This is a genomic window from Rhodoglobus galactosidasius, from assembly GCF_054957775.1.
In genome coordinates, this window is sequence record NZ_JBQIAV010000009.1 from 1 (window position 1) to 114010 (window position 114010).

Below are 114010 nucleotides of genomic sequence, written 5' to 3' on the forward strand. Positions count from 1 at the left end.
CTGGCGATCTCGATACGGTCTTCCAACGTCAAATGTCGGTATTGTGCGGTCAAGGAAGCGCAACCCCTCTCGGTGTGATCTGAACAACCACAACCTATGAGGTGTTGCGCTTCCGTTTAGAACTCGGGGGGGGATGTGGCATCTGCCGCCTCTCCGCTACCCTAGATCTAGACGAGCCTCGACTACGGGTCGAGGCGATAGCCAGGCCTTTGTGGTCGCCGATGCTCGCGCGGGGTGGTCCTCGGCCGATGTCGACGATGAGGGAGCCTGTACATGGATGGCATTTCGAGCTGGTTTGGCTATGTCGTTGATCATGGCGGTGACATCGCTACGGCATCCCTGCAGAGCGCGCGTATGGTGCTCATCGTCGTCCTGCTGGCGACCGTATTCTCGCTGATCCTCGGTGTCGCCGTCGAGCGGCGCGCGATGGCCCGCGCTGCCGCCCTGAGCATCTCCGAGATCTTCCTGACGATCCCGTCCCTGGCCATGTTCGCCATCTTCATCCCTGTCCTCGGCATCGGGAACCCGCCAGCGATTCTGGCGCTTTTCCTCTACGCGATTCTGCCGATCCTGCGGAACACCCTCACGGGCCTGGCGGAGGTCGACCCGGCGGTGGTCGAGGCCGCGCGCGGGATGGGCATGGGGACCAGCCGCCAGCTGGTGCAGGTCCGACTCCCCCTGGCCTGGCCCGTGATCATGGCAGGGGTGCGGGTCTCGAGCCTGCTGGTCGTCGGCATCTCCGCGATCGCGGTGCTCGTTGGCGGCGACGGGCTCGGTTCATTCATCCAAAACGGCCTGACCCGACTCGGCTTTCCTGGCAGCCTCGAGTCGGTCTTTGTGGGCACCATCTTCTTGGTCCTACTCGGACTCATTCTCGACTCGGCGTTTGCGGTCGTGCAGCGCCTCACCACCTCACCCGGCTTGCGAAACTGAAGGAGCAACTCATGGACGACAATTCGATGATCTACCTGGACCGTGTCACCAAGATGTACCCCGGCTCCGATGTCCCAGCGGTCGAGGAGCTCACGCTGGACATCCGCAAGGGCGAGATCCTCGTGCTGGTCGGCCCCTCCGGCTGCGGCAAGAGCACAACGCTTCGGCTGATCAACCGGATGATCGAGCCCTCGGGCGGCAGCATCTTCTTCGATGGCGAGGACGTCACGAACGTCGACCCTGATCACCTGCGTCGCCGGATCGGCTACGTGATCCAGCAGATTGGACTGTTCCCGCACCACACCATCGCGGAGAACGTCGCCACGGTGCCCAAGATGCTCGGCTGGGACAAGAAGCGGATCAGCGCCCGCGTCGACGAACTGCTTGACGTGATGGGGCTCGAGCCCTCGGAGTACCGCGACCGCTACCCCAAGGAACTCTCCGGCGGGCAGGCCCAGCGCGTCGGCGTGGCGCGGGCGCTCGGCGCGGACCCCGACGTGATGCTGATGGACGAGCCTTTCGGCGCCATCGACCCCATCACGAGGGACCGCCTCCAGAACGAGTTCTTGCGGGTGCAGGCAGTGCTGGGCAAGACGATCGTGTTCGTCACCCATGACATCGACGAGGCCATCAAGATGGGCGACCGCATCGCCATTCTGGGTGAACGCAGTGTCGTTAAGCAGATCGACACCCCCGAGCGGATTCTGGCCCTGCCTGCCGACGATTTTGTTGACGACTTCATCGGTTCAGGTTCCACACTCAAGGGGCTGCACTTCGAGCGGGTCAGCGGTCTCGACCTCAAGCCCTATCCGACGATGACGCTTGACGAGCCGGTCGAGGCCGGCCTCGCGACCCTGAAAGCCTCGGGTCGCGAATGGCTCCTGCTCCTGGACGAAAAGCAACGACCAGCGAGATGGTTGCGTGCCAGCAACCTGAGCGGCATCAGCTCGACGCGCGACCTCCTCACACGGGGCCAGCACGTCCGCAGCCGCGTCGAGGAGAACGCGACCCTGCACGACACGCTGGAGGAGATGCTCAAGTCCTCCACCGGGCGGGCCTGCGTCGTCGACAAGCGTGGCCAGTTCCTCGGAGCGGTGGAGATCAGCCACCTGACCGAGGTCATCCGCAGGCTGAGGGAAGACACCCAGGCTCACTACGACGCGCTGGAGGCCTCCTCGTGAGCGCCGAAAAGGAAGTCGGCGGGCCGCCGCGCACCCCGGTGAAGGTCATCCGCCCCCTCTCCACAGATGATGACATCTCCGACCTCGCGGTCGCCGCTGCGGGTACGCGCCCGTCCAGGAGCCGCCCGCTCGGGCTGCTCCTGTCTCCACTCGGCATCGCCGCCCTGGCCACCGTGCTGTGGCTCTACTACCGCAGTCTCGATCTCGGATCGGGCGACAACTTCCAGCAGGCCAGCGCGCTCGACTGGAGCGTCAAGCTCTGGCCGCAGGCGGTCGAGCAGATTACCATCGCGTTCTGGTCGACCATCATCGTCATGCTGATCGCGGTGCCCGCCGGTGTGGCACTGACCCGACCTGTATTCCGCCGCTATGGACCGGCCGTGCTCAGTATCGCCAACGTCGGGCAGGCGCTTCCCGCCTACGGGTTGCTCGTCATCTTCCTCGCGATCTTCGGCCAGGGGCTCAACACGGTCATCTGGGCATTGGTGCTGTTCGCGGTACTGCCGGTCCTGCGCAACACCATGGTGGGCCTGGACGGAGTCGACAAGGCCACCATCGAGGCCGGTCGCGGGATGGGTATGACCAAGTGGCAGGCGCTCATGCGGATCGAGCTCCCCCTCGCGGTCCCTGTCATCATCGCTGGTGTGCGCACCGCGATGATTATCAACATCGGCATGGCAACGCTGGCCTTCCTCATCGGAGGCGGCGGGCTAGGGGTCACCATCAACTCCGGACTGGCGCTTCAGCAAAACCCGGTGCTCATCGTAGGAGCCGTCCTGGTGGCGATCATCGCACTGACCTTCAGCTGGATCGGCGCCGTTGCCGAGCGGTACCTCAAGCCTCGGGGCATCTAGCCGCACCCCACGGCCCTCACCGCGTGAGTGCCGCCGTGCACCCACGCGGTCCGGCCAACACGAACATGGGCCCCCCACCTGAGACAGGTGAGGGGCCCACGTGGTTCGTGCATCGGGGACTAGAGGACCCCGATCTCCTTGAGATACGCGGCCGCGACGTCGTCTGCCTTCTCGCCATCGACGTCGACCTGAGCGTTGAGCGAAGCCATCTTCGTCGCGTCGAGCGACGTGAAGATCTTGTCCGCGAGGCTCGTGTAGACGTCAGCGTGCTTCTCAAACACCGAGTCTTGCCAGGTGTAGGAGGCGTTGTAGAGGATGAATACGCCCGGGTCCTCCACGAGGCTGAGTCCCAGCGCCGAGATGCGGCCGTCGGTCGTGTAGACCTCGCCGAACTGGCAGGAGCCCTTGGCGGTCTCCGTGTAGATCAGGCCCGTCTCCAAAATCTGGATCTGGCTCTGCGGAACCGTGTACCCGGTCGCATCCTCGAAGAGGATCAGCCCGTCGGGCCGGTCAGGGAACTCCGTCTCCAAGCAGAGCTTGGCGTCAGTGTTCGCCTTGAGATAGTCCGCCATGGACTGGAGGTCGAAAGCGCCTTGCTCCTTCGCGAGGTCACCGTTGGCCGCGAAGCCGTAGGTGTCGTTGAAGGGTGACAGTCCGACCCACTTGATCTTGTTCTCCGCCAGGTCCTTCTCGGCAACGACGTCGAAGAGATTCTGCGAGTCCGTGCTCGGTTCCTGCTGGCCCAGGTGGACGGTCCAGCCCGTGCCGTTGTAATCCGGGTACACGTCGATGTCACCTGAAAGCAACGCCGTGCGGTTCACGGATGTGCCACCGAGGTTCGTCTGGTCAGTGACCGTCGCACCCTCGGCCTGCAGAGCCTGGACAAGCATCTTCCCGAGGAGAATGTTCTCCGTGAAGTTTTTCGAGCCGACGGTCACGCTGACGCCGTCGAGCGGCTTGCTTTCTCCGTTGGTGTCCGTGGTGGTGCTGCTGCTGTCACCGCCGCTGCACGCAGTGAGCAGGCCTAGTGTGAGGACCGCGGTCACGGTTCCAAGCATTCGAATTCTTGCGGAAAGCACTGTAATCTCCATCATTTAGGTGTAGGTATCACATCAGTTAGGTGTAGGTATCACACAAGGGGGCCCGTCGAACTGGGGGCCTGTCCTCCCCCCTCAGACTGCCACACAGACAAAGGGTAGGCAATTTTGCCGGTCGTGAACAAGGTCAGCGTTGGCTAAACGAACCCGATAACCAGAGGTGAAGAGCCCGTCTGGCAGTTGGACCCCGACCCGCCGGTAGACCTCCCGGGGAATTCCGATGTCTGCCAGCCAGAGTGCCCCGACGGCGTCGGTGTCCAATCCGGTTTTGGGAACGGCGAGGGTCATCGTGTTCTTCGCGCGCACATATGCCCCTGGGACCATACCGGTTGTGGAGTCGACTCCGGACGGGACGTCGAGGGAGACTACGGGGGCGGTGCGGCTCGATATCCACCTGATCAGCTCGGCCGCGATGCCATGGGGCGCGCCACCGAGGCTATAGCCCAGCACTGCGTCGACTACCAACTCAGCCTCCAGCTCCCTGAGGTCACTGACCGTCGCGAGTCGCCCGCCGGTGGCACGGTAGAGCGCGAGTTGGTCAGCGGGGACACCTCGCAAACGTGTGGGGTCCGAGACCACCAGGGTGACATCACCCCCATGGTTGGCCAGGTGACGAGCCGCGCAGATCCCACCACCCCCGTTGCCTCCGGTCCCGGCCAGCACAACGATCGGTGCCGAGGGCCATCGGTCTCCCAGCAACTCCACACACAGCGAGGCGAGGTTCCTGCCGGCGTTTTCCATCATCTGGTAGAGGTTCGGGCCTACTTCCTCGATCGCGACCCGGTCGACCTCCCGCATCTGCTCGGTCGTGATGGCAGACACCAGAAGTCCGGTCAGGGTTCGAAAACTGTCCACCGTCATGATCTGTCCTCCGCGGGATGACTGGAGTCATCCGTACTTTGCTGTTATTGGGCGTTTTCGGCTGGTGTTCCCTCGTCGGCAGAGTGGCCGCGCTCCGCCTGATCGATGGCCCACGCTGCGTTGACGAGACCGACGTGGCTGAAAGCTTGGGGGAAGTTGCCCAGTTGCTCGCCAGTATTCGAATCGATCTCCTCGGCGAGCAGGCCGACGTCGCTGATGTGACTAACGGCTCTCTCGAACACTTCGCGGGCCTCATCGCACCGCCCTCCGGCGGCGAGCACGCGGGCGAGCCAGAATGTGCAGAGCAGGAAGGTGCCCTCGTTGCCCTCCAGGCCGTCGACACCGGTTTCGGTTTGGTACCGATAGACCAGCCCGCGAGCATCCGTGAGTCGATCGATGATGGCGTCTGCGGTGGCGAGCACGCGTGGATCGGATGCTGGCAGAAACCCGACGATCGGGATCATCAGTGCCGACGCATCCAAATCGGGGGAATCAAAGGCTTGCGTGAAGGCTCCGGCCTCGTCGTTCCATCCCTCTTCGAGGATGGTGGCGCGGATCTGTTCGGCCTTCGTTGACCACTCGGCGGCTCTGTCGGTTGCGTGCAGTTGCTCGGCCATGGCGATTGCCCGGTCGAGAGCTACCCAGCACATGAGTTTCGAATAGAGGAAGTGGCGCGGGGCACCGCGCACCTCCCAGATACCGTTGTCTGGCTGCTGCCACTGGCTTGCGGCGGCGTCTGCGAGGGCGATGAGGAAGGTTCGCGTGGCCGGTTCGATGTCACCGAGTTGCTCTCGAAGTCGGAACGCCGCATCGAGGAGTTCGCCGTAGACGTCGAGTTGCGGTTGGTTCCAAGCACCGTTTCCAACCCGCACGGGGCCGCTCCCCCGCCACCCGGACAGCTGCGGGAGCAGCCGTTCAGACAGGTCATGTTCGCCACCGATACCGAACATGACCTGCAGATGACGGTCAGGACGGGAGTGCGCGGCGGCCGCCGTCATGAAGTTGAAGAATTCGTGGGCTTCGTCTGGACAGGCCGCAACCCAGAGGGCTTTCATGGTGAAACTGGCGTCGCGAACCCAGGAGTAGCGGTAATCCCAGTTGCGTTCGCCTCCGATTTCCTCGGGCAAGGATGTGGTGGCAGCGGCAATGATCGCACCGGTGGGCTGGTAGCTCAGCGCTTGAAGCACCCGTCCAGAGTGATGCACCAGCTCTCGCCACGGGCCGTCATAGCTTTGGTGGATCGCCGACCACTCCTGCCAACTCGCGGTCGTGGACGCCAAGCTGGCCGCGATCTCATCCTGGGTATAGATACCAGGCAGCGGCTCGCCGAGGTGTGTGCGCTGCAGGGCAAAATGCTGCTGTTGCCCCGCCTCGAGAGTGAACGTGACGCGGATCTCGCCATCGAGAATGGTCGCCGGGGCGGGAAGTGAGAGGGTGAGCCGGCCGGAACCGCCGGTGGCGACGACACCAGAATCGATCTCAGCAAACACCGGCACTACCAGCCCGTATTCGGGACGAGGTCGGCAGACCATCTCGATAGTGACCCGTCCGCTGGTGCAGCGAACGCCGCGCAACAGGGAATGTGGAGCGTTTTCGCCGAGACGGTGTGGATCGGTCGAGGCACCCAGTTCGAGGGCGTCGACTAGTTCAAGGGTGCCCTCATCGGTGTGGAAGGTGGTCTGCAGAACCATCGATCCCTCTACGTAGGAGCGGGTTGATGTGCTCGGCTCGGCTGGCCGGATTGACCAGTGCCCGGCATCGTTGTCCAGAATTGACGCAAACACGGATTCGCTGTCGAAGCGGGGAAAGCACAGCCAGTCGACCGAGCCGTCTTTGGTTACCAGCGCGGCGGAGTGCCGATCAGAGAGCAGTGCGTGGTCGGCGATCGGGATGTCACTCATGTGAGTTCCTCCGCTGCGGCCAGCTCTGTTGCTTTCGAGGGAACGATCGGCTCCCGGCGCCTTCTTCCTCAGGCGTGAAGCGATGTACGCGCGGTGTGGACATGAGTAGAACCCTTGCTCGAGGTGTGTACTCCACGGTACGTCGGCCGGCAGCGGGTTGTCAGCAACATAGGACACATAGCAATAGGCGGATGCCGACTGACGACTGGTTCCATTGGTTATCGCCAACCTGGGTGCCGAGCGCTCTTCACTCGCGGACTCAGCTTCCCGTCACGGGAGCCTTCGGAAAGAAGTGTGTCTCTGCACGCGGCAGCTCCACGCCGTCAATGAAAATATCGACCTTCTCGTTGTAGAAAGCGACCAGGCCGGTGATCGGCAGCAGCTGACGCGTAGGGAAGTCGTACGACCACGCAAGATCCGCATGCAGCGATCCGGCGACCTGCACCGACCAATAGTCGGTGGTGGTTCCCTTATACGGACACTCGGAGACGGTGTCGTTGTGCACAAGATGCTCGAAGTTCACGTCAGTGCGATTGAGGTAGTACCGCGTCGGCAACCCGGTTTCGTAGACCATGACGGGCGACGATGATTCCGCGAGCACAACACCGTCAAGCTCAACGCGCACTGTTCTCGTCGACCGCACCGCATCCACACGGGTGTAGGGGCTGCGGGGATGCACGAAGATCTGCTCGTCCTCTTCGAACCACGAGTCAAGGGCATCCCACTCAAACCGCACCATGTCGGCAAGGCCTTCGAGCGAATCGTCGGTGTACGTTTTCGCCGCCGCCGGATGCTCGCGCTCCCCCACCGTGAAGCCCTGACGCAGGTAGGTGCCGCGCGAATGGTGCTTCTCCTGCACCTCGTCGACGAGCAGGTCAGTGTTTACGTCCCCGATAGGGATGTAGTACTGCGGGTACGGGGACCACTCCCAAACATAAATCGCCTGTGTGGTGTCGAACATCAGCTCGCCGGCGAAGTAGCCGCGAATCCGACGGGGAACTGGCTGGATGAGGTTCTTTTGCGAGATCATCGTCGGGTAGTCGTTCATCAGTTCCCTCTTTCCTCGTTTGCACAAGCTTGTCACTGAGGCGTGTGACGCGCACCTAGCGGTGAGAGTTCAGTCGCGGCCGGGCACCGCCACGATTTCGTCGAAGTGCTCGACAATCGGGAAAGGCTCGTAGAACTCATGCAGCAGTGCTCGCCACTGCTGATACTCGGGTGATCCCCGAAACCCGATCTCGTGGTCGTCGACCGTGTCCCACCGCACCAGCAACAAATAGGTTTCCGGATGCTCGACCCCACGTGAAAGCGTCAACCCACGGAACCCCGGCATCCCCGCAATGATGCTCTTCGCTTGGGAAAACGCCGCCACGAACTCGGCCTCGCGGCCGGGCTTCACCGGCAGTAGAGCGTGTTCGATGACGCGGCCCTGTTCGCTGTGGTTCATGACATCACTCTACGGATGCAGGAGGCAACTCCGCGCAATCGTGCCAATTGTCTCGGTTTCGAGTCGACTAGCCGTTGACGAGGAAAGCCCTACGCAAGGTGGTTTCAGTTGGTGCGCCCGGAGGGGTTCGAACCCCCGGCCTATTGATCCGTAGTCGAAGGTCGTTTCCGCAGAGTCATGCGGAAGTGCCTGAAATCCCCACAAAACGCTGGTGACTGAGGGCGGCCTCAGATCCAGTTTTTCGAAGTTGGGTCCCACTCCGCCGCGTGGTCGACTGCATCCACGAAAATTGGATCCAGGAATGTCGACACCTCAGTGAGCTGATCCTTGAGGACGGCCAAGGTGATGTCCTCGACGTCGGACTTAGTGCGCCACGCAGCCCACTTCTGATGCGCTATTTCATCGTGACCGCTCAGTGACGCAGAAGGGGCTGACAGCGTGACCCCGCGGTACTTCGCCACTTCCTCGATCGCCTTACGCAGTCTCGTCGCTTCGAAGCTCCGGCTGCGGGACAGCGACCGCAGGTCCATATAGTCACGCCAGCGCGTGCTCGTCACTCCACGTTGCAAGATAGTGACCGCCTTCTCCGCAATAACCGTTTCGAGCGCATATCCCATCAGCGTGAAGTCACCGCCGAGGATGCGGGGCATCGTCACCCGCTGTGCATCCGGAAACATCGGGTCGCCTGTGCTGATATCGAGCTTCACCGCTATCCGCGCACTGTGAAGCTGAGCTCGGATATGCACCCTGATCCCCGAATACTCCTCTTCGTCACGAATCTGCTCGATGCGAATCGGAACCGCCTCGAACACGACACCGTCGTCTGCTCCAGCAGCCGCTACCGCCGCGACCACCTCCCGGCAGTGTTTCTCGTCGAGCACGAAGTTGATCGCTTGCATGTCAACATCCCGCGTCGGCCGACGTAGACCGTAGCCAGCGAGTAGGACCCCGCTCTTCAGCACGAACGAATCGGCGAAGCTAGACTCCACCAGTCTCGCCAAGAACCGCTCGAGCACGTAGAGAGTGAGAAGCTCCTGCACAGCGCGGCCCTGCTGTCGGGCGACCCCTTGCAACGCAGTGAAGGTCTGCTCGGGGCTCATGTCAGTATCTCCAGGGCGGTTCGTAGTGGGCCGACCGCTCGCGGTAGGGACTGCGCAATGGCGAACAGCTTCGCCGGCTGTGATGCCGGGCGCTTCAGCCAATTGCGCAGCGCCTCGATACCCGTCTCGTACCCTGCTGTGCCTCGCAACCTGAACGCGTCGACGATCGAACGTTCAGCCGAATAGAGTCCTATGCTCTGGCCTTCATCCCCTGTCGCGAGCAGAGTGCGACCGATCGGGAACGTGGCACGGTCAAACAGGTGCCAATCAACCGCGGCCTGAGTCTTCGCAGGCCGCTGGCCTCGAGGGATCGCAATGTCAGTCCGAGTCGGAATCGCATCGATCAACTCATAGCGTGCAAGAGCCGACTCTAAGCAGATAGTCGCAGCAGGACGCCTTCCTACAATCTCGGTCAGATCGAGGTCAACTGCCGGGAGATCGGTGCGCCGATACAGCCCGCGACTGATGCGCTCAATCTGCTGCCTGTCAAGCAACCGATAGAGCTGGCGCGAGTTGATTCCCGCGCGGCTCGCCTCAGATTGCGAGAACGCGCGCATCGGCAGGCCCGTGATTGACATGTGCCCAATTTAGCATACAGCTACATTTAACTGTAGCTATTTATAGGCGTGAGCCCGGCTGGATGACCCGCTACTCAAAGGTCAATAGGTCAACCTCGTGCGGTAAACCAAAACCCAGAAGAACACTGGGCCGGAAGGAGCCGCAAAGACCGCATTTCACCCGAAAACTGACCCCAAACTTTGTGAAGTGTAGGCAGGATGTGGGCAAAAGAAAAACAGGCCCGACCGCACGCCTGCGATGTCTCAGGACATCGGTGACAGTTCTGCCTCACGACATAGGGGTCTGCTGATAAGGAACGGGCGCACCTCCGCAGGAACACAACGCTGGCGCTGCCCAGTGTCGCTTGCCAGCGATATGGGACCGCGGGCATCGGCAAGAGGAGGCTGTGCCTCAGCGAATCTCAGTGAGATACGTCACAAATCCCGCCTGACGCATGGCAGAACCGACCGATTCTGCGGCACCGGGTTCCGTGACCGCGATCATCGCGCCACCACCACCACCGCCGGTGAGCTTTGCCCCGAGCGCTCCCGCTCGCCGGGCGACACCCACCAGCGTCTCAAGTTCTGGGCTCGAGACCTGCAAGGCACCGAGCAGTCCGTGATTCATGTTCATCAGGTCACCGAGCTCCGCGAGATCACCGCGGCGCAGTGCGCCGACACCGGCCAGCACCAGCTCATCGATCTGGGAGAAAATCGCCTCGTACCTAGCGGGATTCTTCTCCCACGCGGCACGCACGATACCGACGGTGTGCGAGGTGAGCGAACGCACGCCAGTGAGACCGATCACGATCTGGATCGGGCCAGGTGTGACGATGTCCGCGATTTCGGGCGCCGCCGCATCCGATGCCATATTCGGGTTGCGGAACAGGATTGAGCGTCCGAAGGTGGCGACCGTGTTATCGATGCCGGACGGTGTTCCGTGCACGATGCGTTCGCATTCGAACGCAAGACTCGACACCTCGCTGTCGCTGATGGCCAGCCCAAATCGGTCAGCGATGGCGCGGATGATCGCCACAGCGAGAGCAGCTGAGGCACCCAGTCCGCTGGCCCGCGGCAAGTGGGGAAAGACGTCGACACGCATGCCCCTGCCTGCGAGGCCGAGGCGCTCAGCGATGAGCGCGGTCACTTGCTCTGCGAGCCCCGCACCGATCGGGTCGTAGGCGGCGTCCGTATCCCAGCGGGCGATGACCAACTCCGTGCCATGCTCCTGGCGGGTCACCTCGGCCTGGATGGTGAGGCCGATCGGCGTAGCGATGGCGTGACGGCCGTAGACCACCGAATGCTCACCGAGGAGAATGATCTTGCCGTATCCGAAACTGGCGCCGTGTTCTGCGGGGGCGGGTTCCGGCATCGCGACAGCAGACTGCGCCGGGATGCTGGCGGTGTGGATCGCGTGAATCGACCCGGTATCGGCGATCCGGCCCTCCAACACGTCCAGGATGTGCCGTGCCTTCCACACCTTGATGTCACCGCTCGCAACCAGCCGATTGACGACCTCGTCGAAGCGTGCGCCAGTCGCACCGGCGGCGACCGCCACACTGCGGGCGTGGAGGCGCATGTGCCCGGGCTGGATGCCGTCTGTGGAGAGCGCCCTCAGCGCACCGAAGTTCTGGGCCAGCCCCACCGCTGCCATCACCTCGGCCAGTTCGGCCGCAGTTCTCACACCAAGAATTGTGTGTGCGATCCGCACGGCAGGGTTCGATTCCACCTGCCCACCGACGGTGCCCACTTTCAGCGGCAGCTCGATCTCTCCGACCAGGTTGCCGGCGTCATCCGCTGTCCAGCTCGTCAGTGGTGCGTAGTGCCCGCTGCTCGCGGCATAAGCGTGTGCTGCGGCTTCGACCGCGCGCCAGTCGTTGCCGGTCGCGATGGCGACGGCGTCGATGCCGTTCATGATGCCCTTGTTGTGGGTGGTTGCGCGATACGGGTCCATCGCGGCGAACTCGGCCGCGAGCACGATGCCGTCCCGAACCTGCTCTCCGGAGAAATCGCCCCAGGCGAGTCGTGCCACCGGAATGACGCAGCGCGCCCGCACCATCGCGCGGTCGGTGAGATTCGAGAGGATGCGGAGGAACACCCGCCCACCACTGATCTGCTCAACGAGCGGTGCGAGCGCCTCGCACATGGTGTTCACCAGGTTCGCGCCCATGGCATCCCGGCTGTCCACAATCAGATGCACGACGAGCAGCTCGCCGTTCGCAGCCGTCTGCCCGCGCAGGAACACCTCGACGTCCTTGGCGCCGCCGCCGCGAGCAAGCATGTTCGGATGCTGTGCGTTGGCGAGATCGAGGATCTCACTCTTGCGAGCCAGCAAGGCCTGCTGCGCGCCGGTCGCATCCTCGACATTGATGACCTGGATCTGGCCGATCAGCATCGGCTCATCCGCGACGCTCGTGAACCCGCCGTCACGACGTACCAGCCGCGCGGCAGAGCTGACGGCGGCGATGATGGACGGCTCCTCGACGGCCATCGGCACAAGGTAGTCACGCGCGTTGATCGTGAAGTTCAGCCCGAGTCCGAGCGGCATGGAGAAGACCCCGATAACGTTCTCGGTGAGTCGATCGGCGGTGCCGGGATCGAGCATGTAGGTCCCCGTCGCAAGCGCGCGATAGTCGGCGTCACTGAGCACCCCGCGCTCGTAGAGCACCCGCAGACGCTCCTCCACGCCCAGCTGATAGAACCGGGGGATGCGGGAGGAGTTCACGATGTAGACCCGTCTCTCATTCTGTGTGTGGCGGTGGCGGTGCTCGGAGTGATCGTCACCCCATTCGCACCAAAGCCCAACGGTACGGCTTCTGCGCCCGCTTCGGCAAAAGCTTCGGCAAGCTGCGCGGCCGATTCTCCTCTCCTCCCGAACACTAGGCCGACGTCACCGCCGCCCGCACCGGATGTCTTGAAGACGCCGCCGAGGTCGGCCGCGAGTGAGTGCAGCCGCAGGTGGTGTTCGCTGACGATGCCCGCACCGGCATGCGCGTCGAGTTCGACGAGCGCAGAGAAGTAGTCGGATGCGAGACGGAGGAAGTCCTCAGCGGAGCGCACAGCATCCTGTGCCTGATCTGCGAGTGCGGCAAGCCGTGCGATGTCTGCGCGGTATTGGGCGGTGTCTCGTGCCGCGTAGTCTGCGACCTTGCCGACAAGGTCCGTCGTGCTGCTGCCGGTGCCGGTGCCGACGGCCATGATCTCGAGTTCCTGCGGCCAGACCAGCGATGTCGGCGCTGTATCGCGCACATAGCCGATGAGGCCGCCGTAACTACTGGAGGCGACATCCCCTCCGCTGCCCGTGCCGCGCTGCGCGGAGCGGTGGGCCTCCGTGGCGAGAATCCGGATCTGCTCCCGGCTCGGCGAGCGCCCGGCAGCAGTCGAGAGGGCGGCCGTCAGCGCTGTGGCAACCGCCGCGCTAGATCCCAGCCCCAGCTTGTGCCCTGCGGCGAAGAATGCCGTGCTGTCGATGGTGATCGAGAGGGCGCCCGTGCAGCCCACCATCGTCCGCACCGCGTCGAAAACCCGCAGCCGTGTGCGTGTCCGCCCGTCGAGGCCTGCCGGAATGCTTCCGTCGGCCTCGAGCGTGAGGGCGTCCAGGTCGAGGCCGGGCGTGCTCAGGTGCCAGCGGTCATCATCCGATGGTGAGACGGTCACGGTAACGCGGCGGTCGACGGCGGCCAGCAGCGCCGGCGCGCCATCCAACACCGCGTATTCGCCGAGCAGGAACAGCTTGCCCGGCGCGGAGGCTTCGACGATCGCCACGGCATCGATCGTCATGGCAGCAGTTGTGCGCCGCGACCGAGCGTGCTGATTCTGGTCTCGTGCACCCCGGCGACCCGGCCCAGAGCATCCGCCACCGTCCCGGCGTGCTCGGGCAGGCACAGGGCCTTCAGCTGGGGGCCGGCGTCGATGGTGAAGTAGACCGGTATGCCGCTGGCACGCAGCTCGTACACGGCATGGATCGCAGCCATCGTGGCCGCGTTCCAGTACAGCAGCGCGGGGCGGGTGGACATCATGAGCCCGTGCAGCTTGAGGCAGCTGTACTCGGCGAGCTCCCCGAGCTGCTCGAAGTCGCGGTTTGCGATGGCGACCCGCATGGCCGCGAGGTCGTCTTTGCCGGTGTCGACCCAGGCCGGGTAGAACGGCGAGGTCAGTGCGCTTCCGCCCATTCCCGCCGTCGAATTCACGCTCTTCTGCCCGAGTTCGGTGATGGCGACAACGACGGTCAGTGGCCAGGTCTCAGGGGCGAGTACAGGCTCGGCGAAGGAGTCCAGGCCGTCGTCGCGGGTTCCGGCATGCAACTCGACGATGCCGCCGAACAGCGAACGGGCGGCAGACCCGGAGCCGCGGCGGGCGAGGATCGACAGTTCACGGTCATCCAGCGACAGTCCAGCGGCAGCACTGGCCGCGAGCGCGAGCGCTGCGAATCCGGATGCCGAGGAGGCGAGTCCCGCCGCCGTCGGAAAGTTGTTTGTCGACTCGATCACGGCCCGACTGCCGACACCGGAGTTGTCGCGAACGATGTCAAGCAGGTGGCTGGCCCTGGTGGCATCCGTGCGGGTTCCCGCCAGCCAGAACTCGTCCTGTTCCAGCCCGGAACGGAAGGTTACCCGGGTATCGGTCGACAGTGCGTCGAGGGTGAGCGAGATCGAGCCGACGGCGGGAATGTTCAGTGCGGCATTGCGCTTTCCCCAGTACTTGATGAGGGCGATGTTGCTGTGCGCGCGAGCGGTTGCTGTGCGGTCATTACCGAGAGGTTGGTCCACTGGGTGCTCCGATCGCGTTCATGACATTTTAGCAAGGCTTACGCCGCGGCCAACGCACGCGGCCAACGCACGCGGCGTAAGCCTTGCTAAAATTGACCGTGCAGCTGGGAGCCAGTTGTGGCGAATAACCAAACGAGAGTACAAACGGTAACTACTGGTGTCTGGAATAAGTGGCCTGTCGCTGTATCTTCCGCAATATCGTGTGCGGCTCGAAGACTGGTCTGAGTGGAATGACGAACCCTGGGCCAGGGTTCAGGGTGTGGTTGGACGATCCTTCCGGATGCGTGGCCCGGGCCAGAGCGTTTACACGCTTGCGGCCAACGCGGTCTGGCGTCTCATCCGCGACTACGACATCGACCCTGCGCGAGTCGGGATGCTCGCGCTCGGCACCGAATCGAGCAGCGATAACTCCGCGGGTGCCATCATCATCAAGGGCATGATCAACGACGCGCTTCTCGCGCACGGCCGCCCCGAGCTGGCCAGGGACTGCGAGGTGCCGGAGTTTAAGCACGCCTGCCTGGGTGGCGTTTACGGCCTCAAGGCGGCACTTCGCTACCTGTCCGCGGATGGTGCAGGCCGCCTAGCGATCGTGGTCTGCGCCGATATCGCTGAGTACGCGATCGGGTCGAGCGGTGAACCGACCCAGGGTGCTGGCGCGGTGGCAATGCTGGTGGACGGCGACGCGAAGCTTCTCGAGGTCGATCTGGCGGCATCCGGCAGCGACTCGGAATACCGGATGGTGGACTTCCGTAAACCCTTCGCGCGCTTTCACCAGCCGCCACGCGACGATGGACAGATGCAGGACCTGCCGGTGTTCAACGGTCGCTATTCGACGAGTTGCTACATCGATGCGACTCACCACGCCATGGAGGCGATGCTCACCAAACGCGTCGCTCGACGCGGTGACGGCTACCGGCCGGTCGACTACTTCGACGAAGTTGATGCCGTATTCATGCACCGGCCATACCACCGGATGCCCGCAACCGGCTGGGTGATGGCCTACCTGTTCGAGCTTGCGGCAGACGATGCCGGGCGTGAGCAGTTGCGCACCTATTGTGCTGACGCTGGAATTGATGCGGGTGCGTTGCTCGCTGAACTTACTGCACCTTCACCGTTCCGAGGCCACGGGGTGACCGTGGGAGAAGACACCGAAGACGTCTTCCCTCTCGCCAAAGTCCTGCGCCAGTACCTGCGCAAGACCCCGCTGTGGGCGTCGTTGGTGGGGGAGAAGCTCGGGCTCGGTTCAGAGGCCATGCGCGATCTCGGCAACCTGTATACGGCAGCGCTGCCGGCGTGGATTGCTTCTGGCCTCCGCCAGGCGGTGGACGACAAGCTCGAGATCGCGGGACAGGAGTGGCTGGCTCTCGGTTATGGCAGTGGTGACGCCGCAGAAGCGCTCCCCATGCGGGTTGGTGCCGGATGGCGCGACGCCGCAGCACGCATCAACTTCGCAGAGGCCCTCGGAACGCCGACCGACCTCAGCGAAGCCGAGTACCTCGCCCTGCACGAGGGGCGAACCGCACAAGTGCAGGCTGCGCCAGTGCACGATGAGTTCGTTGTCGACCACGTCGGTACCCTCGACGGCCCAGACTTCCACGATCTCGGGATCGAATACTACCGCTTCGTGGGGCCCGCAGCCCGCGGCTGAATCGTGCAAGCAGGTTGCCTTCTGTGACGGCCGTGCTTAGGTTAGAGGGAAAGCAAGGAGACCTCGTGGCCAACGACGGCGGTGCACGGAATGTCGCAGAGAAACTCATCGCATCACATCTGGTGTCCGGGGAGATGAGGCCGGGCGCGGAGATCGCGCTGCAGATCGACCAGACCCTCACGCAGGATGCGACAGGCACGCTGGTCATGCTCGAGCTGGAGGCTCTCGGCCTCGACCGCGCCAAGACCGAGGTCTCGGTGCAGTACGTGGACCACAACCTGCTGCAGGCCGACAACAAGAACGCCGAGGACCACGACTTCCTACGCTCGGCGTGCCAGCGTTTCGGTATCTGGTACTCGAAGGCAGGCAACGGGGTGTCCCACCCCACGCACATGCAGCGTTTCGGCATTCCAGGCAAGACCATGGTCGGCTCCGACAGCCACACCCCGGCGGCCGGTTCGCTTGGCATGCTGGCCATGGGGGTCGGTGGCCTCGAGGTGGCCACGGCGATCGCGGGTCAGCCCGTCAGAATCCGGATGCCAGAGATTTGGGGCGTGCGCCTCACGGGCGCACTGCCTCCGTGGGTGAGCGCCAAGGACGTGATACTCGAGATGCTGCGCCGTCACGATGTGAAGGGCGGCGTGGGCCGCATCATCGAGTATTACGGGTCGGGCCTCGCAACGCTCACCGCGATGGACCGGCACGTGATCGCTAACATGGGCGCGGAACTCGGCGCGACGACCACCGTGTTCCCCGCCGACGAGCAGGTGCGCACTTTCCTGCAGGCCGAGCAGCGCGAGAACGACTTCGTCGAGCTGCTGGCGGATGCCGGCGCCAGCTACGACGTCTACGAGGAGATCGACCTCTCCACGGTCGTCCCACTCATTGCGCTACCGAGCTCGCCGGGCAACGTCGTGCCGGTGAGCGAGGTGGCCGGACGCCCCGTGGAACAGGTGGTGATCGGCTCGTCCGCGAACCCCGGCCTCCGTGACTTTGCGATCGTCGGGGCCATCGTCAAGGGGCACCAGACGTATCCGGGTCTCTCGCTCGACGTGAATCCGAGCTCGCGCCAGATTCTGCAGGACCTCACGCTGATGGGGGCGACGCTCGACCTCGTCGCCGCGGGCGCGCGTCTGCACCAGTCCGGCTGCATGGGCTGCATTGGCATGGGCCAGGCGCCGGCAGTGGGACGCATCAGCCTGCGAACCATGCCGCGCAACTTTCCCGGACGCAGCGGAACGAAGGAGGACGCCGTGTACCTCTGCTCGCCCGAGACCGGGGCCGCTGCGGCACTAACGGGCATGATCACCGACCCGTGTGATCTGCCCGGTCTGCTCGACATCGACTATCCCGAGGTTGTGCTGCCGAAAGTCTCCAGCGTGAACCTCGCCATGCTCGAGGCACCGTTGTCCTCCGAGGAGGCGGCTGGTGTGGAGTTGGTGAAGGGCTCGAACATCTCGTCTCTGCCCGACTTCGAGCCGCTTGCGAACCATATCGAGGCCCCGGTGCTGCTCAGGGTCGGGGACAACATCTCCACCGACGATATCCTGCCTGCTGGTGCGGTGGTGCTTCCCTACCGCAGCAACATCCCGAAGCTGGCCGAGTTCACCTACTATATGCTCGACGAGACATACGCCTCGCGGGCAGTTGAGTCCCGGGACTCTGGCGGTCACATCATCGTGGGAGGCGCGAACTACGGGCAGGGCTCGTCGCGCGAGCACGCCGCCATCACCCCGCGCTTCCTCGGGCTTCGTGCCGTGATCGCGGTCTCGTTCGCGCGCATCCACTGGCAGAACCTCGCCAACTTCGGGGTGCTGGCCCTCGAATTCGCGGATGCCGCAGACCACGAACGCGTGCAGCAGGGCGACGTGCTCGTGCTCGACGATCTGCGGGAAACGATCGCACGGTCGGGCGAGCTCACGGTGCACAACAACACGCGCGACGAGGACTACCGGCTCACCCACCGGCTCTCGCCCCGACAGGTTGAGATGGTGCTCGACGGCGGGCTGATTCCGTGGTTGCGGCGGTCGTGAACGAAAGCGATCACCGCGTCAACTCACGCCACGCACACAACTGCTAAATTTTTGTTGAGTGTCGGAGTTGGTGCTGTCACTTCCGGTGGTTTCGGCGTTGAGCTGATGGCCTAAGCCACAAACTAGACCTAGACCTATGTGAACGCGACCCGCGGCAACTTCGCGGTCGCCCTCACCTGAATCGAGTAACCGATGTCACCAGAGACAGTTCCTATTGCCAACGGTGTAACGGGCCCCGGCGACGACCGGCTGGTGGCTGCCCGCAGAGCACTGGAACAGACGCGAGAGGCATTTTGGGCGGTGTGCGAGCCGGTCAATCCACCGAAGATAGCACGCGACTACGTGAACTATTTCTGTGCCCGCAATCCCGCCAACGTGGACACGGTCAAGAAAAACCAGCCGAGGAGGCTCAAATTCTATGACGCCCTCAACACGTATCTGCGCGCTTATTCAACCATTGCGAACGAACTCGAACTAGCCGGCTACACCTCTCGGGAGGTGGCAAGCATCGAGAAAGAAGTCCGGTTCTTCGAGGACGTTGTCCGCGACGTGAAGCTGGCTGCCAGCGAGCAGACCACTTCGCTCCTCCACTGAGCAGCCCTGGGCAGGGTGCCCGCTGGGGCAACAGGGCCTCTATTCGGGCAACTTCTTGCCGCCCAGTTCGGGCAGGGCGAAAGCCACACCCGCGGCGAGCACGAAGACAATTCCGAAGACGACAAAGAGTAATATCGGGCCGCCCAGCGCAAGTAGCGGAGGGACCAGCAGTGGCGCCGCGATCGACGCGATGCGGCCAAAGCCCGCTGCGGCGCCGGTTCCGGATCCGCGCAAACGGGTCGGGTAGAGTTCGGGCGTGATCGCATAGAGGGCACCCCAAGCTCCGAGGTTGAAGAACGACAGGAGCATGCCGAAGCCAATGATCTGGGCTTCGCTCCCGTTGACGGCGCCGAAACCGAAGGCGACTGCCGAAACCGCTGAGCCGATCAGGAACGTCGACAAGGTGATGCGACGTCCCCATTTCTCGACCAGATACGCCGACGCGACGTAGCCAGGCAGCTGAGCGAGCGTAATGATGAGGGTGAATTCGAAGGACTTAACGAGCGGGAACCCGGAACCAACCAGCAGGGTCGGAAGCCAGATAAAGGCGCCGTAGTATGAGAAATTGACCAGAAACCAGACGAGCCAGATCAGGATGCTGCGGCGCCACCATTCTCCGGAGAACAGATCCGCCAGTCGCGAGCGCTGTACCGGCACTGCGGTTTGTTGGCTGCCCTGGGCTGTGTCAACCGCGCCAGAGACGATGCCGGCTGAAGCCTCGAATTGCACGACGATACTTTCAGCCTCCGCGTGTCGTCCCTTCGACTGGAGGAATCTGACGGATTCCGGCAGCCGTAGTCGAACGTACACGGCCCACACCGCTGGCAGCATGCCGATCAGGAGCGCGAGGCGCCAACCGTCGGGGCTGGCTGGAATGACTAGGTATCCCACGACGGCGGCACCAAGCCACCCGATGGCCCAAAATCCTTCTAGTAGCACGACAACTCGTCCGCGGATGCGCCGCGGTGCGAACTCGCTCACTAGGGTTGACACGACCGGAAGTTCTGCGCCGAGGCCCAGCCCGACGATGAACCGCAGCAGGAGCAAAATGCCTACAGACCAGGCCAGTGCTGATGCACCGGTGGCGACCCCGTAGAGCAGCAGGGTGAGCACGAAGACCTGTTTGCGGCCCAACTTGTCCGCAAGGATGCCGCCGAGGGCCGCTCCTACGGCCATCCCGGCGAAGCCCGCCGCCGCCACCCAGGACAGGCTGGCGGCATCCGCCTTCCACGTCACGGAAAGCTGCGCGATGACAAACGAAATCAGTCCGACATCAAAGGCATCAAGAGCCCAGCCAACCCCGGAACCGGCCAACAGGGAGCCGTGGCGACGCGTGAACGGCAAACGGTCCAGACGCTCCGTGAGCGATTCGCGCGGCAAACTGTTGAGGAGGTTAGACATGGTCTCTTCCCAAGAGTTGTTTCCGGTTAGAACATTCCGAGTTGGAGCCGGGCGGCATCCGACATCCGGTCCTGGCCCCACGGCGGGTCCCAGACCAACTCAACATCGACGTCGCTCACTCCGGCGGCCAACTGGACCTCGGCTCGCGCATCATTCTTGAGCACATCCCCCATACCGCAACCCGGTGCCGTCATCGACATTTTAATCTCAATTCGGTACGTGCCATCATCTAGCTGCTGCGCTTCACACCCGTAGATCAGCCCCAAATCCACAACATTGATGGGGATTTCGGGATCGAAAACGTTCTTAAGTTGTCCCATGACCTGCTCCATGTCAAATGAGGCCCCGTCCACAAGAACGGTTTCGGCGATCGGCTCCGTCAGGCCGAGGGCTGCAGAATCCTCGGCGCTGATTCGCACAAGGTACCCCATCGAGGTTTGGACTGTCGCGCTTCCACCCAGAGTCTGCGTGACGATGACCGGCTCCCCCTCTTGGAGGAGCATCGGCTGCCCACCGGGAATCACCGTGGCCTGGCAACTCTGTGTGAGTTCAACTGTGTTATATCCGCCTGAGTACATGCTGCTTACTCCGTTCCGTCCTGGAGGGAAACTGTTATAGTCGCGTTCTCTTCAATGGCCCCCTCGTGAGCGGCGCCTTCTTTGAGGGCGCTGTGCAAGGCCTGCCAGCACAATGTGGCACATTTGACCCGTGCCGGGTACTGCCATACGCCTGAGAGCACCGCGAGCTTGCCCACATCGGCCGGGGGACCATCGCTCAGAGGTTCGGTGGTGAGCATAGTGTGCACTCGGGTGAACAGGGCGAGGGCCTCATCATTCCGGAGGCCCATCACCGACGACGTCATGAGTGAGGCCGATGCCTTCGAAATGGCGCATCCGTCGCCTTCGAAAGCGATATCGGCGATGTGGTCACTGTCGCGCTGCACATAGAGGCTCAGATGGTCACCACACAGCGGGTTGACTGCCTCAACGGTCTGGTGCGCGCCCTCCAGCTGGCGAAAATTCCGCGGGCTGCGGGCGTGCTCGATGATCATCTCCTGGTAGAGCCCCGCCATGTTCGTGCTCGTTGCCGCGTCGATACTCATTGCTGGGCTCGATGGGCGTCCGTTCCGAACCGAGTGGACACGAGCGTCTCCAGCGACGCGCGGAGGGGCTCCAGCTCGATTCGATCCACCATCTCCTGCACGAAGGCGTATACGAGTAGGCCGCGGGCTTCCTCCAGCGGTATCCCGCGCGTGCGCAGGTAAAGCAACGCCTCATCGTCCATCTGCCCGACCGCAGCACCGTGCGTGCACTTCACATCATCGGTGTAAATTTCCAGTCTCGGTCGAGTGTCGACCTGGGCACGATCGGAGAGAATGAGGTTCTTATTCTTCTGATTCGCATCGGTTCCATCGGCACCATGACGAACCATGATCTGTCCGTTGAACACTCCGTGCCCACGACCGTCGAGCACACCCTTATACAGCTGGTGGCTGGTGCAATTGGTCGCGACGTGATCAATGAAGATCGTGTTGTCGTGTAATTGCTCACCCTGCGGCAAGTAGATGCCGTCCAGGCTTACCTCGGCCTCGACGCCGTCTAGGAGTACCCGCACTTCGTGGCGGGCGATGCTGGAGCCGAGCATGACCGAGCGCGAAGAGAACCGGCTGTTGCGCGCTTGCCGCACGTCCAGCAGCGCCAAATGGAATGCTGTGACTGGCTCGTTTTGTATCTTGTAATGATCGATCTGAGCACTGTCGGCCAGCACGACCTCCGTGACAGCATTGGTGAAGTAGACATCGTTGTTGATTCCGGCGTAGGTCTCAACGATTGTTGCGCGGCTATCGGAATCGGTAATAATCACCGACCGCGGGCTGGACATTAGGGGGATGCCCTCGGTGTCGGAGAAAAACACGAGCTGAATCGGTTCCTCGACGGTCGTGCCGGAGGCGATATGAATGAATGCTCCGTCCTCGGCGAAGACGTCGTTGAAGGCGGCGAAAGCGGCATGTTCGCCCGGCGTGTGCGAAAAGAACGGTTCGAGGCGGTCCGGACTCGCAGCCAGGACCGAGGCCAGGGTCGTGACGACCGCGCCGGACGGTAACCCGGTCAATCGCGAAAATTCAGACGAGAAATGTCCATTGACGAAGACCAGGCGGGGGCCGCCGAGATCGATCGAGGCTGTGTTGATGAGGTCTGCTGTGACCCGCGGGCCCGACCCGGCGATGGCAGCCTCGAAGGGTACGGCCAGGATCGGGTCCAGTCCGGTATATTTCCAGTCCTCGTTTTTGCGGGACGGAAAGCCATGCTTCCCAACCCATTCGAGGGCGTTCACCCGCGCCTCGGCGCGCCAGCCGAGATCGCGACCATCACGCTTCGGATTCAGGTCCGCGAGCACACCCCCAGTAGCCAGCACCGGAACCTTCACTGCAGTCATACGGTCGCCCCGACCTGTGCCGAACGCTCCGAGCTGGACGTCAGGCCCACATACCCGTTTTTTTCGAGCTCAAGTGCGAGGTCCTTATCGCCAGAACGCACGATTTGGCCTTCAGCCATGACGTGCACGAAGTCCGGAACGATGTAGTCCAACAGGCGCTGGTGGTGCGTGATGATCAGCATTGCCCGACCCTCATTGCGGAGGGCATTCACCCCGTTCGCTACGACCCGAAGTGCATCGATGTCCAGGCCAGAGTCGGTCTCATCGAGGATCGCAAGTTTCGGCTCCAAAATCGCCATCTGCAAAATCTCATTGCGCTTCTTCTCACCACCAGAGAAGCCTTCATTCACCGAGCGGCTCATAAACGTCTGGTCCATCTCGACCAATTTCATGCGCTCCTGGGCCAAGGCAAGAAAGTCCACCGCGTCCAGCTCTTCCTCACCGCGCTCGCGGCGCAGAGAGTTTAAGGCCGTTCGCATGAAGTACATGTTGCCGACACCGGGAATTTCTACCGGATGTTGGAAGGCCAGAAATACGCCGGCCGCCGCTCGTTCCTCAGGCGACAGGGCAAGCAGATCTTGACCTTCATACGTGACACTGCCGGAAACGTCATAACCGTCGCGACCGATCAGCACGCTTGCCAGCGTGCTCTTACCTGACCCGTTCGGGCCCATGATGGCGTGCACCTCACCCAGGTTAAGGTCAAGATTCACCCCACGTAAAATTTCCTTGCTGTCAATACTGGCGTGCAATTCCTTGATATGTAGCATTAGCCGACACTCCCTTCTAGACTCACGGTCAATAATTTTTGGGCTTCAACAGCGAATTCCATCGGCAGCATTTTGAATACCTCCCGGCAGAACCCGTTTACGATCATCGACACGGCCTCTTCTTCTGGGATGCCGCGCTGACGGCAATACAAGAGTTGCTCCTCACCGATCTTCGATGTTGAGGCTTCGTGCTCGACCTGCCCTGTCTGGTTCTTCACCTCGATGTAGGGCAGGGTGTGGGCGCCGCTGTCTTTACCAATCAACAGCGAGTCGCACTGAGTAAAGTTGCGGGCACCACCAGCAGAATGTCGAATATCGACCAGCCCCCGGTAGGTGTTCTGGCCGTGACCGGCCGAGATCGCCTTGGAAATAATGGTGCTCTTGGTGTTCTTGCCGATGTGCACCATCTTGCTGCCGGTATCTGCTTGCTGGCGCCTAGCGGTCAACGCCACCGAGTAGAACTCCCCGACCGAGTTATCACCCTTGAGAACGACGCCCGGATACTTCCAGGTGATCGCCGAGCCGGTCTCGACCTGGGTCCAGGAAATCTTCGCGTTCTTGCCGGAAGCCATACCGCGCTTGGTGACGAAATTATACACACCACCATTGCCATCCGCGTCGCCTGGGTACCAGTTCTGAACGGTCGAATACTTGATTTGTGCATCTTCGAGAGCGACGAGCTCGACCACAGCTGCGTGCAGCTGGTTCTCGTCCCGGACCGGAGCCGTACAGCCCTCAAGGTAGCTCACATACGCGGCATCCTCTGCAATGATCAGCGTGCGCTCGAACTGCCCGGTGTTGGCGGCGTTGATCCGAAAGTAGGTGGACAGCTCCATCGGGCAGTGCACACCCTTCGGGATGTAGCAGAACGATCCATCGGTGAATACCGCAGAGTTCAGCGTGGCGAAGAAGTTGTCGTTATACGGAACCACCGAGCCGAGGTACTTTCGCACCAGCTCCGGGTGCTCCTGGACAGCCTCAGAGAAGGAACAGAAGATGACGCCGGCGTCAGCCAGCTTGTCTTTGAACGTTGTCGCAACCGACACCGAATCGACGATTGCGTCCACGGCGACGCCGCTGAGACGTTCTTGTTCACCGAGAGAGATTCCGAGCTTGTTGAACATCTCCCGGATTTCAGGATCGACCTCATCCATACTCGATATTTGCTTCTTCGGCCGGGGGTCGGCGTAGTAAATAATGTCCTGATAGTCAACGGGACCATACGAAACGTGCTGCCAGGTGGGAGCCGTCAGCGTGATCCAGTGCCGATACGCCTTCAACCGCCATTCGAGGAGCCAATCCGGCTCGTTCTTCTTGGCCGAGATCAGCCTGATGATGTCTTCGTTCAGTCCCTTGGGTGCAACTTCGGTTTCGAGATCCGTGGTGAACCCGTACTGGTACTCCTGGTTGGCGAGCTCACGAACCTCATCGGAAATACCGACCGCGGCTGTAGGTGCACTCATTTTCGTCTCCTTCTCACGTGCTTTTAGTTGATGTCAGGCGGTCTGCCGACAGTGTGTCGGTCAGTGTTCCTGAGGAGGTAGAGCTGCTACCAATGGGTGGTCTCCGGGTATTGGACCGATCTTGGCCGCCCCGCCGGGTGAGCCCACCTCAGCGAAGAAGTCGACGTTGACCGTGTAATAGTCCGCCCACACCTCCGGCACGTCATCTTCGTAATAGATGGCTTCGACCGGGCACACCGGTTCACAGGCACCGCAGTCGATGCACTCATCGGGTTGGATGTAGAGCATTCGATCGCCCTCATAGATGCAGTCGACTGGGCATTCATCGATACAGGCCCTGTCCTTGAGATCTACGCACGGCAACGCGATTACGTACGTCATGATGCACCTCCTTCTCGTTGGGCCGAAAGATGGCCGCGCCCAGTGGTCACGGAGGCGAAAGCCGTTACGCCAAAAAGCGCGGCCACCTGGTCGAGAGCACTCAGCAGCGCTTCGACCTCAGCACCCGTGTTGTATACCGCGAAGCTAGCTCGCGTCGTCGCCGGCACGTTCATCCGCTGATGCAGTGGCCAAGCGCAATGGTGACCTACCCGGACGGCGACCCCGGCATCGTCGAGAATCTGACCGACGTCATGCGCGTGGACACCGTCGACCACGAAGGAGACAGCGCCGGAACGATCCTGACCGTCAGCCGGTCCGATGACCCGAACCCAGGGACGTCTTGCGAGCCCGGCGAGCAGTGCTTCGGTGAGGGCGTGCTCATGGGCCGTCACCCGAGGCATACCCACACCGGTCAGGTAGTCGCAGGCCGCAGCCAGGCCAACTGCCTGGGCCGCCATCGGGACACCGGCCTCGAATCGCTGCGGTGGAGCAGCGTAGGTCGAGCCCTCCATCCGGACGGTCTCGATCATCGAGCCCCCAGTAAGGAACGGAGGCATGGCAGCTAGGAGTTCATAACGGCCCCACAGGACGCCGACCCCCATCGGACCGAGCATCTTGTGACCGCTAAAAGCCAGGAAATCAACGCCGAGATCAACCACGTCAACAGCGAGGTGCGGCACCGACTGACAGGCGTCCAAAACCGTCAGCGCGCCGACCTCCCGGGCCCGATCGACAATGGCAACAACCGAATTGATTGTGCCCACAACGTTGGACACATGAGTGAACGCGACGACCTTGGTGCGGTCGGTGATCACCGTGTTCAGGTCGGCGAGGTCAAGGCGGCCATCGTCGGTGACCCCGATCCAGCGCAGGGTGGCACCCGTGCGCCGAACGAGCTCCTGCCACGGAATGAGGTTGGCGTGATGCTCCATCTCGGTGATGACGATCTCATCGCCTTCACCAAGAGCAAATCGTGCAGCGATAGCAGGGTTGACGCCATCCATTGCCCCCGTAGCCGCGGCATTGCTGAACGCATAGGCCACGAGGTTTATCGCTTCGGTAGCGTTCTTGGTGAACACGACTTCCCGTGACTGCGCGCCGATGAATTGAGCCACCGTTTTGCGAGCGGACTCGAATGCGTCGGTTGCTTCTTCGGCAAGCTGGTGAGCGCCGCGGTGAACGACGGAGTTGCGCTGTTCGTAGAAGGCGCGCTCGGCATCGAGCACCTGGCGCGGTTTGTGTGACGTCGCCCCGGAGTCGAGGTACACCAACGGCTTCCCGTTACGCAGGGAGCGGGACAGGATCGTGAAGTCACCCCGGATGGCGGCTGACTCTAGTCTGGTGAATGCCCTACCTGGGGCGTTATCGGACACGGTGGGGCTGGTCAGACCGGGGTGTAGCCCCTCACCGGTGCTCACTGTATTGAGTCGTTATCAGGGCTGATCGTGCCTGACGGCGTCGTAACCGGGACGGCACTCAGGGGGATGAACGTGGTGCAGGCGTGTTCCCCGTGAGCAAGAGTCGTCTGGCGTTGGACGCGAACCCCGAGCAGTTGTGAGAACGCATCAGCCTCAGCGTCACAGAACGCCGGGAACTGGGTTGCGACGTGCTGAATCGGGCAATGCCCTTGGCACAGCTGGACACCGGCCGTGGACATGTCCGGTCCGACGGGTCGCGTAGACGCGGCGAAACCGTCGGCGCTCAGTGCTGTCGCCAGAGCCTCTGCGCGGGCGGCGACATCCGCGCCTACCGTGGCAAGCTGTGCGGCATACCGCGCCTCGAACTGTGCACTATGTTCACGGGCGAACTCGTCGACGGCATCCGCACCGGCATGTTTAGCGAGAAATTGCAACGCGGAGGCTGCCAGATTGGCGTAGTCACTTTCCATCCCAGCATGACCAGCCTCGGAAAGAATGTATGCCCGGGCGGGCCGCCCGCGACTGCGACCGCCAGCGATGGCGAGCGAGCGTTCCTCGATGGTGCCGTTGTCGGCGAGCAGGTCAAGGTGACGGCGAACCGCGGCGGGCGTCACCCCCAAGCGCGAAGCGAGGTCGGCAGCGGTGAGGGGGCCGTCTTCGGCAATCGTCTGCCGGATCCTGTCCCGGGTGCGCGCCTCATGACCGTGCGGTGCGGAGTGGGAAGGGTCGGCACCCGCGAATGTGCGGCCGTTGGTTATTAACACAACATTAGTGTGTGCTAATTCAGCCCAGATGTCCAGTTAGGTGTTGCGTGACATTGGCTTCGGACGCCCAGCGCCCGGGGTTAACCCCGAAATTTGTGCTGGTTTGCCGCTACACACGAGCAGGTCAACTGCCACAACGGCTGCCGGCACCATCGACTTCTCGATCCCGAGGCTGCTGCAGGGCTGCTGCTTCCTCGACTGGCTGCTGGCGCGGCGCCTGCGCGGGGAACGGGCGCTGACAACCGTGGCACCTGCGCGGAGTCTGGACCATGCGGATGGAGAGGCCGTCCGCACGACCCTGTCAGCGCGAACAATACATTCATCTTTTATGCTGGTTAAGGCCGATAGGGACTGCTGAAGGTTTGGTTGACTCGCTGACCTGACCTATGGTTTGGTTTCCAGTTCGGATCGCTAGCCGATGGCCCTCATGAAAGGCTGATCTGCATGCCACGTCCCTACCCGCCAGAGTTCCGTCAACGCGCCATCGCGCTTGTGCGCGATGGCCGGCACTGGCTCCATCCGCAACGAGCGCATCTTTTCGTGAACGCTGATCGGGCCATGATCCAAACCCGACTGCTCAAGAGCGGCACGAACGCCGACCGCTTGAACCTTCACCTCATCCAAGATCCGGTTCGGGCTCGACCTCGGCCGGCGGGTGCGAGGCTCAAGCGCTGCAGCCTGACCCTCCAACCGCGCTCGTTTCCGAATCGCATAGAAGGATTTGCGAGACAGGTCATGCTCGAGACAAAATGTCGTCACCGACCCGCGCGGCGCATCATCAGACCACTGGGCGATCGCGAGACGGACACGAGGATCAACAGGTTCAACAGGGCTCATCCCTCAAACATCGATCAGAAGTGTCACCACCAAGACCGCCAGAAGTGTCACCAAACTATTGGGGCAGAACTGTTACCGATGTCCTGAGACATCACACTCACTGCCACCGTGCCACTGACGGATGCCAATTCCGGCCAAGCGTCAGCCCGTCGATTACCGGATCGATGAAGGCAGCTACTCGAATGAGGGCGTCCGAGAAGAGTTCCGGGATCGAGTCCCTCTGCTCCTGGTGCGTGCGCCACAAAGACCACTTCACTTGCGCACTTGCCGGCATCCCCTCCAACGCAGGGATCAGGGTTTCGAGCGTTGCCCGACGATGTGAGGCCACGACGATCATCGCCTCCCGTAACTCCGTCTCGTCGATCGAGTGCCGGTTTGCGATCGCAATAACGTCCGCGAAGTCGCGCCATCTCGTATTGGCGTCTCCGCGTTGGATCATCGTGACAACTTTCTCCGCGACGATCATCACGATCGGGTAGCCGAGGATTGAAATGGGTGCGGACTGGTCTTTGTCGAGAACACGCGGCAGGATGACTCGCTGCGGAGCCGGCCAGATCGGGTCGCCGAAACTGATGTCGAGTCCGATGACGTTCTCGGATCGGCCGATCATGCCGGTCAGTTTCACCCGGATTCCTTGATAGTTGTCACCGTCGCGGATGGTCTCGGCGCGAATCGAGCCGAGGTCAAACTCGATGCCGTCGTCGAGAGAAATTGCGGCGATCTCGCGGATTCGGGTCGCAACATCCTGAGCATCGTTATTGATGCGCGTTGCTTCAAGATCGATGTCCTTGGTCGGACGTCGAAGAGCAAACGCGGCGAGAAGCACACCGCCCTTGAGCACAAAGTCACCCGCATAATCAGATGTCGTAATTCGTGCGAGCATCCCCTCGAGCGTGTAGAGCCGCGCAAGTTCACTGACGTTCTGCCCACCAGCTCGCGCCTGATTCTGGATGTGCGCGAACCGTGACGCACCGTTCGTCACAGCAGGACCTCCAGAGAGTTGCGCAGCCGAGGCAACGCCTTCGGAAAGCTCTTCGCCATCTTCAGCAGCTCCGCCGGCTGGGAACCAGGGATACGCAGCCACCGCTTCAGGGCCTCGTTCGCGGTGTCAGCGCCGATCAGATGCGGAAGCCTAAACGCATCGATGATCGTGCGCTGCGAACTGTACAACCCGATGAAGATACCGTCGATGATTTCAACCTGCTCTCTGCCAACGAGGAATGTGCTGGCGTCGAAGTGATGCCACGCGATCCTCGAATACGGCGCCTTCAACGGTCGCGAACCTCGCGGAACGGCAATATCGATCTGGAACGGGATCTCATCAGTCAGGTCATGACGATCCAGAGCACTCGTGAGACACATCGTCGCGCTTGGCTTACGTAAGGCGATCGAGGCCAGAGAGGCGGTGTCATCGTCGACCAATCCGGTCCGCGCGTATGTTCCCGGCGCGATGCGCTCGAGGCTTCCTCGGAGGATTCCCTCGTCGACGTCTCGCCACGAGAGTTTGGATGCCGTGATGTCCGCGTCGCGAAGGATCGCCTTCGACGGAAGCCTGCGATCGGCCATTGCTCCCGCCTTCCGTCCGTGGCAAATTGTTTACATATAGGACATGTGTGTACACACATTGTCACACACTTTGCTCTAAGGCAACACAGCTCTTCATGCAACGCAGGGTGCTAGCGCCCAACGCTACTATTCCCTCATGACAGCGGAACACTTCGAGGAGTACGCGAACCTAATGGCGGACGAGCGCAGCCCGGACCGTGCGCGACGCGTTTTTTGCCGGGCTCGATCAGCGTCTGTTAACGACAACCGGACCTGGGGCAATCCACGCAGCCTTGCCGACGATGGTCGAAGCCACACAGCAACCGGGGCAACTGATCCGCGGGCACATGGGTAACTTTAAGATGGCGTTAGCCGACCACGGCCTTCAGGCTTATTGAGCCGCCCACACTCTGGCACGACGGCCGACATGAATGAGGCACAGTGACCAGCGATCAATAGGTCACTCTCACGGATACGCCGGGACCTAGACAAACACTGGGCTGCGATCGGTCACAGAGCCGGTATTTGACCCAACATTTGACCCAGAACGTTGTGAAGTGTGGGCAGAATGTGGGCAAAAGAAAAACAGGCCAGACCGCACTCCACGAGAAAGTGCTGATCAGACCTGCTTTTTTTGGTGCGCCCGGAGGGATTTGAACCCCCGGCCTATTGATCCGTAGTCGAAAGCCGTTTCCGCAGAACTATGCGGAAGTGCCCAAAATTCCTGCAAAACGCTGGTGACTGGGCGCGACTCCGATGCCGCTAGTTGACCACGATGTGCTCCAAGTGTGGGTGAAATGTGGGCACGCTCTACCTGACTATTGCTCGGAAACTGCGCCATTGATCAGGCTGTCAATAGCATCAGGAAAGAGAAAAAGCGGCCTCAGATCCAGTTTTTCGAAGTTGGGTCCCACTCCGCCGGGTGATCGACTGCATCCACGAAAATTGGATCAAGGAATGTCGACACCTCAGTGAGCTGATCGTTGAGGACGGCCAAGGTGATGTCCTCGACGTCGGACTTCGTGCGCCACGCAGCCCACTTCTGCTGCGCCATTTCATCATGACCGCTCAGTGACGCAGAAGGGGCGGACAGCGTGACCCCGCGGTACTTCGCCACTTCCTCGATCGCCTTACGCAATCTCGTCGCGTCGAAGCTCCGGCTTCGGGACAGCGACCGCAGGTCCATATAGTCACGCCAGCGCGTGCTTGTCACTCCACGTTGCAAGATAGTGACCGCCTTCTCCGCAATAACCGTTTCGAGCGCATGTCCCATCAGCGTGAACTCTCCGCCGAGGATGCGCGGCATAGTCACCCGCTGTGCATCCGGAAACATCGGGTCGCCTGTGCTGATATCGAGCTTCACCGCTATCCGCGCACTGTGAAGCTGAGCTCGGATATGCACCCTGATCCCCGAATACTTTTCTTCGTCACGAATCTGCTCGATGCGAATTGGGAGCGCCTCGAACACAACACCGTCGTCTGCATCAGCCCTCGCTACCGCGGCCGTCACCTCCCGGCAGTGTTTCTCGTCGAGAACAAAGTCGATTGCTTGCATGTCAACATCCCGCGTCGGCCGTCGTAGACCGTAGCCAGCGAGTAGGATCCCGCCCTTCAGCACGAACGAATCGGCGAAGCTGGACTCCCCCAGTCTCGCCAAGAACCGCTCGAGCACGTAGAGGGTGAGAAGTTCCTGGACAGCGCGGCCCTGCTGTCGGGCGATGCGTTGCAGCGCAGTAAAGGTCTGCTCCGGGGTCATGTCAGTATCTCCAGGGCGGTTCGTAGTGGGCCGACCGCGCGCGGTAGAGACTGCGCAATCGCGAACAGCTTCGCCGGCTGTGATGCCGGGCGCTTCAACCAATTGCGCAGCGCCTCGATACCCGTCTCGTACCCTGCTGTGCCTCGCAACCTGAACGCGTCGACGATCGAACGTTCAGCCGAATAGAGTCCTATGCTCTGACCTTCGTCCCCTGTCGCGAGCAGAGTGCGACCGATCGGGAACGTGGCACGGTCAAACAGGTGCCAATCAACCGCGGCCTGAGTCTTCGCAGGCCGCTGGCCTCGAGGGATCGCAATGTCAGTCCGAGTCGGAATAGTATCAATCAACTCATAACGCGCAAGAGCCGACTCCAAACAGATAGTCGCATCAGGACGCCTCCCTGCAATCTCCGTCAGATCAAGATCGGCAACCGGCAGATCGGTGCGCCGATATAGCCCACGACTGATGCGCTCAATCTGCTGACTGTCAAGCAACCGATAAAGCTGGCGCGAGCCGATCCCCGCGCGGCTCGCCTCAGATTGCGAGAACGCTCGCATCGGCAGACCCGTGGATGACATGTGCCCAATTTAGCATACAGATACATTTAGCTGTAGCTATTTATAGGCGTGAGCTCGGCTGGATGACCCGCTGCTCAAGGTCAATAGGTCATTCTGGCCAACGGGCGAGAGCCCTGAAAAAAACACTGGAATCTTCTGCGCCACCGATATCGGCCTGGCCACCCCGGTTGAGATTCAAAGTCTTCGAGGCTGAATCATGCGACGCCCAATCTTCCGCCTAGAACAAAGTCGGTTCAGTCTCAGGAGCGATCTCGGGTCTCATCAAGAGCTGGAAGAACCTCGAGTTGATGAAGATACGCTCTCGCCCGGCCTTAATGTCGATTAGCACGCCCTCTCGGACCAAAGCATTCAACCAATTGGTTGCGGTGGGTCTAGAAACGCGGCAACGCGAAACCACATTTGAGATGCGGCAGTACGGCTGTTCGAAGAGGACGGCCAAAAGATCGGCATTGGCTGCAGAAGTCGCTTCTCTAATCGTGCTGAGAGTCTCGTTTTGTAAGTCCTGAATCTGATCGATTTTTACCACGGTGCTCAGCGCGGTTGTGCGGATTCCCTCCAACACGAAGAGGATCCATTCTTCCCAGTTGCCGTCTCGCGTTACCTCGAGGAGTAATCGGTAATAATCATCCTTCTGTTCGATGATGTATCGAGATAGGTAGAGAATGGGCTGGTCGATCAGTCCGGCACTCATCAGCATCAGGATGTTCATGATTCGACCGGTCCTGCCATTGCCATCCTCAAACGGGTGGATAGCTTCGAATTGATAGTGCGCGACTGCCATCACGACTAGCGGATCCAAGCCTCCTGGCTGATGCAGGAAGCTTTCCCAGTTGCCGAGTTTGTCTCGAATTACATTTTCACTGGACGGTGGAGTGTAAATGGCAGCCCTAGTCGCGGGGTTTCCGATGTACGTTCCAGGCAGTTTTCGAACGTCCATCTCGCGGCCTTTCACAATCGTGCATACCTGTACGGCGGTTGTGGATGATAGCGGTCTGGTCTCAATCAATCGGATGCCGGCAAAGAGCGCTGTCCGGTACTTAAGAGTCTCCTTTGTCGCGGGATTAGTCGCTGCCAACTCATCGTGAGCGAATCTGAAGAGGTCATCTGCGGTCGTGACGATGTTCTCTATCTCCGAACTCGCTTGCGCTTCGAGAAGAGGTATTGAGTTAATCAGCACGGTCGGGTTGGTCATTCGTCGGGCAGCCTGGTCCAAGGTCGCTAAAGCAGCCCGGGCCTCAATCGCTGCTTTTAGTACTTGCTTCGTTTCTAATTCAATTTTCGGCGGCAGCTCAGGAAGTTCATTGTAAGGATCCGCAGGCTGCCAAGTCATGTGTCAAGCGTAGCAACACATACATAAAACGTGTAAAGAAAGAACCTTAAATTTTACACGTTGATGTGATCTGTAAAAATTGCTTCAATCTCTTCAGCCGCATCACCAACCGTCTCCGCGGAGTTGCTCGGAAGTGCCCTAAGTTGACCACGATGTTCTCCGAGTGTGGGTGAAATGTGCGCAGACTCCCCTTGACGTCCCGGAGCAGTTTTGTGATGCATCAAGGCATCCCTGACACTCACATGATTTTGGGCTGTCGTCCTCGCTTCTTGCCGCTGCCGACGTATTTGGTTCCGGGGGCAGACCAGGGGTGCTCGATGAGTAGGGCGCCCTGGTCATCGAAGACCAGGAGGACGTCGTCTGCTTCGACGAGGAACGCGAGCGTGCCGGTGAGGGTCCGGCTGACGTGAAACCGGATCTGACGCACCATGACCGTCCCGTTGTCCCGGATGCGAGTCAGCAGAATGCCATCGGGAGTCGGCGGCGCCGGCCGCGGTGCTGGCCGCGGGGGCGCAACTTTCGGTGTCGCCTCCCATGCCTGTTGCGGGGTGATCCGTCCGGGCAACCCCTGGTGCGGACGGTCGGCGTTATAGATCTCATCGAAGCGGTCAACCTGCTCCTGCAGCTCCTCGAGACTCGCGGCGAGGGGCTGCTTGTCGAGGTAACGGAACAGGGTTTGGTGGAAGCGTTCGTTCTTGCCCTGGGTAGTGGGTTTGTAGGGTTTCCCGGTGATCGGCTCCACTCCGAGCGAGGTCATGAAGGCGACGTGGGACGCGACGGCGAGGCGGGAGTGGTCGTCGATGAGTTGGAAGATCACGCATTTGCGACCACCGGTGAGAACATATTCGGTGCCGTCGAGCTGCCAGCACGCGTTCGGTGCCGGATAAACGAACCGACAATATGAGGCCCGCGGTTTCTTCTTCGGCTCGATTCGAGCGACGCCCTGCTCGCGGAAGATCCGCGCCAACGACGCCGTCGACGGCACCGGGCTCATGCCCAGAGCGCGCATCTTCTCGTGAACGCTGATCGGGCCATGATCCAAACCCGACTGCTCAAGGGCCGCACGAACCCCGACTGCTTGCCGGGCAACGTCGTCCGTGAGCTTCGACTGACTGACTTTCGGTCGCCTCGTGCGTGGTTCCAACGCCGCCGCTGGCCCGTCCATCGCGGCGCGTTTCCTGATCGCGTAGAAACTCTCCCGCGAGATGCCGTGCTCAGCACAGAACGTGCTCACCGAACCCCGAGGCGCATCCGGAGGCCACCGAACTATGGCGAGACGGACACGAGGATCAACAGGTTCAATGCGGCTCATCCCTCAAACATCAAGGAGAAGTGTCAGGACCAAACACCCCGGAAGCGTCAGAGATCTATTGATGCAGAACTGTCAGGGATGTCCTGATACATAACACCTGATCACGTGGTCAGATGACGGGATCACGTTCCCAGTTGGGTGATCGCGGAAAGGCGTCGTCTGAGCGCCAACCATCCGCGTTCGTCCATGGTGGTTCGGTGGGTGCGCCCGGTGCATCCCATCGCCAGACATCGGGGTGTCGCCGCTCGGTGCTAGTTGTCGGGCGAGCTGCATAGCCGAGGGTCTGTCCTGCGAGGACGGTGTAGTGCCACCAGCAGCCAACGTGATCGTGTCCGGCGCTGAATGCGCCAGGATCGAGGTTGTGGTTTCCTGCTACCTGGTCGAGCGTCGAGTGCACATCGAAAGGACCCGGACGAAGGAGCACCGAGTTGAGGTACTCGGTGTCGAAGTCGTAGGCGAAGTTGAGCAGCTCGGGGATGTGCCGGTCATCCACTAGCCGGCCGTTGTCATCGAGCGCCCTCGAGTCGGCGACGACTCCCTCGTGTAGGCGGCGCAGCCGAGCACCCGCGTCATCGGCGACACGCGGGAAGTATTCGGCCAGGGCGGCGACCAGGACGATCGTTTTGGTTGAGTTCACCCGTGTCGCGTACCCGAGGTCCCGCCCGTGCAGCACGCCGTGCCGTGAGACGTAACCGAAGCTGCCGGACTCTTTCACGTCTTCGGAAAAGACTCGACGTACCACGGGCAGGTTCTCCTCTATCCCGGCCAGCGTCGCATCGTCAAGATAGGGGTCAGCATTGGGCTTGGAGAAGAACGATTGTCCGGTCAGGTCGCGGCTCATCCCATCGATCTGAACGAGGATGATCGGGATCGATGCCTCGTAAGCTCCGGCGAAGTGATGCTCGATCGCTTTCTCGATTAAGGTAACGCGATCCCAGAGCACCCGCTTGAACGGGTAGTGGGAGTTCGACCACTGGCGAATAGGTGATGCCGCGTGCCGCAAGAGAACTTGATTGTCGGAGTTCCAGACCTCCGCGATGGCTTCATCAAGGTCTGCGGGGCCTGCGCCCTGTGCGGCGCGGCGAAGGACACGGACGGTGCCTTCCTGATGCCCGCGCCCGCACATCGCCCACCCCAAGGGGGCAAACAGAGCGACCGCTTCCGAGATCTGAGACTCTGGGGTGGGCGACGACGCCGAGGCGACGCGCCACTTCAGCGGCTCGTTCGGCTTGCGTCATACGTCATCCCTTCGTTCTGATTCTCCTCCAAGGATGGCAGCACAACACGAACCGCCCAGAGCCCGCGCGTCGCTTGTCCGCCCAGCCAGCATTCACAATCCGGTACATGCTCGTCCCTCCCGTGCCGCAGCTCAGAAAGTGGCAGCGCAGCACCAGCACACCCTCAACGATCGACAACCGCGGCGATGAGACAGACGAGCACTGGCTCGGCGTCATAGGTGTAATTCGGCCGCGATCGGGCAGAGTCCATTATGCCCGCAAGCCGATCCTCGTTTGCGACGCCCTACTCGCTGAGTCGTCCTCCACGGCGTCTGCGGGACTTGCTTCCGCTGATCATCAGCAGTGCGACGCCACCACCGAGGAGCGTCAGTATGGCGATGATGGGCAACCCTACATCCGTACCGGTTCTCGCCAACTCTGGAGCCTCCGAGGCATTCGGAGGAGTATCGTTGCTCACCAACTCTGGAGCCTCCGGGGCATTCGGAGGAGTATCGGTCGGGATCGGCTTCGTACCGCCCTCCGCAGCAGGTCCGGCGCATGCCGCAGCATTGACGGTGTTGTTGTCAAGAGTCACTCCACCGTTGAGGGCGAGGAGGCGTCCCTCAACGGTTGCCCCGGTAGTCGCTGCAATCGACTGTTGGGCCATGACGGTGCCGACCATGGTGGAGTTGGTGCCCAGAGTGGCGGAAGTTTCTACCTGCCAGAACACGTTGCAGGGGTCCACGTTGCCTTCCAGCACTATTTCGCTCGCCGAGTCGGTGATGAGTGTACTGGTGGCCTGGAAGATAAACACCGAGTTCTCGTCACCCCTCAAGGTAAGTGATCCGGTGATCTGGAGCGCTCCCCCCGCGTACACGCCTTGGTCAAGGGTCCTACCACCAAGCTCGGTGAGCGCGGTCTCGTCCGGCGGTGTCCTGCTTTCCGCATCGCCGTAGGCGGTAAGCAGAGCCGCCTTCGCATCGATTGCTGCGGTGGTGTTCGAGTGAAGTCCGTATGACCCCGTTATCACCCCGGGAGGAAAGCCGGTGATGGCTGCTCCTGCAGTGACCCCGACGTCGCCGCTTATGATACTCGGCCCGGTATTGGTGACGGTTTCGGCACCGAGAACCGCGAAACTTTGGGCCGCCCCGAGGTCCACCGTGGGTGACGGGTTAGAGTACGCGCTCGCTTGGCCGATGGCACCTACGCTCATGGCGAGGCCCAACGCAACCGCCAGTGAAGAGAAGGCAACCCTTCGTCCGGTGCGTGCTGACGTGCTTTTCATACCCTGCTCCAAACGTTGGACTGCGAGCGTGTGATCGAAGCTCAGGTACCATAACCCCACTCAGGGCTATTCAGCTGACCGGACTAGTTTGGCTTGAGTCGCTCGCCAGGGGCGATGTGCGCGTGGACGGTCGATGCTGGGCGGATGGCCGCCTCCGCCAGGCGGGACGGGAGGGGCTGGCTTCGGCGCGGGGTTGGCAACCAGCTCACGGTAGCGCACCGGGGCGTGCGCTACGGCGAGTTCGAGCACCCGGTAGAACACCATGCCTCGGCTGGAAGAGTGACGCCGGTTGAACCGAAAGACGAACTCGTTCAGATAGGCCTGAAGATGCGCTTCCTGGACCGCGCCTTGGTGGGTGCCCAGCAGCCACCTCTTGGCCAGCGACGCGATTCGGTGGACCCCGGGCAGCAGTTCACCCGGGTCCTCGCCGCGGGCGCGGGCAGCACGTTGGCTGCGCGGCTCGTGCGTGTAGCCGAGCTTGTCGATACCCAGGTAGCCGCTCCAACCGTCGGTGATCACTTGCGCTCCAGGCTCCACGTGTTCTGTGATGAACCGGTGCAGCGTCGCGGCCGACCCGTCGGCCAGGATCTGCATCCGGGCCCGTCCGAATCCGCGTGGCTCTCGGAGTTCAACGGCCACGCCAACCAATGCTTTCTTGCCCTTGGCCCGCCCGCCGGCCAGCCCCGGCTCCTGGCCGCCGATATAGGTTTCATCCACTTCCACCGTGCCGGTCAGCCGGTGGCGGCCGGGACGCACCAGTACCGAGCGAAGCCGATGCAACATCGCCCACGCGGTCGCATATGAACCGATCTGAAGCGAACGCTGCAGGCTCAACGCCGACATGCCGTCCTTGCCCGAGGCAAACAACCAGCACGCCTCGAACCACACAGTCAACGGCGTTCGCCGCCGATCGAACAACGTCCCTGCTGTCACCGACGTCCGAGCCCCGCAGCCCGCGCATTTGTAACGTCCATCGGCCGCCCGCCAGCCGCCGTCATGACCACAGCCAGGACACACGAAGCCGCCCGGCCATCGCAACCATTCCAGATAGTCGAAGCAGTCCGCGTCAGTAGCAAACCAGGCCCGAAACTCGCCGACCGAGCCCGGATAGTGCACACCAGCCCGGAGTTCGTCATTCACAATCCACAGCGTAGTCCGGTCAGCTGAATAGCCCTGACCCCACTGTGATTTCAAACTATAACAGCTTCGCCTACCCCGACAAAGTATCGAAGTGCAGCTGGCCCGAAAGGCCAACCTTGGGTTTGCGGACACTCCCGCGCCGTCGTTGGTATCGAGGCCCGGTTGGGCCCGTAGGTGCCCGTATAGCTGTTTCGACATTCAACCCGATGACGGGGCGTCATACGCACGAGGCAACTGTCTCAGAAATAGTTCCGACCGATCGAGATCCCCCAAGGACTCATCCAAGAAAGCCAGCCGCTCCTGTTGGAGCGGAAACTCGCTCACGGAATGACGTATTGGCCGCCCCGGCAAGTCGCCAGGTGCGGCCAGATATAGCCGTCACCCCCAGCCCACTTTGAGTTGACATAACCAAATGAGTGTGATGATTTTTCTCTTGGCGAATCCCTCGAACGTGCACAACGCGGCGTTCTAACGTTCCGCTGCCGGCGATTTGTCGATGCTGGGCTGTTGCTGCTTGGTGCGTGCTGCTTGCACTGCTTGGTCTTTCGAGGCGTCCTGCTGACGATCCCAGCTCGCGCGTCGCGCTTGGTAGGCGGTGTCTTTGCTGGCCTCTTGTTGAGCAGTGCCGGGCCGCGGTGCGGTTGGCTTTTCACTGCTCGGTGCGGGGTTGGCTTGCAGCTGCGTACGCTTGGCAATCGCGGCCTTCTCAGCCTTGCTCGCGGCGTCCAGTGAAGTGTTCGCATCTGGTGCGACCGCAGCTCGTGCCCAGGCAGCCCGTTGATCCTTACTGGGGATCTCGGCCGCTACAGCCTTGTGGCGACGTTGAAAGTTTCGACGGGCGCTCTCAGTATCTTTCTGAGCTGCTGCACGGCGGAACACTGATGCTGACTCGGCGGCGGCTACTGCTTCGCCCGCTGTTGAATATTCCAGTGTCTCCCGCTGGCCAGTTGCCGCGGCTGCTGCTTCCTCTGCGGCCGCCAGGGCAGCCGGGTATTCGGCGGCCTTCAGGTCGGGATTACGTTCCTGCCACCGTTGTCGAGCAGCCTCCCATGCGCGCATCTCGGCTTGGTACACCCGTTCCTCGGCCGCCAGTCGTGCGGCACGCGCTCTGTAGCGTCGTAATCCATGCCCCAGCGAGAGGGGCACACACGGCTGCCGGGAGTACTCATATGGGAGTTGCAGAATCCCGTACGACGCAACGTTACAGTCGTGTCGAATCGTCTGCCCACATTAATCTAAGTTTTGGGGTTACTGCCACATGCGCTGACCCACCCGGCGAACCGTCAGTCGTAGTCCGTCGGCGCTGGTCCCCGGCCGAGTAGTAAAAGGTCAATAGGTCAACTGCGCATGGTGGACTCGAACCCAGTCAAACGCTGGCTTCTGAGGGCCCACAATGGGTCCATTTCTGCCCAAAAACGACCCGAAACTTTTTGAAGTGTGGGCAAAATGTGGGCAAAAGAAAAACAGGCCCGACCGCACTCCACGAGAAAGTGCTGATCAGACCTACTTTATTTGGTGCGCCCGGAGGGATTTGAACCCCCGGCCTATTGATCCGTAGTCGAAAACCATTCCCGCAGAACTATGCGGAAGTCGCGAAAATCGCTGTAAAACGCTGGTGACTGGGCGCGACTCCAATGCCGCGAGTTGACTGCGATGCTCCCCAAGTGTGGGTGAAATGTGGGCGCGGATAATCTGACTATTGCTCGTGTCATGTAATATTCCAACGCGAGACCCCCTACGTCGTGCCGCAACGCGCTCTGTCGACTGAGCGGAGACGGATCTCAGTATTATCAACTGCGACCTCACGCTCCGTCGCCAACGAAATCGCCATTTTGGTTGCTGCTGTTCTCAAGGAGGACGATAAAGCTGCTTTTGTGGAGCAACCACTTCCGGCCGACTCGCCACCCCGTTGGGGCAAGGCTCCCGGCTGCAAGCCACTTGTATACCGTTTGCTGTGTCTTGCCGAGCAATACAGTCAAATCTTCGATTGTAAGTTCTTCGGGATACCCCTCAAGGAACCTAGTCGGCGAATGCACCTTCGATGATTCCGCGCCGCTCTCAGCCCACTCCTGAACCTCCTCTTTATAGATAATCCACGCATCAGCGATGCGGTGCGCGGGGATTTTGCTGCTATTGAGCAGCCGCCAGACTGTAACGCTGGAGACGCGAGTGATCTCAGCGACCTCTGCAACGCTTAGCACCTGAGGGAACCGCATCCAATAATTCTCGTCAGGCATGGGGCGACCCAGGTGAACGGATAAGACAAGAAACGACAATCTCAACGTGAAGACTGAATTCCTCGTTGTAGTCGAAACGTAGTGAGACCGACACTGCCAACCATTTCTTCGCACAAATAGAGCTTCTAGTCCCTGCATTATGTCGCGAAGTAGCGCGCGAGCCGGGGAAAGGCGCAGTAGGTTCCGAAACGCATGCGCACACATTCGGTTATGGCACCGCTCGTTTTCCCGCCCGCACATTGAAACCCGTAAAAAGGACTATAGACAGTAATCGTGTTTTATCGGGGTAAAACATTACTTAATGCAATATTATCACTACTAAAGAGTCAGGCAGCAGCGGTTGTCGCTGACCCAGACGATGTGGACGACGTAAGTGGAACTTAGCGTCTACCCCCCAGACTAGGGTGGTATGGACGTTATGCGAAGAAAAATCGGGCAAAGGCTCCAGTATTTCTTCGTTCAAAGGAGAGAGTTTTAATGGCGAAAGAGCGCACCGAGGAACAGAAGAAAGTCCGGCGACTGGTCGCGTTGATTTTGGCCGTGCTCCTTGGGTTCGCCGCGATGGGCGCAATCATTTGGTCGTTGGCTTTGCTGGGGACTGACCAGAATCAAACACAGCCTTCCAACTCTGTTCCTAGTGGAACAGAAACGTCACCAGCTCCGCCCGCCGAGGGTCCCGAAGGACCACGAAGCGAAGTGGTCGACCCCACAGTGACCGAACTGGGTCTCATCGCCCAGCCCATCACCTCCGACATCCAGCAGTACGCGATTGAAGCCGCTAAAGCGCTCGTGACAGTCGACTCGACAAAGGTCGACCGCAAGGAGTTCAAGGAATACATAGCCGGGTGGGTCGGATACGACCAGCGTTACGGAACCGACCTTGAAGAGCTCGACCGTATTAGAGATGTTCGGCTCAATGCAATCTATGGCGACATGATCGGTGACTCCTCGCGGTGGGACCTTCTCGCGCGAGATGACTCGGTCCTAGTCGGAAAGCCCACTGGCGTCGTAAAGATGGACTACGACCACGTCTCGATTTCCGAGGGCTCCCTAGAAGACTCGATCAGCATCGATCTTCACATTGTCACGGTCGATCTGGATATTACGACCACGGCAGAGCAAAGCGGGAATCCGATCGAGGTCGTGAACCCTCTGAGCGTATCCATGCAGATCCAGTGTGGAGGCTCGTACCCCGTACCGCCCACGACGCAAGTTCCCGGAGACTGCACTGTAATCCGTTACTTCTCGGAGGTCTTCAACTGATGGCGGCGCCTGTCGTCGTAAAGCTCGCCGTTTCATTGGGTCTGAAGCCCGCATTGCGGCTACTCGTAGTGGGCTTAGCTGGGATCGCTGGCGCGTTGTTGCTCTCGCTTCCGCTTCTCTTGGGAGTCGTCTACGCGGCCCCCGCGACTACGCCGCCGGATAACGCCGCTGGTGGGCCGTTGATTGTGGGCGAGTGGGGTGCACCCCAGAGCGGATATTTTGAGACGGCAGCATTCGGATACCCGGACCGCTCCGACTGCTTCGTGTGTTCCGAGTTCCATAAGGGGATCGATCTGTCTGCGGGTTGCGGCAGCCCTATCTACGCCGCTGGCCCTGGGACTGTCACCGCCGCCGGGTGGAACTCCGGCGGTTACGGCAACTGGGTCAACATCGATCACGGTGGTGGATACGTCACCGTTTACGGCCACATGGTCGATGGCGGCGTATTGACCACGGTCGGCGAGACCGTGCAAGCCGGCGATCAGATCGGCATCGAGGGCACAACCGGCCTCTCCAGCGGTTGCCATTTACATTTCCAGCTCGACGTCAACGGGCAGCCGGTCGATCCCCGACCCTTCATGCTGCAGCACGGTATCTCCCTCTAACTCTCCGTCTAGGAAAAGGAAAATAAATGATCCACTTGGCAGTAGAACTGATCGGAAGCCTTCCGGCTGATGTGACAGTGCCGCCCATCGCTCCCGATTTCTCCGCACCTTTCATGGTCGGAGTGCAAACAGTCGTTTCCTACATCCTGGGCGCTGCGTTGGTAATTATGTTCGGCGTATTGATCGTCGCCGTAGCTTCCTTAGGGTTCAAGTCAATCGTTCCAGAACGGATGCAGAGTTGGGCGGGAGAGAACGTGGCCACCGTAGCAATCGCCACGATCATCCTTGGCAGCATCTCCGGCATTTTTGCGTGGCTCGTCAACTTCAACTTCGGATTCTAGAAACAGCATGAGGATTCCCAAGTGGACGATGCTGAGCATCTCGGGGGCTGTAGCTGTCGGCATCAGCGTCCTTGTCGCAGCACCGGCTGCGGCGGGACCGGCCGATGTTCCCTACTCTGCTGCAGTTTCAGCAGCACAGGGCGAAGTAACAGGTCAAGAATGGAGCGCTCCCGCGGCCGACGTTGAGTGCATCAGAACTGGCATAAGGATCACTTGCGCTCCCACAGAACTCGCTAGTTCCGTTGAGGAACGATGCTTCAACGAAGTGTTAATCGGCGAACAACAAAACACGGTTTGCAGCACCTCAGAAGACAACATCGAGTCGATCAAAGATAAGGGCGGTGAAGAGCTCAAGATTGATTTCGACTGTGGGCCACTAGACCCCTCGTGCACCGTCGGCCAGACAGTGGCCAGTGCATTCGCAACATCGATCGGAGCGCAGCTCAGCTGGGCGATTAGCCAAACCAGCTTCAACTCAGATTCCCGCTTATGGGAGGCCTCACTTACCGAGTGGGCATGGTGGCAAGGCGCGATCATTCTGGTCATCCTCGGAGCGGGAATCGTAGCGATCGTCATGGCTGTGGCCACTGGCGACCGTAGTGACCTCGTTACTGCGGTCTCACGATTTGCGTTATCTCTACCGCTTTCCGCGGCCTCCTTATGGATAATCGGGAAGCTGCTGGACATCGTTGATTTGATGGTCGAGCCCATCATCAATCGCACCAACGGTGGCGGCGGGGTAGAGAAGTTCATGGAGAACTTGATCTTCGGTGGCGGTGGCGGAAACATCTTCGCTGCGACCACAATTCTCGGCCTTCTTGCAATCGCCACGGGAGTCCTGGTGGCAGTGTTCTCATTCCGCAACTTCGCGCTGGCCGCATTGATCTCGATGGGACCCGTGGCGTGGATGCTCTTCCCGACGTCATTCGGAAAACAGTGGGTAGTTCGCTATTTTTCCGCTGTAATCGCCCTCATCCTGACCACACCGCTAACGCTAGGGCTATTGGCCCTGGTCATCACCGGTGTTGGTGAAGTCGACACACTCTGGAGCATCCAAGCCTTACCCTTCGGCATCGGACTCTGCATGATCGCGTTCGTACCGATTGCCGCGTTCAGCATGTTCAGCTTCATCGGAGGCACCGCCGCTGATGCTGTCGGCTCACGCATGGGCTCAAGCGCAACACAACAAGCTAGCCGCGGCGTTTCTATGGCACGCGGAGCTGCTAGCCGCGCAAATTCTGCCCGCCGGAAAGCTAGTCAACCGCGCACTTCAGCACCCCGGACAACATCACCATCGGCGTCATCACCGTCGGCTGCCACCCAGAAGCCGCAATCCCGCCAGAGCGCCGTAGGGAACCCCGCCACCCCGACGACTAAAACCCCCTCCGCAGCTGCAACGCCTGCGCCCCAATCAGCGAGGTCGGGCGGCACGCCACGAAATGGAGCCAGCTAATGTCCAGCAATAACGACGTCTACAACCGGCCAGTGCGCCTGAGCCGCAGGTCGTCCCAAGGAGTCTTCCTCGGCCTCGACGGCTGGGCATTCACCACAATCGCAGCAGCGCTAGCGATCGCTGTCATCTCTACAACCCGTTACGGGTTCGTAGGGTTTTTCGCCAGTTCGATCATCTGGGCACCAGTGGGGATAGCGTCATTCATCCCCGTACAGGGAATGCCGGCATCCAAGCTCGCGGCCCTCTGGATCTCCAAGCAAGTCAGGCACGCCACGGGCGGTACGAAGACCCGCTTCCGGCCTGAGCGGCCTCGCGTGGCCGCGACGCTGAATCTGCCGGGCAAGCTGGCAAACGTTCAACTGTGGGACTCAGACGACTTCACCTCGGCCTATAACCCTGGCGATCGAACGGTGTCGATTACCGCCGAGTTAGATGTCGACGGATTTCTGATGATGGACAATGCTGACCGGTACGACCTCTCGCAGCAACTCGCCTCAGTGCTGACCTCGTTCACCCAGCGTGCCGGCATTAAGCGAGTCTCGATGCAAGAACGCACCATGCCCACCACTATCAGGCCGGCACGGCAGCATTTCGAAGACACGTTGGCCCGTCGAGGCACCGATGGTACGACCGCTGTAGCCCAGAACTACCGCGACGTGATGGACAACGCCGAACGCTTCGCCGTCTCACACCGTAACTACCTCACGCTGACCCTCGACTTGGTAGTGCTGCAGTCGCAGCTGAAAAGCCTCGGGGGTGGCAAGCACGCTATTCAGACACTCGCCAAGCTCGAAGCAGGCAATGTCGGAGCGGCTCTAGCGGCCGCGAACATCAACGTCCGTCGGTGGCTCGACTCCCGCCAGTGGGCAGCGATGGCCAGAACCGCACTCGACATCGCTTCGGTACCGATGATCCAAGATCGCTCTGACGAGCAGGTCGGCGTCTCGGTCGACGCAATTGGGCCGATGGCGTTTGACGAACCTAAAGGCAACAACGGGGTCGTTTTGGCCGAAGGTGCATGGCACTCGACTATGTGGATACACGAGTGGCCACGAAGCATGGCGCAGGTGGGTTTCATCGAACCCATCGTCTTCGCCCGCGACCCGGCTACCGATGATGCGATCAGTCACATCTTCACTCTCGTACTGACCCCAGTTTCCGTCAAGGCAGCCCTCAAGCGCATCCGTACAGAGAAGAAGGTATGGCGTGGAAACCAACGCTTGAAAGCAAAGCGTAATGACAGCGACTCCGCTGAAGATCGTGCGGACTGGCAGGCGCTGGATGACCAAGAGGAATCCATCGTCCAGGGACACGGGGAATACCGCTATGGCGGCTACCTCACGGTGAGCGCACCTACAGAGGAACGGCTCGCATCCGGCATCGCCGGTATCAGAAACGCGATGTCCCGGGTGGGCATGGAAGGTCAGATTCTTTACTGCCAGCAAGCAGAAGCACTGTTCATCAACGCAATGCCACTGGGAACGGGACTGAAGTAATGGCAAGGAAAGTATTCACCGTCACACCGCCGTCGTTGACGCGAATCGAACGTCGACAGCGCGCCAAAGAGATCGCGGCCCTGACCTCGCAGAAGCACGAGACCGGAGAATCCCAGAACACGCTCAACCTGCCTCCCGCCGCCGTCCCTGGCATGTTTGGGCCGGGAGTTCGAACCGGCGAATACTGGAACCTGATGCGGTTGCAGCAGCCCCACCACCAGGCCACAAGCCACCACGTCGCCGGCATCTACCCGTTTATCGCCGATCGCGGACTGGGCCATCGCGGCCCGATTCTTGGTGTCGACCTCAACGCTGACTCGTTGTGGCATTTCTCACCGTGGGATCTCTACACCGACACGACCTCGCGAGCCGCACTATCAACGAACATTCTTGTTCTCGGAGCGTACCGATCCGGCAAATCTGGTGTTTTGAAGATGCTCACCACCCGCAGCATCCCCTTCGGCCACCAAGTAGTGGTGCCCTCTGACTCCAAGGGCGAATGGGTTGCCGTGTGCGAAGCAACCCCCGGAGGAAAAGTGATCCGTGTGGGCGGACCCAACACCACCGCACGAATCAATCCTTTAGATGGTGGTCCGCGGCGTTCAAACGCCACCGACGACGAGCACCTCCAGATGGTTCATGACCGCCGGCACGGAACCCTGAGAAGCATCATCGAACTGACACTCAGCGGCCAACCCCCGCTGACTCCAATGGAGCACGCCTCAATCAGCTGGGCCCTCGACACCGCGATCGACGTGACCGGCGATCGGCCGACACTGACAGCAGTATCCGAGCAGCTGGAGAACCTCGATCCGACTTCCTCGTTGCGAGAAGAGAAACTATTCAATGAAGGAGAGCGAGCCCGCTACGTTCTCAAACGGTTCATCGATGGTGATCTGCGTGGTCTCTTCGAACACGAATCGACTGTGAAGTTCGATGATGAAGCACCGATGGTCGTGGTAGACACGTCCGAACTATTCCAACGTGGAAACCTTGTCGCGCAGCTGACGCAGCTCTGCACAAGCGCATGGATTCAAGCGGTAATTTCCGACCGAGCAGCCAAGAAAACCCGCTACCTGATCCGCGAAGAGGGCTGGCGGGATATGTCATCCGTTGCAGCACTCCAGACCCTTCAGCAATGGTTGAAGCTGTCACGTCACTACGGCATCAGCAACGTGCTGATCCTGCACAAGTTTTCTGACCTCGATGCTGTCGGCAAAGAAGGATCAGAAGAACGCGCACTGGCCTACTCAATCGCCGCCGACATCGAGAACAAGTTCATCTTCCGCGTGAACCAGCAAGAAGAAGACAACCTAGTCAACCGGCTGAAGCTACCGCCACAACATGTACTGATTGCTCGCCGTTTACGGTCAGGCACCTTCATCGCCTATGTCGGGCTGTACTCGTACCTGGTCGACGCATTCGTTACCTCGACCCAGTGGGAGTACGAACTCTTCAAAACTGACGACGCCGTGGAAGGCGCCGCAGACATCGTCGAAAACCCGGTTGCTGAACTGGATTTCAGAAACCAGTATCTCGATGATCTCTGGCCACTCGATGAACCCAACTTGGACCAGATCTGGCCCTCGACCGTGCCCGTTCAGGGCCACAAGGAGAAGTCCGCATGAGCACCCTCGAAATGACAGCCGACGTCGCTGCAAACGGCACCGAAGCCACCGTCAGCGTCGCCGGCAAGCCGACCGAAACCGTCCAGTACTCACGTGAGGACCAACTCCGCAGCGGAATCATCCAGAGAGCCACAGAAGTTGCTCGCGAACACGGTGCCAACGTTCGCCTGACCTCAAAACAATCCAACGGGGTATTCAGTTTCTTAGTCTCAGGCGACGGCCGCGTCAGTCCCGACAACAGGGCTGAACCTCAGCAGCACACCGCACACGTAGAGCCACTGCGCAGAACCCGACCGATGACGGTGGAACGAGAAGTGCAAGCCCCCACCTCCCCGAAACCCGAGCCTGCCTTCGAGGTAAAGGAAGAAGCGCCCGAAGAAGGGCGCCGGTCGTTCCTCACCGACGACAGTGCGGCACTTCCACCAGCATCTGGATGGCGCGGTCTCATCACCCGCACAACGGGCATCAAGGTTGCGCCCTCCGTTGCAGAACAAGAGCGCCTAATGGCGATCCGTGCTGTCAGCCAGCACTGGGCTGGCGGCCGCTCGATTGCCGTCGTCAATGGCAAAGGTGGAGTCGGAAAAACACTGACTACCGCGATGCTGTCAGCAGTGTTCGCGCGTCACGGTGGCTCAGGGGTAATCGCCTGGGACAACAATGACACTCGCGGAACGCTCGGCTGGAGAACGGAACGCTCCAGCCACAACGCCACTATCCAAGACCTTGGCGGCGTCACCGAACGGCTTATGCAGCCGACTGCGACCATCGGGGATCTCGCGCTTTACGTTCACCACCAGAGCGCAGATATGTACGACGTGCTCCGCTCCAACCCCAAGCTGCTTGCATCCGATCAACGACTGACATCAAGTGAGTTCGATGCACTGAACGAAGTGATCGAGAAGTACTCGCGGATGGTCATCTTCGATACCGGCAACGATGAATCGTCCGAGCGCTGGCTTCGGATGATCGACCATTGCGATCAGCTCGTAGTGCCCACCAGCCCTTCGGGAGAAGCCGCTGAGTCTGCAGCGCTGCTGCTCGAGGAACTCAGCCAGCGTGATGAGCGATCTGCACAGCTGGTCAAGAACGCCGTCGTCATCGTTACCGTCGCTGAACGCTCCACCCCGGCTACCGAGGTCGCACGGATCGTGGCCGGCTTCGAGAAAGTAGCACCCCGCACCGTCGTGATCCCCTTCGACCCAAGCTTGAAATCGGGCGCGCTACGCTTCGACAGCTTGAAGCAAGCCACTAAGAACGCATGGATCGCAGCGGGCGCGGCAGTCGCCGCCAGCCTGAACGAGCAGGAAGCATGAACACCGCGAAGAACTGGTGGGTGACACCAGCGCTCGGTCTGGTCGCCGTGATCTTGCTGATTAATTTTGCGTGTCAAGGAGTCGCCACGCTAGTAACCAAGGTGATCTGTGGCAGCACGGCAACACCTCAGTCGATGTTCTCCGGAATCGGATTCGTCTTCTTCGGCGACGCATCCAGCTACGCAGTCGAGCAGGGATGCGCGTTCCCCGCGGGGCCGGCGCGTGTAGCTGGCATCGTCGTGATTGCGCTTTCTTTCCTGGCGGCAGTCGCCGGCATCATCATGTGGTTCAGATACCGCCAGTCAGACGGCTACTTCATCCAACAACTGCGCGGTCGCCAGGGTTTTGCGAAGGGTGGCGAAATAAACAAATACCTGTCCTCGCACGCAGTGTTGAAGCAGGCGAAAACTCTCCGCCCAAACCTGCACAAGCCTGCCGCCACAGACGTGGGCTGGAGGGTCGGACGTTCAGCCGGGATAGACGTATATGTGTCTATCGAGGACTCAGTGGCGTTGGAAGGTGCACCCAGGTCGGGAAAGGGATACCGAATCCTGATCTCTGCGATCCTTGACTGGGCTGGGCCCCTCGTTACGACGTCAACGACCAACGACAATTTAGCAGCGACAATGCGACCTCGTGCCGAGCGCGGCCGCGTGACCGTCTTCGACCCGCAGCAGCTATCCGGCGTCAGTTCAGCTCTACGCATTTCACCCGTCACCGGATGCGACGACCCTCTGGTTGCCGATCAACGCGCACAAGCGATCATCGCGGGAACCGCTCTCGGCTCCAGCCAATCAAATCAAGAATGGGCCGGCGCGGCCTCAAGCGTACTGGCACAGCTCCTCCATGCCGCCGCTGTATCAGGGGGCGGAGTCGAGCAGCTGTACCACTGGGGATCAAACCCCGGCCTTGCCCGAGCAGCGGTCGACATTCTCCGCAGCGACGGCGCACCAGGGTGGGCCGAAAGCCTCAACGGCGTTCTCAGCGGAGACCCGAAACTGCTGTCCTCGTCATGGTTTGGTGTAGCGGCAGCGGTTCGCCCGCTCGGGATTCCCACCCTCAGAGAAGCACTATCTCCTAAGCGCGGGAAAAACTTCGACGCAGACGAATTCCTCTCCGGCGAAAATACCCTCTACCTCATCGGCTCCAGCGGTGGCTCGGGTGCGATGGGCGGCTTCCTCGGCGCCCTATTGGACGACGTTGTTGAAACCGCACGCCGCAAAGCATTAGCGACACCAGGCTCACGACTCGAACTGCCATTGGGTCTGATCCTTGACGAGATCGCAAACATGTTCGCCTGGCCAGCACTGCCCCGAGTCATGGCTGATGGTGGCGGCCGCGGTATCTGCACAATGGTCGTCCTGCAGGCGCTCTCGCAAGCAGAAACAGCATGGTCGAAAGCCGAAGCAGACACCATCTGGTCCGCGGCAACCGCGAAAATCCTGCTCGGAGGCGCTTCAGATATTGGCCACCTCCGCGACATCGAAGCCATCCTCGGCACTCGACAACTGAAGCGTTCCTCCTACAGCTACAACCAGCAAGGAGCCTCCACCAGCAACCAACTCGAAAGAGTCCCACTGATGACAGTTGACGAAATTCGCCGCATGCCACAATCCATGGGGCTGCTGGCCTACCGCAACCGTCGCGGAGCACTCCTCGACCTCCGCGGGTGGACAGACCGAGCCGACAGCAAGAGCATCTCAACAGGCAAGCGCACAACCGAAGCAGAACAGCAGGAACAGTTCCGCAGCCAGTTCGCGAAAGCTAACGCCGTCACCGCTCCAGCGCCCAACGAAGCTGATGAACTCGACTACGAGGACACCCAAAGCTGATGTCCAACTCTCGTCGACCAGCACGCGGCAACAAATACCGCACTGGCTACCTGCGCTCACGCGCATGGTTTGCCCGACGAGCCCGCTGGTTCGCCGAAGAAAGCGCAGCAGGCCACACATTGCGCTGCGCCGCCTGCAACCGAATCGCAAAGGTTCGCGAGCTGGAACTCCACCACGTCGATTACTCCGGCGTCACAGAGACACCCACCGGATGGAAAGCAGAAGAGAGCCACAACGACCTGGTGAGCTTGCACCCCGCCCACCACGAGTTATTACATCGACTTCTCGACCGCGACCAGGTACTGCGCACTATGCGCAGCCGCCCAGTCGCCAGCGCATTCGCACTCCGCGCCCTGCGCCGAAAGCTAGTCCCCACAACCCCGGAGCAACCATGAGCTACGAAAAATTCGACATCGACGACGCCCTCGCTGAAGAAGAAAGCGACCGCGATCCAGACTCCGAAAGCATCGCGGCGATCGCTGTCAACTGGAGGGCGCTACCGGATGAGGATGCCGGCGAGAAGTGGGAAGAGCTGCGCTCGTGGGTCGAGTGGATCTGCGAACGCTTCTCAGTCCCAAACGAAGTTATCCCGGATTGCTGGTGGCGACATGGAGCACTCGTAGAAGAACTGTCCGCGCTACAAACCGCATGGACCGTCTCCTATGACACCACCGATGCCGGCTATGGCCCCATCGGCTTCGTCGAACGTTGGCACAACGCTCAAGCCAGATTCCGGCAAATATCCGGAGGCGCATGCAGCCAAGGACACCGCGCCGATCGCGCCCGAACATTTCCGGTCGACGACGAGTGGCGCCGGTGGAGCGCCACCAGCCACGCCTAGTCCGAAGCATCCGGCCAGAACCAGAAGAGGGGTTCCATCGCAAACGACTTGGCGATGGAACCCCTCTCACATGCGGCCAGCGTGTAAATCGCGGAGCTCAATAGCGGGGATCTCGCGCCGCTACTTGGCGGTGTTGGCCCTGAACCTCCGTCTTGTATCCCATGGGTGGCGGATTCAAGTGGTGTCTGCAACACCGGTTGAATCCGCCGCGCTTCAGTTACGAGACACATTTCCGTCCGAGGCGGTGTGAACCGCCCTGGGTTTCGTTCCTAGGTTTTCTCTTGGGAAGCGGTCGCTCTCAAGAGTGATTCAGCATCAGCGTAGTACTCGTTCTCGGCTTCGGTCGGGGTGCGGTAATCGAGCTCGGAATGAAGGCGCTGGTTATTCCACCACCACACCCATTCCAGCGTTGCGAGTTCGACCTGCTCGACGGTGCGCCACGGCCCGCGAGCACGGATCAGTTCCGTCTTGTAGAGCGCGTTGATGGCCTCAGCCATCGCATTATCGTAGGAGTCGCCGACGGTCCCTGTTGAGGGAATGGCGCCAAGTTCCACGATCCGGTCCGTGTAAACCAAAGCCATATAGTTTGATCCGTGATCGGAGTGATGGGTCAGCCCAGTGAGGTCGCCGCCGGCGTCGAAGGCGGCCATGTCCAGTGCTTGAAGAGGCAGAATGTCGGCCTTCAGCGTCGCTGCGACATTCCAGCCCACGATACGACGTGAGAACACGTCAGTGACGAACGCGACATAGGCGAAGCCCTGCCAGGTGCGCACATACGTCACGTCAACGACCCAGAGCTTGCGCGGTGCATCAGCGTGGAAGCGTCGCTGCACGAGATCCGTGGGGCGTCGCCCTGCTGGATCCGATTTCGTCGTGAACACCCGCTTTGACCGTTTGACGCCGCGCAGCCCCTGGGCTCGCATGAGTCGCCCGGTCTGATCCCGGTCGATCTCCCAGCCCTGCCGCTTCAGCAGGCGATGCATTTTCCGGACCCCGTAGACGCCATAGTTCTCGGCGTGAAGCCGTGCAATCTCGCCGCCGATTAGCTGATCCGACAGGGTTCTCGCCGACGCCGGGCGGCCTTTCGCCGCACGATACCCGCGGGCCGTCACGAATCCCACCTCAGCTGCGCGCATCGTGCGGCAGACGAGCTCGACCCCAAAACGATCCTTCATCACGTCGATGAAGCGGATCATCTCGACGAGGTGCGGCCGAGCTCGGTGGCGAAAAATACGCTCGCAGACCGCAGGATCTCGTTCGCCTTCTCTAGCTCCACGATCTGCTTCTTCAACCGTTTGATCTCCACCTGCGCCTCGGAGGTCGTCCCGGGCTCACGACCGGCGTCGATATTGGCACGCTTCTTCCATAACCGCAACGTCTCAGGATTCACGCCAAGCCGGCCGGCGACATGGCTGGCCGCAGCGAAATCAGACAGGTGATCAGGACGAGCCTGCGCGAGCATCCGCAACGCACGCTCACGAAAATCGGCTGGGTAAGGGTTAGTCATAGTTCCATCCTCCAAAAGGATCAGACGGAACGAAACCCAGGGCGGTTCAACGCGAACCCGAGCTGAGAATACTCACCCCGCCGGACAGCGACCAGGGCTCGATCCTCGTCGTCCAGGAAGAACACGCGTTCCAAATCCGCCCGCGACGGCGCAGCAGTAAACCGCCCGTACGCAGCGACCTCATCATCACTCAGAAACTCCACCGGCATCTGACGAACCTACGCCCCCGCCGGAACGCAAAACGACCCCCATCGGAACGACCAATCACGCCAGCTCACGCCCGACAGGCATCTAAACGTGACTGACCGTTCCATTGCAGCTCAACCCCCGAGACCATCCAGGTGAGCGCCCCGCGAGTGGCCACTTTCAACACGCACGGGACAGGATGCTCAATGTCCTCTGCAATGGCAACTCTCCAAGCGCGGCACAATGATTGGAACGAGGCGCTGACGGTGACCAAGGCCTGGCTTCAGGACAGCTTGAGGTGTGCTGACGATCTCCATGTCGGCTCTGGGCGCGGCCCGATTCACCATTTTCACCAGCTCTGGGCCGCGGGGAAGGCCTAACAAGTCGCCGCCGCCGTGGGATGCGGCGGACCGGAAGCACATCGGGTCCATTCTCGGTTATGCTCGCCTTTGTACACGGGAGTCCGGTGAGCCGGGCTGAGAGGGAGCTCTTCAAGCTTCGACCGTTGAACCTGATCTGGATCATGCCAGCGCAGGGAGGCCATCAATCTCACATCCCGTGCCCAAATCCCTTTAAGGAGGGCACGACAATGGACGCACCACATTCGAATAATTCCGTCCGCAATCGACGACGCTGTGCAGGGGGAATGATCGGAGCCCTGGCACTTGCGGCCACGGCAGCGCTGACCGGCTGCGCGTCGGCGTCACCGCCAGGCTCCGTTTCCGGCACCGAGACCACGCCGATTAGTTTCGCGCTCGACTGGACGCCGAACACAAACCACACCGGACTGTATGTAGCCATCGACAAGGGCTATTTCACCGAGGCGGGCCTGGACGTTCAGGTGCTCCCCTATAGCCAGTCGTCGACCGACGCCCTCATCAACGCGGGCGCCGCCAACTTCGGCATCAGCTTCCAGAACACCGCCACGTTCGCGGCGGCAGCGGGGGTGGGGAATGTTTCGGTCATGTCGGTGCTCCAGCACGATGCCACAGCGATTGGTGTTTTGGCGTCCCGCGATGACATAACCAGCCCGAAGGACCTCGACGGGAAGATCTTCGGAATGGCCGGGCCCAGCGCTACCTTTCCCACGGAAGCGTCCCATGCCATCAAGAATGCGGGCGGAACCGGCGAGTTCACCCAGGTCACGCTCGGTACCTCCGCCTATGAGGCGCTCTATGCCGGCAAAGTCGACTTCACGTCGGCCTTCACGACCTGGGAGGGAATTGATGCGTCCCTGCGCGGCACTCCGATGAAGTTCTTCAACCTCTCTGACTACGGCGTTCCCGACCAATATTCGGTGATCGTCGAAGGAAACAAGGGCTGGATCAAGGAACACGCCAGTGCTACCAAGAAGTTCGTTCAGGCCCTCCAGAAGGGGTATCAGTACGCCGCTGACCACCCGCAGGCTGCGGCCAGGATCCTGATCGACGCGAACCCCGGCGTCTTCGAAAACACTGAACTCGTCTACCGCAGCCAGAAGGAATTGAGCGCTAACTACCTCAAAGACGCCACCGGCCAGGTGGGCACCCAAACGAGCGCGCAGTGGCAGCAACTGGCCGACTTCCTCTACCAGGCCGACCTCTTGGTGGACGGAAACGGCGACCCACTTACCGCGCCCCTGGACACCTCCACGCTATTTTCCAACCAGTACCTCAGCGAGAAGTAACGCTCCCGGTCGCGCGACTCGAACCAGGTGAACACTGTGACCGCACCGACGAGCACTCGAGGCGAAAGCATGCCGAAAACTGTTCCCCGCCGAACAATTCGGGGCGTCAAAACAGCACTCACCACGCTGGTTCCCTCTCTGGTGATCGTCATCGCTCTTCTGGCGGCGTGGCAGATTGCCGTGACCGCGGGCCGAGTGCAGCCGGCAATCCTCCCCTCCCCCTGGCGCATTCTGGAACAGGGGTGGAACGCCCGGGACGCCATCTGGGCGAACACCATACCCACGCTGCACGCAACCTTTCTGGGCTTCGCTGTTTCCCTGACGGTCGCATGGGCCCTGGCCATCGTGATCGACTTCTCGCCGTGGCTTCGGCGGGCACTGATGCCGCTGCTGGTGGCATCTCAGACAATACCCATCATCGCCATTGCGCCGCTGATGATCATCTGGTTCGGTTTCGGTGTGCTGCCCAAAGTCATCGTCATCGCACTGGTGACGTTCTTCCCGGTCACGGTTGGACTGATCGACGGCTTCAATCGAACCGATCATGAAGCCACTAATCTGCTGCGGAGCATGGGCGCCAACCGGTGGAAACAGTTCGTCTACGTGCGGCTTCCTTCCGCGCTACCGTCGTTCTTCACGGCACTGCGCATCGGAATCGCCTACGCGGTCACCGGGGCTATTTTTGCCGAGTACGTCGGAGCCCAACAAGGACTCGGAATCTACATGGCCCTGATGAAGAACTCGTTCCGCACAGACCTCGTCCTCGCCGCCGTCGTGGTCACCACGACAATCAGCATCTGCCTCTTCCTCCTGACCTACGTCGCCGAGCGGCTGATCATCCCGTGGCACTCGAAAGAACGCAGGAGCCGGAATGTCTGACGCCCAGGCGGCCGCGCCCAAGGTCGAGGTGCGCGGCATTGGTAAATCTTTTCAACTCGGGAAGGGGCAATCACGGCAGGTCATCGACAACGTCTCTTTCTCCGCACAGCCAGGTGAATTCGTTTCGATCATCGGCCCGAGTGGATGCGGCAAGAGCACCCTGTTCAACATCATGGCCGGACTGGAAAAGCCCAGCACGGGCGACGTCCTCGTCGATGGCGTAGCCGCCACGGGGGAACGCGAGCATTGTGCCTACATGCCGCAGAAGGACCTACTTTTCCCTTGGCGCACCATCCTTCAGAACACCGCTCTCGGCCTCGAAGCTTCCGGCGAGAGTAAACAGAACGCCCGTTTGGCCGCTCAGGCGCTTTTCCCGGCCTTTGGCCTCTCCGGTTTCGAGAAATCGCACCCGTTCGAGCTCTCCGGCGGTATGCGCCAGAGGGCCGCTCTACTGCGCACCGTGGTTCAGGGCCGAGACGTTCTCTTGTTGGACGAGCCGTTCGGTGCGCTGGATTCGCTGACCCGCACGGAAATGCAATCATGGTTGCAGGGCATGTGGTCCAGGAACTTGTGGACCGCAGTGCTCATCACCCACGACATTCGCGAAGCGATTTACCTGGCCGACAGGGTAGTCGTTTTGAGCGCACGGCCAACGTCTGTGCGCCTGGACCTCACCATCGACCTGCCGAGGCCACGCCAGTTGTCGATGATGACCTCGGCGGTGTTCAAGGAGCATGAACTCGAACTTCTCACAACTCTTCACGAGCAATCCCGCACGTCACTCTAATTTCAGCGCTGAAGTGACACCATGGGCCGCTCCAGTCCCAGATTCCCGCGTAATGTGCCGGCGGTGTAGGCGGTACGGAAGAGTCCACGTCGTTGCAGCACCGGGATGACCTCGTCCACGAAGTCATCCAGCGATTCCGGCAGGAGGGGCGGCATTAGATTGAATCCGTCTGCGGCGCCGGAGTGGAACCAGAGCTCAATCCGGTCCGCAATCTGCTCCGGGGTGCCGAGCATGGTGCAATGGCCGCCCCCGGCGGCGAGCCGGCCGAGCAATTGCCGCACTGTGGGTTGCTCCGCCTCGATGATGCGCAGAATCGTGGCGTACCGGCCCTGCGGGCCGCTGAAGTCGCCGAGCGGTGCCAACGGCGGCACCGGGGCATCCAGTTCCCAGCCGCTGCAGTCCTCCTGCACGAACACACTCAACTGGGCCAAGGACTGCTCCGCCGGGAGCAGTGCGTCGACTTCGGCCTGTTTGGCGCGGGCTTCGGCCTCCGTGGAGCCCACATAGGTGACCAGTCCCGGCATGATGGATACGTTCTCCGGGTTGCGCCCGACAGCGGCGATCCGCCGCTTCACATCCGCGTAATAATCCTGGGCGCTCTGCAAATCGTGGGCGACCGCGTAGATTCCTTCCGCGTACCGGGCAGCCAGATCCCGGCCCTGCCCAGACGCGCCGGCTTGGAACAATACCGGCCGGCCCTGCGGCGACCGTGGCACGGTCAACGGGCCGTCCACGCGGAAGTGTTCACCGGCGTGATCGATCGGCCGAACTCGTGCCGGGTCGGCGAAGAGTCCGGCACGATCCAGGATGAGGGCGTCATCGGCCCACGAGTCCCACAGGCGCAGCGCAACCTCGATGAACTCGGCCGCCCGGCTGTACCGGTCTTCGTGGGAGGGCATCGCCTCCAGCCCGTGGTTGCGGGCCTCGGCATCGAACATGGAGGTGACCACGTTCCAGCCGACCCGTCCATTACTGATGTGGTCGAGGGAGGCCAGCATCCTCGCTGCGTGGAAGGGAGTGTAGAAGGTGGCAGAAACAGTGCTGACCAGACCGATCCTGTTCGTAACCCGTGCCATCGCCGCCAACGCTGTTAATGGCTCGAAGAACCACCGGGGGCCGGCAGTGACGTCGCCGACGGACTGCCCATCGGCGAAGAACACAGCGTCAAAAAGGCCGCGTTCCGCGGTTTGAGCAAGACTCTCGTAATAACCAATATCTCCGAGCTGCTCCAGTGACGACCCGGGGCGACGCCAAGCAGCGCTGTGGTGGCCGCAGCCCATGAGGAACGCATTGAAATGGAGCTCGCGCGGGTTCGGCATTACGAACCCTCTCAGTTCATAACCAGGCCGCCGTCGACCACCAGATTCTGACCGGTGACGGACCGCGCCCAGGGGGACGCGAAGAACAGAACGGCGTCGGCGAATTCCGCCGGGGTGGTGACCTTCCCAAGCGGGGTGGAGGCGGCGATGAAATTGAACACCTCCTCGGGGGTGGCAGCGCTCGCATCCGTTGTGCGTAAAAGCCCGCCGGAGACCATGTTCACCGCGATATTGTGCTGGCCGAGATCTGCTGCCAGGGTGCGAGTCAAGGCCAGCAAGGCCGCCTTGGCGGAAGTGTAGTCGTGGTATGGAACCACTGGGTTCTGGAACAGGTTGGTGCCAATATTGATAATTCGGCCGAACCCGAGTTCGCGCATGCCGGGCAGTGCCTGCTGAGTGGTGTTCAGCGCGCTGCGCACGCTCCCGGAGAACTGGGCCTCGAACTCCTCCCAGGTGATTCCTGCGGCGTCGGAGCGGGCGTCACCGTTGAACGAGAAATCCGCCAGCGCGTTATTGACCACCGTGGTGACGGGGGAGCCGAAATGTGCCGCAGCCGCCGCGAGCAGTTCCGCGACCTGAGCGGCATCCGTGACGTCGGCCTGCACAGCAAGCGCCTGCTTACTGCCATAGTCTGCAGCGAGAGCCTGCGCGCCGGCCGCGCTGTTGCGGTAATTAATGACCACTCTGGCGCCCTGCGCGGCGAAGGCCTCCACGATGCTGTGCCCAAGGCCTCGCCCGCCACCGGTGACCAGGACAATCTGTTCTGCTAATTGCATGGAGTTTCTTCACCTTAAATTAGGCGAAAGGATGTGGTTCGGCCCCAGTATGATTCGCAATCCGCCACTGACATCCCTTCGCTAGTTCGAACTAGATCAGGTTCAACGGGTGTCATCTCAGCCCAGCGTCATACAGCCCAGGCACCCCGTGTCACTCAAAGCGTATACCAATCCTCGGCTTCTTCGACTCCGGACCAACGCTTAGCGCCAACCACTGTTCCGCTACGGGTCAGACCCCGCTTCAGTTACGAGACACATTTCCGTCCGAGGCGGTGGGCAGGAGGAAGCGGGCTGCGTTGGAAGGAAGGGTGTCCTCAGAGTTCGGGACCCAGTCCTTCTTCACCGCACTCCGGTGTTCCGGGAGTGTCAAGTGCAACCGGTAGTCTCTTTCAACGTAGTAGTGGCGCATACGCGGTGGACGACGGTATCAAGTTGATGTCCGCGAGTGCTTGTTGGCAGGTGAAAGGCTGAACGTGGATGCTCTCGAGCGGCTCGGGGCAATCGGTTTTCAGGACCTCGCTGCAGCCCTTTGCGTGGATATGTTCGGACCGGTTGTGCATCCAATAGGCGCCGGATCAGATGGCGGCCGGGATCTCTGGGGTGGCTTGTGAATTAGTGAAATATCCGACGTTAGGGGTGGGGAGCGCGTAAGCAATCGGACGTGATCGACACGGTTCAGTAGGAACCTGTGTCGTCACCGTTAACGACTCGCGCCCGAGTGTTTGGGTGAATTTCGTAACGCCGCTGAGTCCTGCCAGTATGTGGGTATGGTGACAGAGTCTATTCTCCCGGAGTTCAGCGACAGCCGGATTGGCGAGGTGGCCGAACGGCTCTCTGATGCCGGCGTGGGCATCATCGCAGGGACGCTGGCGAATCCAGCCGGTATCTACCTGGCCAAGACTATCCCGGTTGATCGGCTAGCGACGTTCGCTTCATCTGGTCTCGGTGCTCCGCCGGTGTGGAACGTCTTCTGCATTGACGGCGGCATTGCATTCACACCCGAGCTTGGCGTCGTCGGTGATATGAGGCTGAGACTCGATCTCGACGCTCTCCGAATCCTCGATGGAGGTCTCGCTTGGGCTCCAACGGAGATCTTCGACCAGAACGGCGCGCCGCTCGCCATCGATCCGCGGGGGCGGCTTCGCCGCATCCAACGCGACATCGAGGATGCCGGGCTCGAGGCCCTCGTGGGGCACGAGCTCGAGTTCACCATCACCGCCGCGGACGGAACCCCGCTCCCACGCACGGGTTGGACGCCGTATGGTCTCGGTCCGGTACTGGACCACGAGGCCTTCCTCACCGAACTGCTCTCCGCCACTGCCGCCGCCGGAATCCCGCTCGAGCAACTACACGCCAAATATTTTCCCTCCACGGTCGAGTTCTCGCTGCCACCGGCCACGCCACTTGAGGCGGCCGACGGGGTGGTTCTGGCCCGCCTGATCACCGGGAGGCTGGCGCGCAAACACGACTTACGGGTATCTTTCTCGCCCTTCCCGATCAGCGGGGGCGGCGGAAACGCGGCGCACATCCATTACTCGTTCAGCCGCAATGGGGAACCTCTCTTCTCGGGTGGCGACGGACCCCACGGCATGACCGCCGAGGGCGCGTCTTCCATCGCCGGCGTGATCGCCGCACTCCCGGGCATCCAGGGTGTTCTCGGCGGATCGATCCTCTCTGGGTTGCGATTGCGACCCGGGTTCTTTTCGGGCGCGTATGCCTGCTGGGGTCGGGAGAATCGCGGGGCGGCAGTTCGCTTCCTCGAGGCCACCCGCGGCAATCCGAAGGGCGCCAACGTCGAGGTCAAGATCGTCGATCCGTCGTCGAACCCGTACCTGACGACCGCGGTCATCCTCGGCGCCGCGCTGGAGGGCATCCGGTCGTCGACGGCGCTTCCAGCGGAGGTCACCACGTATCCGGCCGACCAGACCGAAGAGCAGCAACTCGCCTCGGCGACGGTGCTGCTTCCCTCCGCTCTGGGGGCAACGCTCGACGCTCTCGCCGCTTCCGAACTCGCTGTGCACATCCTCGGACCGGAGATCATCCAGGCTGTGCTTGCAGTTCGGCGCTGGGAACTCGATCACTATGGGTCGTCCGACGCCGACCAACTGCCAGAGAGGTTCCGGTTCGCCTGGTCGATCTAATCAAACACGGGGTGGAGGGTCCGGCTTCTGTAGCCGAGCTCGCCACTTTTAGGTTCTTACGACATGGGGCAGATCACCCATGGTTTGACCAGCCACCCCTTAGCGGACGTTTTCGTGCCATTACTACTCAGCCCCCTAACAAGCGACGACGCCAAATAGCAATCACAGAACGGCGCCAGATAGCGCCAAAAGTCACACGGCCAGCGACTGCCTTCTACAGTGACAAGCCAGAGTCCTCGGCATCGGCTGAGGCGGATACTGTCGGGCGTGCAACGTCGCGCGTCGGCACCTGCGATCGCGCGGCTGGTGGTTGTGCTGGCTTCTCCAAAGCGTCGCTGAGCTTGCGGTAGCGCGCTGCCAGCTGGCCGCGTTTCGCCGAATCGTCTTCAACTCGCTCGAGCAGCTTTGCCTTGGCAGACTCCAGCGCTTCAACGGGCTTCTGCTCGCTACCAGTGATGTGAGCACTGTGGTTGAGTGCGGCTCGTTGAGCGAGACGCGTATCGAGTTCACGGATCGTCTGGCGGTCGCGGGTAAGGCGGCCAGATAGCTGCTCCAGCTGTGCGTGGACCTCTGCCCGTTCAGTGAGAATTGCCGGTAGTCGTGGGTCATCTGTCGGCATACGCTCGACCCGCTCGGCATTGCCACCTTCAGGTGAACGTGCAGCGCGAGCTAGCTCGGCTGCTGCCGCGGTACGGGAATCATCGAGGGTGATCTCTACGCGGCCGCGTCGCATCGACTCGGCAACGATCTCGACCGCCTGGCTACGGCTACCAGCAATCACAACGCTCTCGTTATGGCGCCGGCCACGCGTCATGCCCACATACAAACCAGCGGCATCGACACCGGGTCCTACAATGGCAACGTCTGTTGTCTCGCCCTGAATACCGTGCACCGTGGACGCATAGGCAAGGTGCAAATGCTTGGTTCCGTACTCGCGCGTGACTGTTCGTGTATCGCCAGCCTGAGAAGCATTAGCGAGGACGATCTCGCCATCGCGGATCTTCTTCACAACCCATAGAGCGCGGTTCTCAACACCAGTACTGGAGTCGTTGCGGCGGGTCTGCACTACGTCGCCCTCTAACAACCGCTGGCCGTCCTGGCCTTCGGCGAGACGTTTCGTTGCGAGCTGGCCACGAGCAACACGTTCGCTCTGGATGCTCTCGTTCACGAGCTGCGCATCCGAATTGGTGCCAGTGACCAGGGCAATACTCTGCCCAACACCAGTGGCCTCGAAGTAGCCAGAAACCATCCGGGCGCGGGCGTCAAGATCATTGGAGACGCAAGCTACGTGCCCGCCGTCGTACAGTTCGCGGGCGACATCCGTGGCAGCCTCTTCGCTGCCCGGGTCACGCAGTCGCATCGACAGACGCCCATACTTGGGGTCCTTGAAGCGGTGAATTGCGGTGAGTTCCACAACCGCAGTTGAGCGCTGTTTGGTCAGTGCCATTGCCCCAGAGTGTCCGACTGGGGAGGCCTGCAGGTGGTCGCCCACCATCGCGATACCGACTCCGGTCTGCTCGGCAAGAATCGCCAGCGCACGCGCTGCGTTCAGGTCGATCATTCCGGCCTCGTCCACGACGATGCGGTCGCCTGGTTGCAGCACGTGCTTACGGGGGCCTTCGTAGATGGCTCCGGTGTCGGGGCTAGCCGAGCCGACAGCGAGCTGCGACCAGCGCTGAACGCCGGCAGCATCGGCCGCGAAACGCCACCCGTTGTCGTACAACAATCCGTGCAACGACGATGCAACTGCACCGGTCTCGCGGCCGGCGACACTGGCTGCTTTCTTCGTCGGGGCGACGACGATGAGTTGGCGACTCTGTTCCGCCAGCGATGCAGCAGCAACTTTCAGCATGGTCGTCTTACCCGTACCGGCCGGCCCGGTGACTGTCACCAAACGGTCGCTGCCAGCGATGGCAGCAGCGGCGTTTGTCTGTCCTTCATCCAGTCGTCGGCCGTCGCTCAGCACACGGCTGGCGATGGTTTCGATAGCCCCAACAGCAACAGCCTCGCCCGCTTCAATGAGCAGATCGAGCTGGTCGGCAAGCTGTGTTTTGAGCACGGCAGTATCGGCTGCCATGTAGTGCTTGACGTGTCCGGGGAGTGCGTCAACGTCCTCAGAAAGTTCAACCGTCTCCATCTCAACTGCTCGTGAAACGACGTCCTCGAGCAGCTCTCCCAGGAGCGCGCGGTCGAGGACAATGCCGCTTGCGGCAACGGCACGACCGGCGCCGGCTCGGATGTCGTAGTGGCTAAATCGACCGCCAGTGCCGGCAGAGCGTCGGTCCGCATCAGCGATCGCTTGGGCTGCCAACAGGTCACGATCAAGCTCGCCAACGTGAACCGGAACAACATCGACAGCTACCCGAGAGTTCAAAACCTCGGGGTCAAGAGCCAAGAGCTCGTCCCGCACAACCTCGGTCCAACGGGCCTCGTCGACCTTGCCCGGCTTGTTCGGACGGCCTGCCGCCCATGCCCAACGGTCGATCGCAGTCAGCACGTTGTGGTCAGGTTCCTGACCCGGATGAGTGGCTTTCCACTCGGCAAGTTTCAGTGCTCGGTTCGCCTCAATTTGGTTCGATCGACGAGATAGCGGACGCACCAGATGAGCAAGCTGTTCGATCTCCCCAGAGGCGTCCAAAGTGAACCCTTTAGCGGCCAGTGCAGCGATCCATTCGGGGTCTGTTCGAGCGGCTAAATCGCCCTCAGAATTGACCACAGTTTGGAACCGTAATGCCGCTCGTGAATCGATGTTCGACCATCGACCATCGATGCCGCGAACCTTCATATTTAGCCACAAGTGACGGTGCTTGTGAGGGTCCAAAGAACGCGATCGTTCGTGCTTGAGTTCGACAACTTCAATGCGCGAAAGCTCTTCCCTAACCGCGCCACCAGCACCACGACGAGCGTTGAGCTCCGACTGCCACGTCAGCAAAACGCGGTCACGGAGACGATCTTGAAGCTGCTCGAACTCGGTTGCCAACTCGTCATCCAGAAGGGCCACGAGTGAGAAAGACTTCGGAGAATTGACCGTCGCATCAAGCAACAGGTCAGCCTCCGGTGACGGAAGTTCGCGGCCACGGTGCTCACCCGTTTCAGGATCAGCACCACCAAGCCACGCCTTCAACTGATCACGGCTGAGCAAGTCAGAGACCGTAACCCCGTCCTCTACGACGAAGCGTTCCATCACACCATCGGTGTAATTGGCTGCCGCTTCAGATCCTGCAGAAGTAGCCATATGCGAGTCGCAAGTACCGCCAAATGCGTAATCAAGAGCCTGCCGGACACCCTGAGAAGCAACCCCTCGCTTCCATCTGGCTATCCCTCCACGCATGCAACAAGGGTACCCCACACTCAATAGTGCCTGCGTGCATCACATCATCTTTGTCTACTCTTCGTTAACTTCCTCGCTGTCTCCTCATCTCGTAGAGGGCATGTGTAGTCGTGCGTCGTGCACGTCCGTTGTCTTCTTCTTCTTCTTCGACATCGCTTTCTCGTCGGAGAAGAAGAAGCTGTCGTCAGCACAGCGTTGTCACGCGCGCTGACAGCGGCGAAGGTGACAGGGTCGCACAGGCGGGCCGGAACAAAGCGGAGGTCGGCCTGTGCGTGACATCAGACCGTAGAGCTATCACGCGCCCCGGCCGTGGGTCACTTCGACTACGACCACACGAAAGCCGTCCACCGACGCATCTTCCAAGACACTTATGAGTGGGCTGGCCAAAAGCGAGTTGGACCGTTGACGCGGATGACGAAGAGCGGGTGAACATGCGAAAGCGTCCAGCAGCGCGTGGCGTGGCGTCTTGAGCCTCGACATTCTGATCGTCCGTCAAGACGCGCGCGTAGCCGATAACAGTCATTCAGTAGCGGTCGCGTAAATCGGAGTTTTATCCCTCGATACGACTATGTTTTGACCACTTGTGTGCTGGTGGTCAGAAACGATCGTTTACGGGCCGCTTTTCGCGGCGTCAGTCCTAGGTCGTGCCTGACTTCATGCTGAGCTCGTCGGCTTCTTCGCCGTCGAGCGTCGCGACGAGCTCGGCGATCTTTACGGCGATGTCCTCCATGGAGTCCTCTGACGTGCTCAGCCCACCACGCGAAGCGAGCGTGGGGCTGACCTGGTCAAGTTCCTCGAACTTCACCTCATGCAGAACTGGCACTAAAAGGTTGCGACGCAGCAGAGCGCTGAGCTCGCAGGCTGAGTATCCCAACAACAGAGAAATTAGATGGCTCATGGTGGGGTTTTGCCCGGCACGTGTGGAAATTTCCAGTGAAGTACACCTGGGCGAAAGGCGCCGGAGAACTGAGTGAAATTATCACCATCACGAAGAAGGGTCAGCTGTTGGAAGTCCGCGCTCCGTACCCCTCTCCCCCATTCACGTGCAACTCGTCCGATGGCTTGACGGAAGCGCGACCGTTCGAGAGAGCATCTGTAAAAGCATTCCTAGACAACTACCTACGGCTGCACGCACCAGGTGAATAGACGATCGTTTCTGGCTGGTTGATGGATCGCGTTAAGAAACTTGCCGCATTTCGACGTAGGCTGCCACTGCTTCGCGCACGATGTCTGACTCTGCGCGCTGTTCCCGCTCTGCAAGAGCGGCCACGCGCTCTTTGAGGGACTGGGGCACTCGTGCGCGCACGACGGGCGACTGTCCAGTCTTCGCGCCCACGCGAGGGCGGCCGACAGCGATCGTGATCGCTTCTTCCACTGTGCTCGCGCCAGTCGCTTCCATCACAAGGCGCTGGATCTCTTCGTGTGCAGCAGCGTCACCGCGACGCACAGTGCCTGGCTTCACTACTAGCTCGCCACGCTCGGCGCGGCGAGCTAGTTCTTCGTATTTGGTACTCATCTTTAGTCTCCTTCGTGCAGTAGGTAGCGGAACAGGTCAGTCAGGGGCATGGCGTGAAAGATAACGATGGTGCGCGGCGCCCGGTGGGCGGCGATCACTTCGATGTATCTGTCAGTCTGTGGGTGTGGGTGTCCGATGTAGACGATGGTTGTCTCGCCCTGCTCCCCCTCGATCTCCGCTGAGCCCTCGTAGTTCATCAGCGCGTAGAGCGCATCTTCCCGTGATACTCCGTGCTTCTCAGCGCTTCGTGTCCACTCAACTCCCATGCCTATATTGTAGCACAAAATGCGGCTACAATATAGGGTCATGTTGTATACGACCACGGCCGCGCTGATAAGTGGAGGGTGCTCGTGGCGCTCCCCCACTGTCGTCCGCCTGCCACTTGCTTCAGTTGCCGGTCATCATTCGGAAGACTTCGATCGCTGCGGCGTAAACGTCGCCGCCGCGTGTGTGGATCTCTTTTTCAAAGGTGTCGATTGCGTTCTGTAGGTTTTCTTGCTCAGCGGTGATCGGTTCGGGGCCGAAGTTTTCTTGCTTGTCCATGGGTCTCTTTCCAAGGTTGAGGCAGGCGAGGGTTCCGATGCCAAATTCGAAATAGGCAGCGTCACTACTGGCAGCTGTCGCACTGTGTTTCGTCTGCTGGATCGACGGGCACGATGTACTCATCTGCTGCGGCGATGGTGTGACCTAGTGTGGCGGTTCCGTCTAGCTCAACGTGGCGAGTCTGGGCAATGATTGTGATGTTTTGCATGTTCTTCTTCTCTTCCATATTTTTTTGCCAAAGCGGCACTTAGTGCCGATGGGAGGTGAAGCGCAGCGCAACCCGTAGGGCGCGGGGCGAAGAATTTTGGTGCGAAATGAGGGAGCGCAGCGACCGCGTACCAAAAATCTTCGGAGGAGCAGGCGGCTGCAGGCCGTTTGTGTGGAGTAAAGCCGACCGTACAATCGCTCACAGAGCGCTTTGGCAAAAATCTGGGCGCCAGCTCACCAGGGAGACTGCGGCGTTACGCCGTCGATGGTGCCTTGCCGGCCTGAACCTGCTGCCGGTTAGCGATTCACGTTCTCCGCATTGCGGGTGAGTACTGGTTTGTGCGTCGGGGAGCGCGAGGGGGCAGCGCCCTCTCGCACTTTTGGTTCTAGCAGTCTCTGTCGGTTGAGGGAGACTGCTAGAACCTAGCGCGTGCCTAGCTCGCGGCTTGGCTGCTCATTTCGGCGGCAGTTTTTACTTCTTTGATGGCTTCGTATTCGAGAGTATTTGTCCAGCTGTATTCTGTTCGCACCGAAACTGATTTGGCGTTGACTCGGACTACTTCTGCCCATCCGAAACGGTGCCTCACAAAGTCGCCTTTGTTGATTGTTTCGCGGCTGTAGTTGGTGGCGGTGCCTTCGGCGATCTGGTCGGCGCGGATTTGCAGCCAGTAGGTGAGCTGGTCTTGCTGCTCTTCGAGCCGAACGGTGAGGCGGTCAAGATAGGCGCCGGTTGCTCCGATGGCTTCGGTGCTGAACTCACTTTGTCCGGCTTCGTTGGTGATCCATTCGCGTTTGCCGGTGATGTGGCGTTGAGTGCGTCGGGTGTCGGCTTCCAACTTTTTGATGCGGTTAGCGACGGTCTGCACGCTGTAGCGGGCGCCGGTGGTGTGGTGTGCTGTTTCGGCTCGTCGAGTGGCTTCTGTCGCATCATTTCCTGCCGCGATTGCCCGGCCCTGTGTGTTGTGTGCTTTCTCGATCGCGTTACGGTGCCTGCTCTCTGAGTGATGGCCAACCTTGATCGGCTCGCCTCCCTCGGGCAAAGAATCGTGTGCCCGGTCTGCACGCGCCTGTGCCTGGTCTGCGGCTGTGGATTTGCGGTCGGCCTTGGAATCGAGCGCGCCCGCACGCTGTTCTTGGCGCTCAATTTTTCCCGCCTCAACTTCGGCTGTGGAGCGGGTTGCCTCGTCAATCTCCGTGGCGACCTCGAACCCTGCCGCGCGTAATGCTGCGGCGGCGGCGTTGATGGTGTGCCACTTCGGCAGCCGGTCGCGGCTCTGCGGTACGAACCACGCCGCGATGCTACGCCCCCAGCGCCAGCGCTGAGCCTTCAAGATTTCGGCGGTTCCGTCTCCGCGCACTGTGCCCTCAATCATGGTTCCGGCTTCGTGTGTGTGGGTGATTGTCAGCATGTTCTTCTTCTCTCTTCCACGTTTTTTTGCCAAAGCGGCGCTTAGTGCCGATGGGAGGTGAAGCGGAACACAACCCGTAGGGCTGCGGGGCGAAGAATTTTGGTACGAAATAAGGGAGCTCGCGACCGCGTACCAAAAATCTTCGGAGGAGCGGACGGCAAAATGCCGTTTTTGTTCCGTGAAGCCGACCGTACAATCGCTCGCAGAGCGCTTTGGTAAAAATGTGAGCGCCAGCTCACCAGGGAGTTTGCGGCGTTACGCCGTCGACCTTGGCTTCTTATGGCGTCTATTTGAGGTACACCCTAAACAGACGTCAAGGTGAGCCACCACTCCCCCAGTAAGCACGTGTCAAGCTGAGGCTCCAATTGAATTTCTTGACACCGATTGAAGGTGGGTCTTAGAGTTCCCTTGACACTATCGAGGCGAGGAACAGTGACTCAAACATTCGGCTACATCAGAGTCAGCACGCTCGATCAGAACCCCACCCGGCAGCTAGACGGCGAACTCCTCGACCGCGTCTTCACGGACAAAGCATCAGGAAAAGATCAGAACCGCCCGGAGCTGGCGAAACTGATCGACTTCGCTCGTGACGGTGACACCGTCTTGGTTCATTCGATGGACCGATTAGCTCGCAACCTCGACGATCTCCGAGCGATCGTTCGCCAGCTCACCGACAAGAAGGTGCGGGTTCGATTCGTGAAAGAGAACCTGACCTTCACCGGCGATGACACCGCGATGGCCACATTTCTACTCTCCGTGATGGGGGCGTTCGCAGAGTTCGAGCGAGCGCTCATTCGCGAACGCCAGCGAGAGGGTATCGCCCTGGCTAAGAAGGCCGGCGTTTACAAAGGCCGCAACAAAGCGCTGACCGGTGAACAAGCGGCCGAAGTCGCGAAACGTGCTGCCGCGGGCGAAGCGAAAGCAGCACTAGCCCGAGAATTCGGCGTCAGCCGTCAAACGATCTACGAATACCTCCAGCCAAGTACCCCTTAGCCGCGCTACTGGATGGATCCGAACCATCAATTACTAGCGCCGCCTTGCAAGACCGTTTAGGGAACCCTTTCGAGATTTCGTTCCGGACACGCTTTACGGGATTCCGGAAGCGCGAAGGGACGTGACAACCCGACATTCCAATATCGGGCACGAGTGATCCCGTTTACGGATCCCTAATCGGACAGCAGGTCCTTCGTCGGGCCCGGCAGCTGGGTAAGATTCAGAGATGACGGATACCTCAGTTCCCGACGCGGCGGACCCCCAGCTAAAACCACGCAAATGGCGCGCTTCCCCACTCGTGGTGATCGGCGGTGCGATAGTTATAGTCGCGGTAATCGCGGCGATCGTCTGGGGCTCGGTCGTGCAGCAGCAGGAAGACGACCACAGAGCGTGCATGGCAGGTCGAGGCTTCTGGGACATTGCGCTCGGAGGCAACGTTGCAGAGCACCAGGATGAGCTGAAGGCCATCTCGGCCGCTTGTGACGAGCAGGTCTACGGCGATTAGCTCCTGTGGCGGTCGGGGAGGAGTTGCTCCGCAGGTTGTCTCTCCATGGAGCCTGAAGGCGACACTCGGGTCGGCGATCCGCGAGATGGAAATCAGAAGGACTGGGGTCGGGCGATGGCCCCGTCCGCATGCGGTTGGCGATCGGCTAACGACACATCAGTATGGCGCGGTCGACGCCCTTGGGTGAGTCACTTTTGGGACTGCGGTTTGCGGTCCTGAACGTTCGCTTGGCCTTTCAAGAGCAAAGGGATGCGGGCGTGGGATGGCATACTGCAGCTCTCTCTAAGCTGGCGCCTCAGTCGGGATCGCCTCTAGGCGGTCGACGTCCGCGATTACGTCCTTGACCGAGGCATAGCGCGCGGCGTAGTCATGAGAGGTGCATCTCTGGACGATGGTGCTCACCTCGTTGAGGTCGCTATTTAGGGATTCCTTGCCTGTAAAAATGTATGAAAGAACCCATCCGATCGAATAGATCTCGCTTCCGATGCCGTAGTCCTTAAACAGATCAAGTTGGGGGTCGCGGATGGTTCCACGCATCTCTGTCTGCGTACGCGTGAATGTCGATGCCTGGTCTTTGACAAGACCGAAGTCGCTCAGCTTGACGAGCACCGCACCGCCATCGAAGACCTTGAGCAGGACGTTCTGCAGACTAATGTCCCGATGAAGAAGGCCGTTGTTGTGTAGGAAGTTGAGACCATAGAGAAACTGCAGCGCGATGCGCTTGCGCGATGCGAAGCCAAGATTGCCATTTCTCTTGGCGATGTAGTGGCGCAGCGTCTCATCGCAGTATTCCATGCGATATTCGTTGTGCTTTTCGTCATATTGGTAGACCTCGACAATGTAGGGAAATTTCAGTTTCTTCATCACCAAGAATTCTTGGCGAAAGCGCTGCAGGTCTCGCTCGCCCAACCCCCTCTTTGCTCGCTTCACCGCGAACTTGATCCCGTAGTCCGGATCGACGTAGGAGTGCACGATCGCGAAGGAGCCCTCGCCAGCCATCGTGAGTTTTGGCCGGGACTGGTTTTTCTTCATCTCGACCGTGGTTGACGGGAGGCTGAATATTGGCTCGTATTTTTCAATCTCGATCTGTGCGAAGTCCTCCGGCACTTGGCTCCCGCCACTAGGCGATAACCAAGGCTCGCAGCTTTCAATCGCCGTCTGGTATTGGCCGGCGAGCTTCATCTCGATGCCCACCCGCGAAAGCAAGTGCCGGTCTTTATTCAATTCGTCAATCAAGGCGATCAAGTCACGACTGTTATCCGCCCAATAGTGATGAGAAGTTTTCGCGCGGTCGTTGATGCTCTCAAAATGTTGGTTCAAACGCTTGTGGAGAACCGCAAACATATGCCCGAACTCAAGGTCATCGTCGTACAGCCGGGTAAACACCGGCGACGACGCCTGGTCCTCATATCGCGCCTTCATATCCATGACCGCGAGCTCCAACGGCGTTGCCACAGTGCCACCTTTCCTCTAGTACGAGACCTGCTCAGACTATTCGACTTATGTGAAACGGAATCATCAAAGGATTCGACGGCACTTCTGGGACCCTCAGTTCCCGATCACCATGCGGAACATTTCGATGGCAGCCGCGCAGATGTTGCCTCCCCGTGCGTCGATCGACTTACGGCATGCGGTTTCATCTTTCATCAGCGACTAAAAGGCAGCACATGTTTTGAACACTTGCAGTCCGGTGGTCAAAAACGATCGTTTCCGGACACTCGAAGCAGGGTCCCGGTCAACCAGCGGATTGTCGCTGACGATGCCACCACAGAACTCGTGTGCGAAATCAGTGTCTCGCTCACATCCCTTTCGGACATTCTGCAACTAGTTCTTCGACGCCTCACGACAGTCAGTTTCGGCCAATCCGAGTTTCCGATAGTCTCGAAGTCGAGTTCGCGCCACGCCTTCGCACGAAGACGCGAAATCTGGTCATGTGAAGGGACGGGGCAATGTCGCGACTATCTGATCTTTTGCGCGCTGCTAAGCAGCTCGATCCGCAGCTTGGCGAAGACCTGGAAGCCGAGCTCCTTCCTTTGCAGAAGCGGCTCCCCTTCGGGCTCAACTTTGAGCGGCACGCTCCCGAGGCCGTCGAGCTAGCAGGCCACGCTATCCGGAAGGGCAGCAAGGTCCGTGTGCTCCCGCCACGAATGTCCACCGCGCGAGGCGATCAACGGCTCTGGAAGGTTGAGTCGATCGCCGGCGTCACTGCGGAGCTTTTGGCTCCCGAGGGGTCCGAGGAAGAGATGGTCACAGCACCGGTCGAAAACCTCATCCTTGTGGCCGAGTTCCGCGACCGGATCTACCCCGGCTTGCGGTCAGATGGTACTGAGGAGCGCGGCGGGGACAAACCGTTTCATACAGTGATCAACGGCGAGAACTTCCACGTACTTGAGCTATTGACCTTTACTCACGAACACTCCGTAGACGCGATCTACATAGACCCGCCATACAACACGGGCTCTCGGGACTGGAAATACAACAACGACTATGTCGAGGGCGATGACCTGTACCGGCACTCGAAGTGGCTAGCGTTTATGGAGCGTCGGCTCAAGCTGGCAAAGCGTCTCCTGAAGCCGGACGACTCGGTCCTAATCGTGACTATCGACGAGAAGGAGTATCTCCGGCTTGGGCTTCTGCTGGAGCAGACATTCCCGGAAGCAGACATTCAGATGATCACAAGCGTCATCAATCCGAAGGGCTCGGCACGACAGGGGCGATTCTCGCGGACGGACGAATACGTCTATTTCGTCATGTTCGGAGCGAGCTCCGTTACGCCGTGGAAGACAGATATGATCCGCGATGCGCCATCCGATGAAGAATCGAGCGTACGCTGGGCCGGGCTTCTAAGAAACGGTGAGGGAAGCCTGCGAAGCCGCATTCCGAGCATGTTCTATCCCGTCTTCTTCGATATGCAGAACGGAGCATTTCACTCGGTCGGGGAACCACCGTCTGCGAGTACGGCGCGTGAGTTGGTTCCCGTCCCCGAAGGTACGGTAGCTGTCTGGCCAGTTGACGGCTCAGGTCGAGAACTCATGTGGCGGCTGAACCCCGCATCGCTTCGCCAGTATCTCGCTGACGGTTACGCTAAGTTCGGGCGTCGGGACCCTCGCACGGGTCGCCGCAGCCCCTCGTACTTGCAATCCGGCGTCCTCGCCAAAATCGAGACCGGAGACGTCATTGTCAATGGCTACGACGCCGAGGGTGCCGCAGAAATCGCATACCGCCCAGGCAAAAAGACAGTCCAGCCGATGACTCTCTGGAATCGCACCTCGCACTCAGCATCGGAACATGGAGCTTCTTTCATCAAGGGATTCCTACCGGGCAGGAAGTTCCCTTATCCGAAGTCGCTGTATGCAGTTGAGGATGCTCTGAGATTCTTGCTCAGCGACAAGCCAGATGCTGTCGTGCTCGACTTCTTCGCGGGCTCCGGCACGACCGCGCACGCCGTAATGCGCCTCAACAAGCAAGACGGCGGAAAGCGGCAGGCGCTCCTCGTTACTAACAATGAAGTCTCAGCGGACGAGCAACGAACGCTCCGGTCGTCCGGCCTCAGACCCGGCGACCCCGAGTGGGAGCAGCACGGGATCTGTGACTACGTCACTAAACCTCGGATACGCGCGGCTATTACGGGCAGAACCCCGGGTGGCGAACCAATCAAGGGCGATTACAGGTTCACCGACGAGTTCCCGATGTCTGACGGTTTCGAAGAAAATGCTGCATTCTTCACGCTGACGTACGAGTCGCCGTGGCGAGTCAGCACTGACCGCGCCTTCGCCGCCATCGCACCAATGCTCTGGCTACGCGCGGGAGCGAAAGGGCACCGGATCGACGCGATCACGAATGGATGGGCCGTTGCCGACAGCTACGGCGTTATCAAGGACCTCGACCTCGCATCGGAGTTCATTGCCGCCCTAAATGAAGCCGAAGAAATTCTTATTGCGTACATCGTCACGGATGACGAAGGGCGATACCAGCAGATCGCAAACGAGATTCCGGGGATAGAAACTGTGCGACTTTACGAGGACTATCTTCGCAACTGTGAGAGCAATGTGGACATCTGATGCGTTTCACACTGAAGGACTACCAGGGCGATGCTGTCGGCGACACCCTGCGGGAGCTCGCGGATGCGCGTGAGTTTTTCCACGGTGCGAGCAAGCGAGTTTCGTCGGTTGCACTTACTGCGACCACCGGTGCAGGTAAGACCGTCATGGCAGCAGGCGTCATCGAAGCGCTGTTCTGGGGCAGTGACGACTTCGATGTGGCCCCAGATCCCGGCGCCGTAGTCTTATGGTTCAGCGACGACCCTTCGCTGAACCAGCAGACCAGACACCGCCTGGATCAAGCGTCCGACAGGCTCCGCAACAGGCTCGTCACTGTTGAGCATCCCTTCCGGTATCCAAAGCTTCAGGCCGGTCACGTCTACTTCCTCAATACATCGAAGCTGTCACGTACGAGCCTTCTCGTGCGTGGCCATGACGACTCAAATACCCTTTCGGGAATTGAATCTCACCCCGACACTGTGCCGTTTACTATTTTCGACACTCTGCGGAACACAATAGAAGACCCGAACCTCACCCTCTATATGGTCTTGGATGAAGCTCACAGGGGTATGGGGAAACGACCCTCGTCGGATACCCCGACTATCGTTAAGCGCCTCATTAACGGACAAAGCGGTGTTCCGCCGATGCCGATCGTTTGGGGTATCTCCGCAACTGTGCAGCGGTTCGAGCAGGCAATGCAAGCCGCTGAAGTGAAGGACAACCGCGTTCACCTTCGCACCATCACCGTCGACCCAGTGCGTATTCAGGAATCCGGCCTCCTCAAGGACGACATCGTTCTCGACTTCCCTGCCGAGACCGGTGATTTCAACACCGTGCTCCTTCGTCGCGGCGTCCGCAAAGCCAAGGACATCTCTGCCGCATGGGCCGCGTACGCCGAGGCTCAAGACGAGACCGAAGCCGTCAAGCCGCTGCTCGTTCTGCAAGTTCCAAACAAGCCCGCCCCCTCCGAGGTGGCCGCAGCCATCGACGTGATTCGTGACGAGTGGCCCGAACTTGGGTCCGATGCGATCGCGCACGTATTTGGCGACCACACCGCACAGATATTTGGTCCACACAGCGTTCCGTATGTGTCACCGGAGCGCGTTCAAGATGCGACATACATCCGGGTCCTTCTAGCTAAAGACGCGATCAGTACTGGCTGGGACTGCCCTCGCGCCGAGGTCATGGTGTCTTTTCGACCCGCAGAGGATGAGACACACATCACACAGCTTCTAGGCCGCATGATTCGAACGCCTTTGGCACGCCGAGTCGAGGGCGACAACCTCCTAAACAGTGTCGAATGCATCCTGCCCCGCTTCAACAAGACGACCGCCAGTCGCGTGTTGGAACAGATCATGGGCAACGACATCACAGATACCGGGACCGGGACCGGCCAGCGGATCCTCATCGATCCCCAGCTAATGACCCCGAACGGAGCTGTTCCGGACGAAGTATGGGAGCTATTCACCGAGCTACCCGCCGAAACTCTGCCGCGCAAACATGCCAACCCGATCAAGCGGCTGACATCACTTGCACACGCACTGGCCGCCGACGCGCTGGTGCCCGAAGCGGGTCGCATCGCGCACGAGCGACTCCATGGCGTTCTGAACGGGCTGGCCGCACAGTATCCCAAGGAGCTAAAGAAGGCCGAGGAAGACGTGCTCACCGTCGCAGGCGGCTCAGTACGAGGACGTGCCCGCCACGGCCTGCGAGTAGACGATGCGTGGACCGAAGCTGCCGACGACCGCGCCATACAAGACTCTTATCGCAACGCAGCACGCACAATCACTCCGGACATCGCGCGCACCTATATTGATCACCTCGCAGCCGATACAGACGATGAAGACGTGCTCCGTGATGCACACGTTCGTATTGCCGGTCTCTCGATATTGCCGCAGACACGACCGGCACTCGATGCCGCAGCCGACTCAATCGCGGCAGAATGGTTGAGCCAGCACAGGGTTGCAATCAAATCACTGTCGGAGTCTCGCCAGAGTCTGTACGCGGAGATAACGGCGATGAGCACGGATCCCCAGCTCATATCGATGGCTCTACCTAAAAACCGACAGGAAGAGACTCGTCGCTCGGTTGGCGAGTCCACGCAGGAAGTTGAGCATCGACCTCTCCATCTTCTTTCTGACGAAAAAGGGTTGTACCCGATTGGGAAACTCAACCCTGACGAAATCCAAGTGCTTGATACGGAGATCCACCGCGGCGACCTGCTCGCCTGGTACCGCAATCCCACGGGCGGTCGAGACTCGATGAGTATCGCTTATCAAGACTCGCACGGGGTGTGGCGAACGCTTCGCCCAGACTTCCTCTTCTTCGTCGACACCCAGGATGGGGTGCGGGCTAATATCGTCGACCCGCACGGAGCCTGGCTGCCCGATTCGCTGGCAAAGCTACGGGGAATGGCGCGTTTCGCCGAGACGTTCAGTGAAAGCTTCCTCCGGATAGAATCCATCTCGCGGATAGAGGGCAAGTTGCGCGTGCTCGACTTCACCCGGCCCGAGGTGCGCACCAGCGTGCTGGAAGCCCTCGACGCCGACGCCGCCTACCGCAGTGCGTCGATCGCATACTGACTGATTCGAGTCGCACGAATCGGCGGGAGCTATTTCTGAGGTTCCGTAGAATCAACTTTGGAAAGCGGCAACTGGCGAGACACCTGCTTCACGCAGCTACGGCATCCACGCGATCAGCGGCGCATCGCGGCGCAGGTAAAGCGGATGCTGGGGGTGCCCATCCTTTGTGAAGCCCAATGTGTGAAGTCGCGGCAACAGTGCCAGCGCCTGGGTCACGCGGACCGGGTCGGCGTTCGTGCCCCATCCCGCGACGACGGTGCCGGTGACGTCGGCAAGCACGCGATCGTTATCCGGCCCCACCGGGTCGGTCGCGGCCATCATCACTTTCGGGTCCTTGGTGCGGAACGCGTACAGGTTGAGGATCACCATGCCGCCGTATCCCTCGCGCTTCGCGAAACCGACGCACCGTCGCAGTGTCGGATCGAGCTTTGCCGCGTCGGCGGTGCTCGGGTTGAGCAGCACGAATGTGATCATCGGCAGCGCCGGGTCCCATACGCGGGTCAGTGTGTAGCGGTAATCGCCACGAATGTCTGCGGTGGCGGAAATGAACTCAGGCATCGGGCCTCCTCCGGCCAGTTCATACTGTCATACGGCGACATCGGACCAGGCGCTGAGGCGATCCCGCACGAAGCCCGGTGCTCGTAGCACATCATCTTTCGGACTTCCGTGGAGTCCGAAATTTTGTACGCACGAAGCTAGGACGGTATGTAACGCCCCGCATAGTCGTGAGTGGCGAGGTGCACATAACGCTCGTCGAGCCGAGCGATGAGATCGACGCAGGTCCTGATAGAAACGGCTTGCATCTGGAGACTAGGCGTGACCTCAAAGTAGGCTACCCCGTCGCTAAATTCCTCAATCTGCCGAATATCACTCATCGCCCGCACAACTTGGTCGCTCCCATGGAGAAAGGCGCTGCTTACTTTCCAAATCACGAGTGGCGCGGACACTTCATAGCCGTTGACGCGGTGGTCGCCACTTTTCGGAGACACGGCTGTAAGTATCGCGGTGTACCTCGGAGGCGGCCCGAGCACGATCTGCCGTAGCGGGACGACTGTGCTCTTCAGCTCGTTGAGACGATCAAAGGCTTTCTCGGCCTGCTTCCGGGCCAGTGCAGCCGCACCCTTACCCCCGATTAGTTCGACAAATTTGAGCGCCTCTTGCGAATTCCGGTAGGAGAGTTGCAGCGCGCGCAGGACCCGGTCTGCCTTTTTCGAGGATTGAACTATCCATGGCGAGTAGCGCTTGTAGGTAGCGCTACTCGCCACAGCCCCGCGAACTGGTCGTGGACAGACTCGGTATCGGCCCAGACCCGGGTGATGATCGCCCCGACCGTGCGCCACGCAATCCGCATCAACACGGTGATCGCGGTCTTGGACGTTTGCGTGGCCAGCCAGGCGACCTGATCGTCGAAGAAGAGGGTGTGGCCGCTCTGATGCCGCGCCCAGGGAACGGCAGCCACGATCACACCGTGGATGGAACACGTCACCCGTGGTGCGTCAGCCTCCAACACGACCTGAACCGACCCGGCATCCAACGACCGCCAGCGCCGTCGCCCTGTTGTGCCCCGGGTTTAATGGAGGTTCTTGATCACCTGAAAGGTTGAGAACCATATGCCAGTATTGAAGAAGTATCCGACCGAGCTGAAAGAGCGCGCGGTCCGTCTCGTGATCGAGGCCCGCGGTGGCCCCGGCGGTGATCGCGGGGCGTGCACTCGTATTGGCCAGCAGCTCGGTATTCCCTCTGACACGTTACGAGGGTGGGTGGCGCGCGCCGAGATCGATAGTGGGTCTAGGCCGGGCACGTCCACCGATGACGCGGCCCGTCTGGCCGAGCTGGAGCGTGAGGTCAAGGAGTTGCGTCGGGCGAATGCGATCCTGCGGAGCGCGTCGGCTTTCTTCGCGGCGGAGCTCGACCGCCCACACAACCGATGATCGATTACATTGATGCGAACAAGGATGAATTCGGGGTCGAGCCGATCTGCAGGGAACTGCCGATCGCCCCGCAAACCTATTACGCAGCCCGGAACAGGCCGCCCTCGAGACGCGCCGTCAGTGACGAGGAGACCGTGGTGAAGATCCATACTGTGCATAGGAAGAACTATGGCGTCTATGGTGTCCGGAAGGTGCATGCGCAGCTGAAGCGAGACGGCCACCCGGTCGCCAGATGCACGGTCGAGCGGTTGATGCGTCGCGAGGGATTACGGGGTGTCTTGCGGCGCAAGGGGCCACGGACGACGGTCCCTGGACCGTTTTTGGACCGGCCTGGTGATCTCCGTCGACCGGAGGTTCACCGCGCCGGCACCGGACTGCCTGTGGGTGGCAGATATCACGTACATTCGTACGTTCTCCGGTTGGGTTTATGCGGCGTTCGTTTTAGACGTCTTCTCCCGCCGCATTGTGGGTTGGCAACTGTCCACGACGATGCATACCGAGCTCGCCCTCGATGCCCTCGAGATGGGCATCTGGACCCGTCAACGGGCTGGCCGGGACTTGTCTCAGCTCGTACATCATTCCGATCGAGGGGTGCAGTATCGTGCTGTGCGCTACACCGATCGTCTCGCCGAGGCAGAAGCCGTCGCCTCGGTCGGGTCCAAAGGTGACAGCTACGATAACGCGATGGCCGAGGCGTTGAACTCGCTCTTCAAAGCCGAACTGATCCGCAACCGTGGCCCATGGAGAGGGATCGACGATCTTGAGATCGCGGTCGCGGAATACATCGATTGGTACAACCATCGCCGGCTCCACGGCGAGATCGGTCATATTCCCCCGGTCGAGGCCGAGACCAACTTCTATTCAAACCTGCCCGCCATCACAAAGATGGAACGGGTCTAACCGAGCCTCCAACAAACTCAGGGCTTGACACCCAGCGCCCGCGTCAAATCGCGGACTGCGCTTTCGACACGCCCCGTACCGGTTCCGCATCGACGCCATCGGCCGCACCGACGCGACCAGAATCCCGCTTACCACGTCGAGATCGATGTCCTCGACGATGGTCTTCTCGACACCGAGCAGAGTCCACCATAATGTTGAAGATCGCACGCCGTTTTTCCGTTCCGAGTCTCTGTACCTTTGACAGTCAGAAACCTAGACAGAAAGCGGCGTGCGGGCGTTGTCAAGCTGCTTGGAGTCGTTCGGTGTCCGTTTCGATGCCCGGCTTGGGCAGGTTGATACCGACGATGCCTGCTGGTGCCGGGGTGGACGGGCGCCTGCGGAATCGTTCGGGATGCCGCTGGTAGTAGGCCTGTTGAGTGTGGTCTCGCTGCTGCCAGAGTTCGCGCCAGGTGCCGTCGTGGACCTCGTTCGGTGAGAACAGGGCGATGCCGGAGTGCTTGTGGTTGGCGTTGTACCAGGGCACGTACCAAGCCATAAAGATGCGGGCTTGCTCGATGTCGGGGAAGGTGCCGGGGTAGTTCGGTCGATATTTCATCGTGCGGAACTCCGACTCCGAGAACGGATTATCGTTGGAGACCCGCGGCCGGTTGTGGGTCTGAGTGATCTCGAGATCGGCGAGAAGGTTTTGAGTACGGTCGAGCGCATCGCGGGTCCGGAGTCGGCGTGCACGGCGTCGGGCAGCCCCTCGCGGGCGAACGCGTCCTGAAACATCTCAACGGCGAGGTCATCGACCTCGCGGTCCTCGACGCGCCAACCGACGAGCTTGCGGGAGTAGATATCGATGATCGAGTACGCCTTGAACGCGCAACCACGCCACGGGGTGCGTAGGTCGGTGATGTCCCAGCTCCAGACCTGCCCGGGACCGGTCGCTTCCAGCACCGGTGCGGCCCGCGGCGCCTGGTTCCGACGGCGGGTCGGGACGATGGGCCGGGCCGATTGGTCCTCAATGTCGCGGGCTATCCGCCACCAGGAGCGGCGTGAGGCGAGCATCACCCCGTCATCCCACGCGGACGCGAACGAGTGATCGACCGACACACCGTCCGCCCAGCCTGCGGTGATCCGCTCCGCGACCCGGGCACGTTCGGGCACGCCGATCCGCGACGGATACGCCCGATCCTTCTGCGAGATCGGATCCGCCACCCGATCTCTTGAGTGATGGCGGTAGTGCCACGTCGACCGCGACAGCCCCGTCAGTGTCAGTGCCTCCCGCTGAGATCCGGTCGCCAACGTCAGCTCGATGACGAGCGTGTTCTCGGCGCCGAGGAATCGGATGGATCGGTCCTCGTCGGGATGGCGTCGGGCTCTTGCTCGTTCATCGAGTGCAAGAGCCCGATAGCTTTTCCCAATGCCTCGTTTGTGTGCTCGAGTTCACGCACCCGCGCGTTTAGCTTCGTAACCTCGGCCTCGTGTGCGGCGCGTTCTGTGGCACGCGCTCGCGCGATCGAGGTTCGGTTGCTCGGAGGGATGGTCATAGGACTACCCTCTCGCGGGACCAGCCCACGGTCGAGATCACCCTCAAATACCGCCGCACGCCACCGCCGCAACCTCTCATACGCAACGCCACGCGCCGACAGCCACAACCCCTTCTGCCCCTGCGGCAACGCCTGATACTCAAGCACAAACTCGCGGATCTCCTCCGCAGTAAACCCCACACTGATCGACATCGTCGCCTCGCCTCTCGCCGGCCATGAACTGACTCACAACCAGTCTGGCAAAGAGGGGTGCGCCGTTAAGGCACTCCGAAACGACCCACGGTTACGTCACAAGAGCCTGTTTTATACGCTTTTGTATGCGCAGGCTGGAATCGAGATGTTCGTGTCGGTCTAAGTTCTTCGATTAGTTTTCTTCATTGGGAAGTCAACCGTTGTCTAGAAGTGCACCGTAGGTATCAACGCGTCGATCCGAAAGGGGATGATTGAAATCGTTCCAGTTGCGTGAGCCCTTGGCTGCCGATAGATCAACGTCTGCAAATAAAATTTCCTCATCAGCTGCTGACGCCGGGCCTGCAAGAACCTCCCCGCTATAACTGACAATCACGCTTTGTCCCACAAACGCCTGACCCCGTTCGATGCCAACACGATCTGCAGCCGCGATGAATACGGAGTTCGTGTGGGCTGCTGCTTGAGTAAGAGTTATCGCCATTGCTGGCGCATCTGCGTGCTGGCCTTCCATGGGAACCCAGTTGGTCGGTACGCAGACAATGTCCGCTCCTCCGAGCGCGCAGGTGCGGTATGACTCAGGGAACCACCCGTCGTAGCAGATAACTGTGCTGATTCGACCAAGAGGAGTATTGAATATGGGGAATCCAAGATTTCCAGGCTGAAAAATGAGTTTTTCTCTATTCCAGAGATGCACTTTGCGGAACCTCCCAATTAGACCGTCTGGGCCAATCACTACAGATGTGTTGTAGAGCAAACCTTCATCAGTTTCGGTGATGCCAGCCACGACGTGTAGGCCCCGCTCACGGCAGACCGATTCCCAAAGTCGAAGCGTTGGGCTATCCCTAAGGTCTTCTGCATACTTGTGCGCCTCCTCCTGCGAATCGAAAACATATCCAGAATTTGTCAGTTCCGGTAAGACGATGAGATTCGCACCATTATCAGCAGCTTCATTTAGGAAGTCGACTGACCTTTTACGGTTGCTTCCGATTTCACCTATATCTGGGCGCATTTGCACTACTGCTACACGAGTAGTGCCGGAGTTGTCCGGGGCCACCGTTGTCATGCCAACTTCCTATCATCAATCGCGCTTCCAAACAGGGACGAATTTTCAACAACGCCAAATCCGCTCGGCCTACGCAAATGCCAATCGGTAAGTTCTTGGTATCGCGCGCCCAATTGACAAAGCATCCGATCAGCACCCCTACGAGCAATAAGTTGAGCGCCAATAGGCAAACCGTTCTCAAATCCGCAAGGAATTGAGAGCCCTGGAAGACCTGCCAAACCCCAGAGATAAGTGAAAGCTAGGTTCTGTTCTGTCGATTGAAGCGGATCGATTGGGCCGAGCAAACTGGGGGCCCGGGGAACTGTGGGAAGTAGAATCACATCCAGGTTCTCAAAAATACCTTCAATCTTTCTGGAAAGTTCTACCCGTTCTTTTGATAAGGCATTCTCTTCTTCAGGGCTTATCAATTTGGCTAGCTGCAATCTGCTAATGACATCCTCACCAAAGTCTTTTGGGTTTTCTTCAGATTCATCCCCATAAATCCGCCAAGCTTCAGCTCGCGCAATCATGCGGGATACGTAGTCACATCTTTCTGGGTCAGGTACTTCGAATTCAACGAGAGTAGCTTTGCCTGCACGTTCTAGAACATGACCCATTTCGATTACTGCTTGCGCTGCACCTGAGTCCACTCCCTCTGTGAAATAGAAGCTTGTTGGGATTCCAATCCTTAATTTAGAATTACCATCAATTTCATCGCTTGGAATCTCGCCAACTGCGATATCTAATAGCAGTTCCAGGTCGAAAGCAGTCCTCGAAAAAATGCCAACAGTATCGAAGCTTGGAGCGAGTGGGTAAACGCCTTCAGCACTCACTTCACCAAAGGTAGGTCGCAGGCCTGAGATACCAGCTATAGCTGCAGGGCACCTCACTGATCCGCCTGTATCTGTTCCCAGCGAGAAGTCAGCCCAACCAAGTGCTACTGCAACTGCCGATCCACCGCTTGACCCCCCAGCGTTGCGGTTGCTGTCCCATGGATTTCTGACTGTCCCGAAGTGCGGGTTTTCGCTGGTCGCGCCGAAAGCCAGCTCGTGCATGTTTGCCATGCCAACAAGAACTGCTCCAGCTTCACGAAATTTCTTCACGACATCAGCGTCACGCTCAGGTATCCGATTAGAGAAATGGTCAGAGCCCAAAGTTCCTGGAACGCCCCCTACATCGATGTTGTCTTTCACCACGAATAGCCGGCCATCCAGCGGAAGCGGAGCCCCAGAACGCCGTGCAGTAAGTACGCGTTCCAAATCCTTCTCCGCCTCAGGCGGCGTGAGGGAAATGAGCGCTTTTGTCGAACGGTTCCCAGCTTCAATTGCAGCCAAAGCTCTATGCAAGAATGTGAGTGCTATCTCTGAGTCCAACCCATCTGGAATAGCACAAAATGTTTCGCTCATGCGAGGACGCCAGTTTCACACATGCTAAACGCCGAGGTACTTCTGCTGAAGTTCGGGACTATTTGAGAGCTCATCGAAGGGGAGTCGCTCAACGATCAAACCGCGATCCATAATGTGAGCGTGGTCTGCAACCCTAGTCAGGAAATCGAGTCGCTGTTCGACTACTAGGAGAGCCACTCCCTTTTCGCGTGAAAGATGTTTCAGAGACTCTGCAATTTCAATGATGATGGACGGCTGAATTCCCTCAGTTGGTTCGTCGAGGATGAGCAGCTTTGGCTTGGACATCAGGGCCCGACCAATAGCTAATATCTGCTGTTGCCCGCCGCTCAGGGCACCCGCGCGGCGGTCCTTTATCGCCTTAAGAACGGGGAAAAGCTCGTAAACAGATTCGTAAGAATCAGATATTTTGCCCTTGTACGAACTGGCCCCAAGCGCAAGATTGTCCTCCACCGAAAGTCGGGGAAACACCAATCGGCCCTGAGGAACGTAACCGATACCTTTCGGGCAGCGTGTCCATGCACCCTTGCGGGCGAGATCCTCTCCTTCGACTGAAATGGAACCTGTCTGAACTGGAATTAAGCCCATGATCGTTTTCAGGAGAGTCGTTTTACCTGATCCGTTTCGGCCAATAAGCCCTACAGCTTCATGTTCGGCAATCGTCATATCGATGCCGTCAACAACTCTTAGCTTTCCGTAACCTGCTGAAACTCCTCGGATATCAAGCACTGGGTTTTTTGTGACCAATTCGATCAACGCTCCACATTCGATTTCGTAGCAGTTTGGTTGGGTTCTGCAGATTCACGGCCAAGATAGGCGTCCATAACGGCGTCATCGTGACGCAGATCGCTAATGTGGCCGGTTCGAAGGATCTGTCCTTCATGCATCACAATCACGTCTCCGCCGAGTTCTTCAACGACACCCATGTCGTGCTCAACTACAACTACGCCGCAGTTCAATGAAAGTCGGTGAATCATGTTGACAGTCTCGGTTCGCTCACCGATAGTCATACCCGCGACTGGTTCGTCCAGGAGGATAAGTGTGGGCTTTTGCGCGAGAACCATTCCGATTTCAAGCCACTGCTGTTGACCATGGGAAAGTGAATAAGCTTCGACATTCTTGACTTCTGTGAGCCCTGCCTCAACGAGGCACTTCTCTACTAACGCTGCACGATCACGTTGATGCTCGTTACGTGCTGCGAGGCTAATGTTTTCCCGCACACTCAGCTCAGGGAAGAAGCTTGCTGTCTGCAACTTAATTCCGAGGCCAAGGCGGGCACGCTTGAAGGAAGGGAGCTTCGAAATGTCGTGTCCGTCAAACTCGATCGAACCTTGGTCAAGTCGGATTCGCCCGGAAAGCAAGCCGAACAAACTGCTCTTACCTGCACCATTAGGACCGATGATGCATTTAATCTCATTACGTCCGAGCTCGAAATCGATACTTCGAACTGCTTTCACGCCGCCGTACGACTTACTTACACCACGAACAGTTAGCAGAGGAGTTCCAACATTGCTTTGGTTCTTCTTTGGGGGCGTGGTGGTAGGTACGGGTGCCGCAACTTCGGTAGGAACAACTGGCTCAGCCTTACTCTGCTGGTCGGCATCGCTAGCCTTTCGGTTGAGTACCGAACGCCAAGCCTTTGTAGCTAGTGCCGCAACACCGTCAGGAGCCACCAAGACTATGAGGACAACCAACGCACCCAAGATGAGAGTCACGTATTGGCTTATGTCACTTGAACCGAAGTAGAACTGAACTGCCGAGATAAGAATTGCACCAATAACAGAGCCAACCGGACTGCGGCGTCCGCCAACCAAAACCCAAATCACAATCAGGGTTGCAGAGTTAGCACTGAACTGTCCCGGATTCACGAATTGCGACCACGCTGCAAATAGCGAACCTGCGATTCCTGCCACTCCACCTGCGAGTGCGAAAGAGCTGAGCTTAAATAACCTGACGTCGTAACCGATTAACGTTGAACGATCCTCGTTCTGACGAATACCGTTGAGAACCCGACCGTAACGAGCGTTTCGAAGGCGAGTCAAAACCAGCCAAATTCCAGTGGCGCAAACCAGAGTTACTATAAATCCCGTCAGAGGGTCAGCAACAACATAATTTTCTCCGAACCCGAATGCCATTGGCATAATTCCTACGAGTCCGTTTGCTCCACCAATCGATGCCGAACCTGCTTTGAATGACAGGCCGGAGGCAAATGCTACGAATACGAGGGTGAATGCGTAAGTGATAATCGCCACTGCGATATCATTCAATTTTCCGTAGAAAATGAAATATCCTAGGCCTGCCGCTAACGCGGCGGCGACGATACCTGCTGGAATTGCCCACACCAGAGTTGAGCCTTGGACGCCGAAGTTAATACTTAGGACTCCATAGACGTATGCTCCGACTCCGAAGAATGCGGCCTGCGCAAAGCTGAGGATGCCCACATTTCCCCAGATGAACTGAAGACTCAGCGCCACGAGAGCAGAAGTCATCCAGAGCGTAAGGTTACTGGCCATATCGTCGCTTCGTGCGATACCGAAGATAAGGATTACGGCCGAGACCGCCAAGACAGAGAGGGATGGGGAAGTCTTGCCCCAGGAGCGAAATCGTCCGAGGGCGATGCCAAGGCCTTTATTAGTTGATCTAGCAGGGGTAGAAATCATCTTTGGCTCCGGTAGTCAGTAAAGGATTTGGTCAGCGAGGGCGTTATACCCGCTTGCGCCAATTTGCCGAGAATCCCCGGCCAAAAATACGAAGCAAAATGATTGCGGTCAGAAGGAGAGTTACCTGCCCGATGAGGCTGCTGAAAACCGTGGCTGTAATTCCCTGTGCGAGTCCTAGGACAGATCCAGCAGTGAGTAGACCGGTAACGGGGAGCGGTCCACCAACTGCAACTGTGAGGAAGGAGTTCGCAATGAACATGTCACCTAGTTGGGGAGTAATTGAGAACAGGGGCGCCACAATAGCTCCCGCTGCGCCTGCTAGAGCGCAGCCGATTGCAAAAGTTGTCGCCTTCACGCGTTCGGTTCTGATTCCTAAGGCGAGAGCCATTTCAGGAACTTGGACACTCGCATTCGCGCGGAGGCCGAAAGGTGTTCGTGTGAAGAGAAGGTATGACGCCAGCATCATCAGTGCAGCTGCTCCGATAACAACCACGCTGTACCAAGAGGTGGAGTAGTCACCTATCTGGAATGATCCAAGTGGGGCTGGAACGTTCGAACTAACGGGCCCAAAAATGATAATGATGATTTGGGTCAACATGAGGCCGAAACCCCACGTTACAAGAATGCTTTCAAGTGCCCTGTGTTTGAGCGGCCTGATTAGGACGGCATAGACAACAGCTCCGAGTAGTCCTGTCGCCAATGCCGCTATCAAAACCGCTAAGAGGAGAGGGGCTCCCAGGGAGTCAACGACAAGCAGTACATAAGCGCCCAGCATGACGAAGGCTCCTTGGGAGAAATTCACAATCCCCATGAACCCGTAGACCACAGCAAGTCCTGCCGAGGTCAAAATGAGTACCGACACACTTGCAATTAGGGTAATAGCGATAGTCGTGACTTGGTCCATGGTGATTGTGAACTCCTAATTCGATTCAGTAATCCGAAGATTAACCCTCGGGTACGAACTGCTGGTTAGTCTTTGGCTTGGACACAAGGTCACAAACCGACTGTTCGTACTCGGGAACAACTGCATCGAAAGTTTCGAGAATATCGAAACCGTTAGTTGCGTTTCCGCGAACGATATAAATCGGGCGGATGAGGTGGTTGGTCTTTGGATCAAAGGTGACCTGGCCCGCAGGAGAGTCAATCGAAATGCCACTCTGCAGTGCCTTCAGTACCTTTGCTGGCTCGGTAGAACCTGCTTTGTTTGCAGCTTCAGACCAGAGCTTCCATGCAATCCAGGTGTTGGCACCACTGCCGTGGATCTCATCTGCACCCTTGCCGTATTGAGCATCCCAAGCAGCCTTGAAATCCTTGTTTGCTTGGTTGTCAACCTGGGGGACGTAGTCAAGAGCCGCAATAATGCCCTCGCCTGCTTCAGGAGATATTGCGAGCTGCTGGTTGCCCGAACCGTAGTTGGTCGAGATCAGAGTCATCTGATCCTTCAGGCCCGCTGCTGCAAACTGAGCGGCGAAGCCAGTCTGAGCTGCACCAACTGGAAGCCACACGATTACATCTGGCTTAGCAGCCTGAATTTTGTTGATCGTGCTTGAGTAGTTGCTGACGTCAAGTGGTACCAAGTCAGAACCTACTACTTCTCCGCCACCATCCGTGATGTACTCCGTGAACCAAGTGGTTGAAATCGATCCGAAGTTGTAGTCAGGGGCAATGATGTAGTACTTCTTACCCAGGTTCTTCAACGAGTAATCGATGAGAGGCTGAATCTGCTGAGATGCGGAGGGTCCGGTAAAGATAGTGTTTGCGTCGCAGACACCACCTTCATAGAGGGCAGGGTAGAAGAAAAGCGAGTCACCGCTTGCGAAAAGTGGTCGCATAGCTTCACGTGCTGAGCTTGTCAGTGCACCAACGACTACTGGAGCTTTCTCAGTCTGAATCAGGTCGCGGGTGTACTGGACATTGAGTGCGTCCTGAGACTGAGTGTTCTTGTTAGACAGCTTCAGCTCAGATCCGGCGGCACCACCTGCTTCGTTAATCGCAGCGATAGCTAGCTCAGAGGCATCCCGCTGCTGCTGGCCATAGATTTCAAGACCACCAGAAAGGTCCTGAACTGCTCCAACTGTTAGCGGTGAAGCAGAACCTCCGCCTGAACTGGATGGAGCACATGCTGTGAGGCCAAATACTGTTGCTGCAACAAGAGCAACACCGGCAACCCTCATGTTTCGTCGCATTGACGATTTTGCTGATTGGTTTTCAGACATCCTTGTCTTCCTTCTTATTACGTTTTCTTGGTGTGTGATTCAAGGTAGAACTGCTGTAAATCCTATTTCGCCAAACGATTGCAAACCCGCTACTGGAAGCTAACACAATCGATTGGCGAACACAAAAATAGCCTCTTTACTGGGGTCTTGGGTTAATGTTTACTACTATTGAAAATGCTGGCCAAATTCAGCAAATTAGAGGAAACGTGATTGTGCATTCTCAACGAGTGACGCTCAAGATGGTGGCTGTGGAGGCCGGAGTCGACCAATCCACTGCCTCCCGCGTTCTCAATGGTCGGTTAGGCACTACCCACAGAACTGCCTCTGTTGAAAAAGTCAATCGGGTACTCGAAGCTGCTTCTAAATTGGAGTACAAGCCGAACCCGTTAGCAAAAAGTCTTCGTACAAATAGGACAAATCAGGTCGGGGTATTGGTTCCGACGCTGACAGATATCGTTCTGGCCACCATTTACGAAGGTTTCGAAGATGCCGCTAGGGAACATGATTTCGGTACGTATGTGACAAACACACTCGATGACCCTGTTCGAAGAAAACAACAAACAGAAATGATGTTGGATAGGTACCCAGATGCTCTCGTGTTCGGAGATGCTGACTCCCGCGATGACTTCCTTGCCAAGCAACAAGAACGTGGGTTGAAGTTTTGCCTGGTATCTCGAAGATCGCCAGGATTTTTATCAGCAACCACTGACGACTTCCTCGGTGGCCAACTGGCTGCTCAACACCTTCTTGATCTGCACATGCAAAACGTTGTGATTCTTTCGGGGCGAAGTTATGCCTCAACTTCGATAGACAGAACTGCCGGTTTCGTGCAAACGTTCAAGTCGGCTGGCCTAACAATCAACCCAAAACACATTGTTTTCTCTCCTTTCGACACGGAAGGTGGCCGAGCAACGATGCTGAAACTGCTAGAAACGGGAGTCAGGCCCCAGGCAGTCTTCGCGACTAATGACTTCCCCGCAATTGGAGCAATGTCGGCACTTCAAGAGTTCGGACTCATTGCGGGCGAGAACGTCGGCGTCATCGGATTCAATGATGTCCCTCTAGCAGCTGCAATCCCTGTTCCACTCACCAGCATCTACGTCCCTCACCGTGAGATGGGCGCAAAAGCCTTCGAACTAATAAGAGCGCTTCTTGACGGAGAGACACCAGATTCAATCATGTTGACCCCCGAACTTCGTCCGAGAAAATCTACTTTAGGCGTCAAGCTTTGAACTCAAACTGTTCAAGGCCGAATAATCACATCTCTCTGTAAACCTCGATCCACCGATCGGGTTGGGGCTCGGGTCAAGTTCTGATTTGACCCGGGTTGGGGCTCGTGAGCGCGGTTAAACGCGGGGCCTCGCTGCCCGTGCCGTGCCACTCGTGGTCCTAATCGCTCGGTCGGGGGTCTGGTCGTCAGCTGGGCGCGAGTCGGGGGCGCTCTGTGCTGTGGCGGAACAGGGCGGTCCACACGGTTTCCCATGGCCATTGCTTGGGCAGGTGGAGCATGATGCGTCTGGCGTGGCGAGTAGCGCTTGTAGGTAGCGCTACTCGCCATATCCACATCGCGGTAGCTGCAGCCTCAACTCCCGTTCGAATTAACGAATAGATCGAGAAGGGGTAAGCAAGCAGCTTCTCGTTCTCGTCATCAATCATCATCTCGAACAGCCTCTCGAGGTTCTCACTCGCCCGCGCATGATGCGCCACTACGAGGGCGTCAAGAGGCTCCCGCGCTGTGTGGCCCCGCTCTACATCGAGCATCGAGCCAGAAAGCGGAGGCGGAAGCTGGGCCGCTAGCTCACCAAACCGGAGTCGCGCCTCCTGGATGGCGCGGATGGCGAGTTGCATTTGCTCATCGGTTTCTTGCCGATCATGCCTCCCGATCATGACTCGATTCTATGGCTGTGTTGTGCCAAACGATCAGCACGAGGCTGATCGGCTCAAACAGAAACTGCGGCCGCGATTTCTCGAAACTCCTCTGCCGTAAGAGTTATCCGGCTGGGGTGACCGCCTGCAGCAACGAGATCGTCACGCTCCCAAGAAAGGCTGACATGGCCTTCGGCAGTCAGCCTCGCGGTCACTGTGACGTGGGTGTTTGCCGGCGCGGGCCAGTCCGCGGGCCTTGTCTGCCGGAAAATTTCTTTGGGTTCGCTGCTCGTCATATACTCTTCCCTTCCAGTGCCACCGACATTCGATTACCCTTCTGGACTTTTCAGTTGCCAGTCATCATTCGGAACACTTCGATTGCCGCCGAGTGCACGTCACCGCCGCGCACTCGGATCTCTTTCTCCAACGTGTCGATCGCGTACTGGAGGTTCTCCTGCTCAGGGATGAGCGGCTCAGGACCAAAGTCTTCTTTCTCATCAATAGAGGCTGTGGTGCGGATTGCTGGAGAGTTAGCCTGTCGTGCTTGTTTGATGATCCAATGTGCAACTTGCTCGGGGCTGGCGTTGATGTGTAACCCTGACGCGATGTTGGTTGCGCCTTCAACGTTGAAGTACCACTCCAGGTCGTCGTCCTCTGGGTCGATGGATGCGGTGTCGCGTGGGTCGTCTGCATCGCCGCGGGTACCGAGGTCGATGTGTAGCGCGAAGGTGCCACCCATGTCTGTTTCGAGCTGTACGGCGAACGGCAGGCACGCCTCGACTGCTCGCATTGCTTTATCCACGGCTTCGATTCGACCTTCATTGCTGTCCATCTGTGTGTTCGTCATTTCTCGCTTCTCTCCTTGCCAACTATTTTTGGTGCTTTCCGGCACAGAGATGATTTAGGTGCGCCGAGAGCGCAGTGTGAGTGCCTGACCGGTTGCTAAGTGCAGGGCGAAGCCCGGAATCTGCAAATAGGGAATGCCGAGCACGTAGCGACCAGAGCGCCGTATCGTCGGCAATACGGAAAGGCAGCAAAGCTCAAAAGGAGCTGCGCTTCGCGCAGTCCATGTACCGGCCTCCGTGCCGGCACCGCATTTCGAAGTCGCGTTCCGCGACGGAAAGCACGACCGCCAGGTCGTGTGGCAGAGAATCAGAGCTTGAAAACACATGAGTCGAGGGGGTGGCCGAAGCCACCCCCTCGATGATCTTGCTACTCGGTCTTTCGACGCTGGAGCGTATCCAGGATCGTGATTGATCCCTCGCCTTCGACCTTCAGCGTCGACAGTAGCTGATACCCGAGTTCTCCGTACATCGCGAGCTCAAGAGCCCGTCCTGCAAGCTGCTCAGATTTTCTGCCCACGCTCACGCGGGAAGAAAATGTCGTGCTGACAGTCTCTAGAGCGAAAGTCTCTTCTTGTGAGTTAGTCATTGTTTCTCTCTCTATTGGGTTATCAGATTCGCGGTGCCGATTTGGCACGCAGAGCAATAGAGAGCGGAGGAGGCGAAGTGCCCGCAGTAAGCGGTTGCTAAGCGGGGGAACGAAGTGGAGGAGTCTGCAAATAGCGAACGAAGGGTCGCAGCCAATGGAGCGAACTATGGTCGTAGAGACAAAATGGTATCGCGAATCTACCCACGAAGCGACGGAGCAATGGGGGTACCCTCATGTGCATGTGTGGACGGTTTGCTCTTGACGACAAGGTCAACGCTCTGATCGAGGAGTATGTTGCCGCCGGTGGTGACTTCCGTGAGTGGTCAGCGTCATGGAACATCAAACCGACAACACAGATCCCGATCCTTTTCGAGGATGAAGAACATGGGCACCGTGCGGAACTTGCTCGGTGGTCTCTCGTTGCCCCGTGGGCGAAGGATCTCTCGCAGAAGTTCCCCACGTTCAACGCCCGCTCAGAGAACATCACTGACAAGGCCACGTGGAAGAGCCCCGTGAAATCCAAACGAGCCATCGTGCCGGCCACTGGCTACTTCGAATGGGTCACTGAATGAAAAACTAGAACACCCAACTTCATCTACGACCCAGCAGGCGAACTGCTCGGATTCGCGGGCCTGCACTCCTGGTGGAAGGACCCGTCCAAGGAGGACGACGATGCGTGGTTGCTGTCAACGACGATCCTGACAATGGCCAGCGTTCCCGAGCTTGCCCATCTGCATGATCGAAACCCGGTGACACTCCCCCGCGAGTTCTGGGACGAATGGACCGCACCCACGACAGTGGGCGATCAAACTTTGGTCGATGCCGCTGTCGCGGCAGCAATCCCGGTCGCAAGCTCCCTAACCTCCCACCAGGTTGCGCCACTGAATGGAAACGGCCCGGACCTCATTGATCGAGTGTCCTGACCCCGCAGCACCTCACAATTCTGCTGCCCTGCGCCAACAGCCGATAATTGCCGTCCGTTATCCACAAACTGGATCACTTCATCAGAGCAGGCCGTGCACTTATTAGGCTGCACATATGGGAACAGTCGTCGGACTAAACGGCAAGCCGGTTCACCCGCTGACGCTCACTATCCGAGCGGCTTTACTGGCCGATGGCTCTGCCTCACTGGAACTCGAAGGCTTGCCCGTCTCGGTCGATGAGTGGCGCCGGCTGGCGCGCGTCGTCGCCCGCGAGCTCGGGCGCCCTGTGCGAACGTTCGTTTCAGCGGACGCGATCCACGCGGTTCTTCGTGATTGGCCGGCCGATGATTGTGAGCGGCGGATTCACGATCAGGCGATGAAGGAAGCGGTCGAGGCCAGCGCGTTGATGACTGAGATGACCTCCCCCATTACTGTGTGCCCGTCGTGCGGCCGCGACCGCGAATGGCGGCCAGGCGATCGCTTCGAGAAATCCGGAACAATCACTTGTGCGCGCTGCGGGCTAGTTGAGCTGCAGCCTGCCCCTCGTTGAACAAACCCGTGGTGACCACAGGCTGGCCCGCCAGTTCAGAGTCGCCCTTTGAACACGATCAAAGGCCCAAGCCGTCATGAGCTGCCCCAACAATGTGCTGTTCCATTCCCCGCACCCGCGAGCGTGCACGAGCAGCCTGAAGGTCCGTGACGTTCTTGGGTCCGCGCGCACGAAGTTGGTCCTCGATCGAGGGCGGCAGCTGCACACGCTGCTCCAGTTTCCTCTTCAATTCTTCAACGCTGCCGATCTCACCGTACCCGTCGCCTACGACAGTTACAGCGTCGTTTGTTGAGTCAAGCTGAGCGAAATAGCTGGCAACTGAAGGATCGAAACCCACGGTCCAGGACTGCCCTTGCTCATCTGCGAATACGTACCTAGACATGACTCTCTCCAATTCGTCGCCATATAAGCGTGCGATACCGTGCATGCACGTGGGGGCCGTTGCCGGAAGCTGTGGATAGTTAGTCGGCGGCCGCACCTATGGTGATGTCGTGGGCAGCAGCAAGCGCTATGCGCGCCAGATCGATGGACGAATGGACGCGAGCATCATCGCGCGAATAATGGCATCAAGCGCCCCACACTCGTTGAACGACGAAGAGCTGGAATTGAGTCGTTTCGACCTCACTCGAACACAAAACCCACGCCCCGTCAGGGCATGGGTTCGATATTCCGACGGAGCCCTCCAGGTCGAAGCGGACGCAGTGGCATGGACAGAACGAGCCGTGGCCATCACATGGAAAACCATCAGCGGAGAACCACACCACGCCTGGGTGTGGGGCTCCGCTGTCGAATCGCGCTGACGCTTTCTCAGCGCGAAGTGCCGGCTGCTGCGCCGGCACGTACTGCCTACTGGCAGCTGTCGCACTGCAGCTCTTCCATCGGGTCGACGGGGACGGAGTATTCGTCGACGTCAGGTTCTGACTTCTTGTTCATGGTGATCTCCTTGGGATTGTGGCCTGTTGGCTAGAGACGCTCAACAGCTCGAGTCCGCTGACAGTGCGAACCACCGTGGCCAAAGTTTGCGCAGCAAAGTTTTCCGCGAAAGAGGTTGAGGTGCGGGCGGGCGAGCGGGCGAGCGGGCGAGCGGGCGAGCGGGCGAGCGGGCGAGCTGAGTCTCTTCGTTGCCAACAGCTACTACCCAAGATCAAGCACAAGAAGGTCTGACGACGCTCGTTGAGAACGAGCAATTGGTGAGCCAATGGCTCCTGTCTGAAAGCAACTTCGTTGTCTGTTTTCGCTAGGTGAGTGTAAGCACGATCCGTCTCTTCGCAAGTGCTTTCGCGGCATATCCTCGCGGAGCTCCGGTATTCCACGGTCACTGGCGAATTCACCCCGTCGCGCCCTTTCGCACTTTGTGTCGAAAAAGACATGGGAAGGGATAAAGAAAATGCAAAGAGACACAGAGAACGTAGGCGAGTACCAGGTGCCCGTCGATCCGATGGACGACTTGAACTGTGAGGCGTGCGAATAATGGCTACAGCGATACGGGAGAAACTGGACGAACTGTATTTTCTTACACCAGCTGAAACAGCCGAGCTCCTTGAACTAACGGTCGAGGATTTGCGAAAGATGCGAGCCGCCGGCACGGGCCCTCGGTTCGTCGCTCTCACCACTCGAAGCGTGCTCTACTTCACCTCATCCTGTCGGTCTCGATCTCTTCTGCCCGAAGGCAAGAAAAGGGATCAGTCTGAGGAGGGTCGCTCACTATGAATGTCAACTCACTGTCACCTTCCGTGGGGACCACGTCGTGTGTGCTCGATGACGACACCATCGCTCGGATTGCCCTGGCCTGTGCAGGGGTCAGCGGGGATCCCTCTGTGGCAATCGGAATCGACATCCTCGGGGGTCCCGTTGCTTTCGTTGCGGCGGTTCACGATGGACGAGATCGCGCCGTTGCCTTGTCGCATCTCGTGCGTCAGCGGATTCGCGCGCTTGCATCAGCAAACCGTGTGGCGGATGTGCTGCGCTCGATGAGCCGCAACGGTGGGCGTGTGATAACACCAAGAGATGTTCAGTGGCCGAGCCAGTTAGATGCACTCCGGCGGAGTGCGCCTTTAGTTCTTTTTACCCAGGGCGACATGGCGGTCCTGGGACTCCCCTCAGTTGCGATCACGGGAACCGCTGACCCAACTGCCCACGCAATCCACATGGCAATCGAGTTGGCGACCGGTCTTGCCGACCGGCGATGGATTATCGCTTCAGGAATGACCCAGGGTGTCGACCAGCTGTCATTAAGTGCCGCAGCCGCAATGCGAGGAAGAACGATCACCGTCGCTGCGGAGGGACTGTCTGGCACTGAGGTTGTGGCTGGTTCGGTGGGAATCAGTGAATCGCCGCCTACGAACGGGGTCACGGTTCGGGGGCAGCGCCGAGCCAAGCATCTGCTGGCCGCAATCGCGACCAAAACAATAGTCGTAGAAGCCGGCAAATCTTCCGGCGCGCTTCGCACTGCGGAGGCAGCTATTTCGATGAACCGTCCCGTTGGTACCGTGGCGCAAACAAGTATGAGCAAAACTGCGACGGGAGGCATCGACCTGCATTTGCTTCACAGCATGGTGCGAGTCGCGTCCATCAAGGATGCCGACAGGCTCCGGTGATAAAATCTTCCCACCTATTCACTTGCATCAGGTTTTTCGGTGAGGCGAGTGGAGGGGAGGTCGCTGACGCGGGCTGATTCAACTATGTCCAGGGGGCGTTAGAAATCAGCGAGTCGTCGCGGGTGAGTGCGCGATGAGTGGTCTCAGCGATGGAGAACATCACCGGGCCTTGAGTGCCGAGTACTGGTCAGATACTGGCGCGGCGGGCAGTTCTCTGAAGACTGCCCGCCGGTCACCAGGGATGGATACGTCGCCCCGGTTATTCGCGCAGGTCATGACGTCATTGACTTGCGGATCGAGTCCTCGTCGTCGCCGGCCGCGATACCAATCTGGGCGAGGAGCAAGTCAATCGCGACCCTTATGAGGGAGTTCTCAGTGATCCGCGCTCCCTGGCTTTTCTTGGCCCTATTGAGGCGTCTCGCCTCGACCGTGAGTTGGTTCTGTTGGTCTTCCCGGATCCTTGTCTCTTTCCGCACGTAGCGTAGATAAGTCGGTGTAGGAGCATCAGATGTTGGCCGCGTGCGCTCGTTGCTTTCCTTCAGTACCGTTTTCTTTCGAGTCGAAGATCGAACCGGGTCAACCGCGATCCGCGGGCGCCCGGGGGCCGCGACTTCGATTCGGGACGCATCCGGTAGAGGTAGTGTGGACGGTCCCTTATCTCCGACGTTGCCGAGCAACTTGCCAAGATTGGCCCGAGCCATTAGTTGCTCGAAGTTGCGGCGTTGGCCCAGATCGACATCAGCTCTAGTGCTACAGCACGGTAGTCGTCGATCGACTTCGCCGTTTGCTTGAACTCAGGGTATTGGGTGACTACTTTGCCTTCGATCGGTGCGTCAGCGTGGATCTTGTAGCGGCGAATCGCACGTCCGAACCTAGGCAGCCCAAGTTCGTCCACAAGGCGCTCGGCGTCTTCCAGCTGCCCTGGCACTCTCATGTCGATCTTACTGAGCAAGACACGGAAGGGCGTCGAGGTTGGCTCGATGAAGGTCCGCACGGTTCGCATCATTGGCGGGATGCACAAGGCTTCCGGCTCTGTAGGGACGATCGCAAAATCTGCGACAGAGAGAACCGAGGACAGGATGTCGCTGTCAGTGAGATTGCCCGGGGTATCGACGAAGACCACATCGTAAGGCAGGTCTCTCATCCGTGCCAACGTTGCCGGGTCGGTGTCGTCAGCGAAGTCGAACGGTAGCCCGTCTCCCGCGGTCGAGGCCCACCAGGTCGTCGATTGCTGGGGGTCAACATCCACGACCAGGACACGGGAGTTTTCCGCGGCGATCGCCGCGAGATTCATAGTCGTGGTGGTCTTACCCGCTCCGCCCTTCTGGTTGGTTATGGCCACGATCCTCATGAACGCACCGTCCTTGGTAGTCCCAAAGTTATGGACCTCGAAGGTTCGTGTGTTCGTGAGTCTGTAAGTTCGTGTGTTCGTGAGTCTGTAAGTTCGGATGTTCGTGAATCTGTGGGTTCGGATGTTCGGATGTTCGGGGCACGAGCGCAGGTCGGTGCGGCGAGGCAGTGACTGTCGGACTTCGCGAGTCCGACAGTGTCGAAGTTCGTAAGTCCGAAACTCCGAAAGTCACGAACTTCATCGCCTGCGCGTACTGGTTCTGTTTTGTTCATTTCTGGTCTCTTCCTGTTAAGGGGGCCTAGTTTTGGCCCCCTGACTGACAACTTTTCGGTCCCCTTAGAAGACTAGAAAGTTGCCCTCTGTGGGTACCAATCCGTGGTCCCCTGGCCGCCGATGAACGGCAGGCCATTCGGATCGTTTGTCTGTCGCCGTGCTGTCTGCGGTCGTGCACTGTCGAGCATCAATTCGTACTCGGAGGTCAGCCCCCTGCCGCCAGCCCGCAGTCGCGTGATCGCGCCGCTCTCGACGAGTTCGTGGACTGCACGCTTTACGGCCCTGTGTGCCGCATCGCTGCCATTCTCAGGGGCAAGAAACCCCAAGGCAATGGCCGACATCTCTCGGCCCCCGAAGTACCTCCGCGGCTCCTGAGCGTCGCGCTTTTCGTCCCAACATTCCAGTGCCATGTGGAGAAGCAAGCGAGTAGCCGTGTTGCCGAGCCTCAACCGAGCAGCCACGAGGATCGCGCTCTTGGCGGCATAGAGTCCCATCATGTCCATGACAATGCTCGAGAATTGATGCATTCTTTGGTCACGCGACCACTCGCGGAGCGGTGCAGCTTTGGGCGCTGGATTCAAGCCACGCCATGATCTCCGATCTCTTGTAGAGGACAGTTCGCTCCGTCGGCTTGTAGAAGCGTGGGCCGCGTCCACGAGTCCTCATTTGAGCCAATGCAGCTATCGACATACCCGTGATCTCGCCAACTGTGGCGGGACGAATGAATTCATCTTCCATGATGTGCTCCTCATTTTGACAACGTCAGTGTGTTAGCGTTGTTGATATGACGGTACACATGAATAGTAAGTTTGACAACGACAAGACCTGTAATCTGTCGAAATGGCTGATTTCAGATCGGAACGCACGCTGGGCGCTCGAATTCAGGCAGCGCGAAAGGCTCGGGGGTTCCGCACCACACTCGATCTTGCTAACGCGATCGACGGTGGGAACGTTTCTGAGTCGATCATCGAAAACATCGAAGCTGGCCGAAAAGCAAGCATCGATGTCAGCCAATTGCTCAATATTGCGATGGCCCTCGGGATCGCACCCAGCTATCTGCTTGCACCACTCGGACGCCCTTGGGAGGGCATCGATCTTCCAAACCTAAGCCGAGCATTCGAAGGAATGAGCAGCGTTGAGTTTGACTCTTGGTTTTCGAACGTGCCTGAGAGCGGTTTCCAGCCGCAATCCATAAGCGAACGCAACGCAAGCTCAGAACTGCAGGCCTTGCGGGAATGGGCGTCTCTCACCCGTGAGGTGGCTCGACTTGAGGTCGCTCGTGAACTTGAGGTTGCGGCCGAAGGTGGCCTTGCCGCGCGGACTGAAGCTCGCTTGACTTTCGCGCGCGATGAAAAGAAACGACTTGAGTCTTATCTCGGCACTGCCGGGTGGGAACTGTAGAACGGCGAAGCTCTCTCCGCGGAGGCCTTCGGGCCGCAGATGGAGAAGAGAATGGGAACGGTAGAGCCTTACGAGACATCAGGTGGCCGGCGGTATCGAGTTCGATACAGGAAGCCAGATCGAAGCCAAACAGACAAACGTGGCTTCAAGACGAAACGGTCTGCTGAGGAGTACCTCGCGACGATCGAGGTATCGAAACTTCGTGGTGAATGGATGGATCCGACCAAGTCCAAAGTCACTGTCGGGGAGTGGGCGCGGCCCTGGTACCTTGCTCACAGCGAACTCAAGCCAACGACACTATTTGGATACGAGCAAGCACTGAGAAAACACGTGCTTCCTCGCTGGGCGAAAACCCGGCTGAATGACGTCTCCCACAGCGACGTCCAGAGCTGGGTGACCTCGCTATCCGCTACGCACGGCGGCTCATCAGTGAAACAGACCTATTTAGTCTTAGCTGGCATCTTTAAATTTGCCGCTCGAGACGGTCTCGTGGTTAGAAACCCATGCGAAGGGATCCGGCTTCCTCGAATCCTGAAAAAGGAACGTGGCTACTTATCGCATGAGCAAGTCGCCAAACTGGCGAAGTCGGCTGGGGACCAAGGCGATGTGGTTTTGTTGCTCGCGTACACAGGAATCCGTTGGGGGGAACTCGCTGCCTTAAAGGTTGAGCGAGTAGACCCGGTAAAACGCCGAATCAATATCGTAGAAGCCATCACCGAGCCAAACGGCACTATTGTCTGGGGCACGCCAAAATCACATGCGCGTCGGTCAGTCCCGTTCCCCGAATTTCTCGACACGGTGATCGCGCGTCACATGAGTGGTAAACACAGGAGCGATCTACTGTTCACTGCGCCCAAGGGCGGCGTGCTTAGAAACTCGCAGTTTCGGAAGCGAAGGTTCGATCGCGCAGTTGCTGAGCTCACGGCCGCTGATCCGCAGTTTCCCCGTGTAACGCCTCATGACTTACGGCACACCGCCGCGAGCTTGGCCGTTTCGGCCGGAGCACACGTCAAATCCTTGCAGCGAATGCTCGGACACGCGTCTGCGGCGATGACTCTCGACGTCTACGCAGATCTCTTCGATGATGACCTGGACGCGGTTGCAGCCGCTTTGAATGACAGGGCAGTGTCCTCAAGTGTGGGTGAAATGTGGGCAAAAGTAAGTATTGAGAATTCGGAACCAAGTAAGAAAGAAAAGCCATAAAAACAGAAAACCCCCGGCTGACCGGGGGTTTTCATGTTTCTAACAGCTGGTTTTGACTGGTGCGCCCGGAGGGATTTGAACCCCCGGCCTATTGATCCGTAGTCAATTGCTCTATCCGCTGAGCTACGGGCGCATCCGATCGGCTTTCGCCAACCAGAAAACTATACCAGCGGTTTCGGCCCCCCATTGACTCTTTTGCCAGAAAGGTGCCACCTCACGCTACTTTCTGACGCACAGGTGCGCAACACCACCATCAACCTCAAGCGCAGTGCCTGTGGTTGAGCCGGATGCGGGGTGCGCGAGGTATGCGACCGCACCGGCAACCTCTTCAGGTGTCACCATCCGACCAGTCGCCTGGCGGGCATCCAGTGCAGCACGTTCGGCGACGGGATCGGCGAAGCCCTGCAGCATCCACTCCACAAAAGGAGTGGAGACTGTGCCGGGGCTGACCGCGTTCACGCGCACCCCATCCGAAACGTGGTCGGTTGCCATGGCGTAGGTGAGCGCAAACACTGCCCCCTTCGAGCCGCCGTAAAGCGCACGCTGGGGCAAACCGTTGAATGCTGCGATGGAGCAGAGGTTCACGATGGCTGCGTGCTCCGACTTGCGCAACCACGGCATCGCCGCCGCCGAAACTCGCGCCATTCCGATGACGTTGATGTTGAGCACACGCGCCCACTCGGCGGCGTCGTTCTCCTCCACTGTTCCGACCGCGCTGATGCCGGCGTTGTTCACGACGATGTCGATGCCGCCCAACTTCTCGGCTGCCGCGTCTACTGCCGCGACCACCGAGGCACGATCAGACACGTCTGCAGTAAAACCGTGCGACGAGCATCCAACGCCCGCGGGGGTACCCGTGTCGACCACGTCGCCCGGCTGCAACACCATGAACTGGCTCAAGTACCAAATGATGTGGTGGACACCGAACGCCATATTCGCGGTCGTGCCATTCTGGCGTTGGACACCATTCACCCACAGCCGCAACCCCAAGGTTTGGGGGTCGGATACCTCGTCGGCGCTCACCAGCTCAGGCCCGAAGGGGTTGAAGGTTTCGCAGCTCTTGCCCTTATCCCACGTTCCACCACGTTCGAGTTGGAAGGCGCGCTCTTGCGTGGGATGAACACGTCATCGAACGGGCCGACCATCGTGCTGGGGTCCGTCATAAAGATGACCGGTTCGTCGGGAAGCTCTAGGCCGGTTTCTTCAGCATGGTCGCTGTAGTGGAGTCCGACGCAGACGATCTTTCCGGGGCGAGCGATCGGCGCACCGACGCGCACACCCTCCGTCGAGAGCGCAGGAAGTGTGCCTGCGGCGAGCGCGGCCTGCGCTGCGGCAATACCGTCAGCCGCGAAAAACGCGCCATCGATGTCTGCGGCGATCGACCGCAAATCGAACGCACGGCCCTCGTGCAGCACAACCGGAATTTCTGAGCCAACCAGGCCGAATCGCGCAAATCTCACGGGGTGTTCTCCTTCGTTGCGAGCGGGATACCTTCGCGCTCTTGTGATTCATAGCCGGCCTCGACGACCGCCATGGTGTTCATGACGTCATCGACCGAGGTTGGAAGTTCAGGAACAGACCCCTCCACGAAACGCTGGAGGGCGCTCATAGAGCCAATAAAGGCATCCGGAAACCAACTTCCCTGAATTTCCAACGGCTGCCAGCCGAGTTCGGGCTTGTCGGTGTAGGCAATGTCGAGAGCGTCGGGACCACCGCGCGGATAGTCGAGCATGAGCCCCATCTGGGCGCGGATAGCACCCTTGGTGCCCTCCCACTTGATGAAAGCTTCCTCGAACGTGCCACCAAAGCCGTGATCGTGGTTCGTGCTGATCGTGACCCGCAGCGGGCGATCCCGATAGCGCATGATGATCGTCGAGCGAGTGTTCGAGACCTCGGGCTTAGCGGGGTTGTGCACCGTAGCGGCACTGACTCCGTCGGGGTCGCCCAGAAACGAGCGCACGAGATCCATGTAGTGCACGCTGTGCATGTTGAGCTCGAGGCGCTCGATGCCGAGCACGTGCGGGAAAATCTCCCACGGCGTCTCGGTCGCGACCCGAATTTCAAGGTCGTAGAGCTCGCCGATTGCGCCGTCGGCGATGAGTTTGCGGGCCTCGGCCACGTACGGCGCGAACCGCAATTGCGTATTCACCGCCGCAACCAAATTCTTGTGCTTGCATATCTCCAGCAGAACCCGCGTTTCGACCAGGTTCTGCCCAAACGGTTTCTGGATGAGCACAGGCGCACCATCGGGCAGCCGGTCGAGCACTGCCGGGTATTGCTCAGGCAACGCAAAGCCCCAATAACAACACCCGCAATGACGAAGTGCGGCCCACCCCTGAAGGCAGACCGCACTTCGAACGCGTTAAGCGAGTTGTACTGAGGGAGCTATTAGATCGCACCCCGAGGGCCCTGGATCAGATCGTCGTGATGAATCTGGGCCACGTTGGGGTGCGCCCGCATTCGGTAGCGGAGCGCATTGTCTCCGTACGTTTCGAGGATCGGGCTGTTGTTGGGGTCAAGCGAGACGCCCCGAGCCTGAGCGGCGAGTTCGGGCGGCAACTGCAACTGGGGCATCACCGTGTCGAGCGCGGGGTTGAAGAAGAACGGGATCGAGATGCGGTCATCACCGATCAGTGGTGAGATCACGCGGTGCAGGGTCGCCTTGAGGTAACCCTGAGTCGCGAGCTCAAGCATCTCGCCAATGTTCACAACGAACGCGCCTGGCTTGGGCGGAACATCCACCCATTCGCCGTTGTAGTCGACCTGCAAACCACCCTTGCCGGGCTCCACCATCAGCAGGGTGAGAACTCCACCGTCACGGTGAGCACCAACGCCCTGCTTGGGCTCGGGGCTGGATTCGCCGGGGTACCGCACGATCTTCAACTGGGGAAAAGGCTTGTCAGCGAAAGCGTTATCGAAGGAGTCTTCGGGAGCCCCGAGCGCCTGAGCCCAGGCGCGCAGCAGGCGCAGCGAGACGGCGCTGAGTTTGTCGTTCCACTCGTTCACCAGCCCGCGCAGCTGAGGTACGGCATCCGGCCACAGGTTGGGGCCTTCAAGTCGCCAGTAGTCGGCAAGCCCGGCAGCGTTGTCAACGACCGGGCGCTCGGGCCCGACATCGATCTGCTCGCGCCAGTCGGTCTTGCCTTCGGTCAGCTCGCCGCCGACGCGGGTGTAGCCACGGAACTGCGGGCTGTTCACATTCTCAACGGCGAACTTTTGGTCTTCGGGCAGGGCAAAGAACTCGCGGGATGCTGCAAGCAGGTCATCCATCAACTTCTCGTCGACGCCGTGCCCGACGAGGTAAAAGAATCCAACATCATGGGTCGCACACAGCAGATCGTCACGGAACTTGGCAGCCGATTCGGGGCTGCCATCAAGTAGCGAGAGATCAATTACTGGGAGTGCGGATTCGTTCATTTAACGATATTTGCATGCGCTGACGGGGAACTTTGCTTTGTTACGCTCACAGCGTTAACCGCGCTCGTAACAACATCACAGTGGGGAAAATTATGAGCCGACTGCGGCGCGTTCGGGAATAACTTGCGGGTGAGTTTGCCCCATGTGTTCGATGACGCGCACGACCTGGCTGGTGTAGCCGAACTCGTTGTCGTACCAAACGTAGAGCACTAGATTCTTGCCAGAACTGATCGTGGCCAGCCCATCAACGATACCCGCGCGGTGTGAGCCGATGAAGTCGCTTGAGACCACCTCGGGCGAATCGATGAAGTCAATCTGCTGCTGCAGGGTCGAATCTAACGACAGCCCGCGCAGGTAGCGGTTCACTTCCTTGACCGTGGTTTCGGTCGCGAGGTTGAGGTTCAGGATCGCCATCGACACGTTGGGCGTTGGTACGCGGATGGCGCTGCCGGTGAGCAGGCCGGCAAGCTCTGGCACCGCTTTCGCAACTGCTTTCGCGGCGCCGGTCTCGGTGATGACCATGTTCATCGGTGCCGAGCGGCCGCGGCGGTCGCCGGAGTGGAAGTTGTCGGTGAGGTTTTGGTCGTTTGTGTAGGAGTGCACCGTCTCGACGTGCCCGTGCTCGATTCCGTAAGCGTCATGGATCGCTTTCAGTACCGGCGAGATCGCGTTCGTGGTGCATGATGCGGCAGAGAGGATGGTGTCAGAGTCGACGATCGAGTCGTGGTTAAGCCCGTAGACGATGTTCTTGATCTCACCCTTGCCGGGGGCTGTGAGCAGAACGCGCTTCACTCCCTGCGACTTGAGGTGCTGACCGAGGCCCTCCTGGTCACGCCAGCGGCCAGTGTTGTCGACGACGATGGCATCCGAAATTCCGTATTCCGTGTAGTCGATCGTGGCGGGGGCGTTCGAGTAGATCACTTGAATAAGCGTGCCGTTAGCGAGGATCGTGTTCGCATCGGTGTCGACCGAGATGGTGCCCTCGAATGGGCCGTGCACGCTGTCGCGACGCAGCAGGCTGGCGCGCTTCACGAGGTCGTTGTCTGATCCTCGGCGCACGACGATGGCGCGCAAACGCAGCCCTTCGCCGTTGCCTGCGTGGGCGATCAGGATGCGGGCAAGCAGTCGACCGATACGTCCGAACCCGTAGAGCACAACATCCGCTCCGGCAGGCCTGGATTCGTTGCCGTTCTTGAGCACTGGTGCCAGCTCGGCAGCCAAGAACTCGTCGAGCGAGCCGCCCTCTTCGCGGAAACGAATCACGAGCTTGGCGAGATCGATGGATGCCGGGTTCAATGGCATCGCCGCGAGCGCGACCATGATCGGCATGGTCTCTTCAATCGGCAATTCGCTCTCGTTGAGCTGGCGTGCAAAGCGGTGAGCCTTCAATACCTCAACGGGCGACTGGTTGATGAGGCGCCGACCATGAATAGAGGTCACGACGCCGTGGTTGCGATACAGCCCACCGATCAGGGGGATCATTGCCTCGGCCAGTTCTTGGCGGGCATTCCACCGGTCAAATTCGTCGCTGTGTTCGCGTTGCATCAGGTTCCTTCCGACTGCAGTGTTACGGGGCCGCGAGCGCGCTTGTAACGCGGCTGGCCCCGCATCCATTCTTCCAGACGGATGCGCGGCAATCGCTCAGGGGAGGATGCAGTTCGGGCAACACTTTAGACTGCGCCAAAGGGAGCTGTTTTTAACCGGGCGCTGACCGACCTGAACGGGCTCACGGAGGCTGGCGGAGGCTCGCACACTCACCCCTAGCCGCCCCGGCGCGCAAATAGTAAGATAATAAGACTTACTTTATCGAAGGGCCTCCGTCGTGAAGATCGCACGCATCGAAACATTCCTCGTACCGCCGCGATGGTTGTTCGTGCGCATCGAAACCGATGACGGAATCGTCGGCTGGGGCGAACCTGTCGTTGAGGGCCAAGCCGACATCGTGCGAGCTACGGTCGAGCAGCACGCCGAATACCTCATCGGCCTCGACGCCACCCACATCGAAGACCACTGGCAGGTACTCACCCGCGGTGGCTTCTACCGCGGCGGTCCTGTCGCTTCCAGCGCCATCGCCGGCATCGACCAAGCCCTCTGGGACATCGCCGGAAAGGCCCACGGCGTTCCCGTGCACGACCTTCTCGGTGGCGCCGTGCGCGACCGCATCCGCATGTATGGCTGGGTAGGCGGCGACGACCCCTCCGAACTGCGCGACAACATTGCCAAGCAAGTCAGCTCCGGACTTACCGCCGTGAAGATGAACGGCAGTGGACGGATGAAGCCCATCGGCACCGTCAGCGCCATCAACGAGGTCGTCGAACGAGCCGCCCTCGCACGCGACGTTCTTGGCCCCGACCGCGACATGGCCATCGACTTCCACGGACGAATGACGGTCGCCAACTCGCGCCGAGTGCTGCCCCTGCTCGAGCCCTACGCGCCGCTCTTTGTCGAAGAGCCTGTCGTTCCCGAGAAGTCGCACCTGCTTGAAGGAATCGTTGCCTCAACCTCGATCCCCATCTCCACCGGCGAGCGCCTCTACTCCCGCAATGAATTCCTCGGCCCACTTCAGGCCGGTATCGCCGTCGTGCAGCCCGACCTCTCGCACGCCGGCGGAATCTCCGAAGTGCGCCGCATCGCCGCCCTCGCCGATATGTTCGATGCCCAACTCGCGCCGCACTGCCCACTCGGACCGATCGCTTTGGCGTCGAGTTTGCAGGTCGGGTTCACCACACCGAACTTCCTGATTCAGGAACAGAGTATCGGCATCCACTACAACGTCGGATCTGACGTGCTCGAATACCTGATGGATACGAGCGTGTTCGACTTCACGAGCGGCTACATCGAACGCCTCACTGCACCAGGGCTCGGCATCGATATTGACGAAGCAGCCGTGCGTGCCGCCGATAAGGTTGGACACCAGTGGCGCTCCCCCGTGTGGCGTCACGATGACGGCGTGCTTGCCGAGTGGTAACTGTTCGGCACTAGGCGCCGCGGGTGGTGGTCATGCCGCCATCGACGAGCAGTGACGCTCCGGTAATGTACGACGCCCCTTCGCCAGCCAAGAATTGAATGACCGACGCAACCTCTTCTGGCCTGCCGAGTCGCTGCAGTGTTGCTTGTCGCCCGGCGAGTTCGAGTTCTTCGGGATTTTGGTGATCCCACTGGCGGGTTTCGATCGCGCCGGGCAGCACCACGTTCACGCGCACGTGGGGTGCGTAGTCGAGCGACAGTTGACGGGTCAGAGAGATGAGACCCCCCTTGGCCGCACCGTAGGCGGGCTGTTCGACCCACGAAAGCACTCCGTGAACGCTGGAGACATTGACCATGCTGCCGCGAGCGTCGGTGAGGGTGTCATGGAAGGTGTGCATTGCGCGGTAGACGGATGACAGGCTCACCGAGAGCTGCTTGTTCCAGTTGTCTTCGGTTTGTTTGTGCGCCACTCCCGCTACCTGAAAGAAGGCGTTATTGACGATCACTGCTGGCGGGCGGTTGGCTGCGCGCAGTTCGCGCGAGAGCTTCTGCCACGCTTCGGGGTCGGCAACGTCGAGGAAGTTGCCGGTGGCTGCGCCGCCTGCGGCACGGATCTCATCGGCGACCGCGGACGCGGCATCCACATCGATGTCAGTGACGACAACATCGTCGCCACCGTTGGCGAAGGTGCGGGCGGTTGCGGCACCGATGCCGTTGCCTGCCCCGGTGATGAGAACGGTGCGCGTCATGGCTGTTTCCCTCGTCACTAGAGCGCCCGTTTACGGTCCTTCACGAGCGCAGCGCCCGCGGAATCCTTGCTCACGATCGCTTCAGAATCACGACTCGACTGGTCCATCAGCAACTTCATTGCGGCATGGGCTGCGTCAGCATCCTGAGCCACGATCGCAGTGACAACAGCCTGGTGCTCATCCAAAAACTGGGTCGTCGTCTCGTGCTCAAACGCAAGCTCATTGCGCGCGTGCAACGCCGGCTCCAACACGACCTCAAAGCGAGCCAACAGTTCATTTCCGGATGCCGCGAGCACTGCCCGGTGGAATGCCAGGTCAGCTTTCACATGCGTTGCAACCTCGGTGCTCGCGAACGTCGCAGCAAGTGCGGTCATCGCGGCCTCAATCTCGGCACACTGTTCATCGCTGCGTCGCACCGCCGCCAACCGGGCGGCGGCTGGCTCAAGCACTTGGCGCACCTCACTCAGCTCAAGTACGAGCAGCGCGTCGGGCACCCCTTCCGATCGCCACGTCATGACGTCGCTGTCGAGCAACTGCCACCGTTCCCGCTCAGTGACATAGGTACCCAGGCGGGGTCGTGCGTCGACGAGGCCCTTTGTCGTGAGCACCTTGATCGCTTCCCGGATAACCGTGCGGCTCACCTGAAATTCGGTGAGCAGTGCATCCGACTCAATAATCTCGCCCGGAACCAGCTCGCCGCGCATGATGCGTCGGCCGAGCACATCAACAACGTGTCCGTGCAGACCTCGTCGAGAGAAAGTAGTCATCACCGCGATGATACTGCCCGGCGTGCAATCGCGTCATTGTGCGCGCGGTTACTGCGGGATGCTGCACTTTGTCGCGTGGTCGGTAGCGCACTGTGTGCTGCATTACCAACCGGCGCGATCGATGCGCCTACGCTCAAGAGAGAAGCCGGATGGGCTGTGTGATGAGGGAGTTAGATGTTGCGTTTTGGTGTGCTCAGCAGTGCGGCCGTTGTCACCTTGTGGGCGCTGTTGGCGTGGATCAACCCCGAGACCACGTACCACCTGGCACCCGTGATCGCGGTCGCCGCTGCCCCTGTCGTCACCCGGATGCTCGCCGAAAAGCCCCTCACGGCACGAGTTACCGCACTCACCGTTAGCGTCGGGCTGACGCTAACCATCGTGGCTGCGGTCGTGATTTCCGCGGTGGGATGGATGCGCGGTCCCACCATTTCGCCGGCGATCTCACCGCTGGCCGAACTGGTCGTCGTAATCGCTCTGGGCGCTGTGATTGGCACCGTCGTCGCGCTGTATCGACCGCGGACGCCCGCTAGCCGCTAATGTCTAGCCGCTAGCACCCTGACCGCGGGCGCGGGCGCGGACGCGCAACTCGCTAAGGCGCGATGGTTCCGCGAGCAGGGTAGTCGTTCTCGGTGATGTACTCGAGGCCATGAATGATGGCCTTCACGGGCATCCGACCGAAGGGCATGCTGGAGACGGTGCTCCAGAACACGGTGCCATCGGAGTCGAGGATGTACATGCCGGGCTCGCTGAAGAGCTCGGGTTCACTCTTCTTGAATCCGCTAGAGATGAAGAGCCCCCACTGGCGGGCGACTTCTTCGGTGAGTCCGTGGGCGATGGGGAGGCGGGTGATTCCCCAGTCGTCGAATGAGATGGTGGCGCGCTTGAGGGTGTCCATGCTGACCGCCACGATGCGACCCACGCCGGCCTCGCGCAGCTCATCAATGTTCTCGTCAAGCTCGCGCAGCTGTTTGCGGCAGACCGGGCAATGCAGACCGCGGTAGAAGACGATGAGCGTGAAGCGGCCGTCGGCGCCGGTTCCGAGCGCGAGGTCAGCGGTGGTGCCTCCCTGCACGAGCGGCAAGGAGAGCGAGGGCACGGTGGTTCCCGGCAAGATAGTCATGCTCATAGCCAACGCAGTCGGGGTCGAGAATCATTCCGAGAAGCAGACAACTACCAGAGAATGACTACTCGACTCCGTGATCGTGCACTGCCGAGTTCAGCGTCGTACCGTTCAGATCAAGGTAGAGCTGCCCCTCGGTGACAGACAACGTGACCGCATTGCGCCGTTCAAGGGCGGCGACAGCGCTATCGATAAATCCGGGGTCGAAGCTGCGCAAGACGATGGCGTCTGACTGGTGAATCTTCTTGCCCGCCCACGCGGCGGCAACCTTCACCGGGTCGCGGTGAGTGTAGATAGCCACCCGGTCGGCCAGCTTGCTGCCATAGTGGAGGCGAGCAGCATCGGGTGCGCCAACCTCAATCCAGGCAGTAATCGTTCCGGTGAGATCGCGCACGAGCACTGCAGGCTCCTCGGTCGACGAGATCCCTTCGCTGAATGCGATCCCCTCCTCGTATTCGAGGCAGTACGCGAGCAGGCGCGTCACCATATACAGGTCGGTTTCGGATGGGTGACGTGCTACCCGAAGCGTGAAGTCGTCGTAGACGCCGCGATCCACGTCAGCCAGTTGCACGGTGAAGGTGTGGATTGTTGCGCCAGTTGCCATAGCGCCCGAGCCTAGCCTGTGGAGGAGATACGCCAGACCGCGTGGATCCGCGCCAGCACTGCCTTAGAGCAAGAAAACCCTTGATTCTTCAGGGTTTTCTTTGAAGAGCGGAGACGGAGAGATTTGAACTCTCGGTACCCTTACGGGTACTCCACCTTAGCAGGGTGGTGCACTAGGCCGGACTATGCGACGTCTCCAGACGTACTCAGCAATCATAACCGCTCATGAGCGGAACGACGAACCGAGCCGAGCCTAACCTGGTTAGTAGTTGTTGGTGACGGAGCAGCTGTACGTTGCTGCGTTCTGTCCGCGGATGTCGAGCACTTCGAGGCCTCCTTCTACGGGAGCCGCCGTCGCGGTCGAGCCCTCAGTTGCTTCCGGGGCGGGCTGGGCTCCGGGAGCGTTCGGGTCCAGCTCTGCGCCTTGACCGTCGGTGGCATCTGCCAGAACGAAGGGCTGGTCAGCTGCAACCAGCGCCATCATCTTTTCGCCGAGGTACTGGTTGGGCTGCACCTTGCCGTAGTAAACCCCGGTGCCATCAGTGGTGCCTGGGTACTGCACGAACTGGATTGAATCCAGCGGGATGTCCTTGAGTGCGAGCGCGATTGACACCATGGTCGGAATGTCAGCAAGACCCTTCGACAGCTGCATGTTGGCGATTGCAGCATCCGCAAGGTTGTAAAGCTTTTTGTAGTCGCTCAGGGTCTCTGAACTCTTCAGCGTACGCACGAGCGACGAGAGGTAGACCTGCTGTGAGCTGATGCGCGTCAGGTCGCTACCGTCGCCGACGCCGTGACGTGAACGCAAGAAGGCAAGAGCCTTCCAGCCCGAAAGGTTGTAGGTGCCTGCTTCGGGAAGGTCGATGCCGGTGTACGGGTCAATGAGCGGGCCGTTGATGCAGACATCCACACCGCCGATCGCGTTCGTCATCTGGATGACGCCATCGAAGGTGATGATGCCCGCGAACTGAATGTCGAGGCCGGTGAACTCAGAAAGTGTCAGAGCAACACAGGGAAGGCCACCGTATGAGAGCGCGGTGTTGAGCGCCTCAGTTGAGTAGTACTTGTTGCTGTCGCCGTTGGCGCTGGGGCACTCAGGGATGCCCATGACCATGTCGCGGGGGAAACTGATCGCAACCGCAGACTGGCGGTCGGCTGCCACGTGCAAAATCATGTTGACGTCGTTGAGTTCACCCGACGCGTCTTCAGTTGTTCCGCCGATGCCGCCCTGGCCTTCACGGGTGTCGCTACCGGCAATGAGAATGTTGAATCCACCCTCGTAGCTGCCGATCTTGGGCGGAGCGCCCTCGGCCTCGCCCACGAGAGTAACGGTGTCACGCTGACCGTAAATGCTGTCGAACGCGACGGCACCTACAGCGGCACCGCTCACCATCAACACGGCAAGGGAAGCGGCCACGATCTTCGCGATCGAACCCCACGGGCTCGGCTTCTTCAGCCGTCCGTGTCGTGCCAAGCCTTGCACTTGGGGTGCTTCTTTGGAATCTGTGCGAGCAACAGAGCGCGAACGCAACTCTGATCGCGGACGTAGTTCGCTCATCACAGGCTCCTCTCATTCACCTAATACAAGCTATGACACGCAGTGCGGAGGGCGTGGGATTCGAACCCACGAGACATTTCTGCCCACCAGTTTTCAAGACTGGCTCCATCGGCCGCTCGGACAGCCCTCCCTGCATAGCGCAAGTTCAGAGTGTATCCGATGCCCGCACGGCCTAGCTGAATGGCAGGCTATAACGCTCGAAATAGGGGTGACGCGGGCGAGTGAGCCTACTCGAGCATCCGCAGTGCTGCCCACACTTCAAGGCGGCCCTCAAATGTTTCAAGATCGAGGTTCAGGATGCCCGCAGCTTGGTCAACCCGAGCTCGCACCGTGTGCCGGTGAACACCCAGCTGCGCGGCTGTCGTACCCCACGAGCATTCGTGCGCGAGCCAGGAGCGCAGGGTATCCACGAGAGCCGTCGAATGCTCGACATCGAAGGTGACGAGAGGAGTGAGCACTCGGTGTGCCACTTGCTCGGCACCTGCCGCATGCAGCACTCCGAGCATCCCGGTGTCGGCAATGTCAGCGAAGTCGGTGAGGCCTGGATGCCCACCACCAGCATGGAGCGCATGGGTTGCCTGACCCAGCGCTGCGCCGAGCCCGGAATAGTCTGCGGCGGCGGCACTGCCGGCCGCGAGCTCGTGGGCGGCAACAAGTTGTGCGATCTGCCGGAGCTCGTTCCCCTGCCCGACGACGACCACGATCGTGTTGTCGCGCTCAGCGAAAAAGATTCGGCCATCGCTATCGAGCGCCAAAGACTCGAGGGCGTCGAGCACATAATGGCTGCGCACTTGCCGAGCGATTGCGACAACGCTGAGGGGTTCTGTGGGCAGCGCTCCCCATACGTCGTGAGCGGTAGCCCGCGCAACAGGCACGTTGCCCGCGAGCATCAGCTCAAGCAGGGCTGACCGCAACTGGCCGCGCGTCGTATCGAGTTCACGGTTTTGTTCCAGCGCCAGCGTCGCCAACGCGATCACACTCGTGACGAGCTCATTCTCGGCACGGTCAAGCAGAACCCCACGCCCCAACGCCAGCGCGCCACGCAACTGCCCACTCTGGCCGAACGTCTGAATAGTCACCTGCCCCGAATCGAGTGTGAGACTCGTGGATGACCGGCGACCCTTGCGCAACGCCCGAGCCACCTCATCCCGAACCGGTGCAGCGAATCTGTCAGCCGACGGTTGTTGCAAGGGAACAAGAAGAGGAGCGCCTGTGGCATCGAACAGCCCGACCCAGCAGGAAAGCTGACGTTCGAGCTCGACCAGCGTCGACCGCAGACCGGTGGGCTTGAGGGCGGCACGAGAGATCGCTTTGTGGGCAGAAATCGACCACTCCATGCGGCGGCTACGTTCGGCCGCGATCTGGTCGGCGACCTCACGAATGACCGCAATGAACGGAACACGGTCGGGAACATCAATAAGAGGGAGCCCCGCACGCTCACAGGCGGCGGCGAGACCCGGCGGCATCCCCTGGTGCAGAAAGCGAGTCGCGAAGCCAAGGCCAACGATCTCGGCATCAACTAGCCGGCCAACATAGGCGTCGTAGTTGTAGCGCTCAACGGCCTCGTCGAAACCGAACTGTGCGCCATCGGTGAGCAGCACGTTTCCGCTGCTGAGAAACGGGGTGGGGTCGTCGAGGTCAGAACTGTGCACCCAACTGATGGGGGCTTCCAGGCGATCAGAACGGTGCGGATGCTCGCTCGCGCCGCGATTATCGCTCCCGCCCGCGCCTTCGTGGTCGCTCTCGCGATGGCCGCTCACCACACTGAGTCGCAGCTGTTCCCTGCTGAGCAGCCACGCAATTGTTGGGAGCATCAGAGCTCTTCCCTTCCGAACTGGCATCTCACCTTATGTCGAGTATGCGCCATTGGGCTATACAAAGTGTCACGACGACCAGTGCGTTGGGGCGCGATAGTGGAGTATCAGTCTCGCCATCGAAAGGTGCCCCATGAACTCTGCGCCCGCATCCAGCAATCACAGCAACGAAGAAACCGTCGCGCTCGACCGCGCCCACGTGTTTCACTCCTGGTCGGCGCAGGGCGCACTGAAGCCGCTAGTTCTTGAAGGCGGCCTCGGCAGCACCGTGTGGGACAACGAGGGCAACGAATATCTCGACTTCTCAAGCCAACTCGTCAACATCAACATCGGGCACCAGCATCCCGCAGTGATCGCCGCCATCAAGGCACAGGCCGACCTCATGGCCACCGTCGCGCCGGCACACGCCATCCACATTCGCGGCGAAGCAGCCCGCAAAATCACCGACCACGCCCCCGAGGGTATGAACAAAGTGTTCTTCACCAACGGTGGAGCGGATGCCAACGAGAACGCGATCCGCATGGCTCGCCTGCACACCGGTCGAGACAAGATCATCTCGCGCTACCGCTCGTACCACGGCAACACCGGATCGGCGATTGTGGCCACTGGCGACTGGCGGCGGATCCCGAACGAGTATGCGCGTGCTCACGTGCACGTATTCGGACCCTATGAGTACCGTTCCGAGTTCTGGGCCGACTCCCCCGAACAAGAATCAGAGCGTGCCCTGCACCACCTCGAGCGCACCATTCAGGCTGAAGGTTCTGAATCGATCGCCGCAATTCTGCTCGAGACCATTCCCGGCACCGCCGGCGTTCTGATGCCGCCACCCGGCTACCTGGCTGGCGTGCGCGCCCTCGCTGACAAGTACGGCATCCTCATCATTCTGGATGAGGTCATGTGCGGCTTCGGTCGCACCGGAAACTGGTTCGCGTTCGATGCCTTCGACATCAAGCCCGACCTCATCGCTTTCGCCAAGGGTGTTAACTCTGGCTATGTGCCCGTCGGCGGCGTGATCATCTCTGACGAGATTGCAGCGACCTTCGACGAACGCGTCTTCCCCGGTGGGCTCACCTACTCAGGCCACCCGCTCGCCGCAGCCTCCATCGTCGCCTCCATCACCGCGATGGAAGAGGAGGGCATCGTCGAGAATGCCGCCATGATTGGCCGCGACCACATCGCCCCCGGCCTTGCCGCCCTCGCAGCCAAGCACTCCACCATCGGTGAAGTACGCGGAAGCGGAGTGTTCTGGGCAATGGAGCTTGTCGCCGACCACGACACCCGCGAACCACTCAGCGCCGCACACATGGGGAAGGTGAAGGGCGCGCTCGTGAAGCGCGGACTACTGCCATTCATTGCCGACAACCGCATCCACGTTGTGCCGCCGGCCGTAGTGACGCCAGAAGAGGTCGCGCGCGCACTCGCCATCTACGACGAAGCGCTCAGCGAGCTTTAGAAGGCGTTCGGGCTAGGCCGAACGCGCATCCAAGAACATCGTGAGTGCCAACGCAGCGCCATCGTCAATGTCGCTTTCGGTGACCTGATT

General features: G+C 59.9%; 105 protein-coding genes, 3 tRNA genes, 6 pseudogenes, 2 riboswitches and 1 other annotated feature (1 of these 117 cut by a window edge). Of the genes and pseudogenes, 35 read left to right on the forward strand and 79 right to left on the reverse strand.

Going from position 1 to position 114010, the window contains the following annotated elements:
• The first annotated feature begins 273 nt into the window (after positions 1-273).
• Genes ACTJJW_RS11715 through ACTJJW_RS11725 form a run of 3 tightly spaced genes read left to right on the forward strand, consistent with a single transcriptional unit; the run spans position 274 to position 2968 of the window.
• Positions 274-933 carry an ABC transporter permease gene (locus ACTJJW_RS11715; RefSeq protein ID WP_462644874.1) on the forward strand — a complete coding sequence of 220 codons (660 nt, stop codon included), beginning with the start codon at positions 274-276 and terminating at the stop codon, positions 931-933.
• A gap of 11 nt (positions 934-944) precedes the next feature.
• Complete coding sequence (locus ACTJJW_RS11720; protein WP_462644876.1) at positions 945-2114, forward strand: ABC transporter ATP-binding protein; 1170 nt, start codon at positions 945-947, stop codon at positions 2112-2114.
• Positions 2111-2968, forward strand: a complete 858-nt coding sequence (locus ACTJJW_RS11725) for an ABC transporter permease (protein ID WP_462644878.1) — start codon at positions 2111-2113, stop codon at positions 2966-2968. The genes ACTJJW_RS11720 and ACTJJW_RS11725 overlap by 4 nt, the downstream gene beginning before the upstream one ends.
• 119 nt (positions 2969-3087) lie before the next feature.
• Here the strand turns inward: ACTJJW_RS11725 and ACTJJW_RS11730 are convergent, their stop codons facing one another.
• From ACTJJW_RS11730 to mvaD, 10 genes are all read right to left on the reverse strand, one after another.
• Positions 3088-4062 carry a glycine betaine ABC transporter substrate-binding protein gene (locus ACTJJW_RS11730; protein ID WP_462644879.1) on the reverse strand — a complete coding sequence of 325 codons (975 nt, stop codon included), beginning with the start codon at positions 4060-4062 and terminating at the stop codon, positions 3088-3090.
• A gap of 78 nt (positions 4063-4140) precedes the next feature.
• Complete coding sequence (locus ACTJJW_RS11735) at positions 4141-4926, reverse strand: NAD(P)H-hydrate epimerase (protein WP_462644881.1); 786 nt, start codon at positions 4924-4926, stop codon at positions 4141-4143.
• Between the two features lie 44 nt (positions 4927-4970).
• Positions 4971-6827, reverse strand: a complete 1857-nt coding sequence (locus ACTJJW_RS11740; protein ID WP_462644882.1) for a glycoside hydrolase family 15 protein — start codon at positions 6825-6827, stop codon at positions 4971-4973.
• A 259-nt stretch (positions 6828-7086) separates the two neighbouring features.
• Positions 7087-7875, reverse strand: coding sequence for a DUF427 domain-containing protein (locus ACTJJW_RS11745; protein WP_462644884.1), 789 nt, complete (start codon positions 7873-7875; stop codon positions 7087-7089).
• Positions 7876-7944: 69 nt separating this feature from the next.
• Positions 7945-8274, reverse strand: a complete 330-nt coding sequence (locus ACTJJW_RS11750) for an antibiotic biosynthesis monooxygenase family protein (RefSeq protein WP_462644885.1) — start codon at positions 8272-8274, stop codon at positions 7945-7947.
• 227 nt (positions 8275-8501) lie between these two features.
• Positions 8502-9374 carry a nucleotidyl transferase AbiEii/AbiGii toxin family protein gene (locus tag ACTJJW_RS11755; protein ID WP_462644886.1) on the reverse strand — a complete coding sequence of 291 codons (873 nt, stop codon included), beginning with the start codon at positions 9372-9374 and terminating at the stop codon, positions 8502-8504.
• Positions 9371-9952: a type IV toxin-antitoxin system AbiEi family antitoxin domain-containing protein gene (locus tag ACTJJW_RS11760; protein WP_462644887.1), complete on the reverse strand. Its 582-nt coding sequence runs from the start codon at positions 9950-9952 to the stop codon at positions 9371-9373. The genes ACTJJW_RS11755 and ACTJJW_RS11760 overlap by 4 nt, the downstream gene beginning before the upstream one ends.
• 391 nt (positions 9953-10343) lie before the next feature.
• Complete coding sequence (locus ACTJJW_RS11765; RefSeq protein ID WP_462644888.1) at positions 10344-12656, reverse strand: hydroxymethylglutaryl-CoA reductase, degradative; 2313 nt, start codon at positions 12654-12656, stop codon at positions 10344-10346.
• Complete coding sequence (locus ACTJJW_RS11770; protein WP_462644889.1) at positions 12653-13711, reverse strand: mevalonate kinase family protein; 1059 nt, start codon at positions 13709-13711, stop codon at positions 12653-12655. The genes ACTJJW_RS11765 and ACTJJW_RS11770 overlap by 4 nt, the downstream gene beginning before the upstream one ends.
• Positions 13708-14700 carry a diphosphomevalonate decarboxylase gene (gene mvaD / locus ACTJJW_RS11775; protein WP_462644891.1) on the reverse strand — a complete coding sequence of 331 codons (993 nt, stop codon included), beginning with the start codon at positions 14698-14700 and terminating at the stop codon, positions 13708-13710. Before mvaD ends, ACTJJW_RS11770 begins: the two co-directional genes overlap by 4 nt.
• Positions 14701-14857: 157 nt before the next feature.
• On the opposite strand from mvaD, the gene ACTJJW_RS11780 reads away from it, so the two are divergent.
• From ACTJJW_RS11780 to ACTJJW_RS11790, 3 genes are all read left to right on the forward strand, one after another.
• Positions 14858-16348, forward strand: a complete 1491-nt coding sequence (locus ACTJJW_RS11780; RefSeq protein ID WP_462644893.1) for a hypothetical protein — start codon at positions 14858-14860, stop codon at positions 16346-16348.
• 65 nt (positions 16349-16413) lie between these two features.
• Positions 16414-18381 (forward strand): aconitate hydratase, encoded by a 1968-nt coding sequence (locus tag ACTJJW_RS11785; protein WP_462644895.1) that lies wholly within the window; start codon positions 16414-16416, stop codon positions 18379-18381.
• 192 nt (positions 18382-18573) lie between these two features.
• The gene (locus ACTJJW_RS11790; protein WP_462644896.1) at positions 18574-18975 is read left to right on the forward strand and encodes a hypothetical protein; all 402 of its coding nucleotides are present in this window, start codon (positions 18574-18576) and stop codon (positions 18973-18975) included.
• Positions 18976-19014: 39 nt separating this feature from the next.
• Here ACTJJW_RS11790 and ACTJJW_RS11795 read toward each other — a convergent pair whose 3' ends face one another.
• The 21 genes and pseudogenes from ACTJJW_RS11795 to ACTJJW_RS11895 all read right to left on the reverse strand — a co-directional run bounded on the left by ACTJJW_RS11795 (position 19015) and on the right by ACTJJW_RS11895 (position 40845).
• Positions 19015-20376, reverse strand: coding sequence for an MFS transporter (locus tag ACTJJW_RS11795; protein ID WP_462644898.1), 1362 nt, complete (start codon positions 20374-20376; stop codon positions 19015-19017).
• A gap of 26 nt (positions 20377-20402) precedes the next feature.
• Positions 20403-20954: an iron-sulfur cluster assembly protein gene (locus tag ACTJJW_RS11800; RefSeq protein ID WP_462644900.1), complete on the reverse strand. Its 552-nt coding sequence runs from the start codon at positions 20952-20954 to the stop codon at positions 20403-20405.
• Positions 20955-20959: 5 nt separating this feature from the next.
• Positions 20960-21478, reverse strand: a complete 519-nt coding sequence (gene sufU / locus ACTJJW_RS11805; RefSeq protein ID WP_462644902.1) for a Fe-S cluster assembly sulfur transfer protein SufU — start codon at positions 21476-21478, stop codon at positions 20960-20962.
• Positions 21475-22812: a Fe-S cluster assembly protein SufD gene (sufD, locus tag ACTJJW_RS11810; RefSeq protein WP_462644904.1), complete on the reverse strand. Its 1338-nt coding sequence runs from the start codon at positions 22810-22812 to the stop codon at positions 21475-21477. The genes sufU and sufD overlap by 4 nt, the downstream gene beginning before the upstream one ends.
• Positions 22809-23582, reverse strand: coding sequence for a Fe-S cluster assembly ATPase SufC (gene sufC / locus ACTJJW_RS11815; RefSeq protein WP_462644906.1), 774 nt, complete (start codon positions 23580-23582; stop codon positions 22809-22811). Before sufC ends, sufD begins: the two co-directional genes overlap by 4 nt.
• Positions 23582-25045, reverse strand: a complete 1464-nt coding sequence (gene sufB, locus ACTJJW_RS11820; protein ID WP_462644907.1) for a Fe-S cluster assembly protein SufB — start codon at positions 25043-25045, stop codon at positions 23582-23584. The genes sufC and sufB overlap by 1 nt, the downstream gene beginning before the upstream one ends.
• A 60-nt stretch (positions 25046-25105) precedes the next feature.
• Complete coding sequence (fdxA, locus tag ACTJJW_RS11825; RefSeq protein WP_343925830.1) at positions 25106-25426, reverse strand: ferredoxin; 321 nt, start codon at positions 25424-25426, stop codon at positions 25106-25108.
• The gene (locus ACTJJW_RS11830) at positions 25423-26814 is read right to left on the reverse strand and encodes a SufS family cysteine desulfurase (RefSeq protein WP_462645107.1); all 1392 of its coding nucleotides are present in this window, start codon (positions 26812-26814) and stop codon (positions 25423-25425) included. The genes fdxA and ACTJJW_RS11830 overlap by 4 nt, the downstream gene beginning before the upstream one ends.
• A 26-nt stretch (positions 26815-26840) precedes the next feature.
• Complete coding sequence (locus ACTJJW_RS11835; protein ID WP_462644909.1) at positions 26841-27608, reverse strand: helix-turn-helix transcriptional regulator; 768 nt, start codon at positions 27606-27608, stop codon at positions 26841-26843.
• A gap of 486 nt (positions 27609-28094) precedes the next feature.
• A pseudogene (locus ACTJJW_RS11840) lies at positions 28095-28445 on the reverse strand (IS481 family transposase); the annotation flags it as partial.
• A 97-nt stretch (positions 28446-28542) separates the two neighbouring features.
• On the reverse strand, positions 28543-29427 hold the full coding sequence (locus ACTJJW_RS11845; RefSeq protein WP_462644911.1) for a nucleotidyl transferase AbiEii/AbiGii toxin family protein: 885 nt from the start codon (positions 29425-29427) through the stop codon (positions 28543-28545).
• Positions 29424-30011 carry a type IV toxin-antitoxin system AbiEi family antitoxin domain-containing protein gene (locus ACTJJW_RS11850; protein WP_462644913.1) on the reverse strand — a complete coding sequence of 196 codons (588 nt, stop codon included), beginning with the start codon at positions 30009-30011 and terminating at the stop codon, positions 29424-29426. Before ACTJJW_RS11850 ends, ACTJJW_RS11845 begins: the two co-directional genes overlap by 4 nt.
• 862 nt (positions 30012-30873) lie before the next feature.
• A complete protein-coding gene (locus ACTJJW_RS11855) occupies positions 30874-31746 on the reverse strand; it encodes a nucleotidyl transferase AbiEii/AbiGii toxin family protein (protein WP_462644915.1) in 873 nt (290 codons plus the stop codon).
• Entirely contained in the window at positions 31743-32324 is a 582-nt protein-coding gene (locus tag ACTJJW_RS11860) for a type IV toxin-antitoxin system AbiEi family antitoxin domain-containing protein (RefSeq protein ID WP_462644917.1), read from the reverse strand. The genes ACTJJW_RS11855 and ACTJJW_RS11860 overlap by 4 nt, the downstream gene beginning before the upstream one ends.
• 217 nt (positions 32325-32541) lie before the next feature.
• A complete protein-coding gene (locus tag ACTJJW_RS11865; RefSeq protein ID WP_462644919.1) occupies positions 32542-33654 on the reverse strand; it encodes a Fic family protein in 1113 nt (370 codons plus the stop codon).
• Positions 33655-33892: 238 nt separating this feature from the next.
• Positions 33893-34966, reverse strand: a complete 1074-nt coding sequence (locus ACTJJW_RS11870; RefSeq protein WP_462644921.1) for an integrase core domain-containing protein — start codon at positions 34964-34966, stop codon at positions 33893-33895.
• Between the two features lie 109 nt (positions 34967-35075).
• On the reverse strand, positions 35076-36092 hold the full coding sequence (locus ACTJJW_RS11875; protein ID WP_462644923.1) for a hypothetical protein: 1017 nt from the start codon (positions 36090-36092) through the stop codon (positions 35076-35078).
• Positions 36093-36487: 395 nt separating this feature from the next.
• A complete protein-coding gene (locus ACTJJW_RS11880; protein ID WP_462644924.1) occupies positions 36488-37468 on the reverse strand; it encodes an ice-binding family protein in 981 nt (326 codons plus the stop codon).
• 66 nt (positions 37469-37534) lie between these two features.
• Positions 37535-38617, reverse strand: coding sequence for an IS1595 family transposase (locus ACTJJW_RS11885; protein WP_462645109.1), 1083 nt, complete (start codon positions 38615-38617; stop codon positions 37535-37537).
• Positions 38618-39076: 459 nt separating this feature from the next.
• A complete protein-coding gene (locus ACTJJW_RS11890) occupies positions 39077-39667 on the reverse strand; it encodes a hypothetical protein (protein WP_462644925.1) in 591 nt (196 codons plus the stop codon).
• 743 nt (positions 39668-40410) lie between these two features.
• Positions 40411-40845, reverse strand: a complete 435-nt coding sequence (locus tag ACTJJW_RS11895; protein ID WP_462644927.1) for a helix-turn-helix domain-containing protein — start codon at positions 40843-40845, stop codon at positions 40411-40413.
• A gap of 477 nt (positions 40846-41322) precedes the next feature.
• On the opposite strand from ACTJJW_RS11895, the gene ACTJJW_RS11900 reads away from it, so the two are divergent.
• The 10 genes from ACTJJW_RS11900 to ACTJJW_RS11945 are packed head-to-tail and all read left to right on the forward strand — an operon-like array spanning position 41323 to position 51617.
• Complete coding sequence (locus ACTJJW_RS11900; RefSeq protein ID WP_462644929.1) at positions 41323-42108, forward strand: hypothetical protein; 786 nt, start codon at positions 41323-41325, stop codon at positions 42106-42108.
• Complete coding sequence (locus ACTJJW_RS11905; protein WP_462644931.1) at positions 42108-42713, forward strand: M23 family metallopeptidase; 606 nt, start codon at positions 42108-42110, stop codon at positions 42711-42713. The genes ACTJJW_RS11900 and ACTJJW_RS11905 overlap by 1 nt, the downstream gene beginning before the upstream one ends.
• 26 nt (positions 42714-42739) lie before the next feature.
• Complete coding sequence (locus ACTJJW_RS11910) at positions 42740-43054, forward strand: hypothetical protein (RefSeq protein WP_341953667.1); 315 nt, start codon at positions 42740-42742, stop codon at positions 43052-43054.
• A gap of 7 nt (positions 43055-43061) precedes the next feature.
• Positions 43062-44507 carry a hypothetical protein gene (locus ACTJJW_RS11915; protein WP_462644933.1) on the forward strand — a complete coding sequence of 482 codons (1446 nt, stop codon included), beginning with the start codon at positions 43062-43064 and terminating at the stop codon, positions 44505-44507.
• Complete coding sequence (locus tag ACTJJW_RS11920; protein ID WP_462644935.1) at positions 44507-46003, forward strand: SCO6880 family protein; 1497 nt, start codon at positions 44507-44509, stop codon at positions 46001-46003. Before ACTJJW_RS11915 ends, ACTJJW_RS11920 begins: the two co-directional genes overlap by 1 nt.
• Positions 46003-47631, forward strand: a complete 1629-nt coding sequence (locus tag ACTJJW_RS11925; RefSeq protein ID WP_462644937.1) for a hypothetical protein — start codon at positions 46003-46005, stop codon at positions 47629-47631. The genes ACTJJW_RS11920 and ACTJJW_RS11925 overlap by 1 nt, the downstream gene beginning before the upstream one ends.
• The gene (locus tag ACTJJW_RS11930; RefSeq protein WP_462644939.1) at positions 47628-48944 is read left to right on the forward strand and encodes a MinD/ParA family ATP-binding protein; all 1317 of its coding nucleotides are present in this window, start codon (positions 47628-47630) and stop codon (positions 48942-48944) included. Before ACTJJW_RS11925 ends, ACTJJW_RS11930 begins: the two co-directional genes overlap by 4 nt.
• Positions 48941-50776 (forward strand): type IV secretory system conjugative DNA transfer family protein, encoded by a 1836-nt coding sequence (locus tag ACTJJW_RS11935; protein ID WP_462644941.1) that lies wholly within the window; start codon positions 48941-48943, stop codon positions 50774-50776. The genes ACTJJW_RS11930 and ACTJJW_RS11935 overlap by 4 nt, the downstream gene beginning before the upstream one ends.
• Positions 50776-51171 (forward strand): hypothetical protein, encoded by a 396-nt coding sequence (locus ACTJJW_RS11940; protein WP_462644943.1) that lies wholly within the window; start codon positions 50776-50778, stop codon positions 51169-51171. Before ACTJJW_RS11935 ends, ACTJJW_RS11940 begins: the two co-directional genes overlap by 1 nt.
• A complete protein-coding gene (locus tag ACTJJW_RS11945) occupies positions 51168-51617 on the forward strand; it encodes a hypothetical protein (protein ID WP_462644944.1) in 450 nt (149 codons plus the stop codon). The genes ACTJJW_RS11940 and ACTJJW_RS11945 overlap by 4 nt, the downstream gene beginning before the upstream one ends.
• Positions 51618-51886: 269 nt before the next feature.
• Here the strand turns inward: ACTJJW_RS11945 and ACTJJW_RS11950 are convergent, their stop codons facing one another.
• The 3 genes from ACTJJW_RS11950 to ACTJJW_RS11960 are packed head-to-tail and all read right to left on the reverse strand — an operon-like array spanning position 51887 to position 53333.
• The gene (locus ACTJJW_RS11950; protein WP_462644946.1) at positions 51887-52813 is read right to left on the reverse strand and encodes an IS3 family transposase; all 927 of its coding nucleotides are present in this window, start codon (positions 52811-52813) and stop codon (positions 51887-51889) included.
• Positions 52810-53124, reverse strand: coding sequence for a transposase (locus ACTJJW_RS11955; RefSeq protein ID WP_341953610.1), 315 nt, complete (start codon positions 53122-53124; stop codon positions 52810-52812). The genes ACTJJW_RS11950 and ACTJJW_RS11955 overlap by 4 nt, the downstream gene beginning before the upstream one ends.
• Positions 53125-53144: 20 nt before the next feature.
• Positions 53145-53333, reverse strand: coding sequence for a DUF4158 domain-containing protein (locus ACTJJW_RS11960; protein WP_462644948.1), 189 nt, complete (start codon positions 53331-53333; stop codon positions 53145-53147).
• Positions 53334-53465: 132 nt separating this feature from the next.
• Between ACTJJW_RS11960 and ACTJJW_RS11965 the strand changes: the two genes are divergently transcribed.
• The 4 genes from ACTJJW_RS11965 to ACTJJW_RS11980 all read left to right on the forward strand — a co-directional run bounded on the left by ACTJJW_RS11965 (position 53466) and on the right by ACTJJW_RS11980 (position 56642).
• A complete protein-coding gene (locus ACTJJW_RS11965) occupies positions 53466-53690 on the forward strand; it encodes a bifunctional hydroxymethylpyrimidine kinase/phosphomethylpyrimidine kinase (protein WP_462644950.1) in 225 nt (74 codons plus the stop codon).
• A gap of 65 nt (positions 53691-53755) precedes the next feature.
• Positions 53756-53865, forward strand: a riboswitch (TPP riboswitch).
• A 91-nt stretch (positions 53866-53956) separates the two neighbouring features.
• On the forward strand, positions 53957-54976 hold the full coding sequence (locus ACTJJW_RS11970; protein WP_462644952.1) for an ABC transporter substrate-binding protein: 1020 nt from the start codon (positions 53957-53959) through the stop codon (positions 54974-54976).
• 69 nt (positions 54977-55045) lie between these two features.
• Complete coding sequence (locus ACTJJW_RS11975; RefSeq protein ID WP_462644954.1) at positions 55046-55855, forward strand: ABC transporter permease; 810 nt, start codon at positions 55046-55048, stop codon at positions 55853-55855.
• Positions 55848-56642: an ABC transporter ATP-binding protein gene (locus tag ACTJJW_RS11980; protein WP_462644955.1), complete on the forward strand. Its 795-nt coding sequence runs from the start codon at positions 55848-55850 to the stop codon at positions 56640-56642. The genes ACTJJW_RS11975 and ACTJJW_RS11980 overlap by 8 nt, the downstream gene beginning before the upstream one ends.
• A gap of 2 nt (positions 56643-56644) precedes the next feature.
• Here the strand turns inward: ACTJJW_RS11980 and ACTJJW_RS11985 are convergent, their stop codons facing one another.
• Together ACTJJW_RS11985 and ACTJJW_RS11990 are read right to left on the reverse strand one after the other, a co-directional pair.
• A complete protein-coding gene (locus ACTJJW_RS11985) occupies positions 56645-57961 on the reverse strand; it encodes an LLM class flavin-dependent oxidoreductase (protein ID WP_462644957.1) in 1317 nt (438 codons plus the stop codon).
• 11 nt (positions 57962-57972) lie between these two features.
• The gene (locus tag ACTJJW_RS11990; RefSeq protein WP_462644959.1) at positions 57973-58737 is read right to left on the reverse strand and encodes a 3-oxoacyl-ACP reductase; all 765 of its coding nucleotides are present in this window, start codon (positions 58735-58737) and stop codon (positions 57973-57975) included.
• Positions 58738-58793: 56 nt separating this feature from the next.
• Positions 58794-58896: riboswitch (TPP riboswitch) on the reverse strand.
• Between the two features lie 608 nt (positions 58897-59504).
• Here ACTJJW_RS11990 and ACTJJW_RS11995 point away from each other — a divergent pair.
• Positions 59505-60878 carry a type I glutamate--ammonia ligase gene (locus ACTJJW_RS11995; protein ID WP_462644961.1) on the forward strand — a complete coding sequence of 458 codons (1374 nt, stop codon included), beginning with the start codon at positions 59505-59507 and terminating at the stop codon, positions 60876-60878.
• A 214-nt stretch (positions 60879-61092) separates the two neighbouring features.
• Here the strand turns inward: ACTJJW_RS11995 and ACTJJW_RS12000 are convergent, their stop codons facing one another.
• The 7 genes from ACTJJW_RS12000 to ACTJJW_RS12030 form a co-directional block, all read right to left on the reverse strand.
• Entirely contained in the window at positions 61093-64113 is a 3021-nt protein-coding gene (locus tag ACTJJW_RS12000) for an AAA family ATPase (RefSeq protein ID WP_462644963.1), read from the reverse strand.
• A 733-nt stretch (positions 64114-64846) separates the two neighbouring features.
• Positions 64847-65107, reverse strand: a complete 261-nt coding sequence (locus ACTJJW_RS12005) for a hypothetical protein (RefSeq protein WP_462644965.1) — start codon at positions 65105-65107, stop codon at positions 64847-64849.
• 279 nt (positions 65108-65386) lie between these two features.
• Positions 65387-65725, reverse strand: coding sequence for a ribbon-helix-helix protein, CopG family (locus ACTJJW_RS12010; RefSeq protein WP_462644967.1), 339 nt, complete (start codon positions 65723-65725; stop codon positions 65387-65389).
• 2 nt (positions 65726-65727) lie between these two features.
• Entirely contained in the window at positions 65728-65991 is a 264-nt protein-coding gene (locus ACTJJW_RS12015) for a hypothetical protein (RefSeq protein WP_462644969.1), read from the reverse strand.
• Between the two features lie 121 nt (positions 65992-66112).
• Entirely contained in the window at positions 66113-66268 is a 156-nt protein-coding gene (locus ACTJJW_RS12020) for a hypothetical protein (RefSeq protein WP_462644971.1), read from the reverse strand.
• A 64-nt stretch (positions 66269-66332) separates the two neighbouring features.
• Positions 66333-66476, reverse strand: coding sequence for a hypothetical protein (locus tag ACTJJW_RS12025; protein ID WP_462644972.1), 144 nt, complete (start codon positions 66474-66476; stop codon positions 66333-66335).
• 433 nt (positions 66477-66909) lie between these two features.
• A complete protein-coding gene (locus tag ACTJJW_RS12030; RefSeq protein WP_462644974.1) occupies positions 66910-67884 on the reverse strand; it encodes a DUF3560 domain-containing protein in 975 nt (324 codons plus the stop codon).
• Between the two features lie 432 nt (positions 67885-68316).
• Here ACTJJW_RS12030 and ACTJJW_RS12035 point away from each other — a divergent pair, with 432 nt between their 5' ends.
• Both ACTJJW_RS12035 and ACTJJW_RS12040 read left to right on the forward strand, forming a co-directional pair.
• On the forward strand, positions 68317-68877 hold the full coding sequence (locus ACTJJW_RS12035) for a recombinase family protein (protein ID WP_462644976.1): 561 nt from the start codon (positions 68317-68319) through the stop codon (positions 68875-68877).
• Between the two features lie 226 nt (positions 68878-69103).
• The gene (locus ACTJJW_RS12040; protein ID WP_462644977.1) at positions 69104-69382 is read left to right on the forward strand and encodes a hypothetical protein; all 279 of its coding nucleotides are present in this window, start codon (positions 69104-69106) and stop codon (positions 69380-69382) included.
• 282 nt (positions 69383-69664) lie between these two features.
• Here ACTJJW_RS12040 and ACTJJW_RS12045 read toward each other — a convergent pair whose 3' ends face one another.
• Complete coding sequence (locus tag ACTJJW_RS12045) at positions 69665-70837, reverse strand: protein kinase family protein (protein WP_462644979.1); 1173 nt, start codon at positions 70835-70837, stop codon at positions 69665-69667.
• Between the two features lie 494 nt (positions 70838-71331).
• Here ACTJJW_RS12045 and ACTJJW_RS12050 point away from each other — a divergent pair, with 494 nt between their 5' ends.
• Positions 71332-73443 carry a site-specific DNA-methyltransferase gene (locus ACTJJW_RS12050; RefSeq protein ID WP_462644981.1) on the forward strand — a complete coding sequence of 704 codons (2112 nt, stop codon included), beginning with the start codon at positions 71332-71334 and terminating at the stop codon, positions 73441-73443.
• Positions 73443-76004 carry a DEAD/DEAH box helicase family protein gene (locus ACTJJW_RS12055; RefSeq protein WP_462644983.1) on the forward strand — a complete coding sequence of 854 codons (2562 nt, stop codon included), beginning with the start codon at positions 73443-73445 and terminating at the stop codon, positions 76002-76004. The genes ACTJJW_RS12050 and ACTJJW_RS12055 overlap by 1 nt, the downstream gene beginning before the upstream one ends.
• 96 nt (positions 76005-76100) lie before the next feature.
• Here the strand turns inward: ACTJJW_RS12055 and ACTJJW_RS12060 are convergent, their stop codons facing one another.
• From ACTJJW_RS12060 to ACTJJW_RS12070, 3 genes and pseudogenes are all read right to left on the reverse strand, one after another.
• Positions 76101-76562 (reverse strand): DUF1643 domain-containing protein, encoded by a 462-nt coding sequence (locus tag ACTJJW_RS12060; RefSeq protein WP_462644985.1) that lies wholly within the window; start codon positions 76560-76562, stop codon positions 76101-76103.
• 137 nt (positions 76563-76699) lie between these two features.
• On the reverse strand, positions 76700-76993 hold the full coding sequence (locus ACTJJW_RS12065) for a hypothetical protein (protein WP_462644987.1): 294 nt from the start codon (positions 76991-76993) through the stop codon (positions 76700-76702).
• Positions 76994-77229: 236 nt separating this feature from the next.
• A pseudogene (locus ACTJJW_RS12070) lies at positions 77230-77559 on the reverse strand (transposase family protein); the annotation flags it as partial.
• A 55-nt stretch (positions 77560-77614) separates the two neighbouring features.
• Between ACTJJW_RS12070 and ACTJJW_RS12075 the strand changes: the two are divergent.
• A pseudogene (locus tag ACTJJW_RS12075) lies at positions 77615-78835 on the forward strand (IS3 family transposase).
• Positions 77893-78006, forward strand: a sequence feature (AL1L pseudoknot). It overlaps the preceding pseudogene by 114 nt.
• Positions 78836-79115: 280 nt before the next feature.
• Here the strand turns inward: ACTJJW_RS12075 and ACTJJW_RS12080 are convergent.
• The 9 genes from ACTJJW_RS12080 to ACTJJW_RS12120 form a co-directional block, all read right to left on the reverse strand.
• Positions 79116-79499: an integrase core domain-containing protein gene (locus ACTJJW_RS12080; protein WP_462645111.1), complete on the reverse strand. Its 384-nt coding sequence runs from the start codon at positions 79497-79499 to the stop codon at positions 79116-79118.
• Positions 79427-80035 (reverse strand): DDE-type integrase/transposase/recombinase, encoded by a 609-nt coding sequence (locus ACTJJW_RS12085; protein ID WP_462644988.1) that lies wholly within the window; start codon positions 80033-80035, stop codon positions 79427-79429. Before ACTJJW_RS12085 ends, ACTJJW_RS12080 begins: the two co-directional genes overlap by 73 nt.
• Before the next feature lie 89 nt (positions 80036-80124).
• Positions 80125-80559, reverse strand: a complete 435-nt coding sequence (locus tag ACTJJW_RS12090) for a hypothetical protein (RefSeq protein WP_462644990.1) — start codon at positions 80557-80559, stop codon at positions 80125-80127.
• A gap of 193 nt (positions 80560-80752) precedes the next feature.
• Positions 80753-81619, reverse strand: coding sequence for a nitrilase family protein (locus ACTJJW_RS12095; RefSeq protein ID WP_462644991.1), 867 nt, complete (start codon positions 81617-81619; stop codon positions 80753-80755).
• Positions 81616-83004 carry an amidase gene (locus ACTJJW_RS12100; protein WP_462644993.1) on the reverse strand — a complete coding sequence of 463 codons (1389 nt, stop codon included), beginning with the start codon at positions 83002-83004 and terminating at the stop codon, positions 81616-81618. The genes ACTJJW_RS12095 and ACTJJW_RS12100 overlap by 4 nt, the downstream gene beginning before the upstream one ends.
• 24 nt (positions 83005-83028) lie before the next feature.
• Positions 83029-83757 carry an ABC transporter ATP-binding protein gene (locus ACTJJW_RS12105; protein ID WP_462644995.1) on the reverse strand — a complete coding sequence of 243 codons (729 nt, stop codon included), beginning with the start codon at positions 83755-83757 and terminating at the stop codon, positions 83029-83031.
• Positions 83754-85661: an ABC transporter permease subunit gene (locus ACTJJW_RS12110; protein ID WP_462644997.1), complete on the reverse strand. Its 1908-nt coding sequence runs from the start codon at positions 85659-85661 to the stop codon at positions 83754-83756. Before ACTJJW_RS12110 ends, ACTJJW_RS12105 begins: the two co-directional genes overlap by 4 nt.
• 43 nt (positions 85662-85704) lie before the next feature.
• Entirely contained in the window at positions 85705-86565 is an 861-nt protein-coding gene (locus ACTJJW_RS12115) for a branched-chain amino acid ABC transporter permease (protein ID WP_462644999.1), read from the reverse strand.
• A gap of 40 nt (positions 86566-86605) precedes the next feature.
• Entirely contained in the window at positions 86606-87877 is a 1272-nt protein-coding gene (locus ACTJJW_RS12120) for an ABC transporter substrate-binding protein (protein ID WP_462645001.1), read from the reverse strand.
• A 155-nt stretch (positions 87878-88032) separates the two neighbouring features.
• Here ACTJJW_RS12120 and ACTJJW_RS12125 point away from each other — a divergent pair, with 155 nt between their 5' ends.
• Positions 88033-89109, forward strand: coding sequence for a LacI family DNA-binding transcriptional regulator (locus tag ACTJJW_RS12125; protein ID WP_462645003.1), 1077 nt, complete (start codon positions 88033-88035; stop codon positions 89107-89109).
• Between the two features lie 184 nt (positions 89110-89293).
• Here ACTJJW_RS12125 and ACTJJW_RS12130 read toward each other — a convergent pair whose 3' ends face one another.
• The 4 genes from ACTJJW_RS12130 to ACTJJW_RS12145 all read right to left on the reverse strand — a co-directional run bounded on the left by ACTJJW_RS12130 (position 89294) and on the right by ACTJJW_RS12145 (position 91174).
• Entirely contained in the window at positions 89294-89764 is a 471-nt protein-coding gene (locus tag ACTJJW_RS12130; RefSeq protein WP_462645005.1) for a hypothetical protein, read from the reverse strand.
• Positions 89765-89817: 53 nt separating this feature from the next.
• Entirely contained in the window at positions 89818-90039 is a 222-nt protein-coding gene (locus tag ACTJJW_RS12135; protein ID WP_462645007.1) for a hypothetical protein, read from the reverse strand.
• A gap of 50 nt (positions 90040-90089) precedes the next feature.
• Positions 90090-90590: a hypothetical protein gene (locus ACTJJW_RS12140; RefSeq protein WP_462645009.1), complete on the reverse strand. Its 501-nt coding sequence runs from the start codon at positions 90588-90590 to the stop codon at positions 90090-90092.
• Positions 90591-90955: 365 nt separating this feature from the next.
• Positions 90956-91174 (reverse strand): hypothetical protein, encoded by a 219-nt coding sequence (locus ACTJJW_RS12145; RefSeq protein ID WP_462645011.1) that lies wholly within the window; start codon positions 91172-91174, stop codon positions 90956-90958.
• A gap of 239 nt (positions 91175-91413) precedes the next feature.
• Here ACTJJW_RS12145 and ACTJJW_RS12150 point away from each other — a divergent pair.
• Positions 91414-92097, forward strand: a pseudogene (locus ACTJJW_RS12150) (SOS response-associated peptidase).
• Between the two features lie 115 nt (positions 92098-92212).
• Complete coding sequence (locus ACTJJW_RS12155) at positions 92213-92647, forward strand: hypothetical protein (protein WP_462645013.1); 435 nt, start codon at positions 92213-92215, stop codon at positions 92645-92647.
• Between the two features lie 58 nt (positions 92648-92705).
• On the opposite strand, the gene ACTJJW_RS12160 is transcribed toward ACTJJW_RS12155, so the two are convergent.
• On the reverse strand, positions 92706-93029 hold the full coding sequence (locus ACTJJW_RS12160; RefSeq protein ID WP_462645014.1) for a hypothetical protein: 324 nt from the start codon (positions 93027-93029) through the stop codon (positions 92706-92708).
• A 1324-nt stretch (positions 93030-94353) separates the two neighbouring features.
• Here ACTJJW_RS12160 and ACTJJW_RS12165 point away from each other — a divergent pair.
• Positions 94354-95244, forward strand: coding sequence for a DNA-processing protein DprA (locus ACTJJW_RS12165; RefSeq protein WP_462645016.1), 891 nt, complete (start codon positions 94354-94356; stop codon positions 95242-95244).
• A gap of 700 nt (positions 95245-95944) precedes the next feature.
• On the opposite strand, the gene ACTJJW_RS12170 is transcribed toward ACTJJW_RS12165, so the two are convergent.
• The 3 genes from ACTJJW_RS12170 to ACTJJW_RS12180 form a co-directional block, all read right to left on the reverse strand.
• Entirely contained in the window at positions 95945-96595 is a 651-nt protein-coding gene (locus ACTJJW_RS12170; protein WP_462645018.1) for a ParA family protein, read from the reverse strand.
• A gap of 344 nt (positions 96596-96939) precedes the next feature.
• On the reverse strand, positions 96940-97371 hold the full coding sequence (locus ACTJJW_RS12175; RefSeq protein WP_462645020.1) for a hypothetical protein: 432 nt from the start codon (positions 97369-97371) through the stop codon (positions 96940-96942).
• A 31-nt stretch (positions 97372-97402) separates the two neighbouring features.
• Positions 97403-97606: a helix-turn-helix transcriptional regulator gene (locus tag ACTJJW_RS12180; RefSeq protein WP_141990139.1), complete on the reverse strand. Its 204-nt coding sequence runs from the start codon at positions 97604-97606 to the stop codon at positions 97403-97405.
• Positions 97607-97708: 102 nt separating this feature from the next.
• On the opposite strand from ACTJJW_RS12180, the gene ACTJJW_RS12185 reads away from it, so the two are divergent.
• Both ACTJJW_RS12185 and ACTJJW_RS12190 read left to right on the forward strand, forming a co-directional pair.
• Entirely contained in the window at positions 97709-98269 is a 561-nt protein-coding gene (locus tag ACTJJW_RS12185; protein ID WP_462645022.1) for a helix-turn-helix domain-containing protein, read from the forward strand.
• A gap of 213 nt (positions 98270-98482) precedes the next feature.
• Positions 98483-99472, forward strand: coding sequence for a tyrosine-type recombinase/integrase (locus ACTJJW_RS12190; RefSeq protein ID WP_341953596.1), 990 nt, complete (start codon positions 98483-98485; stop codon positions 99470-99472).
• Positions 99473-99529: 57 nt separating this feature from the next.
• On the opposite strand, the gene ACTJJW_RS12195 is transcribed toward ACTJJW_RS12190, so the two are convergent.
• From ACTJJW_RS12195 to ACTJJW_RS12220, 6 genes and pseudogenes are all read right to left on the reverse strand, one after another.
• Positions 99530-99605, reverse strand: a tRNA-Arg gene (locus ACTJJW_RS12195).
• 86 nt (positions 99606-99691) lie between these two features.
• Positions 99692-100300, reverse strand: a pseudogene (locus ACTJJW_RS12200) (SDR family NAD(P)-dependent oxidoreductase); the annotation flags it as partial.
• A gap of 9 nt (positions 100301-100309) precedes the next feature.
• Positions 100310-100932: pseudogene (locus tag ACTJJW_RS12205) on the reverse strand (fumarylacetoacetate hydrolase family protein); the annotation flags it as partial.
• Entirely contained in the window at positions 100929-101759 is an 831-nt protein-coding gene (locus ACTJJW_RS12210) for a Gfo/Idh/MocA family protein (RefSeq protein WP_462645024.1), read from the reverse strand. The pseudogene ACTJJW_RS12205 and the gene ACTJJW_RS12210, both read right to left, overlap by 4 nt.
• Before the next feature lie 101 nt (positions 101760-101860).
• The gene (locus ACTJJW_RS12215) at positions 101861-102889 is read right to left on the reverse strand and encodes an isopenicillin N synthase family dioxygenase (protein ID WP_462645026.1); all 1029 of its coding nucleotides are present in this window, start codon (positions 102887-102889) and stop codon (positions 101861-101863) included.
• A gap of 90 nt (positions 102890-102979) precedes the next feature.
• Positions 102980-104434 (reverse strand): glyceraldehyde-3-phosphate dehydrogenase, encoded by a 1455-nt coding sequence (locus tag ACTJJW_RS12220; protein WP_462645028.1) that lies wholly within the window; start codon positions 104432-104434, stop codon positions 102980-102982.
• 277 nt (positions 104435-104711) lie between these two features.
• On the opposite strand from ACTJJW_RS12220, the gene dgoD reads away from it, so the two are divergent.
• Positions 104712-105857: a galactonate dehydratase gene (dgoD, locus tag ACTJJW_RS12225; RefSeq protein WP_462645030.1), complete on the forward strand. Its 1146-nt coding sequence runs from the start codon at positions 104712-104714 to the stop codon at positions 105855-105857.
• A 10-nt stretch (positions 105858-105867) separates the two neighbouring features.
• Here the strand turns inward: dgoD and ACTJJW_RS12230 are convergent, their stop codons facing one another.
• Positions 105868-106605, reverse strand: coding sequence for an SDR family NAD(P)-dependent oxidoreductase (locus ACTJJW_RS12230; protein ID WP_462645032.1), 738 nt, complete (start codon positions 106603-106605; stop codon positions 105868-105870).
• Between the two features lie 17 nt (positions 106606-106622).
• The gene (locus tag ACTJJW_RS12235; RefSeq protein ID WP_462645033.1) at positions 106623-107372 is read right to left on the reverse strand and encodes a FadR/GntR family transcriptional regulator; all 750 of its coding nucleotides are present in this window, start codon (positions 107370-107372) and stop codon (positions 106623-106625) included.
• Positions 107373-107546: 174 nt separating this feature from the next.
• Here ACTJJW_RS12235 and ACTJJW_RS12240 point away from each other — a divergent pair, with 174 nt between their 5' ends.
• Entirely contained in the window at positions 107547-107909 is a 363-nt protein-coding gene (locus ACTJJW_RS12240; RefSeq protein ID WP_462645035.1) for a hypothetical protein, read from the forward strand.
• A 52-nt stretch (positions 107910-107961) separates the two neighbouring features.
• Here ACTJJW_RS12240 and ACTJJW_RS12245 read toward each other — a convergent pair whose 3' ends face one another.
• The 6 genes from ACTJJW_RS12245 to ACTJJW_RS12270 all read right to left on the reverse strand — a co-directional run bounded on the left by ACTJJW_RS12245 (position 107962) and on the right by ACTJJW_RS12270 (position 112467).
• Complete coding sequence (locus tag ACTJJW_RS12245) at positions 107962-108492, reverse strand: redoxin domain-containing protein (RefSeq protein ID WP_462645037.1); 531 nt, start codon at positions 108490-108492, stop codon at positions 107962-107964.
• Between the two features lie 64 nt (positions 108493-108556).
• Positions 108557-109096: a YaeQ family protein gene (locus tag ACTJJW_RS12250; RefSeq protein WP_462645039.1), complete on the reverse strand. Its 540-nt coding sequence runs from the start codon at positions 109094-109096 to the stop codon at positions 108557-108559.
• A gap of 108 nt (positions 109097-109204) precedes the next feature.
• Positions 109205-109293, reverse strand: a tRNA-Ser gene (locus ACTJJW_RS12255).
• A 64-nt stretch (positions 109294-109357) separates the two neighbouring features.
• Positions 109358-110653 carry an LCP family protein gene (locus tag ACTJJW_RS12260; RefSeq protein WP_462645041.1) on the reverse strand — a complete coding sequence of 432 codons (1296 nt, stop codon included), beginning with the start codon at positions 110651-110653 and terminating at the stop codon, positions 109358-109360.
• Between the two features lie 45 nt (positions 110654-110698).
• Positions 110699-110783 (reverse strand) — tRNA-Ser (locus ACTJJW_RS12265).
• 97 nt (positions 110784-110880) lie between these two features.
• Positions 110881-112467 (reverse strand): PucR family transcriptional regulator, encoded by a 1587-nt coding sequence (locus ACTJJW_RS12270; protein WP_462645043.1) that lies wholly within the window; start codon positions 112465-112467, stop codon positions 110881-110883.
• A 133-nt stretch (positions 112468-112600) separates the two neighbouring features.
• Here ACTJJW_RS12270 and ACTJJW_RS12275 point away from each other — a divergent pair, with 133 nt between their 5' ends.
• The gene (locus tag ACTJJW_RS12275; RefSeq protein ID WP_462645045.1) at positions 112601-113920 is read left to right on the forward strand and encodes an aminotransferase class III-fold pyridoxal phosphate-dependent enzyme; all 1320 of its coding nucleotides are present in this window, start codon (positions 112601-112603) and stop codon (positions 113918-113920) included.
• A gap of 12 nt (positions 113921-113932) precedes the next feature.
• On the opposite strand, the gene ACTJJW_RS12280 is transcribed toward ACTJJW_RS12275, so the two are convergent.
• Positions 113933-114010, reverse strand: partial view of an HAD family hydrolase gene (locus tag ACTJJW_RS12280; protein WP_462645047.1) — the final stretch only. 756 nt of this gene lie beyond the right edge of the window; only the last 78 of its 834 coding nucleotides appear in the window; its start codon lies beyond the right edge, outside the window — the gene reads right to left on this strand; the stop codon is at positions 113933-113935.

Coding starts and splice junctions, on each gene's coding strand:
- ACTJJW_RS11715 (WP_462644874.1), top strand. CDS start 274: ATGGATGGCATTTCGAGCTGGTTTGGCTATGTCGTTGATCATGGCGGT.
- ACTJJW_RS11720 (WP_462644876.1), top strand. CDS start 945: ATGGACGACAATTCGATGATCTACCTGGACCGTGTCACCAAGATGTAC.
- ACTJJW_RS11730 (WP_462644879.1), bottom strand. CDS start 4,062: ATGATGGAGATTACAGTGCTTTCCGCAAGAATTCGAATGCTTGGAACC.
- ACTJJW_RS11735 (WP_462644881.1), bottom strand. CDS start 4,926: ATGACGGTGGACAGTTTTCGAACCCTGACCGGACTTCTGGTGTCTGCC.
- ACTJJW_RS11740 (WP_462644882.1), bottom strand. CDS start 6,827: ATGAGTGACATCCCGATCGCCGACCACGCACTGCTCTCTGATCGGCAC.
- ACTJJW_RS11745 (WP_462644884.1), bottom strand. CDS start 7,875: ATGAACGACTACCCGACGATGATCTCGCAAAAGAACCTCATCCAGCCA.
- ACTJJW_RS11750 (WP_462644885.1), bottom strand. CDS start 8,274: ATGAACCACAGCGAACAGGGCCGCGTCATCGAACACGCTCTACTGCCG.
- ACTJJW_RS11755 (WP_462644886.1), bottom strand. CDS start 9,374: ATGAGCCCCGAGCAGACCTTCACTGCGTTGCAAGGGGTCGCCCGACAG.
- ACTJJW_RS11760 (WP_462644887.1), bottom strand. CDS start 9,952: ATGTCAATCACGGGCCTGCCGATGCGCGCGTTCTCGCAATCTGAGGCG.
- ACTJJW_RS11770 (WP_462644889.1), bottom strand. CDS start 13,711: ATGACGATCGATGCCGTGGCGATCGTCGAAGCCTCCGCGCCGGGCAAG.
- ACTJJW_RS11790 (WP_462644896.1), top strand. CDS start 18,574: ATGTCACCAGAGACAGTTCCTATTGCCAACGGTGTAACGGGCCCCGGC.
- ACTJJW_RS11795 (WP_462644898.1), bottom strand. CDS start 20,376: ATGTCTAACCTCCTCAACAGTTTGCCGCGCGAATCGCTCACGGAGCGT.
- ACTJJW_RS11800 (WP_462644900.1), bottom strand. CDS start 20,954: ATGTACTCAGGCGGATATAACACAGTTGAACTCACACAGAGTTGCCAG.
- sufU (WP_462644902.1), bottom strand. CDS start 21,478: ATGAGTATCGACGCGGCAACGAGCACGAACATGGCGGGGCTCTACCAG.
- sufD (WP_462644904.1), bottom strand. CDS start 22,812: ATGACTGCAGTGAAGGTTCCGGTGCTGGCTACTGGGGGTGTGCTCGCG.
- sufC (WP_462644906.1), bottom strand. CDS start 23,582: ATGCTACATATCAAGGAATTGCACGCCAGTATTGACAGCAAGGAAATT.
- sufB (WP_462644907.1), bottom strand. CDS start 25,045: ATGAGTGCACCTACAGCCGCGGTCGGTATTTCCGATGAGGTTCGTGAG.
- fdxA (WP_343925830.1), bottom strand. CDS start 25,426: ATGACGTACGTAATCGCGTTGCCGTGCGTAGATCTCAAGGACAGGGCC.
- ACTJJW_RS11850 (WP_462644913.1), bottom strand. CDS start 30,011: ATGGCCGATCGCAGGCTTCCGTCGAAGGCGATCCTTCGCGACGCGGAC.
- ACTJJW_RS11855 (WP_462644915.1), bottom strand. CDS start 31,746: ATGACCCCGGAGCAGACCTTTACTGCGCTGCAACGCATCGCCCGACAG.
- ACTJJW_RS11860 (WP_462644917.1), bottom strand. CDS start 32,324: ATGTCATCCACGGGTCTGCCGATGCGAGCGTTCTCGCAATCTGAGGCG.
- ACTJJW_RS11865 (WP_462644919.1), bottom strand. CDS start 33,654: ATGACTTGGCAGCCTGCGGATCCTTACAATGAACTTCCTGAGCTGCCG.
- ACTJJW_RS11870 (WP_462644921.1), bottom strand. CDS start 34,966: ATGAGCCGCATTGAACCTGTTGATCCTCGTGTCCGTCTCGCCATAGTT.
- ACTJJW_RS11875 (WP_462644923.1), bottom strand. CDS start 36,092: ATGTGCGGGCGCGGGCATCAGGAAGGCACCGTCCGTGTCCTTCGCCGC.
- ACTJJW_RS11880 (WP_462644924.1), bottom strand. CDS start 37,468: ATGAAAAGCACGTCAGCACGCACCGGACGAAGGGTTGCCTTCTCTTCA.
- ACTJJW_RS11890 (WP_462644925.1), bottom strand. CDS start 39,667: ATGCGCGCATGGGAGGCTGCTCGACAACGGTGGCAGGAACGTAATCCC.
- ACTJJW_RS11895 (WP_462644927.1), bottom strand. CDS start 40,845: ATGCCTGACGAGAATTATTGGATGCGGTTCCCTCAGGTGCTAAGCGTT.
- ACTJJW_RS11900 (WP_462644929.1), top strand. CDS start 41,323: ATGGCGAAAGAGCGCACCGAGGAACAGAAGAAAGTCCGGCGACTGGTC.
- ACTJJW_RS11905 (WP_462644931.1), top strand. CDS start 42,108: ATGGCGGCGCCTGTCGTCGTAAAGCTCGCCGTTTCATTGGGTCTGAAG.
- ACTJJW_RS11910 (WP_341953667.1), top strand. CDS start 42,740: ATGATCCACTTGGCAGTAGAACTGATCGGAAGCCTTCCGGCTGATGTG.
- ACTJJW_RS11915 (WP_462644933.1), top strand. CDS start 43,062: ATGAGGATTCCCAAGTGGACGATGCTGAGCATCTCGGGGGCTGTAGCT.
- ACTJJW_RS11920 (WP_462644935.1), top strand. CDS start 44,507: ATGTCCAGCAATAACGACGTCTACAACCGGCCAGTGCGCCTGAGCCGC.
- ACTJJW_RS11925 (WP_462644937.1), top strand. CDS start 46,003: ATGGCAAGGAAAGTATTCACCGTCACACCGCCGTCGTTGACGCGAATC.
- ACTJJW_RS11930 (WP_462644939.1), top strand. CDS start 47,628: ATGAGCACCCTCGAAATGACAGCCGACGTCGCTGCAAACGGCACCGAA.
- ACTJJW_RS11935 (WP_462644941.1), top strand. CDS start 48,941: ATGAACACCGCGAAGAACTGGTGGGTGACACCAGCGCTCGGTCTGGTC.
- ACTJJW_RS11940 (WP_462644943.1), top strand. CDS start 50,776: ATGTCCAACTCTCGTCGACCAGCACGCGGCAACAAATACCGCACTGGC.
- ACTJJW_RS11945 (WP_462644944.1), top strand. CDS start 51,168: ATGAGCTACGAAAAATTCGACATCGACGACGCCCTCGCTGAAGAAGAA.
- ACTJJW_RS11950 (WP_462644946.1), bottom strand. CDS start 52,813: ATGATCCGCTTCATCGACGTGATGAAGGATCGTTTTGGGGTCGAGCTC.
- ACTJJW_RS11955 (WP_341953610.1), bottom strand. CDS start 53,124: ATGACTAACCCTTACCCAGCCGATTTTCGTGAGCGTGCGTTGCGGATG.
- ACTJJW_RS11960 (WP_462644948.1), bottom strand. CDS start 53,333: ATGCCGGTGGAGTTTCTGAGTGATGATGAGGTCGCTGCGTACGGGCGG.
- ACTJJW_RS11970 (WP_462644952.1), top strand. CDS start 53,957: ATGATCGGAGCCCTGGCACTTGCGGCCACGGCAGCGCTGACCGGCTGC.
- ACTJJW_RS11975 (WP_462644954.1), top strand. CDS start 55,046: ATGCCGAAAACTGTTCCCCGCCGAACAATTCGGGGCGTCAAAACAGCA.
- ACTJJW_RS11980 (WP_462644955.1), top strand. CDS start 55,848: ATGTCTGACGCCCAGGCGGCCGCGCCCAAGGTCGAGGTGCGCGGCATT.
- ACTJJW_RS11985 (WP_462644957.1), bottom strand. CDS start 57,961: ATGCCGAACCCGCGCGAGCTCCATTTCAATGCGTTCCTCATGGGCTGC.
- ACTJJW_RS11990 (WP_462644959.1), bottom strand. CDS start 58,737: ATGCAATTAGCAGAACAGATTGTCCTGGTCACCGGTGGCGGGCGAGGC.
- ACTJJW_RS11995 (WP_462644961.1), top strand. CDS start 59,505: ATGGTGACAGAGTCTATTCTCCCGGAGTTCAGCGACAGCCGGATTGGC.
- ACTJJW_RS12000 (WP_462644963.1), bottom strand. CDS start 64,113: ATGGCTACTTCTGCAGGATCTGAAGCGGCAGCCAATTACACCGATGGT.
- ACTJJW_RS12005 (WP_462644965.1), bottom strand. CDS start 65,107: ATGAGCCATCTAATTTCTCTGTTGTTGGGATACTCAGCCTGCGAGCTC.
- ACTJJW_RS12010 (WP_462644967.1), bottom strand. CDS start 65,725: ATGAGTACCAAATACGAAGAACTAGCTCGCCGCGCCGAGCGTGGCGAG.
- ACTJJW_RS12015 (WP_462644969.1), bottom strand. CDS start 65,991: ATGGGAGTTGAGTGGACACGAAGCGCTGAGAAGCACGGAGTATCACGG.
- ACTJJW_RS12020 (WP_462644971.1), bottom strand. CDS start 66,268: ATGGACAAGCAAGAAAACTTCGGCCCCGAACCGATCACCGCTGAGCAA.
- ACTJJW_RS12025 (WP_462644972.1), bottom strand. CDS start 66,476: ATGCAAAACATCACAATCATTGCCCAGACTCGCCACGTTGAGCTAGAC.
- ACTJJW_RS12030 (WP_462644974.1), bottom strand. CDS start 67,884: ATGCTGACAATCACCCACACACACGAAGCCGGAACCATGATTGAGGGC.
- ACTJJW_RS12040 (WP_462644977.1), top strand. CDS start 69,104: ATGACGGATACCTCAGTTCCCGACGCGGCGGACCCCCAGCTAAAACCA.
- ACTJJW_RS12050 (WP_462644981.1), top strand. CDS start 71,332: ATGTCGCGACTATCTGATCTTTTGCGCGCTGCTAAGCAGCTCGATCCG.
- ACTJJW_RS12055 (WP_462644983.1), top strand. CDS start 73,443: ATGCGTTTCACACTGAAGGACTACCAGGGCGATGCTGTCGGCGACACC.
- ACTJJW_RS12060 (WP_462644985.1), bottom strand. CDS start 76,562: ATGCCTGAGTTCATTTCCGCCACCGCAGACATTCGTGGCGATTACCGC.
- ACTJJW_RS12090 (WP_462644990.1), bottom strand. CDS start 80,559: ATGTCGATCAGTGTGGGGTTTACTGCGGAGGAGATCCGCGAGTTTGTG.
- ACTJJW_RS12095 (WP_462644991.1), bottom strand. CDS start 81,619: ATGACAACGGTGGCCCCGGACAACTCCGGCACTACTCGTGTAGCAGTA.
- ACTJJW_RS12100 (WP_462644993.1), bottom strand. CDS start 83,004: ATGAGCGAAACATTTTGTGCTATTCCAGATGGGTTGGACTCAGAGATA.
- ACTJJW_RS12110 (WP_462644997.1), bottom strand. CDS start 85,661: ATGATTTCTACCCCTGCTAGATCAACTAATAAAGGCCTTGGCATCGCC.
- ACTJJW_RS12115 (WP_462644999.1), bottom strand. CDS start 86,565: ATGGACCAAGTCACGACTATCGCTATTACCCTAATTGCAAGTGTGTCG.
- ACTJJW_RS12120 (WP_462645001.1), bottom strand. CDS start 87,877: ATGTCTGAAAACCAATCAGCAAAATCGTCAATGCGACGAAACATGAGG.
- ACTJJW_RS12125 (WP_462645003.1), top strand. CDS start 88,033: ATGTTTACTACTATTGAAAATGCTGGCCAAATTCAGCAAATTAGAGGA.
- ACTJJW_RS12130 (WP_462645005.1), bottom strand. CDS start 89,764: ATGATCGGGAGGCATGATCGGCAAGAAACCGATGAGCAAATGCAACTC.
- ACTJJW_RS12135 (WP_462645007.1), bottom strand. CDS start 90,039: ATGACGAGCAGCGAACCCAAAGAAATTTTCCGGCAGACAAGGCCCGCG.
- ACTJJW_RS12140 (WP_462645009.1), bottom strand. CDS start 90,590: ATGACGAACACACAGATGGACAGCAATGAAGGTCGAATCGAAGCCGTG.
- ACTJJW_RS12145 (WP_462645011.1), bottom strand. CDS start 91,174: ATGACTAACTCACAAGAAGAGACTTTCGCTCTAGAGACTGTCAGCACG.
- ACTJJW_RS12155 (WP_462645013.1), top strand. CDS start 92,213: ATGGGAACAGTCGTCGGACTAAACGGCAAGCCGGTTCACCCGCTGACG.
- ACTJJW_RS12160 (WP_462645014.1), bottom strand. CDS start 93,029: ATGTCTAGGTACGTATTCGCAGATGAGCAAGGGCAGTCCTGGACCGTG.
- ACTJJW_RS12165 (WP_462645016.1), top strand. CDS start 94,354: ATGAATGTCAACTCACTGTCACCTTCCGTGGGGACCACGTCGTGTGTG.
- ACTJJW_RS12170 (WP_462645018.1), bottom strand. CDS start 96,595: ATGAGGATCGTGGCCATAACCAACCAGAAGGGCGGAGCGGGTAAGACC.
- ACTJJW_RS12175 (WP_462645020.1), bottom strand. CDS start 97,371: ATGGACATGATGGGACTCTATGCCGCCAAGAGCGCGATCCTCGTGGCT.
- ACTJJW_RS12180 (WP_141990139.1), bottom strand. CDS start 97,606: ATGGAAGATGAATTCATTCGTCCCGCCACAGTTGGCGAGATCACGGGT.
- ACTJJW_RS12185 (WP_462645022.1), top strand. CDS start 97,709: ATGGCTGATTTCAGATCGGAACGCACGCTGGGCGCTCGAATTCAGGCA.
- ACTJJW_RS12190 (WP_341953596.1), top strand. CDS start 98,483: ATGGATCCGACCAAGTCCAAAGTCACTGTCGGGGAGTGGGCGCGGCCC.
- ACTJJW_RS12215 (WP_462645026.1), bottom strand. CDS start 102,889: ATGAACGAATCCGCACTCCCAGTAATTGATCTCTCGCTACTTGATGGC.
- ACTJJW_RS12220 (WP_462645028.1), bottom strand. CDS start 104,434: ATGCAACGCGAACACAGCGACGAATTTGACCGGTGGAATGCCCGCCAA.
- ACTJJW_RS12230 (WP_462645032.1), bottom strand. CDS start 106,605: ATGACGCGCACCGTTCTCATCACCGGGGCAGGCAACGGCATCGGTGCC.
- ACTJJW_RS12235 (WP_462645033.1), bottom strand. CDS start 107,372: ATGACTACTTTCTCTCGACGAGGTCTGCACGGACACGTTGTTGATGTG.
- ACTJJW_RS12240 (WP_462645035.1), top strand. CDS start 107,547: ATGTTGCGTTTTGGTGTGCTCAGCAGTGCGGCCGTTGTCACCTTGTGG.
- ACTJJW_RS12245 (WP_462645037.1), bottom strand. CDS start 108,492: ATGACTATCTTGCCGGGAACCACCGTGCCCTCGCTCTCCTTGCCGCTC.
- ACTJJW_RS12250 (WP_462645039.1), bottom strand. CDS start 109,096: ATGGCAACTGGCGCAACAATCCACACCTTCACCGTGCAACTGGCTGAC.
- ACTJJW_RS12260 (WP_462645041.1), bottom strand. CDS start 110,653: ATGAGCGAACTACGTCCGCGATCAGAGTTGCGTTCGCGCTCTGTTGCT.
- ACTJJW_RS12270 (WP_462645043.1), bottom strand. CDS start 112,467: ATGCTCCCAACAATTGCGTGGCTGCTCAGCAGGGAACAGCTGCGACTC.
- ACTJJW_RS12275 (WP_462645045.1), top strand. CDS start 112,601: ATGAACTCTGCGCCCGCATCCAGCAATCACAGCAACGAAGAAACCGTC.